Annotated in this window: 99 protein-coding genes, 4 pseudogenes and 1 riboswitch; of the genes and pseudogenes, 37 read left to right on the plus strand and 66 right to left on the minus strand. The window is 73.6% G+C overall.

Features of this window, described 5'->3' with window-relative positions; translation table 11 throughout:
• The 5 genes and pseudogenes from ABZ836_RS02550 to ABZ836_RS02570 form a co-directional block, all read right to left on the minus strand.
• A pseudogene (locus ABZ836_RS02550) lies at positions 1-335 on the minus strand (DUF4246 domain-containing protein); the annotation flags it as partial.
• A 105-nt stretch (positions 336-440) separates the two neighbouring features.
• A complete protein-coding gene (locus tag ABZ836_RS02555) occupies positions 441-1,160 on the minus strand; it encodes a VWA domain-containing protein (protein ID WP_361138572.1) in 720 nt (239 codons plus the stop codon).
• A 199-nt stretch (positions 1,161-1,359) separates the two neighbouring features.
• Entirely contained in the window at positions 1,360-2,823 is a 1,464-nt protein-coding gene (locus ABZ836_RS02560) for a glutamate synthase subunit beta (RefSeq protein ID WP_356130926.1), read from the minus strand.
• Positions 2,816-7,408: a glutamate synthase large subunit gene (gltB, locus tag ABZ836_RS02565; protein WP_356131129.1), complete on the minus strand. Its 4,593-nt coding sequence runs from the start codon at positions 7,406-7,408 to the stop codon at positions 2,816-2,818. Before gltB ends, ABZ836_RS02560 begins: the two co-directional genes overlap by 8 nt.
• 611 nt (positions 7,409-8,019) lie before the next feature.
• Positions 8,020-8,751 carry a VIT1/CCC1 transporter family protein gene (locus ABZ836_RS02570; protein ID WP_361138575.1) on the minus strand — a complete coding sequence of 244 codons (732 nt, stop codon included), beginning with the start codon at positions 8,749-8,751 and terminating at the stop codon, positions 8,020-8,022.
• 275 nt (positions 8,752-9,026) lie between these two features.
• Here ABZ836_RS02570 and ABZ836_RS02575 point away from each other — a divergent pair, with 275 nt between their 5' ends.
• From ABZ836_RS02575 to ABZ836_RS02605, 7 genes are all read left to right on the plus strand, one after another.
• A complete protein-coding gene (locus ABZ836_RS02575) occupies positions 9,027-10,004 on the plus strand; it encodes an ADP-ribosylglycohydrolase family protein (protein ID WP_361138578.1) in 978 nt (325 codons plus the stop codon).
• A 791-nt stretch (positions 10,005-10,795) separates the two neighbouring features.
• Positions 10,796-11,896, plus strand: coding sequence for an ADP-ribosylglycohydrolase family protein (locus ABZ836_RS02580; protein WP_361139309.1), 1,101 nt, complete (start codon positions 10,796-10,798; stop codon positions 11,894-11,896).
• 130 nt (positions 11,897-12,026) lie between these two features.
• Positions 12,027-13,157: an ADP-ribosylglycohydrolase family protein gene (locus tag ABZ836_RS02585; RefSeq protein ID WP_356131125.1), complete on the plus strand. Its 1,131-nt coding sequence runs from the start codon at positions 12,027-12,029 to the stop codon at positions 13,155-13,157.
• Complete coding sequence (locus ABZ836_RS02590; protein WP_361138581.1) at positions 13,145-14,581, plus strand: ADP-ribosylglycohydrolase family protein; 1,437 nt, start codon at positions 13,145-13,147, stop codon at positions 14,579-14,581. Before ABZ836_RS02585 ends, ABZ836_RS02590 begins: the two co-directional genes overlap by 13 nt.
• Positions 14,578-15,498, plus strand: coding sequence for a ribokinase (gene rbsK, locus ABZ836_RS02595; protein WP_356130918.1), 921 nt, complete (start codon positions 14,578-14,580; stop codon positions 15,496-15,498). The genes ABZ836_RS02590 and rbsK overlap by 4 nt, the downstream gene beginning before the upstream one ends.
• A complete protein-coding gene (locus ABZ836_RS02600; protein ID WP_361138584.1) occupies positions 15,495-16,703 on the plus strand; it encodes a CoA transferase in 1,209 nt (402 codons plus the stop codon). The genes rbsK and ABZ836_RS02600 overlap by 4 nt, the downstream gene beginning before the upstream one ends.
• Entirely contained in the window at positions 16,700-17,545 is an 846-nt protein-coding gene (locus tag ABZ836_RS02605) for a CoA ester lyase (RefSeq protein WP_361138587.1), read from the plus strand. The genes ABZ836_RS02600 and ABZ836_RS02605 overlap by 4 nt, the downstream gene beginning before the upstream one ends.
• 91 nt (positions 17,546-17,636) lie before the next feature.
• Here ABZ836_RS02605 and ABZ836_RS02610 read toward each other — a convergent pair whose 3' ends face one another.
• The 12 genes from ABZ836_RS02610 to hisI form a co-directional block, all read right to left on the minus strand.
• Positions 17,637-18,218 (minus strand): TetR/AcrR family transcriptional regulator, encoded by a 582-nt coding sequence (locus ABZ836_RS02610; protein WP_361138590.1) that lies wholly within the window; start codon positions 18,216-18,218, stop codon positions 17,637-17,639.
• Positions 18,219-18,317: 99 nt separating this feature from the next.
• A complete protein-coding gene (locus ABZ836_RS02615; protein ID WP_356130910.1) occupies positions 18,318-19,217 on the minus strand; it encodes an SDR family NAD(P)-dependent oxidoreductase in 900 nt (299 codons plus the stop codon).
• Positions 19,218-19,452: 235 nt separating this feature from the next.
• Positions 19,453-20,421, minus strand: coding sequence for a prolipoprotein diacylglyceryl transferase (gene lgt, locus ABZ836_RS02620; protein WP_361138593.1), 969 nt, complete (start codon positions 20,419-20,421; stop codon positions 19,453-19,455).
• Between the two features lie 85 nt (positions 20,422-20,506).
• Positions 20,507-21,280 (minus strand): thioredoxin domain-containing protein, encoded by a 774-nt coding sequence (locus tag ABZ836_RS02625; protein WP_361138596.1) that lies wholly within the window; start codon positions 21,278-21,280, stop codon positions 20,507-20,509.
• Positions 21,281-21,387: 107 nt separating this feature from the next.
• Positions 21,388-22,218 carry a tryptophan synthase subunit alpha gene (gene trpA / locus ABZ836_RS02630; protein WP_361138599.1) on the minus strand — a complete coding sequence of 277 codons (831 nt, stop codon included), beginning with the start codon at positions 22,216-22,218 and terminating at the stop codon, positions 21,388-21,390.
• The gene (trpB, locus tag ABZ836_RS02635; RefSeq protein ID WP_361138602.1) at positions 22,215-23,501 is read right to left on the minus strand and encodes a tryptophan synthase subunit beta; all 1,287 of its coding nucleotides are present in this window, start codon (positions 23,499-23,501) and stop codon (positions 22,215-22,217) included. The genes trpA and trpB overlap by 4 nt, the downstream gene beginning before the upstream one ends.
• Before the next feature lie 317 nt (positions 23,502-23,818).
• Positions 23,819-24,628, minus strand: coding sequence for an indole-3-glycerol phosphate synthase TrpC (gene trpC / locus ABZ836_RS02640; protein ID WP_361138605.1), 810 nt, complete (start codon positions 24,626-24,628; stop codon positions 23,819-23,821).
• Positions 24,629-24,786: 158 nt separating this feature from the next.
• A complete protein-coding gene (locus tag ABZ836_RS02645; protein WP_361139313.1) occupies positions 24,787-25,179 on the minus strand; it encodes a DUF2752 domain-containing protein in 393 nt (130 codons plus the stop codon).
• Positions 25,180-25,483: 304 nt separating this feature from the next.
• The gene (locus ABZ836_RS02650) at positions 25,484-25,714 is read right to left on the minus strand and encodes an HGxxPAAW family protein (RefSeq protein WP_356130898.1); all 231 of its coding nucleotides are present in this window, start codon (positions 25,712-25,714) and stop codon (positions 25,484-25,486) included.
• 98 nt (positions 25,715-25,812) lie between these two features.
• The gene (locus tag ABZ836_RS02655) at positions 25,813-26,457 is read right to left on the minus strand and encodes a TIGR02234 family membrane protein (RefSeq protein ID WP_356130897.1); all 645 of its coding nucleotides are present in this window, start codon (positions 26,455-26,457) and stop codon (positions 25,813-25,815) included.
• Positions 26,458-26,530: 73 nt separating this feature from the next.
• A complete protein-coding gene (locus ABZ836_RS02660) occupies positions 26,531-28,015 on the minus strand; it encodes an anthranilate synthase component I (RefSeq protein WP_361138609.1) in 1,485 nt (494 codons plus the stop codon).
• 11 nt (positions 28,016-28,026) lie between these two features.
• Positions 28,027-28,455 (minus strand): phosphoribosyl-AMP cyclohydrolase, encoded by a 429-nt coding sequence (gene hisI / locus ABZ836_RS02665; protein WP_361138612.1) that lies wholly within the window; start codon positions 28,453-28,455, stop codon positions 28,027-28,029.
• A 105-nt stretch (positions 28,456-28,560) separates the two neighbouring features.
• Between hisI and ABZ836_RS02670 the strand changes: the two genes are divergently transcribed.
• Positions 28,561-29,196, plus strand: coding sequence for a TIGR03085 family metal-binding protein (locus tag ABZ836_RS02670; RefSeq protein ID WP_361138615.1), 636 nt, complete (start codon positions 28,561-28,563; stop codon positions 29,194-29,196).
• A gap of 30 nt (positions 29,197-29,226) precedes the next feature.
• On the opposite strand, the gene ABZ836_RS02675 is transcribed toward ABZ836_RS02670, so the two are convergent.
• From ABZ836_RS02675 to hisD, 9 genes are all read right to left on the minus strand, one after another.
• The gene (locus ABZ836_RS02675) at positions 29,227-30,855 is read right to left on the minus strand and encodes an isocitrate lyase/phosphoenolpyruvate mutase family protein (RefSeq protein WP_361138618.1); all 1,629 of its coding nucleotides are present in this window, start codon (positions 30,853-30,855) and stop codon (positions 29,227-29,229) included.
• Positions 30,856-30,993: 138 nt separating this feature from the next.
• Positions 30,994-31,749 carry an imidazole glycerol phosphate synthase subunit HisF gene (gene hisF / locus ABZ836_RS02680; protein ID WP_356130887.1) on the minus strand — a complete coding sequence of 252 codons (756 nt, stop codon included), beginning with the start codon at positions 31,747-31,749 and terminating at the stop codon, positions 30,994-30,996.
• A 37-nt stretch (positions 31,750-31,786) separates the two neighbouring features.
• On the minus strand, positions 31,787-32,182 hold the full coding sequence (locus tag ABZ836_RS02685) for a RidA family protein (RefSeq protein WP_356130885.1): 396 nt from the start codon (positions 32,180-32,182) through the stop codon (positions 31,787-31,789).
• A complete protein-coding gene (priA, locus tag ABZ836_RS02690) occupies positions 32,179-32,913 on the minus strand; it encodes a bifunctional 1-(5-phosphoribosyl)-5-((5-phosphoribosylamino)methylideneamino)imidazole-4-carboxamide isomerase/phosphoribosylanthranilate isomerase PriA (RefSeq protein ID WP_356130884.1) in 735 nt (244 codons plus the stop codon). The genes ABZ836_RS02685 and priA overlap by 4 nt, the downstream gene beginning before the upstream one ends.
• A gap of 2 nt (positions 32,914-32,915) precedes the next feature.
• Positions 32,916-33,557 (minus strand): imidazole glycerol phosphate synthase subunit HisH, encoded by a 642-nt coding sequence (gene hisH, locus ABZ836_RS02695; protein WP_356130882.1) that lies wholly within the window; start codon positions 33,555-33,557, stop codon positions 32,916-32,918.
• Between the two features lie 4 nt (positions 33,558-33,561).
• Entirely contained in the window at positions 33,562-33,717 is a 156-nt protein-coding gene (locus ABZ836_RS02700; protein ID WP_356130880.1) for a hypothetical protein, read from the minus strand.
• Between the two features lie 4 nt (positions 33,718-33,721).
• The gene (gene hisB, locus ABZ836_RS02705) at positions 33,722-34,315 is read right to left on the minus strand and encodes an imidazoleglycerol-phosphate dehydratase HisB (RefSeq protein ID WP_356130878.1); all 594 of its coding nucleotides are present in this window, start codon (positions 34,313-34,315) and stop codon (positions 33,722-33,724) included.
• The gene (locus tag ABZ836_RS02710) at positions 34,312-35,478 is read right to left on the minus strand and encodes a histidinol-phosphate transaminase (RefSeq protein WP_361139316.1); all 1,167 of its coding nucleotides are present in this window, start codon (positions 35,476-35,478) and stop codon (positions 34,312-34,314) included. The genes hisB and ABZ836_RS02710 overlap by 4 nt, the downstream gene beginning before the upstream one ends.
• 5 nt (positions 35,479-35,483) lie before the next feature.
• Positions 35,484-36,809 (minus strand): histidinol dehydrogenase, encoded by a 1,326-nt coding sequence (gene hisD / locus ABZ836_RS02715; protein WP_356130877.1) that lies wholly within the window; start codon positions 36,807-36,809, stop codon positions 35,484-35,486.
• A gap of 202 nt (positions 36,810-37,011) precedes the next feature.
• Here hisD and ABZ836_RS02720 point away from each other — a divergent pair, with 202 nt between their 5' ends.
• The 3 genes from ABZ836_RS02720 (at position 37,012) to ybaK (ending at position 39,955) form a co-directional block, all read left to right on the plus strand.
• Positions 37,012-38,601: an oxidoreductase gene (locus tag ABZ836_RS02720; protein WP_361138624.1), complete on the plus strand. Its 1,590-nt coding sequence runs from the start codon at positions 37,012-37,014 to the stop codon at positions 38,599-38,601.
• Positions 38,602-38,670: 69 nt separating this feature from the next.
• Positions 38,671-39,411 (plus strand): LON peptidase substrate-binding domain-containing protein, encoded by a 741-nt coding sequence (locus ABZ836_RS02725; RefSeq protein WP_356130873.1) that lies wholly within the window; start codon positions 38,671-38,673, stop codon positions 39,409-39,411.
• Between the two features lie 43 nt (positions 39,412-39,454).
• On the plus strand, positions 39,455-39,955 hold the full coding sequence (gene ybaK / locus ABZ836_RS02730; protein WP_356130871.1) for a Cys-tRNA(Pro) deacylase: 501 nt from the start codon (positions 39,455-39,457) through the stop codon (positions 39,953-39,955).
• 102 nt (positions 39,956-40,057) lie between these two features.
• On the opposite strand, the gene ABZ836_RS02735 is transcribed toward ybaK, so the two are convergent.
• From ABZ836_RS02735 to ABZ836_RS02750, 4 genes are all read right to left on the minus strand, one after another.
• Positions 40,058-40,864 carry an AAA family ATPase gene (locus tag ABZ836_RS02735; RefSeq protein ID WP_361138628.1) on the minus strand — a complete coding sequence of 269 codons (807 nt, stop codon included), beginning with the start codon at positions 40,862-40,864 and terminating at the stop codon, positions 40,058-40,060.
• Positions 40,865-40,898: 34 nt separating this feature from the next.
• Positions 40,899-41,738, minus strand: coding sequence for an ABC transporter permease (locus ABZ836_RS02740; RefSeq protein ID WP_356130867.1), 840 nt, complete (start codon positions 41,736-41,738; stop codon positions 40,899-40,901).
• 154 nt (positions 41,739-41,892) lie between these two features.
• Entirely contained in the window at positions 41,893-42,864 is a 972-nt protein-coding gene (locus tag ABZ836_RS02745; protein WP_361139319.1) for an ABC transporter ATP-binding protein, read from the minus strand.
• Between the two features lie 147 nt (positions 42,865-43,011).
• Complete coding sequence (locus tag ABZ836_RS02750) at positions 43,012-44,250, minus strand: NYN domain-containing protein (protein WP_356130865.1); 1,239 nt, start codon at positions 44,248-44,250, stop codon at positions 43,012-43,014.
• Positions 44,251-44,491: 241 nt separating this feature from the next.
• On the opposite strand from ABZ836_RS02750, the gene ABZ836_RS02755 reads away from it, so the two are divergent.
• Positions 44,492-44,659 (plus strand): hypothetical protein, encoded by a 168-nt coding sequence (locus ABZ836_RS02755; RefSeq protein WP_356130863.1) that lies wholly within the window; start codon positions 44,492-44,494, stop codon positions 44,657-44,659.
• Between the two features lie 99 nt (positions 44,660-44,758).
• On the opposite strand, the gene dnaE is transcribed toward ABZ836_RS02755, so the two are convergent.
• Positions 44,759-48,298 (minus strand): DNA polymerase III subunit alpha, encoded by a 3,540-nt coding sequence (gene dnaE, locus ABZ836_RS02760; RefSeq protein ID WP_356130862.1) that lies wholly within the window; start codon positions 48,296-48,298, stop codon positions 44,759-44,761.
• 177 nt (positions 48,299-48,475) lie between these two features.
• On the opposite strand from dnaE, the gene ABZ836_RS02765 reads away from it, so the two are divergent.
• The 4 genes from ABZ836_RS02765 to ABZ836_RS02780 all read left to right on the plus strand — a co-directional run bounded on the left by ABZ836_RS02765 (position 48,476) and on the right by ABZ836_RS02780 (position 53,244).
• On the plus strand, positions 48,476-49,156 hold the full coding sequence (locus ABZ836_RS02765; protein ID WP_356130860.1) for a hypothetical protein: 681 nt from the start codon (positions 48,476-48,478) through the stop codon (positions 49,154-49,156).
• A 127-nt stretch (positions 49,157-49,283) separates the two neighbouring features.
• Positions 49,284-50,105, plus strand: coding sequence for a thioredoxin domain-containing protein (locus ABZ836_RS02770; RefSeq protein ID WP_356130858.1), 822 nt, complete (start codon positions 49,284-49,286; stop codon positions 50,103-50,105).
• A 103-nt stretch (positions 50,106-50,208) separates the two neighbouring features.
• Complete coding sequence (locus ABZ836_RS02775; protein ID WP_361138634.1) at positions 50,209-51,912, plus strand: alkaline phosphatase D family protein; 1,704 nt, start codon at positions 50,209-50,211, stop codon at positions 51,910-51,912.
• Between the two features lie 348 nt (positions 51,913-52,260).
• Entirely contained in the window at positions 52,261-53,244 is a 984-nt protein-coding gene (locus tag ABZ836_RS02780; RefSeq protein WP_361138637.1) for a zinc metalloprotease, read from the plus strand.
• A 77-nt stretch (positions 53,245-53,321) separates the two neighbouring features.
• Here ABZ836_RS02780 and ABZ836_RS02785 read toward each other — a convergent pair whose 3' ends face one another.
• Entirely contained in the window at positions 53,322-53,891 is a 570-nt protein-coding gene (locus tag ABZ836_RS02785; protein ID WP_356130852.1) for a dienelactone hydrolase family protein, read from the minus strand.
• 60 nt (positions 53,892-53,951) lie between these two features.
• Between ABZ836_RS02785 and ABZ836_RS02790 the strand changes: the two genes are divergently transcribed.
• Positions 53,952-55,073, plus strand: coding sequence for a mechanosensitive ion channel domain-containing protein (locus tag ABZ836_RS02790; protein ID WP_361138640.1), 1,122 nt, complete (start codon positions 53,952-53,954; stop codon positions 55,071-55,073).
• A gap of 32 nt (positions 55,074-55,105) precedes the next feature.
• Here the strand turns inward: ABZ836_RS02790 and ABZ836_RS02795 are convergent, their stop codons facing one another.
• From ABZ836_RS02795 to ABZ836_RS02810, 4 genes are all read right to left on the minus strand, one after another.
• On the minus strand, positions 55,106-55,612 hold the full coding sequence (locus ABZ836_RS02795; RefSeq protein WP_361138643.1) for a GNAT family N-acetyltransferase: 507 nt from the start codon (positions 55,610-55,612) through the stop codon (positions 55,106-55,108).
• Positions 55,609-56,553 (minus strand): RluA family pseudouridine synthase, encoded by a 945-nt coding sequence (locus ABZ836_RS02800; protein ID WP_356130847.1) that lies wholly within the window; start codon positions 56,551-56,553, stop codon positions 55,609-55,611. Before ABZ836_RS02800 ends, ABZ836_RS02795 begins: the two co-directional genes overlap by 4 nt.
• Positions 56,554-56,618: 65 nt before the next feature.
• Entirely contained in the window at positions 56,619-57,197 is a 579-nt protein-coding gene (gene lspA / locus ABZ836_RS02805) for a signal peptidase II (protein ID WP_356130845.1), read from the minus strand.
• Between the two features lie 68 nt (positions 57,198-57,265).
• Positions 57,266-57,715 (minus strand): TraR/DksA family transcriptional regulator, encoded by a 450-nt coding sequence (locus ABZ836_RS02810; RefSeq protein WP_356130843.1) that lies wholly within the window; start codon positions 57,713-57,715, stop codon positions 57,266-57,268.
• Positions 57,716-58,885: 1,170 nt separating this feature from the next.
• Between ABZ836_RS02810 and ileS the strand changes: the two genes are divergently transcribed.
• Complete coding sequence (ileS, locus tag ABZ836_RS02815) at positions 58,886-62,032, plus strand: isoleucine--tRNA ligase (protein ID WP_361138648.1); 3,147 nt, start codon at positions 58,886-58,888, stop codon at positions 62,030-62,032.
• A gap of 164 nt (positions 62,033-62,196) precedes the next feature.
• Here the strand turns inward: ileS and ABZ836_RS02820 are convergent, their stop codons facing one another.
• The 16 genes from ABZ836_RS02820 to rsmH all read right to left on the minus strand — a co-directional run bounded on the left by ABZ836_RS02820 (position 62,197) and on the right by rsmH (position 80,297).
• Entirely contained in the window at positions 62,197-63,393 is a 1,197-nt protein-coding gene (locus tag ABZ836_RS02820) for a DivIVA domain-containing protein (protein WP_356130839.1), read from the minus strand.
• A 55-nt stretch (positions 63,394-63,448) separates the two neighbouring features.
• A complete protein-coding gene (locus ABZ836_RS02825; protein ID WP_108953862.1) occupies positions 63,449-63,733 on the minus strand; it encodes a YggT family protein in 285 nt (94 codons plus the stop codon).
• Positions 63,734-63,780: 47 nt separating this feature from the next.
• Complete coding sequence (gene sepF, locus ABZ836_RS02830; protein ID WP_356130837.1) at positions 63,781-64,440, minus strand: cell division protein SepF; 660 nt, start codon at positions 64,438-64,440, stop codon at positions 63,781-63,783.
• A 128-nt stretch (positions 64,441-64,568) separates the two neighbouring features.
• The gene (locus tag ABZ836_RS02835) at positions 64,569-65,288 is read right to left on the minus strand and encodes a YggS family pyridoxal phosphate-dependent enzyme (protein ID WP_356131118.1); all 720 of its coding nucleotides are present in this window, start codon (positions 65,286-65,288) and stop codon (positions 64,569-64,571) included.
• Positions 65,289-65,309: 21 nt separating this feature from the next.
• Positions 65,310-66,041, minus strand: a complete 732-nt coding sequence (pgeF, locus tag ABZ836_RS02840; RefSeq protein WP_361138653.1) for a peptidoglycan editing factor PgeF — start codon at positions 66,039-66,041, stop codon at positions 65,310-65,312.
• A 10-nt stretch (positions 66,042-66,051) separates the two neighbouring features.
• Positions 66,052-67,287, minus strand: a complete 1,236-nt coding sequence (ftsZ, locus tag ABZ836_RS02845; protein ID WP_356130833.1) for a cell division protein FtsZ — start codon at positions 67,285-67,287, stop codon at positions 66,052-66,054.
• Positions 67,288-67,566: 279 nt separating this feature from the next.
• Positions 67,567-68,379, minus strand: a complete 813-nt coding sequence (locus ABZ836_RS02850) for an FtsQ-type POTRA domain-containing protein (protein ID WP_361138656.1) — start codon at positions 68,377-68,379, stop codon at positions 67,567-67,569.
• An 89-nt stretch (positions 68,380-68,468) separates the two neighbouring features.
• Entirely contained in the window at positions 68,469-69,563 is a 1,095-nt protein-coding gene (gene murG / locus ABZ836_RS02855; RefSeq protein WP_356130829.1) for an undecaprenyldiphospho-muramoylpentapeptide beta-N-acetylglucosaminyltransferase, read from the minus strand.
• 6 nt (positions 69,564-69,569) lie between these two features.
• A complete protein-coding gene (ftsW, locus tag ABZ836_RS02860; RefSeq protein WP_356130827.1) occupies positions 69,570-70,949 on the minus strand; it encodes a putative lipid II flippase FtsW in 1,380 nt (459 codons plus the stop codon).
• Positions 70,950-71,094: 145 nt separating this feature from the next.
• A complete protein-coding gene (gene murD / locus ABZ836_RS02865; protein WP_361138660.1) occupies positions 71,095-72,528 on the minus strand; it encodes a UDP-N-acetylmuramoyl-L-alanine--D-glutamate ligase in 1,434 nt (477 codons plus the stop codon).
• On the minus strand, positions 72,510-73,583 hold the full coding sequence (mraY, locus tag ABZ836_RS02870) for a phospho-N-acetylmuramoyl-pentapeptide-transferase (RefSeq protein WP_356130823.1): 1,074 nt from the start codon (positions 73,581-73,583) through the stop codon (positions 72,510-72,512). The genes murD and mraY overlap by 19 nt, the downstream gene beginning before the upstream one ends.
• Positions 73,580-74,998, minus strand: coding sequence for a UDP-N-acetylmuramoyl-tripeptide--D-alanyl-D-alanine ligase (murF, locus tag ABZ836_RS02875; RefSeq protein ID WP_356130821.1), 1,419 nt, complete (start codon positions 74,996-74,998; stop codon positions 73,580-73,582). The genes mraY and murF overlap by 4 nt, the downstream gene beginning before the upstream one ends.
• 4 nt (positions 74,999-75,002) lie before the next feature.
• Positions 75,003-76,571: a UDP-N-acetylmuramoyl-L-alanyl-D-glutamate--2,6-diaminopimelate ligase gene (locus ABZ836_RS02880; protein ID WP_356130820.1), complete on the minus strand. Its 1,569-nt coding sequence runs from the start codon at positions 76,569-76,571 to the stop codon at positions 75,003-75,005.
• A 150-nt stretch (positions 76,572-76,721) separates the two neighbouring features.
• Positions 76,722-78,695, minus strand: a complete 1,974-nt coding sequence (locus tag ABZ836_RS02885; protein ID WP_356130818.1) for a penicillin-binding protein 2 — start codon at positions 78,693-78,695, stop codon at positions 76,722-76,724.
• A 5-nt stretch (positions 78,696-78,700) separates the two neighbouring features.
• Positions 78,701-79,306 carry a septum formation initiator family protein gene (locus ABZ836_RS02890; RefSeq protein WP_356130816.1) on the minus strand — a complete coding sequence of 202 codons (606 nt, stop codon included), beginning with the start codon at positions 79,304-79,306 and terminating at the stop codon, positions 78,701-78,703.
• A gap of 25 nt (positions 79,307-79,331) precedes the next feature.
• A complete protein-coding gene (gene rsmH / locus ABZ836_RS02895; protein ID WP_356130814.1) occupies positions 79,332-80,297 on the minus strand; it encodes a 16S rRNA (cytosine(1402)-N(4))-methyltransferase RsmH in 966 nt (321 codons plus the stop codon).
• 428 nt (positions 80,298-80,725) lie between these two features.
• Here rsmH and ABZ836_RS02900 point away from each other — a divergent pair, with 428 nt between their 5' ends.
• From ABZ836_RS02900 to ABZ836_RS02915, 4 genes are all read left to right on the plus strand, one after another.
• A complete protein-coding gene (locus ABZ836_RS02900; protein ID WP_356130812.1) occupies positions 80,726-81,277 on the plus strand; it encodes a carbonic anhydrase in 552 nt (183 codons plus the stop codon).
• Between the two features lie 323 nt (positions 81,278-81,600).
• Positions 81,601-82,584 (plus strand): MoxR family ATPase, encoded by a 984-nt coding sequence (locus ABZ836_RS02905; RefSeq protein ID WP_361138667.1) that lies wholly within the window; start codon positions 81,601-81,603, stop codon positions 82,582-82,584.
• Positions 82,584-83,921, plus strand: a complete 1,338-nt coding sequence (locus ABZ836_RS02910; protein ID WP_361138670.1) for a DUF58 domain-containing protein — start codon at positions 82,584-82,586, stop codon at positions 83,919-83,921. The genes ABZ836_RS02905 and ABZ836_RS02910 overlap by 1 nt, the downstream gene beginning before the upstream one ends.
• A gap of 5 nt (positions 83,922-83,926) precedes the next feature.
• Positions 83,927-86,242, plus strand: coding sequence for a DUF3488 and transglutaminase-like domain-containing protein (locus ABZ836_RS02915; RefSeq protein WP_361138673.1), 2,316 nt, complete (start codon positions 83,927-83,929; stop codon positions 86,240-86,242).
• A 275-nt stretch (positions 86,243-86,517) separates the two neighbouring features.
• Here the strand turns inward: ABZ836_RS02915 and ABZ836_RS02920 are convergent, their stop codons facing one another.
• From ABZ836_RS02920 to ABZ836_RS02935, 4 genes are all read right to left on the minus strand, one after another.
• Positions 86,518-87,114 carry a DUF4126 domain-containing protein gene (locus tag ABZ836_RS02920; RefSeq protein ID WP_356130805.1) on the minus strand — a complete coding sequence of 199 codons (597 nt, stop codon included), beginning with the start codon at positions 87,112-87,114 and terminating at the stop codon, positions 86,518-86,520.
• 256 nt (positions 87,115-87,370) lie between these two features.
• Positions 87,371-87,982, minus strand: coding sequence for a TetR/AcrR family transcriptional regulator (locus ABZ836_RS02925; RefSeq protein ID WP_356130803.1), 612 nt, complete (start codon positions 87,980-87,982; stop codon positions 87,371-87,373).
• A gap of 11 nt (positions 87,983-87,993) precedes the next feature.
• A complete protein-coding gene (locus ABZ836_RS02930; protein ID WP_361138677.1) occupies positions 87,994-90,078 on the minus strand; it encodes a YhgE/Pip domain-containing protein in 2,085 nt (694 codons plus the stop codon).
• Positions 90,050-91,333: an ATP-binding cassette domain-containing protein gene (locus ABZ836_RS02935; RefSeq protein ID WP_361138681.1), complete on the minus strand. Its 1,284-nt coding sequence runs from the start codon at positions 91,331-91,333 to the stop codon at positions 90,050-90,052. Before ABZ836_RS02935 ends, ABZ836_RS02930 begins: the two co-directional genes overlap by 29 nt.
• Positions 91,334-91,420: 87 nt before the next feature.
• Between ABZ836_RS02935 and ABZ836_RS02940 the strand changes: the two are divergent.
• The 4 genes and pseudogenes from ABZ836_RS02940 (at position 91,421) to ABZ836_RS02955 (ending at position 95,256) form a co-directional block, all read left to right on the plus strand.
• A pseudogene (locus ABZ836_RS02940) lies at positions 91,421-91,920 on the plus strand (SAV_6107 family HEPN domain-containing protein).
• 75 nt (positions 91,921-91,995) lie between these two features.
• Positions 91,996-92,757, plus strand: coding sequence for a methyltransferase (locus ABZ836_RS02945; protein ID WP_356130797.1), 762 nt, complete (start codon positions 91,996-91,998; stop codon positions 92,755-92,757).
• A 309-nt stretch (positions 92,758-93,066) separates the two neighbouring features.
• Positions 93,067-93,468: a DUF3040 domain-containing protein gene (locus ABZ836_RS02950; RefSeq protein ID WP_356131116.1), complete on the plus strand. Its 402-nt coding sequence runs from the start codon at positions 93,067-93,069 to the stop codon at positions 93,466-93,468.
• Positions 93,469-93,693: 225 nt separating this feature from the next.
• Positions 93,694-95,256, plus strand: coding sequence for an NAD(P)/FAD-dependent oxidoreductase (locus ABZ836_RS02955; RefSeq protein WP_361138685.1), 1,563 nt, complete (start codon positions 93,694-93,696; stop codon positions 95,254-95,256).
• 108 nt (positions 95,257-95,364) lie between these two features.
• Here the strand turns inward: ABZ836_RS02955 and ABZ836_RS02960 are convergent, their stop codons facing one another.
• The 6 genes from ABZ836_RS02960 to ABZ836_RS02985 all read right to left on the minus strand — a co-directional run bounded on the left by ABZ836_RS02960 (position 95,365) and on the right by ABZ836_RS02985 (position 100,431).
• A complete protein-coding gene (locus ABZ836_RS02960) occupies positions 95,365-96,255 on the minus strand; it encodes a hypothetical protein (RefSeq protein ID WP_361138688.1) in 891 nt (296 codons plus the stop codon).
• 40 nt (positions 96,256-96,295) lie between these two features.
• Positions 96,296-97,234: a methylenetetrahydrofolate reductase [NAD(P)H] gene (gene metF / locus ABZ836_RS02965; protein ID WP_361138691.1), complete on the minus strand. Its 939-nt coding sequence runs from the start codon at positions 97,232-97,234 to the stop codon at positions 96,296-96,298.
• Positions 97,235-97,403: 169 nt separating this feature from the next.
• Positions 97,404-98,093, minus strand: a complete 690-nt coding sequence (gene thiE, locus ABZ836_RS02970; protein ID WP_356130791.1) for a thiamine phosphate synthase — start codon at positions 98,091-98,093, stop codon at positions 97,404-97,406.
• A gap of 293 nt (positions 98,094-98,386) precedes the next feature.
• Positions 98,387-98,752, minus strand: a complete 366-nt coding sequence (locus ABZ836_RS02975; RefSeq protein WP_356130789.1) for an Rv2175c family DNA-binding protein — start codon at positions 98,750-98,752, stop codon at positions 98,387-98,389.
• 71 nt (positions 98,753-98,823) lie between these two features.
• The gene (locus ABZ836_RS02980) at positions 98,824-100,056 is read right to left on the minus strand and encodes an FAD-dependent oxidoreductase (protein ID WP_361139323.1); all 1,233 of its coding nucleotides are present in this window, start codon (positions 100,054-100,056) and stop codon (positions 98,824-98,826) included.
• A 60-nt stretch (positions 100,057-100,116) separates the two neighbouring features.
• On the minus strand, positions 100,117-100,431 hold the full coding sequence (locus ABZ836_RS02985; RefSeq protein WP_361139326.1) for a hypothetical protein: 315 nt from the start codon (positions 100,429-100,431) through the stop codon (positions 100,117-100,119).
• 82 nt (positions 100,432-100,513) lie between these two features.
• Positions 100,514-100,626: riboswitch (TPP riboswitch) on the plus strand.
• Between ABZ836_RS02985 and thiO the strand changes: the two genes are divergently transcribed.
• The 9 genes and pseudogenes from thiO to ABZ836_RS03030 all read left to right on the plus strand — a co-directional run.
• Positions 100,622-101,950, plus strand: a complete 1,329-nt coding sequence (thiO, locus tag ABZ836_RS02990; RefSeq protein WP_361138695.1) for a glycine oxidase ThiO — start codon at positions 100,622-100,624, stop codon at positions 101,948-101,950. Its footprint overlaps the riboswitch before it by 5 nt.
• Positions 101,947-102,159, plus strand: coding sequence for a sulfur carrier protein ThiS (thiS, locus tag ABZ836_RS02995; protein WP_361138698.1), 213 nt, complete (start codon positions 101,947-101,949; stop codon positions 102,157-102,159). The genes thiO and thiS overlap by 4 nt, the downstream gene beginning before the upstream one ends.
• Before the next feature lie 46 nt (positions 102,160-102,205).
• Complete coding sequence (locus tag ABZ836_RS03000; protein WP_356131113.1) at positions 102,206-102,988, plus strand: thiazole synthase; 783 nt, start codon at positions 102,206-102,208, stop codon at positions 102,986-102,988.
• Between the two features lie 81 nt (positions 102,989-103,069).
• On the plus strand, positions 103,070-105,010 hold the full coding sequence (pknB, locus tag ABZ836_RS03005; protein ID WP_361138701.1) for a Stk1 family PASTA domain-containing Ser/Thr kinase: 1,941 nt from the start codon (positions 103,070-103,072) through the stop codon (positions 105,008-105,010).
• 309 nt (positions 105,011-105,319) lie between these two features.
• Positions 105,320-107,500: a TerD family protein gene (locus ABZ836_RS03010; RefSeq protein ID WP_361139329.1), complete on the plus strand. Its 2,181-nt coding sequence runs from the start codon at positions 105,320-105,322 to the stop codon at positions 107,498-107,500.
• A gap of 237 nt (positions 107,501-107,737) precedes the next feature.
• Positions 107,738-108,169: a hypothetical protein gene (locus ABZ836_RS03015; protein WP_356130781.1), complete on the plus strand. Its 432-nt coding sequence runs from the start codon at positions 107,738-107,740 to the stop codon at positions 108,167-108,169.
• A 53-nt stretch (positions 108,170-108,222) separates the two neighbouring features.
• Positions 108,223-109,665 (plus strand): hypothetical protein, encoded by a 1,443-nt coding sequence (locus tag ABZ836_RS03020; RefSeq protein WP_361138704.1) that lies wholly within the window; start codon positions 108,223-108,225, stop codon positions 109,663-109,665.
• Positions 109,662-110,174: a hypothetical protein gene (locus tag ABZ836_RS03025; protein WP_356130777.1), complete on the plus strand. Its 513-nt coding sequence runs from the start codon at positions 109,662-109,664 to the stop codon at positions 110,172-110,174. The genes ABZ836_RS03020 and ABZ836_RS03025 overlap by 4 nt, the downstream gene beginning before the upstream one ends.
• 193 nt (positions 110,175-110,367) lie before the next feature.
• Positions 110,368-110,556 (plus strand): annotated as a pseudogene (locus ABZ836_RS03030) (transposase); the annotation flags it as partial.
• Here ABZ836_RS03030 and ABZ836_RS03035 read toward each other — a convergent pair.
• Positions 110,553-110,762 (minus strand): annotated as a pseudogene (locus ABZ836_RS03035) (hypothetical protein); the annotation flags it as partial. The pseudogenes ABZ836_RS03030 and ABZ836_RS03035 sit on opposite strands and share 4 nt — an antisense overlap.
• A gap of 339 nt (positions 110,763-111,101) precedes the next feature.
• Here ABZ836_RS03035 and ABZ836_RS03040 point away from each other — a divergent pair.
• A complete protein-coding gene (locus ABZ836_RS03040) occupies positions 111,102-111,977 on the plus strand; it encodes a deoxyribonuclease IV (RefSeq protein WP_356130776.1) in 876 nt (291 codons plus the stop codon).
• A gap of 12 nt (positions 111,978-111,989) precedes the next feature.
• On the opposite strand, the gene ABZ836_RS03045 is transcribed toward ABZ836_RS03040, so the two are convergent.
• The gene (locus ABZ836_RS03045) at positions 111,990-112,622 is read right to left on the minus strand and encodes a sulfite oxidase-like oxidoreductase (protein ID WP_356130774.1); all 633 of its coding nucleotides are present in this window, start codon (positions 112,620-112,622) and stop codon (positions 111,990-111,992) included.
• A gap of 190 nt (positions 112,623-112,812) precedes the next feature.
• Here ABZ836_RS03045 and bfr point away from each other — a divergent pair, with 190 nt between their 5' ends.
• Positions 112,813-113,307: a bacterioferritin gene (gene bfr / locus ABZ836_RS03050; RefSeq protein ID WP_356130772.1), complete on the plus strand. Its 495-nt coding sequence runs from the start codon at positions 112,813-112,815 to the stop codon at positions 113,305-113,307.
• 31 nt (positions 113,308-113,338) lie between these two features.
• Here the strand turns inward: bfr and ABZ836_RS03055 are convergent, their stop codons facing one another.
• Entirely contained in the window at positions 113,339-113,620 is a 282-nt protein-coding gene (locus tag ABZ836_RS03055; protein ID WP_356130770.1) for a (2Fe-2S)-binding protein, read from the minus strand.
• Positions 113,621-113,819: 199 nt separating this feature from the next.
• Positions 113,820-115,172 carry a class II 3-deoxy-7-phosphoheptulonate synthase gene (locus ABZ836_RS03060; protein WP_356130768.1) on the minus strand — a complete coding sequence of 451 codons (1,353 nt, stop codon included), beginning with the start codon at positions 115,170-115,172 and terminating at the stop codon, positions 113,820-113,822.
• Between the last annotated feature and the right edge of the window lie 171 nt (positions 115,173-115,343).

A 115,343-nucleotide genomic window follows, 5' to 3' on the forward strand; every position in this document is an offset into this window, starting at 1 on the left:
CGCAGCCTGGTCCGGAGCCCGTCGTCGACGAGGGTGTCCGAGTGCCACACGCCGTCCACGGCGGACACCTCGATGCCGGTCGCCGCGTCGCGCAGTGCGGCGTACCGGGCGAGTTCGGCGAGGACGTACCGGGTCTGCGCCTCGGTCATGCCCTGCTGGACGGCCTCACGCGTCCAGCGGGCGACGACCTCGGGGTCGTGCATCTTGACGTGCCACTCGGGCTTCGAACGGATGTGGGCGCTGCACTCCATCATCTGGAGCTCCCGCAGGGTTCGGGGCCTGCGGAAGTACAGGTTCGCGGAGAAGGGCAGGGGGAAGGCAGACAGCTCGGTCAACGCGGCTCGGTCCTCACGGTCGATGCGACGCCCGAACACTACTGCGGGGGTCGGACACGCTTCCCGCCAAGTCCCGCTCCGGCGGCCGGGTTCGCGGACGCGCGGTCAGCGCACGATGCCCCGGGCGCGGGCGGCGCGCAGCCAGGCGGGGAACTCGCCGACGAGGCGCTCGTAGAGGTCCTCGTCGGAGAGCGCGAGCGGGTCCTGGCCGGCGTGGAAGAAGCCGGCGTTGTCGACGACGCGTTTGCCGGGGACGTCGAGTTCGTCCAGCTTCCGCAGGAAGTCGAACTGCTTGCTGTGCGGGTCGCCGAAGCCCACGAACTGCCAGAACAGGGGCAGTTTCGCCGCCTTGCAGACGTAGCGTTCGGCGGCGGGGCGGCTGATGGGGCCGCCGTCGGTCTGGAAGACGACCAGGGCGGGAACGGTGGCGCCGCTGTCGAGGTGGTGGTCGATGACGGCGTCCATGGCGAGGTGGTAGCTGGTCTTCCCCATGTGGCCGAGTCCGGCGAGGATGCGCTCGATCGCGCCGTGGTGGCGGGCGAGTTCGATCTCGGTGACCGCGTCGACCTCGGTGGAGAAGAAGACGGTGGGGACGATGCCGTCGTCGTCGAAGTGGGCGGCGAGGGAGAGGACGCGGTCGGCGAGGGCCTGGACGCTGCCGTGCCTGTAGTAGGGCTTCATCGAGCCGCTGTGGTCGACGACCAGGTACACGGCGGCGCGTTCGCCCTCCAGCCCGTGGCGGGCGACCGTCCGCCCGGCGGTCTTGTACAGGTTCACCAGCGCGGGCGCGGTCCGCTCGACCTTGGTCAGGCTGATCGCGGGCATGCCGCCGCTCCTCTCCCCCGGCGCCGCCACCGGCCGGGGCGCTCCCTGCCGGGAAGGGTACGGGACGACGGCGTCGGCCCGTTCGGGGAACGGCTCCGCCCCGCTCCCCGGGTGCGGGGAGCGGGGCGGAGGGTGAACCGGGCCCGTCGGTCCGGGCCGGCGCGCCGGGCCGGGGAGGGGCCGGTTCGGGTCGATCCGGTCAGGCGACCAGGGCGCGGTCGTCCGGGAGGATCGGGGCCGGGAGGGTGCTGGTGCCGGTGAGGTGCCGGTCCACGCCGCGGGCGGCGCTGCGGCCCTCGGCGATGGCCCAGACGATCAGGGACTGGCCGCGGCCCGCGTCGCCGGCGACGAACACGCCGGGGACGTTGGTCTGGAAGTTCTTGTCGCGGGCGATGTTGCCGCGCGCGTCGAGTTCCAGGCCGAGCTGCTCGACCAGGCCGTTCTCGCGGTCGGTGCCGGTGAAGCCCATCGCGAGGGTGACGAGCTGGGCGGGGATCTTCCGCTCGGTGCCCGGCTTCGGGGTGAGCTTGCCGTCGACGAAGGAGACCTCGGTGAGGTGCAGCCACTGGACGTTGCCGTCCTCGTCGCCCTCGAAGTGGGTGGTGGAGACGGAGTAGACCCGCTCGCCGCCTTCCTCGTGCGCGGAGGTCACCTTGTACAGCATCGGGAAGGTCGGCCAGGGCTGGCCGACCGGGTCCCGGTCGTCGTTGGGGCGGGGCATGATCTCCAGCTGGGTGACGGAGGCCGCGCCCTGGCGGTGGGCGGTGCCGACGCAGTCCGCGCCGGTGTCGCCGCCGCCGATGACGACGACGTGCTTGCCCGCGGCGGTGATCGGCGGGGCGACGTAGTCGCCCTCCTGCACCTTGTTGGCGAGCGGCAGGTACTCCATCGCCTGGTGGATGCCCTTGAGCTCGCGGCCGGGGACGGGCAGGTCGCGGGGCGTGGTGGCGCCGACGGCGAGGACCACGGCGTCGTAGCGCTTGCGCAGGCTGTCGGCGTCGAGGTCGCGGCCGATCTCCACGCCGGTGCGGAACTTGGTGCCCTCGGCGCGCATCTGCTCGATGCGGCGGTTGATGTGCCGCTTCTCCATCTTGAACTCGGGGATGCCGTAGCGGAGGAGGCCTCCGATGCGGTCCGCGCGCTCGAAGACGGCGACGGTGTGGCCGGCGCGGGTGAGCTGCTGGGCGGCGGCCAGGCCGGCCGGGCCGGAGCCGATCACGGCGACGGTCTTGCCGGAGAGCCGTTCCGGGGCCTGGGGGCGGACGTCGCCGCTGTCCCAGGCCTGGTCGATGATGGAGACCTCGACGTTCTTGATGGTGACCGGCGGCTGGCTGATGCCGAGGACGCACGCCGACTCGCAGGGCGCCGGGCAGAGGCGTCCGGTGAACTCCGGGAAGTTGTTGGTGGCGTGCAGCCGCTCGGAGGCGGCCTGCCAGTCCTCCCGGTAGGCGTAGTCGTTCCACTCGGGGATCAGGTTCCCGAGCGGGCAGCCGTTGTGGCAGAAGGGGATGCCGCAGTCCATGCAGCGGCTGGCCTGCTTGCTGACGATCGGCAGCAGGGAGCCGGGAACGTAGACCTCGTTCCAGTCCTTGAGCCGCTCCTCGACCGGCCGGGTCCTGGCGACCTCGCGCCCGTGGTTGAGAAAGCCCTTGGGATCAGCCATTGGTCGCCGCCTCCATCATCTTCTCGGTGATCGCGGACTCGTCGAGTCCGGCTCGCTCGGCGGCGTCCTTGGCGGCGAGCACTGCCTTGTACGTGCTGGGGATGATCTTGCTGAACCTCTGGACGGCGTTGTCCCAGTCGGCCAGGAGCTTCTCGGCGACGGTGGAGCCGGTCTCCTCCTGGTGGCGGCGCACGACGTCGTGCAGCCAGGCGCGGTCGGTGTCGTCGAGGGCCTCGACGGCGCCGTGGTTGCCGGCGTTGACGTACCCGAGGTCGAGGTCGAGGACGAAGGCGGTGCCGCCGGACATGCCGGCCGCGAAGTTGCGGCCGGTCGGGCCGAGGACGACCGCCTGGCCGCCGGTCATGTACTCGCAGCCGTGGTCGCCCACGCCCTCGGAGACGACCAGCGCGCCGGAGTTGCGGACGCAGAACCGCTCGCCGGTGGCGCCGCGCAGGAACAGCTCGCCGCCGGTGGCGCCGTAGGCGACGGTGTTGCCGGCGATGACGGAGTTCTCCGCGAGGTGGTTGGCGCCGCGGTCCGGGCGGACGATCAGGCGGCCGCCGGAGAGGCCCTTGCCGACGTAGTCGTTGGCGTCGCCCTCGAGGCGCAGCGTGATGCCGCGGGGGACGAAGGCGCCGAAGGACTGGCCGGCGGAGCCGGTGAAGGTGATGTCGATGGTGTCGTCGGGCAGGCCGGCGCCGCCGAACTTCTTGGTGACCTCGTGGCCGAGCATGGTGCCGACGGTCCGGTTGATGTTGCGGACCGGGACCTGGGCGCGCACGGGCCGGACGTCGCCGGCGTCGTTGACGGCGAGGGCGTCGGCGGCGAGCTTGATCAGCTCGTTGTCGAGCGCCTTCTCCAGGCCGTGGTCCTGGGCGATCACCTGGTGGCGGACGGCGCCCTCGGGCAGCTCGGGCACGTGGAGGAGCGGCGCGAGGTCGAGGCCCTGGGCCTTCCAGTGGTCGACGGCGCGGGTGACGTCGAGGACCTCGGCGTGGCCGACGGCCTCGTCGATGGAGCGGAAGCCGAGCTCGGCGAGGAGTTCGCGGACCTCTTCGGCGATGAAGGTGAAGAAGTTGACGATGTGCTCGGCCTTGCCGGTGAACCGGTCGCGCAGGACGGGGTTCTGGGTGGCGATGCCGACCGGGCAGGTGTCGAGGTGGCAGACGCGCATCATGACGCAGCCGGCGACGACCAGCGGGGCGGTGGCGAAGCCGAACTCCTCGGCGCCGAGCAGCGCGGCGATGATCACGTCGCGGCCGGTCTTCAGCTGGCCGTCGGTCTGCACGACGATGCGGTCGCGCAGGCCGTTGAGCAGCAGGGTCTGCTGGGTCTCGGCGAGGCCGAGCTCCCAGGGGCCGCCCGCGTGCTTGAGCGAGGTCAGCGGGGAGGCGCCGGTGCCGCCGTCGTGGCCGGAGATCAGCACGACGTCGGCGTGGGCCTTGGAGACGCCCGCCGCGACCGTGCCGACGCCGACCTCGGAGACCAGCTTCACGTGGATGCGGGCCTTGGGGTTGGCGTTCTTCAGGTCGTGGATGAGCTGGGCGAGGTCCTCGATGGAGTAGATGTCGTGGTGCGGCGGCGGGGAGATGAGCCCCACGCCCGGCGTGGAGTGCCGGGTCTTCGCCACCCACGGGTAGACCTTGTGGCCGGGCAGCTGGCCGCCCTCGCCGGGCTTGGCGCCCTGGGCCATCTTGATCTGGATGTCGTCGGCGTTGACCAGGTACTCGCTGGTGACGCCGAAGCGGCCGGAGGCGACCTGCTTGATCGCCGAGCGGCGCGCCGGGTCGTAGAGGCGGTCCGGGTCCTCGCCGCCCTCACCGGTGTTGGACTTGGCGCCCAGCTGGTTCATGGCGATGGCGAGGGTCTCGTGCGCCTCCTGGGAGATGGAGCCGTACGACATGGCGCCGGTGGAGAAGCGCTTGACGATCTCGGAGACCGGCTCGACCTCGTCCACGGGGACGGCGGGGCGGTCGCTCTTGAAGCCGAAGAGGCCGCGGAGCGTCATCAGGCGCTCGGACTGCTCGTTGACGCGGTCGGTGTACTTCTTGAAGACGTCGTAGCGGCCGGTCTTCGTGGAGTGCTGGAGACGGAAGACGGTCTCCGGGTCGAACAGGTGCGGCTCGCCCTCGCGGCGCCACTGGTACTCGCCGCCGATGTCGAGCGCGCGGTGGGCGGCCGCGATGCCGGTGACCGGGTAGGCCTTGGCGTGGCGGGCGGCGACCTCCTGGGCGACGACGTCGATGCCGACGCCGCCGATCTTGGTGGCGGTGCCGTCGAAGTAGCGGCCGACGAACTCCTCGTCGAGGCCGACGGCCTCGAAGACCTGCGCGCCGCGGTAGGAGGCGACGGTGGAGATGCCCATCTTGGACATGACCTTGAGGACGCCCTTGCCGAGGGCGTGGATCAGGTTGCGGATGGCCTGCTCGGCCTCGATGTCCGTGAGGAAGGTGCCGGCCCGGACCAGGTCCTCGACGGACTCCATGGCCAGGTACGGGTTGACCGCGGCGGCGCCGTAGCCGATGAGCAGGGCGACGTGGTGGACCTCGCGGACGTCGCCGGCCTCGACCAGCAGGCCCACCTGGGTGCGCTGCTTGGTGCGGATGAGGTGGTGGTGGACGGCCGCGGTGAGCAGCAGCGACGGGATCGGCGCCTGCTCGGCGTCGGAGTGCCGGTCGGAGAGGACGATCAGGCGGGCGCCGCCGGCGATGGCGGCGTCGGCCTCGGCGCAGATCTCGTCGAGGCGGGCGGCGAGGGCCGCGCCGCCGCCGGAGACCCGGTAGAGGCCGGAGAGGGTGGCCGCCTTCATGCCGGGCATGTCGCCGTCGGCGTTGATGTGGATGAGCTTGGCCAGCTCGTCGTTGTCGATGACCGGGAAGGGCAGGACGACGCTGCGGCAGGACTCCGCGGTGGGCTCCAGCAGGTTGCCGGAGGGGCCGAGCGGGGAGCGCAGCGAGGTGACGAGCTCCTCGCGGATGGCGTCCAGCGGCGGGTTGGTGACCTGCGCGAAGAGCTGGGTGAAGTAGTCGAAGAGCAGGCGGGGGCGCTGCGAGAGGGCGGCGATGGGCGTGTCGGTGCCCATGGAGCCGATGGGCTCGGCGCCGGCCTTCGCCATGGGGGCGAGGATGACGCGGAGTTCTTCCTCGGTGTAGCCGAAGGTCTGCTGGCGGCGGGTGACCGAGGCGTGGGTGTGCACGATGTGCTCGCGCTCGGGGAGGTCCTCGAGTTCGATCTCGGCGGCCTGGAGCCACTCCTGGTAGGGGTGCTCGGTGGCGAGGGCGTGCTTGATCTCGTCGTCCTCGATGACGCGGCCCTCGGCGGTGTCCACCAGGAACATCCGGCCGGGCTGCAGGCGGCCCTTGCGGACGACCTTCTCGGGGGCGATGTCGAGGACGCCCACCTCGGAGCCGAGGACGACCAGGCCGTCGTCGGTGATCCAGTAGCGGCCCGGGCGCAGTCCGTTGCGGTCGAGGACCGCGCCGACCTGCGTGCCGTCGGTGAAGGTGACGCAGGCGGGGCCGTCCCAGGGCTCCATCATGGCCGCGTGGTACTGGTAGAACGCCCGGCGGGCCGGGTCCATGGTGGGGTGGTTCTCCCACGCCTCCGGGATCATCATCAGCACGCTGTGCGGCAGCGAGCGGCCGCCGAGGTGCAGGAGTTCCAGGACCTCGTCGAAGGAGGCGGAGTCGGAGGCGTCGGGGGTGCAGACCGGGAAGATCCGCTCCAGCTTCTCCTCGCCGAAGAGTTCGGAGACGAGCTGGGACTCGCGGGCCTTCATCCAGTTCCGGTTGCCCTTGACGGTGTTGATCTCGCCGTTGTGGGCGATGAACCGGTAGGGGTGCGCGAGCGGCCAGCTCGGGAACGTGTTGGTGGAGAACCGGGAGTGCACCAGGGCGATCGCCGAGGCGAAGCGGCGGTCGGAGAGGTCCGGGAAGAAGGGCTCGAGCTGCCCGGTGGTCAGCATGCCCTTGTAGACGATGGTGCGGGCCGACAGCGACGGGAAGTAGACGCCCAGCTCGCGCTCGGCGCGCTTGCGCAGCACGAACGCCTTGCGGTCGAGGTCGATGCCGGTGGAGGCGCCGTCGGCCACGAAGAGCTGCCGGAAGGCGGGCATGGTGGACCGGGCGGTCGCGCCGAGCAGGTCGGGGGCGACCGGGACGTCGCGCCAGCCGAGGACGGTGAGGTTCTCCTCGGCGGCGATGGCGTCGATGCGGGCGGCGGCCTCGTCGGTGCCGTCCTGCGGGAGGAAGGCGATGCCGACGGCGTAGTGGCCGGCCTCCGGGAGGTCGAAGGCGGTGACCTCGCGGAGGAAGGCGTCGGGGACCTGGGAGAGGATGCCGGCGCCGTCGCCGGAGTCGGGCTCGGAGCCGGTGGCGCCGCGGTGCTCGAGGTTGCGGAGCACGGTGAGTGCCTGGTCGACCAGCGTGTGGCTCGCCTCGCCGGTGAGGGTGGCGACGAAGCCGACGCCACAGGCGTCGTGCTCGTCGCGCGGGTCGTAGAGGCCCTGGGCGGCAGGGCGAGCATCCATGTACGACCAGTTGCGGCCGTTCGTGGAGTGCTGGGACGGCTGGCGCGGCGTACGCATCGGCTCTCCCGTCGTCGTCATGTGGCTGAAAAGGTCCTCCCAGGCTCTGGGGCTCTGGGGGCACGGTGCCGAGGGACGACGTTGGCCCTCTGCTGCGGTGGGGCAAGATACTCGCGCGTTACATAGTGAAACGGATACCGGAAATTGGATACTCCGTTCCAGCATGCGGACGCGAGGGCCGTGGCCGGGTCGTGCGTCCGCCGGGGTGGCGGCGGGCATGCGGGAGAGGTGTCAGGGAAGGTGTCCTGACGTTTTCCTGGGTGGCGGGCCTCGTCGCCCGTGCAGGAGATGCGCGCCGCGGGCGTCCTTGCCCGGCGCGTCCCGGCTCATGCCCCGTCGGTCCGTGACCGAAACCAGGGGGCGGCCACTCGGTGTGCGGCCCCTCACACATCTGAGCGACGTTCATCATAAGGCCGTCCTCCGGATGCGTCGCGGGGACGAATGTCACACCGCTGAAACCGTGTTGACCTGCGCCGGACTCTTGCGCGTCACATGGACGGCACGTACGCGCCACGGCCGCCCCGGGTGTCCGGAGGCGGCCGTGGGGAACGCCGGGGCGCCGGGCGCTCGGCCGCGTGGTGCGCGACGCGTGGGGCTTGGCGCTTGGCGCGTCAGCCGATCGCGGTGCCGATGAGGCTGCCCAGGAGGTAGGTGACGCCGGCCGCGGCGCCGCCGAGGACGAGCTGGCGCAGTCCGCTGAACCACCAGGTACGGGCGGTGACCCGGGCGACCACCGCGCCGCAGAGGAACAGGCCCACCAGCGCGAGGACCACGGCGGGCCACAGGGTGGTCGCGCCCAGCAGGTAGGGCAGCACGGGGAGCAGCGCGCCGAGGGCGAAGGAGCCGAAGGAGGAGACCGCGGCGACCTTCGGGGAGGGCAGGTCGCCGGGGTCGATGCCGAGTTCCTCGCGGGCGTGGATCTCCAGCGCCCGCTCCGGGTCGCGGGAGAGCTGGCGGGCGACCTCGCGGGCGGTGGCCGCGTCCACGCCGCGCGCCTCGTAGAGGGCGGCGAGTTCCGCCTCCTCGGCCTGCGGGTGCCGGGTCAGCTGGCGGCGCTCCACGTCGAGTTCGGCCTCGACCAGTTCGCGCTGGGAGGCGACGGAGGTGTACTCGCCGGCCGCCATGGAGCAGGCTCCGGCGGCCAGTCCCGCGAGTCCGGCGATCACCACGGCGCTGCTGGACGCGGCGCCTCCGGCGACGCCGGTCATCAGTGCCAGGTTGGACACCAGGCCGTCCATCGCGCCGAAGACGGCGGGGCGCAGCCAGCCGCCGTTGACGTCACGGTGGGTGTGGTTGTCGCGGTGCGCCTCGTGCAGCGGCGCCTGGATCTCGAGAACAGCCATGTCTCCCGCTCGGGGTCGGACCGGGTGCGCGGAAAGCGTCGACCGCGCGGCCAGTTTGGACTGGGTCTACTTTTCGACGTTCCCCAAGCTACGCCTTTCACTCGAACGGCGCCAGCAAGGGAAGGCTGCCCTCACCTGCGCTTTTACCGTTCTCGCTCATCCGATGAGGAGTTCGCACACATGTCGTCCGGGTGACGTCGGCGTGTCCGAGGGTCGTACGGGGCGGTGGCGTGGCAGAGATCCTCACAAGGGACCCCTCCCGTCAGGAGGCGCGCATGGCGGACGTCGTCACACCGGACCTGCGCGAGCGGGCGCGCGGAGCGCTGCTGGGCCTGGCCGTGGGGGACGCGCTCGGAGCGCCCGCGGAGAACCTGCGGCCCTCGGAGATCCGGGCGCGCTGGGGCCGCATCACCGGCTACGTCCAGGACGAGCCCGCGGGAACCGACGACACCGAGTACGCCGTCTTCTCCGGCCTGCTGCTGGCCCGGCACGGTGGCGGTCTCACCGCCGCCGACGTCGAGGCCGCCTGGCACGAGTGGATCGCCGACCGCGACGAGGGGCCGTTCAAGGGGGCGGGGTTCAGCGAGCGCGGGACGCTGGAGAACCTGCGCCGCGGGCTGGCCGCGCCGATCTCCGCCCAGCACCGGCACGCCTGGAGCGACGGGCTGGCGATGCGGGCCGCGCCGTTCGGGGTGTTCGCGGCGGGGCGCCCCGCGGAGGCGGCCCGGCTGGTCGCGGTGGACGGCTCGGTCAGTCACGACGGGGAGGGCATCTACGGGGGCCAGGCGGTGGCCGCGGGGGTGGCCGCGGCGATGACCGGGGCCCCCACGGTGGCGGTCGTCGCCTCGGCGCTCGCGGTGATCCCCGACGACTCCTGGACCGCCCGGTCGCTGCGCCGCGCGGTGGCGGTCGCGCACCGCGGGGAGCGGGCGGTGCGCTCCGCGGTGGTGGTGGCCGGCTACCCGTGGACCGACCTCGCGCCGGAGGCGGTGGCCCTGGCCTTCGGCGCGTACGCGGCGGCCGACGGCGACTTCCGGGAGGCGGTGCTGACCGCCGTGAACATGGGCCGCGACGCCGACACCACGGCCGCGGTCGCGGGCGCCCTGGCCGGCGCGACGTCCGGGGTGTCCGCCATCCCCGACGAGTGGGCGGCCCCCATCGGCCCCGTCCGCGGCAGTTGCCTGCCGGCCATGGCGGGGCGCCACGTCCTCGACATCGCCGACCTCCTCACCCGCACCAGGGAAGCCGCATGACCCCCGACCCCGCCGCCCCGGCCCCTCCCACCCCACCCCTCGGCACGGCGGCCACGCCCCCGCCCGGCCCCACGGACGCCGGGGGCCGGGCCGCCCCCCTCGGCCCGGACGCGGGTCCGGCTCCCACAACCGCCACGGCCCCCGCCACGACCACCGGCACGCTCCCCGGCACCGCCACGACCGCCGGCACGGTCCCCGGCACCGACCTGGGCACTGGCACGGTCCCCACCACCGGCCTCGCCACCGGCGCCAGCGGCAGCGCGGACCCCGCCGCCGCCAGCAGCACCAGCACCGGGACCGGCACGGACCCTGCCGCCGACCGCGGCACAGACACCGGTCCAGGCCCCGCAACCACCACCGGCCTCGGCACGGGCGCGGACCCCACCACCCGCCTCGCCACCACCGTCGACCTCGGCACGGACAACGGTCCAGGTCCCGCCGCCGCCCCCGGCACGGCCCTCGCCACCAACCTGGCCAACGGCACAGACACAGGCATCGCCACCGGCCCAGGCCCAGGCCCAGGCCCAGGCACTGCAACTGGCATCGGCACCGGCACCGGAACAGGCACCGGCACCGGAACGGGCGCAGGCGCAGGCGCAGGCCAGGGCACCGCCACCAGCCCCGCCACCGGCACCAGCCTCGGCACCGGGGCCCCGAACCACGCGGCCGGCACCGCCGCCCGCGCCCTCCGCGCGCACACCGGTGACCCCGCCCCCCGCGGAGGGACCCGCGCGGCCCCCCGCGTGGACACGCAGCCCGCCGCGCGCCCCGGGCCGCGGCGGGTGGCGGGGATGCTGCTGGGCCTCGCCGCGGGGGACGCGGCGGGATGGCCCGCGGCGCGGCACCGGGCGGCGCGGATGCCGGAGTGGACGCGGCGGCTCACCCGCGAGCTGGACACCTTCGCCGAGCAGAACGCCACCACCACCCTCCCCGTGCCGATCGCCCTGAACCAGCCGCCCGACCCGCTGCGCCTCGGCCCCTCGGACGACGCCGAGTGGGCGGCCTGGACCGCGCAGGCCCTGCTGCGCGCGGGCGACGACGCCCTCCTCGCCGACCTCGCCCGGGACCGCCGGATCCGCGCCGCCGTCGACCTGGCGTGGAGCGCCGTCGCCGAGGAGGTGGCCCAGGCGGCCCGTGCCGCGCCCGAGGTGGAGTCCGCCGCCGTCCCGCTGCGCGCCCGCATCTCGGTCCGCGCGGGCCTCGGCAACCTGGCCACCGGCCTGCGCCCGCCCGCCACCGGCCACGACAACCCGCACTACTTCGACGACGCGGCCTGTGTACGCGCGTGCGTGCTGGCCGTCGCCCATCCGGGTGATCCTCGCGCCGCCGCGGAACTCGCCGAGTTCGACGCCCGCTACTCCCAGGACGGCGACGGCGTGCACGGCGCCCGCGCCATGGCCGCCGCCGTCTCCCTCGCCCTGGCGGGCGCCGGTGTGGAGGAGTGCGTGGAGACCGCGCTGGGCGAGCTGCCCGGCTCCTCGGAGGCCGGCCGCAACGCCCGGCACGCCCTGCACCTGGCGCGCGAGAACGCCGCGGAGGGCGCGTTCGCCCTGGTACCGCTGCTGGAGCACCAGATCGTGGACCACGTGTACAGCTACGGGATCGCCGCGGCGGAGACCGTGCCGGTGGCGCTCGCCCTGGCCCTGGCGTCCGGCGGGCGGGTCGCCGAGGCGGTGCCGGCGGCCGCCTGCCTGTCCCGGGTGGCCGACTCCGCGCCCGCCCTCACCGGCGCGCTCACCGGCGCGCTGGGCGGGCTCGCGGCCGTCCCCGGTCCCTGGCGCCAGGCGTGCCGCGGCCTCTCCGGCTGCGTGCTGCCCCGCCTGTCCGGGACGGACCTGCTGGAACTCGCCGAACGTCTGGAAGCCGGGCGTCCCCCGTCCGGCGGAGGATGATTCCGGCATGACGCACATCACGCCCGAAAGGCCACGCGAAGGATCGTTCCACGACCAGGAGTCCCCCCGCCCGGCGGCCGGTCCCGACCCGCGGCGCCCTCGTCCCGCGGCCGCCCGGTCCCTGGACGACATGGTCGCCGCCGCGCTGGCCGGAGCCGCCGTCGGCGACGCCCTCGGCGGCCCGGTCGAGGGCTACTCCCCCGAGCAGATCCTGGAACGCCACGGCGGCCGCGTGCGCGGTGTGGTGGGCCCCTGGAACGGCGACGCCTGGCGCACCGCGCGCCCCGTCGCGCCGTACCACAAGGGCGACGGGCACGTCACCGACGACACCTTGATGACCCACGCCCTGATCCGCGTCTACGAGAAGGTCCGCGACCACCTGGACGCCTACGCGGTCGCCGAGCACCTGGTCCCCGACCTGATGGGCGAGCTGCGCTGGATCCCCGAACTGGAGGCCGAGGCCCTGCCGTTGCAGCGGATCTTCCTCGCCGAGAAGTGGCTGGTGGCACGCATCCACTACGGTCACGTCGACCCGCGCGAGGCGGGCTCGGGCAACATCGTCAACTGCGGCGCCGCGATGTACATGACGCCGGTCGGCCTGGTCGACGCGGCCCGGCCGGCCACCGCCTACGCGGAGGCCCTGGACGTGGCGGGCGCCCACCAGTCCTCCTACGGCCGGGAGGCCGCGGGCGTCTTCGCGGCGGCGGTCGCGGCGGCCTGCGCCCCCGACGCGACGCCCCGTTCGGTGGTCGACGCCTGCCTGGCCCTCGCCAAGGACGGCACCCGCGCGGCGATCGAGGCGGTCTGCGAGACGGCCTCCCGGTACTCCGGGTTCGAGGCGGCCCTCGGTCCGCTGCGCGCGGCGGTGGCCCCGTTCGACACGGTCGGCCCGGACTACCGCGCGCCGTCGCTCGGCGCCCGCCGCCCGTCCCGGCTGCACTCCATCGAGGAACTGCCCGTCGCCCTCGGCATGCTGCTGGTGGCCGACGGCGACTACGAGGAGGCGGTGCTGGGCGCCGTCAACTACGGCCGGGACTGCGACTCGATCGCCACCATGGCCGGGGCGATCGCCGGGGCGCTGGGCTCCTGCCCCCCGGCGGAGTGGACCCGGCAGGTCGTGGAGGCCAGTCGCCTCGATTTGGACGGTCCCGCCCGCGCCCTGGCCTCCGTGGCGCGGGAGGTCTTCGCCCGGGACGTCGCCCGCCGCCGCGCCCACGAGGCGGCGTTCACCGCGATCGGAGGCGCCACGTGCTCCGGATGACCTGGGTGCAGCCCGAGGACCTGCTCGGCCACGAGCTGCGGCAGGCCGTGCAGGACGGCCGCTCCCCCGCCACCGTCGCCGCCGTCGCCGCCCGCTGGCGCGCGGCCGGAGGCCCGGACGCCCCGGACCGCGCCGGCGCCTCCGCCGCGCCCGTCTCCCGCTACCTGCGCACCCTCGCCGAGGACCTGCTCGACGAACTCGCCGAACTGGCTTCGCCGTTGGCCGAGGCGGAGCCCACCGACCTGGACCGGATCAAGGCGCTCTGCCCCGACTGGCCCGCGCCCGCTCCCTCCCCGGCTCCCCCTTCGGCCGCCCGGTACGAGGCGGCCTGGCTGGGCCGCGCGGTGGGCTGCCTGCTGGGCAAGCCGGTGGAGAAGCTGCCCCTGGAGGGCATCCGCGCCCTCGCCCGCGCCACCGGCAACTGGCCGCTCGCCACCTGGTTCACCGCCCGCGGGCTGCCCGCCGACCTGGCCGCCGCCTTCCCGTGGAACCGGCGCTCGGCCCTCACCTCGCTGGCCGAGAACATCGACGGCATGCCGGAGGACGACGACCTCAACTTCCCGCTGCTCGGCCTGGTCCTGCTGCGCCGGCACGGCCGGTCGTTCACCACCGACGACGTGGCCCGCCTCTGGCTGGACGAGCTGCCCGCCGGCCGCCTGTTCACCGCCGAGCGCGTCGCCTACCGCAACCTGCTCTCCGGGGTGGAGCCCCCGCACACCGCCCGCCACCGCAACCCGTTCCGGGAGTGGATCGGCGCGCTGATCCGGGCCGACGTGCACGGCTGGACCAACCCCGGTGATCCGGGCGCCGCCGCCGGGCAGGCGCACCGCGACGCCGTCCTCAGCCACACCGCGGGCGGGGTGCACGCCGCCATGTTCGCCGCCGCGGTGACCGCGGCCGCGGCGGGCGGCGGGAGCGACGTGCACGGCTGCCTGCGCGCCGGGCTGGCCGTCGTCCCGCCCGGTTCGCGGCTGGCCCGCGCGGTGCGGCACGCGGTCCGGCTGGCCCGGGAGCACGCCGGTGACGCCACCGCGTTCGAACCGGTGGTGGACGCCCTGCACGCCGAGCACGCCCGGTACCACTGGGTCCACGCGGTGCCCAACACCGCGCTGATCGCCGCCGCCCTCGCCCACGCCGACGGCGACTTCACCGGCTCCGTGTGCCGGGTGGTCTCCGGCGGCTGGGACACCGACTCCAACGGCGCCACCGCCGGAGGCGTCGCCGCGCTGCTGGCCGGTTCCCCCGACGCCCTGCCCGAGCGGTGGACCGCGCCGCTGAAGAACCGTCTGCGCACCACCGTGACCGGGTTCGACGGCGTCGGCTTCGACGCCCTCGGCCGCACCACCGCCCACCTCTGCGCCCCGGGCCCGCGACCGGAGCGGGCCCGGCCGGCCCGGACCGTCCTGGAGAGCGCCCGGCCATGAGCAACGTCAGCCCCCTCCGGAACGCCGCCGACGTCGTCGTGCTCGGCAGCGCCAACATGGACCTCGTCGCCTACGTCGCCAAGGCCCCGCAGCGCGGGGAGACGGTCACCGGCCGGGAGTTCCGTACCGCGCCCGGCGGCAAGGGCGCCAACCAGGCGGTGGCCGCCGCCCGCGCGGGCGCCGCCGTCGCCATGGTCGGAGCGGTCGGCAACGACGCGTTCGGCCTGCGGCTGCGCTCCGCCCTGGAGGCGTCCGGGGTGCTCACGGACCGGCTGCGCACCGCCGAGGTGCCCTCCGGGACGGCGCACATCGTGGTCGACGACGAGGGCGGCAACGCCATCGTCGTCGTGCCCGGCGCGAACGCCCACGTCACCTCGCTGGACCCGCGCGACGAGGAGGTGATCCGCCGGGCCGACCTGCTGCTGCTCCAGTTGGAGATCCCGCCGGACGCGGTCCTGGCGGGCGCCCGGGTGGCCCGCGCGCACGGCACGCGCACCGTCCTGACCCCCGCGCCGGTCCAGCCGCTGCCGCCGGAACTCCTCGACCACGTCGACCTGTTGCTGCCCAACGAGCACGAGGCCGCGGCGCTGGCCGGGGTCGCCGACCCGCACGAGGCGGCGCTCGCGCTGCTGCGGCGGGTGCCGGAGGTGGTGGTCACCCTCGGCGCGGCCGGCAGCCTGTGGGCGGTGCGCGGCGCCGAGCCGGTGCTGGTGCCCTCGCCGAGGGTGCGGGCGGTCGACACCACCGGCGCGGGCGACACCTTCGCCGGCGCCCTGGCCGTCGCCCTCGCCGAGCGGCGCCCGATGCCCCAGGCGCTGCGCTGGGCCGCCGCCGCGGCCTCCCTGTCCGTCCAGCGGCCGGGGGCGTCCGCCTCGATGCCCTACCGCTCCGAGATCGAGGCACGGTACGCGTCGTGAACCCTCAGGAGAACACCGCCCCTTCCCCGCTGTCCGGACTGCGGGTGCTGGACCTCGCCACCCTGTTCGCCGGGCCGCTCGCCGCCACCCTGCTGGGTGACTTCGGGGCCGACGTGGTCAAGGTGGAGCACCCGTCGAAGCCCGACCCCTCGCGCGGCCACGGGCCCGCGAAGGACGGCGTCGGGCTGTGGTGGAAGCTGCTGGGCCGCAACAAGCGGAACATCACCCTGGACCTGTCCGCGCCGCGCGGCCGGGACACGCTGCTGCGGCTGGCCCGGGACGCCGACGTGGTGGTGGAGAACTTCCGCCCCGGCACCCTGGAGCGGTGGGGGCTCGGCTGGGAGGAACTGTCCGCCGCCAACCCGCGCCTGGTGCTGGCCCGCGTCACCGGTTTCGGGCAGTTCGGCCCCTACGCGCGCCGTCCCGGCTTCGGCACCCTCGCGGAGGCGATGAGCGGCTTCGCCGCGGTCACCGGCGAGCCGGACGCGCCGCCGACCCTGCCGCCGTTCGGGCTCGCGGACTCCATCGCGGCGCTGGCCACCGCGTACGCGGTGATGACCGCGCTGGCCGCCCGGGACCGCACCGGCGAGGGGCAGGTCGTCGACATGGCGATCATCGAGCCGATCCTGACGGTGCTGGGGCCGCAGCCGCTCTGGTACGACCAGCTCGGCCACGTCCAGCCGCGCACCGGGAACCGTTCGCAGAACAACGCCCCGCGCAACACCTACCGGACCGCCGACGGCACCTGGGTGGCCGTCTCCACCTCCGCGCAGTCGGTCGCGGAGCGGGTGATGCGGCTGGTGGGGCGGCCGGAGCTGACCGAGGAGCCGTGGTTCGCGACCGGCGCCGGACGGGCCGCCCACGCCGACGTGCTCGACGAGGCGGTGGGGGCGTGGATCGCGCGGCGCGAGCGGTCGCAGGTGCTGGACGCCTTCGAGAAGGCCGAGGCCGCGGTGGCGCCGGTCCAGGACGTGCGGGACGTCATGGAGGACCCGCAGTACCGGGCGCTGGGCACCATCGCCACCGTGGACGACCCGGAGCTCGGGCAGCTGCGGATGCAGAACGTGCTGTTCCGGCTCTCCGCCACGCCCGGCGCGATCCGCTGGGCCGGGCGGCCGCACGGGGCGGACACCGAGGAGGTGCTCTCCGGGGCGGGGCTGGACGCGGAGGAGATCGCGGCGCTGCGGCGGGAGGGGATCGTGTGAGCGGGACCGTCCAGGCGCCGCCGCTGACCTGGCTGTACGTGCCCGGCGACCGGCCCGAGGTGGTCGCCAAGGCGCTGCGGGCGGCGGCGGACGTGGTGCTCGTCGACCTGGAGGACGCGGTCGCGCCCGGCCGCAAGGAGTACGCGCGGGAGGCCACGGCGGAGCTGCTGGCCGGGCCGCCGCCGGCCCCGGTCCACGTCCGGGTGAACCATCCGTCCTCGCCGGAGGGGCGGGCGGACCTGAAGGCGCTGCTGCCCTGCTCGGGACTCGGCGGGGTGCGGCTGCCGAAGGTCGTCTCCCCGGACACGGTGGTGCGGGTGGCCGGGCAGGCGACCGCGCTGGGCCGGGCGGGGCTGCGGCTCTACCCGCTGCTGGAGAGCGCGCTGGGCGTCGAGGAGGCGTTCCGCATCGCCCGCGCCGACCCGTCGGTGGGCGGCGTCTCCCTCGGCGAGGCGGACCTCCGCGCGGACCTCGGGGTGCGGGAGGACACGGGGCTCGACTGGTGCCGCTCCCGGGTGGTGGTGGCCGCGCGGGCGGCGGGCCTGGCGCCTCCCCCGCAGTCGGTGTACCCGGACGTCCGGGACCTGGACGGCCTGGCGGCCAGCTGTGCCCGGGGGCGGGGGCTGGGGTTCCTCGGCCGCGCGGTGATCCATCCGCGCCAGCTTCCCGTCGTCGAGCGGGCGTACCTGCCCGGCCCGCGGGAGATCGAGGAGGCCGAGGAGATCGTCGCCGCGGCCCGTCGCGCGGGCCCGGGCGCCCAGGCGCTCGCCGACGGCCGCTTCGTGGACGCGGCCGTCGTGCACGCCGCCCGCCGCACCCTCGCCCTCGCCGCCCGCACCTGACCGGCCGGCCGCGTCCGACCAGCTGTCCGCGGGCGGCCCGTGCCCCGGCGGGTGGTCCCTGCGGCGGCGGGTGGTCCGTGCGGCGGCGGTGTCAGGCGCGTGACGGCACGGGGCGCATGCCGTCGAGCAGGGTGGCGAGGTAGCGGTTGCCGGTGGCGATCCGGTCGCCGGTCGTGCCGCCGTGGACGCTCACGGCGTGCGCGATGCCGCACATCAGGGGGACCAGGTCGGCGGCGGCCAGGTCGGTCCGGACGGCTCCTGCCGCGCGGGCCCGGTCCAGGAGCGTGGTGCCGGTGGCGGCGAGGGCCTGCTTGAGCCGCGTGGTGGGCGGCAGGGCGTCCTCGGCCGCGGCGGCGACCGGGGGCAGGGCCGCGTCGGTGAGCTGGGCCTCGACGACGCGGGACAGGAAGTGGGTCAGCGCGCGCCAGGGGTCGGGGTCGGCCAGTGCCCGCTCGCCGTGCGCGGCCAGGTCCTCCAGGCAGGGGGCGGCGACCGTCTCCAGCAGGGCCTCGGGGGTGGCGAAGTGCCGGTAGACCGTGGCGACCCCGACGCCGGCCCGGCGGGCGACGTCGTTGAGGTGCAGCGCGGTGCCCTGGTCGACCAGGTCGCGGGCGACGGCGACGATCCGCTCCCGGTTGCGGGCGGCGTCCTTGCGCAGCGGTGGCGTCGTCATCAGGCAGGGGTCCAGGTCGCTCGTCGGTGGGCGGGGCCGGCGGGCCCATGATAGGCGGCGCCGGTCACCCTCCTGGCCGGGGAGGCCGCCCGCGGACGCTCATGCCCCGGGCCTCGCGGACGCCGTGGGGGCGTGGGTCTCGCCGAGCCGGCGCACGGCCTCGACGATGCGCGGGTCGGTCGCCGCGCGGAACGGCGCGACCGGCCTGGCATCGGGGCCGATGACGAGTCCGGTCCGGCCGCTCAACGCCGGGTCGGTGGCGGCGGCGATCGAGGACCTGGCCGCCGCGGCGGCGGTCCCGGCCGTGGACCGCTCGAACCGGCGGCGCACCAGCGGCCACAGCAGGCGCAGCGGCGGGGAGACGACCGCCGGGACGAGGGTGCCGTCGGTCATGCCGGTCGCCGCGCCTCCGGGATCGGCGGCGAGGACCGAGACGCCCGTGCCGTCCAGCCGCCTCGCCAGGTCGAGGGTGTGTGCGAGGTTGGCCAGCTTGGCGCGCCCGTACCAGTGGAAGCCGTAGTAGCCGCCCGGCGGCTCGACGGCGTCGAACACCCGCTTGGCGACGCCGACCGCGCCGGAGGTCACGTTCACGATCCGGCTCGGCGCCCCGGCGGTCAGCGTGGGCAGCAGCAGCTCGGTGAGCAGGTAGGGCGAGAGGTGGTTGACGACGAACGACGCCTCGACGCCGTCGACGTGCCGCCGCTCGGCGAACATCGCGCCGACGTTGTTGACCAGCACCGTCAGCGGCTCCCCCGACGCGGCGTGACCGGCGGCGATCCGGTCGGCCAGCTCACGGACCTGGTCGAGCGAGGCGAGGTCGGCGGCCAGGAACCGCGCGGGGCGCGCCGGGTGCGCCGCGTCGATCCGCTCGACCGCCGCGGCTCCCCGGCCCGCGTCCCGTCCGACCACCGTGACGGCGAAGCCCGCCCCGGCCAGCCCGAGCGCCGTCTCCAGGCCGATGCCTCCCGTGCCGGCCGTGACCACCGCTGTCTTCGCCATGCGTTCCTCCACCCCTTGAGAAACGGATCCATCATCCGTTTCCATTGCCAGGAAGGCTAGCACGAACGGATAGCCCATCCACTTGCCCGGCGCCGTGCGGGCGGCCCTCCTGACACGGACCCCGGAACGACGGCGCCGCGGACACGGAGAACGACGGCGCCGCCGGCACGCGAAAACGACGGCGCCGCGCCCCGGAATCCGGGGCGCGGCGCCGTCGTCGCGCGTGAGTGGCCTGTTACTTGCCCTTGGCCCGGGTGGGGTCGGCCGCGGTGTCGTCCGCGTCGGCCCGGGACGCCTCGGTGGCGCCGGCGAGGTCCGCGTCACCGGTGTCACCGCTGTCACCGGGGTCGCCGGAGACGTCGCCCTCGGCCGCCTCGGTGTCGTCCTCCGCCCGCGGTTCCACGACCGCCTCCCGCCCCGGCCGCTTGCGGGCCGAGAGGACGAAGTAGAGGACCGCCAGGAGGAACACCACGATCGAGGTCCAGTTGTTGAGCCGCAGCCCCAGGATCTCGTGGGCCTCGTCGACCCGCATGTACTCGATCCAGAACCGGCCCGCGCAGTACGCGGCGACGTACAGCGCGAACGCCCGCCCGTGCCCGAGCTTGAACCGGCGGTCCGCCCAGATCACCAGCAGCGCGACGCCGATGCACCACAGCGACTCGTAGAGGAAGGTCGGGTGGTAGTAGCCGGGGACGCGGCCGTCGAGGGAGGAGGTGATGTGGACCGCCCACGGAAGGTCCGTCTCCCGCCCGTACAGCTCCTGGTTGAACCAGTTGCCCCAGCGGCCGATGGCCTGGGCGAGGGCGATGCCGGGCGCCACGGCGTCGGCGTAGGCCGGCAGCGGGATGCCCATCCGCCGGGCGCCGATCCAGGCGCCGACCGCGCCGAAGGCGATCGCGCCCCAGATGCCGAGGCCGCCCTCCCACACCTTGAAGGCGTCCACCCAGTCACGGCCCGCGCCGAAGTACAGCTGGTAGTCCGTGATCACGTGGTACAGGCGACCGCCGATCAGGCCGAACGGCACGGCCCACACCGCGACGTCGGCGACCGTGCCCGGCCGCCCGCCCCGGGCGACCCAGCGCCGGTTGCCGAGCCAGATGGCGACGAAGACGCCGAGGATGATGCAGAACGCGTAGCCGCGCAGCGGGACGGGACCGAGGTACAGCACCCCGCGCGACGGGCTGGGAATGTAGGCAAGTTCCATGGCAGGGACGACGCTACCGTGCCGGGCCGCCGGGAGGGCGGGCGGCCCGGCTACGGCTCCATAACGGGGCCGGAACCGGGAACGGCTACCGGCCGGCCTGCGCCTCCACCATCTGCTGGAACTTGGCGGGCGTCATCGAGCGGTCCTCGTAGATGTTCTTGCCGTTGAGCAGGACCGTCGGCGTGCCGCTGAAGCCGCCGCCGCGGAAGGCCTCGTCGGCGTCGCGGACCCAGCTGTCGTGGGTGCCCTCGTCGACGCAGGTGCGGAAGGCCGCGGTGTCGAGGCCCTCGACCTCGCCGGCCAGGTCGATCAGCTTCTTGTTGTCGGCGAAGGCGTCGTCCGCCTCTTCGGGCTGGTTGTCGAAGAGGACGTTGTGGTAGCCGGGGAACTTCCCCGCGTCCTGGGCGCAGGCCGCGGCGTTGGCGGAGCGCAGCGAGCCGCTGCCGCCGAGGTTGCCGTCGATCAGGGTGACCAGGTGGTACTCCGCCTTGAGGGAGCCCGCCTCGGTCAGCTCCTCGATGGTGGAGCGGTAGGCCGTCTCGAAGGCCTTGCAGGCCGGGCAGCGGAAGTCCTCGTAGACGACGAGGGTGGAGGGCGCGTCGGCCCGGCCGACCGGGATGGCCAGCTTCTTCTCGCCGCCCGCCCCGGAGGGTGCGACGGCGGGCCCCTCGGCGTCGCTGGTGTCCCCGCCCGAGTTGGCGGCGACCACGCCGATCACCGCCGCGAGACCGAGGACGCAGACCACGGCCGCGCCGACGATCAGGGCACGGCGGCGCTTCTCCGCGGCCTTCTGCTTCTCGCGCTCCATCGCCAGGCGCTGGCGGGCGCTGCGCTTTCCCTCTCGGTTCTTCTCACTCACATGGGGCTGAACGAACCGGGGAGGCGCTGCGCGCCTCCCCGGTCCCAGGTCCACCCGTTCGAGTGAGCAGCGTGTCTCCGCTGACCGCCCGGCGGGCCCCTCGTGCGCTACGCCCGGCCGCGGACGCCTTCCGCGAGGTCGGCGGCGAGGGCCCGGACGGCCTCCCGGCGGGCGGCCGTGGCCTCCGCGCCGTCACCGGCGGTGTCGAGCATCCGCTGGACGAAGGCCGAGCCGACGATCACGCCGTCGGCGAAGCCCGCCACCTCGGCGGCCTGGGCGCGGTTGGAGACGCCGAGCCCGACGCAGACCGGCAGGTCGGTGGTGGCGCGGGTGCGCCGCACCAGGTCCTGGGCCTGCGCGCCGACGGACGCGCGGGTGCCGGTGACGCCCATCAGCGAGGCCGCGTAGACGAAGCCGCTGCCGGCCGCGGTGATCTCCTTCAGCCGCGCGTCCTTGCTGGACGGCGCGACCACGAAGACCGTGGCCAGCTCGTGCTTGTCGGCGTGTTCCCTCCAGAGCGCGGACTCCTGGACCGGCAGGTCGGGCAGGATGCAGCCCGCGCCGCCGGCCTCGGCGAGCTCGGCGGTGAACCGCTCGACGCCGTACCGGTCGACGGGGTTCCAGTAGGTCATCACCAGCACCGGCTTCCCGGTGGCCTCGTGCGCCTCGCGGACCGTGCGCATCACGTCGGCGATCTTCACGCCGCCGCGCAGCGCGATGTCGTCGGCGGTCTGGATGACCGGGCCGTCGAGGACCGGGTCGCTGTGCGGGAGGCCGACCTCGACCACGTCGGCGCCGCCGTCGAAGACGGCCTTGATCGCGTCGATGCCGCCGTCCACGGTGGGGAAGCCCGCCGGGAGGTAGGCGATGAGGGCGGACCGGCCCTCGGCCTTCGCGGCGGCGAGGGTGTCGCTCAGGAGCTGTCGGTTGCCGGTCACTTCGCGTCCCCCTCGATCTCCGCGCCGTCGCCGGCCTCGTCGGCGGCGACCGCCGCGTCGGTGTCGTACAGCCCGAAGTACCGGGCGGCGGTGTCCATGTCCTTGTCGCCGCGGCCGGACAGGTTGACCACGATCAGGCCGTCGGGGCCCAGTTCGCGGCCGACCTCGAGCGCGCCGGCCAGGGCGTGCGCGGACTCGATCGCCGGGATGATGCCCTCGGTGCGGGAGAGCAGGCGCAGCGCCCGCATGGCCGCGTCGTCGGTGACCGCGCGGTACTCGCCGCGGCCGCTGTCCTTGAGGTAGGCGTGCTCGGGGCCGATGCCGGGGTAGTCGAGGCCCGCCGAGATGGAGTACGGCTCGGTGATCTGGCCCTCCTCGTCCTGGAGGACGTAGGAGCGGGAGCCGTGCAGGATGCCGGGCTCGCCGGCGGTGAGGGTGGCCGCGTGCTCGCCGGTCTCCAGGCCGTGGCCGGCCGGTTCGCAGCCGATCAGGCGGACGCCCTCGTCGGGGATGAAGGCGTGGAAGAGGCCGATGGCGTTGGAGCCGCCGCCGACGCAGGCGACCGCGGCGTCGGGCAGGCGCCCGGCGGTCTCCAGGAGCTGCCGGCGGGCCTCGACGCCGATGACGCGGTGGAAGTCGCGGACCATCGCCGGGAAGGGGTGCGGTCCGGCGACCGTGCCGAAGAGGTAGTGGGTGGTGTCGACGTTGGCGACCCAGTCGCGGAACGCCTCGTTGATGGCGTCCTTGAGGGTGCGGCTGCCGGACTTCACGGCGATCACCTCGGCGCCCAGCATGCGCATCCGGGCGACGTTGAGCGCCTGGCGCTGCGTGTCGATCTCGCCCATGTAGATGGTGCAGTCGAGGCCGAACAGGGCGCAGGCGGTGGCGGTGGCCACGCCGTGCTGGCCGGCGCCGGTCTCGGCGATGACTCGGGTCTTGCCCATGCGCCTGGTCAGCAGGGCCTGGCCCAGCACGTTGTTGATCTTGTGCGAGCCGGTGTGGTTGAGGTCCTCGCGCTTGAGGAAGACGCGCGCGCCGCCGGCGTGTCCGGCGAAGCGGGGCACCTCGGTCAGGGCGCTGGGACGGCCGGTGTAGTGCACCAGCAGGTCGTCGAGCCCACGGGCGAACTCGGGGTCCGCCTTGGCCTTCTCGTACTCGACGGCGACCTCGTCGACGGCGGCGACCAGCGCCTCCGGGATGAACTTGCCGCCGAAGTCGCCGAAGTAGCCGGCGGCGCTGGGAACGTGCCCCTCGGGATCGGGCACGAAGAACTGACTGGACATCGAAGGATTACCTCACAGGTGGTCACGGATGTCTGACGGACGTGGGGGCCTGCCCCCGCGCCATCGCATCCCGTTCACCTGCCCCGGCTCGTCCCCGATGACGTACCGGACGCGCCGGCCGCGCACCCGCCGGGCGGGCGCCCGGCAGCCGCGCGGCTTGCAGCCGCGGGCCAGGCGGGCGAAGCGCCCCTCGCCGGGCTCCTCCGGGAGGCCTGCCGGGCCCGGGGGCGCCGTGGCGGCGCGCACCGCCGGGCAGGCACCCACGGGTGCCCGGCCCTCGGTCGGCAGCGGCTCGGCGGACGTCACGTGGGGCTCCCTCAGGCGCGCCCGTGCCGGATGGCGGGGTGCTCGCCCGCGGCCACCAGGTCGGCCACCGCGGCTCTGGGATCCTTGCCGATCACCAGCGACTCGCCCACCAGCACGGCGTCGGCGCCGGCGTTGGCGTAGGCGATCAGGTCGTGCGGACCGCGGACTCCGGACTCGGCGACCTTGACGATGTGCGGGGGGATCTCCGGCAGCACTCGTTCGATGGTCGAGCGGTCCACCTCGAGGGTCTTGAGGTTGCGGGCGTTGACACCGATGATCTTGGCGCCGGCGTCCACCGCGCGCTCGACCTCGTCCTCGTCGTGCGCCTCGACCAGCGGGGTGAGCCCGATGGACTCGGCCCGCTCGATCAGCGACTCCAGGGCGGACTGCTCCAGGGCGGCAACGATCAGCAGCGCCAGGTCGGCGCCGTGGGCACGGGCCTCCCAGAGCTGGTAGGCCGTGACGATGAAGTCCTTGCGGAGGACCGGGATGTCCACCCGGGCGCGGACGGCCTCGAGGTCCGCCAGCGACCCGCCGAAGCGGTGCTTCTCGGTGAGCACCGAGATGACGGCGGCGCCGCCCGCCTCGTAGTCGGCGGCGAGGCCGGCCGGGTCGGCGATGGCGGCCAGCGCGCCCTTGGAGGGGCTGGACCGCTTGACCTCGCAGATGACCTTGACGCCGTCGCCCCGCAGGGCGGCCACGCCGTCCTTGGCGGTGGGGGCCTTGGCCGCGCGCTCCTTGAGCTCGTCGAGGCCGACGCGCGCCTGCCGTTCCGCGAGGTCGGCCCGCACGCCGTCGATGATCTCGTCGAGCACACTCACGCGAGCGGCCCCCTTCCGTGACGGTGGTCGGTTCCGTTCGATACCGATGGTCACTTGCGATGGTATCCGCAGGCGGCCGTCCTGCCCGCATCCGGCGGCGACCGGTCCCACTGGCTGGACGTTTTCCGGCCGAACCCCTCAGGTGTGCACGGGTGCCCTCAGGGGTGCAGCCAGGCCCCGAACGGGAGGTTCCGGACGACGGTGAACACGGCGAGCACGGCGCCGAACGCCCAGAGGTGGGCCGGCCGGGCCTCGAACCGCACGGGCAGCCCGCGGGCCGCGCGCACCGTCCACACGGTCCACACGACGGCGAACAGCAGGTATCCCACGACGGCGGGGGCGTTGGCCTGCAGCGCGACGGCCGGCTCGCCGTGCACGAAGGCGTGGGCGCTGCGCAGTCCGCCGCAGCCGGGGCAGTACAGCCCGGTGACGCTGAGCAGCGGGCAGGCCGGGTAGTGCCCCGGCTCGTTGGGGTCGACGGTCCCGACGTAGGCGAAGGCCCCGACGACGGCGCCGAGCACGGCCGCGGGGGCCGCCAGGCGCCGCCACAGCGGCGTCGGGGGCGTCGGGGACGGCGGGGACGGCGGGGACGGCGGCGGCCCACCGGGCACGGCGGACGGCTCGGCGGGCTGCGCGGCGGACACCGGCGCGGGCGGCGCGGCGGGCGGGCCGGCGGCGGGCGGCGTGCTGGGGGGCGGGGTCCCGGTGGTCACCCGGGCATTGTGCCGCGCGCGGGGCCCCGGCGCGGGGCGGGGACGCGTCAGGGGCGGCCCGGAGCTCCGGGCCGCCCCTGATCGGCGGTGTCGACGAGGGTGCCGACGACGGGCCGCGGCGCCGCCGCGCGGCTCCGGCGGCTCAGGCGTTCTCGGTGACCTTGTGCACCGGGTGGACGTGCTCCGGCTGGCCGAGGCCCGCGCGCCGCATCAGGCCACCGACGACAGCGCCGAGCAGCGTGATGCCGATGCCGATCCAGAAGCCGACCGGCTGGGCCATGACGATGAAGACGGATGCTACGCAGAACCCGACGAAGGCGATGATGACGCCGGTCCAGGCGGCCGGGGTGTGACCGTGGTTGCTGCCCGCCATGACTTGCTCCTCGTTGACGCGTGTACGTGTGGTGAGCGGGGCGCTCGGTCCCATTCTTCCCCACCCGTGCCGTGGGGCGCGTGCCGGGGTACGGCTGGTCAGGCCCCGGTGGGGTCCTCGCCGCGGTCCAGGGCCTTCCAGAGGTCCTCCGGGCGCTCGGGAGCGGCGGGCGCCGCCGCGCCGCCCGCCCGCCGGGGGCGGGGAACGCCGGCGCCGCGCTCGTAGCGGGAGGACATGCCGGGCCAGCGGCTGCCGCGCCAGAGCGCGAGCAGTCCGGCCGTCAGGATCAGCGCGCCGCCCAGGGCGGCGACGTACGGCCAGGAGGTGTGGCTCAGTCCGGACACGGCGGCGGAGGCGTCGCCGGAGACCAGGGCGGCCTTGTCGTCCAGCGCGCCCCGGTCGGAGGCGCCGAGCAGGGCGGCGGCCAGCGTGCCGGCGCCGCACAGGGCGAGCAGGGCGGCGACCAGGACCCGCCCGGCGCGGCGCACCGCGAAGACGGCGACCAGCGCGGCCAGGCCCACTATGGCGAGCGCGGCGGGGGCGCCGGTGACGTCGCTGCCGGTGGCGGTCAGCGGAAAGGCGCCGCCGGCCACCTCCGCGGAGCCCTCCGCCCAGGTCTGCCGGCTGGCGAGCAGCGCCACGGTCGCGCCGAGGGCGCCGCTGAGCAGGGCGGCGGCGAGGCTGCGACGGCCCGGGCGGGCGGTCGCTGCGGTTTCGGGACGGGAGTCAGCGCTGGAGGTCACCGTTCCACTATGGCCCCGCGCGGCCCCCGGGCATCACCCGGGTGGGCCGCGCGGGGCCGAGGTGAGAGCGACATCACCCTCGTGCGCCGAGCCGGTTGGCGCTGTGGACGGCCCGCAGCACGGCCGCCGCCTTGTTGCGGCACTCGGTGTCCTCCGCCACCGGGTCGGAGTCGGCGACCACGCCCGCGCCCGCCTGGACGAAGGCCGTGCCGTCGCGCAGCAGGGCGGTGCGGATGGCGATGGCGGTGTCGGAGTCCCCGGCGAAGTCCAGGTAGCCGACGCAGCCGCCGTACAGGCCGCGTCGGGAGGGCTCCAGCTCGTCGATGATCCGCAGCGCGCTGGGCTTGGGGGCGCCGGAGAGGGTGCCGGCCGGGAAGCAGGCGGTGAGCACGTCGAACGCGGTGCGGCCGGGGGCGACCCGGCCGGTGACGGTGGAGACGATGTGCATGACGTGCGAGTAGCGCTCGATCGACATGAAGTCGACGACCTCCACGGAGCCCGGCTCGCAGACCCGGCCGAGGTCGTTGCGCCCGAGGTCGACCAGCATCAGGTGCTCGGCGCGCTCCTTGGGGTCGGCGAGCAGTTCCTCGGCGAGCGCCTGGTCCTCCTGGGGGGTGGCGCCGCGGTGCCGGGTGCCGGCGATGGGGTGCAGCACGGCCCGGCCGTCCACCACCTTGACCAGCGCCTCGGGGCTGGAGCCGACCACGTCGAAGCCGTCGAACCGGAAGAGGTACATGTACGGCGACGGGTTGGTGGCGCGCAGCACCCGGTAGACGTCCAGGGCGCTCGCCGTGCAGGGCGTCTCGAACCGCTGCGAGGGCACCACCTGGAAGGCGTCGCCGGCCCGGATGCGTTCCTTGATGTCCTCGACCGCCTTCCGGTAGTCCGCGCCGCCCCACAGCGCGGTGTACTCGGGCAGGGCGGCGTCGGGCAGGGCGACGGGCGGCTGGGCGAGGGGGCGGGCGAGGTCCGCCTCCATGACGTCGAGCCGGGCGACGGCGTCGGCGTAGGCCTCGTCGACGCCGGTGTCGAGGTCGTTGTGGTTGATGGCGTTGGCGATCAGCAGGACGGTGCCGTCCTGGTGGTCGAGGACGGCGAGGTCGCTGGTGAGCAGCATGGTCAGCTCGGGCAGCTTCAGGTCGTCGCGCTCGCCGGGGCCGATGCGCTCCAGGCGGCGCACGATGTCGTAGCCGAGGTAGCCGACCATGCCGCCGGTGAACGGCGGCAGTCCTTCCTGGCGGGGGGTGTGCAGGGTCTCCACGGTCTCCCGCAGCACGGCCAGCGGGTCGCCGTCCTCGGGGACGCCGACGGGCGGCGGGCCGATCCAGTGGGCCGCGCCGTCCCGTTCGGTGAGGGTGGCGTCGCTGCGGACGCCGACGAAGGAGTACCGGGACCAGGAGCGGCCGTTCTCCGCGGACTCCAGCAGGAAGGTGCCGGGGCGTTCGGCGGCCAGCTTGCGGTAGAGCGCGAGCGGTGTGTCGCCGTCGGCGAGGAGCTTGCGGGTGACCGGGATGACACGCCGGTCCGTGGCGAGGGTGCGGAACGTCTCGAGGTCCATGGCCGTGGACCCTACTGATCCGCGGCGGCCCCCGCCCGGGTGTCTTCCTCCTTGAGCAGGACGTCGGCGTCGAAGCAGGTGCGGTCGCCGGTGTGGCAGGCGGCGCCGACCTGGTCCACGCGGACCAGGAGGGTGTCGCCGTCGCAGTCCAGGGCGACGGACTTCACGTGCTGGACGTGGCCGGAGGTGTCGCCCTTGACCCAGTACTCCTGCCGGCTGCGCGACCAGTAGGTGCAGCGGCCGGTGGTGAGGGTGCGGCGCAGCGCCTCGTCGTCCATCCAGCCGAGCATCAGCACCTCGCCGGTGTCGTACTGCTGGGCGATGGCGGGGACCAGGCCGTCCGCGGTGCGCCGGAGGCGGGCGGCGACGGCGGGGTCGAGGCGGCCGGAGGGGCCGGGGGTGGGCTCGGGGGTGGGTTCGGGGGTGGCGCTGCTGCTCATGGGGTCCATTCTGCCGCCTCGTGTCGCGGGGGCGGCGCGGTGTCCGGGGGCCGGACCCGGCCTCGCGTCCTGTCCGGCGGGGCCGGGCCCCCGTAGGGTGGGGGCATGTCGACGTTTGCCAAGCGTGAACGGCTGCTCCTGGCCGACCTGTTGGAGACGGTGGGGCCCGAGGCGCCCACGTTGTGCGAGGGATGGACGGCCCGCGACCTGGCGGCGCACGTGGTGGTGCGCGAGCGCCGCGCGGACGCGGCGGGCGGGATACTGATCAAGGCGCTGGCCGACCGGCTGGAGCGGGTCCGCGCGGAGTTCGCCGCGAAGCCGTACGAGGAACTGATCCAGCTGATCCGCACCGGGCCGCCGCGGATGTCGCCGTTCTCGCTGAAGCAGGTGGACGAGGCCGCGAACACGGTGGAGTTCTACGTCCACACCGAGGACGTGCGGCGGGCGGCGGCCGACTGGACGCCGCGGGAGCTGGACCCGGTGTTCCAGGACACCCTGTGGAGCCGGCTGGAGCGGATGGCCCGGCTGGCGGGGCGGCGGTCCCCGGTCGGACTGGTGCTGCGGCGCCCCGACGGGCGGACCGCGGTGGCGAACCGGAGCGCGCCGGTGGTGACGGTCACCGGCGAGCCCTCCGAGCTGCTGCTGTTCGCCTGGGGCCGGCAGCGGGTCGCCGACGTCGCCCTGGACGGGGACCCGGACGCCGCCGCCAAGCTGCGGGCCTCGGGCGACCTGGGGCTCTGAACCGGCGGCCGGCTCCCCCGGCTGCCCCTCCTACGGGGTTCCGCCGGTGGCGCCGAGGGCCTGGGTCCGCGCGTAGGAGAGGGCGGTGAGGCCCGCGGGGCCGCCGTCGCGGACGGCGGTCGCCGCGGTCACGGCCGCGGCGAGCGCGGTGCGGTAGAGCAGCGAGCCGAGGCTGACCCTGCGCACGCCCAGCGCGGCGAGCTCGGCGAGGGTGGGTCCGGTCGGGGTGTGGAGGATGTTCAGCGGGACGACGACGCCCGCCGCCAGGGCGGCGATCCGCTCCGGGTCGGCCAGTCCGGGGACGAACACCCCGTCCGCGCCCGCCTGTTCGTAGGCCGCGAGGCGTGCGGCGGTCTCGTCCTCCTGGCGTCCGAGCCAGTGGGTGTCGGTGCGCGCGTTGACGAAGAGGCCGGGCACGGCGGCCTTGACGGCGGCGATCTTCGCGGCGTGCGCGGCGGCCGGGGCGAGGGTTCCGTCGGGGCGGCCGTCCTCCAGGTTGATCCCCGCGGCGCCGGCCTCGTGCAGCCTGCGGGCGAGCTCGGCCACCTCCGCGGGGTCGTCGCTGAAGCCGCCTTCCGCGTCGACGGAGAAGAGGAACGAGCCCCGGCCGAGGCGGCGGGCGAGGGCGAGGGTGTCCTCGGCGGTGGCGGCGGCGCCGTCCGGCAGTCCGGCGGCCGCGGCCACACCCAGGCTGGTGGTGCCGATCGCCGGGAAGCCCTCGGCCGCCAGGGCGGCGGCGGAGGCGTAGTCCCAGGCGTTGGGGAGCAGCAGCGGGGCGGCCCGGTGGTGCAGGGCCGCGAAGGGGGTCCGCGGGCGGCCCAGCAGGCCCTCGGCGAGCGCGAGGGCGTGGGCGCGGCCCGGGCAGACGCGCGGGGACGCGCCGAACGTCAGGGGCGCGGGATGCCCGCGCTGGGCGGTCACGACGTCCAGCAGCACCACGTCGCCCTCGGCGATCGCACGGCCGCCGAGGTGGGTGGCGCGGTCCGCGACGCGACGGAGCGCCGGAACCGGCGGCGTCTCCCGCAGAACACGGGCGAGAGGCACGGTCACGGCGGCCCCCACGGCAGCGGCCTCCGGGGTGGCGGCCTTCTGCGCGGTGGACTCCACGGCGGCGCACTCCAGCGCGGCGGTCTCCTGCGCGGCGGCGGACTCCACCAGGGTGGCGGTCGCGGCGCAGGCCTGCACGAGGAGGCCGATGCGGTTCGCGGTGGCCTCCAGGGCGGGGGCGTCCGCGCCGTCGGGGTCCGTCGGGGACACGAGACGGGCCACGGCCGCGTCGGCGGCCGGGTCCTCGCCGCCGAACCAGACGGCGGCCACCAGGGTCACGTCACGGGCGACCGCCTCGGGCTCCGGCAGGCCCATCGCCTCGGCGAGGGCCCGCACCACGCGCTCCCGGAGCCCGCCCCCGGCCTCGGTCCCGGCCGCCGCCCGGTGGAGTGCGCCCTGGTCCAGCCGGGCCAGCTCCGCCTCCACCAGGGCGCGGCGCCGCCGGTGCGTCGCGCCCGTGCTGAAGCGGGCGGACGCGGCGCGCAGCCAGGGGACGCTTCCGCCGGTCCGGTGGCCGTCGGCCGCGGCAGGCGGGTCCGGGACGAGGGCCGGGTCGGCGAGCGCCGCGTGGACGTCCGCGGCCCGGTCGAAGGTGTGCGTGGTGTGGGTCATGCCCGTGACGCTAGGGCCGGGACGGTTCGGCCGGGCCCGAACCGTCCCGCAAGCCGGACTCCCACGGCCGGACTCCGAAGGCCGGACTCCGAGGGCCGGACACCGGAAGCCGGACCCCGGACACCGGAGGCCGCGGCGTCAGCGGATCGGGTGGCCCGCGTCCCGCAGGGCGGTCTTGACGTCGCCGATGCGGAGGTCGCCGAAGTGGAAGACGCTCGCGGCGAGGACCGCGTCGGCGCCCGCCTCGACGGCGGGGGCGAAGTGCTCCAGGCGGCCCGCGCCGCCGGAGGCGATCACCGGAACCGTGACGTGCTTGCGGACGGCGGCGAGCATCTCCAGGTCGTAGCCGTCCTTGGTGCCGTCGGCGTCCATGGAGTTGAGGAGGATCTCCCCCGCCCCCAGCTCCGCCGCCCGGTGCGCCCACTCGACGGCGTCGATGCCGGTGCCCCGGCGGCCTCCGTGGGTGGTGACCTCGAAGGACCCGCCCTCGGTGCGCCGCGCGTCGACCGACAGGACCAGCACCTGACGCCCGAACCGCTCGGCGATCTCGCGGATCAGCTCCGGCCGGGCGATGGCCGCCGTGTTGACGCCCACCTTGTCCGCGCCGGCCCGCAGCAGCTTGTCCACGTCCTCGGCGGTGCGGACGCCGCCGCCCACGGTGAGCGGGATGAACACCTGCTCGGCGGTGCGCCGCACCACGTCGTAGGTAGTCTCCCGGTCGCCGGAGGAGGCGGTGATGTCCAGGAAGGTCAGCTCGTCGGCGCCTTCGGCGTCGTAGACCTTCGCCATCTCCACCGGGTCACCGGCGTCGCGCAGGTTCTGGAAGTTGACGCCCTTGACGACCCGGCCGTTGTCGACGTCCAGGCAGGGGATGACTCGGACCGCCAGGGTCATGAATCCACGGCTCCTTGAAGAAAGAACAACAGAACTGCTACGGGGCGCGGTACGCCTCGAGTTCGACCTCGACCAGGATGCGCGGGTCGACGAACCCGTCGACGACCACCAGCGTCATCACCGGCCGTACCGTGCCGAAGACCTGCTGGTGGGCGCGGCCGGCCGCCTCCACGTCCCGGCGGTGGGCGAGGTACACGCGGGTGCGGACCACGGAGTCCGGGCCGAGCCCGAACTCCTCGATCGCCCGCAGCGCGTTGGCGAACGCGGCGCGGGCCTGTTCGTAGGGGTCGCCCTCGCCGGAGAGGACTCCGCCGCGGAAGGCGGTGGTTCCGCCGACCAGCACGCGGTCGCCCGCCGCGACGGCGCGCGCGAAGCCGAACTCCTCCTCCCACGGGGTGGGTTCCGGACTCTGCACGCGCCGCACGTCGGTCATCGGGACACGGCCTCCAGCGCCTCTTCCAGCGTGAACGCCTTGGCGTAGAGGGCCTTGCCGACGATGGAACCCTCCACGCCGAGCGGGACCAGCTCGGCGATGGCCCGCAGGTCGTCCAGCGAGGAGACGCCGCCGGAGGCGACGACCGGCCGGTCGGTGCGGGCGCAGACGTCCTTCAGCAGCTGCAGGTTGGGGCCCTGCAGCGTGCCGTCCTTGGCGATGTCGGTGACGACGTACCGGGCGCAGCCCTCGGAGTCCAGGCGGGCCAGGGTCTCGTAGAGGTCGCCGCCGTCACGGGTCCAGCCGCGGCCGCGGAGCGTGGTGCCGCGGACGTCGAGGCCGACGGCGATCTGGTCGCCGTGCTCGGCGATGATCTTGGCGACCCACTCGGGGTTCTCCAGGGCGGCGGTGCCGATGTTGACGCGGGTGGCGCCGGTGGCGAGGGCGGCGGCGAGCGAGTCGTCGTCGCGGATGCCGCCGGACAGCTCCACCTTGATGTCCATGGCGCGGGCGACCTCGGAGATCAGCTCCCGGTTGTCGCCGGTGCCGAAGGCGGCGTCCAGGTCGACCAGGTGGAGCCACTCGGCGCCGGCCGACTGCCAGGCGAGGGCGGCCTCCAGCGGGGAGCCGTAGGAGGTCTCGGTGCCGGACTCGCCGTGGACGAGGCGGACGGCCTGGCCGTCGCGCACGTCGACGGCGGGCAGCAGTTCGAGCTTGGCGGTGTCAGCCATGTCTAGAGGGTTCCGATCCAGTTGGTCAGCAGCTGGGCTCCGGCGTCGCCGGACTTCTCGGGGTGGAACTGGGTGGCCCACAGCGCGCCGTTCTCGACGGCGGCGACGAAGGGCCTGCCGTGGGTGGACCAGGTCACCTTGGGCGCGGCGAGCGACGGGTTGTGCGCCTCGAGCGACCAGTCGTGCACGGCGTACGAGTGCACGAAGTAGAACCGCTCCTCGGGGCCGACCCCGGCGAACAGCTCGGTGTCCTCGGGGGCCTGGACGGTGTTCCAGCCCATGTGGGGCACCACGTCGGCCTGCAGCGGCTCGACCGTGCCGGGCCACTCGTCGAGGCCCTCGGCCTCCTCGCCGTGCTCGATGCCGCGGGCGAAGAGGATCTGCATGCCCACGCAGATGCCCATGACGGGGCGTCCGCCGGAGAGCCGGCGGCCGACGATCCAGTCGCCGCGGGCCTCCTTGAGGCCCTGCATGCAGGCGGCGAAGGCGCCCACGCCGGGGACCAGCAGGCCGTCGGCGTTCATGGCCCGGTCGTAGTCGCGGGTGATCTCGACGTCGGCACCGACCCGGGCGAGCGCCCGCTCGGCGGAGCGGACGTTGCCGAACCCGTAGTCGAGGACGACGACCTTCTTGGGGCTGCTCATGCTCCTACTTCCAGTACATGGCGCCGACGACGATGCACAGGGCTGCGCCGATGGAGAGGACGGCGATCAGGCTCTTCGGCATCTTCTGCTTGTGGAAGGAGATGACTCCGCCGAGCAGGAAGAGGCCGAGCACGATCAGTACGGTGGAGACTCCGTTCATCGGTTTACAGCGCGCCCTTCGTGGAGGGCAGGATGCCCTCGGCGCGCGGGTCGCGCTCCGAGGCGTAGCGCAGGGCGCGGGCCAGGGCCTTGAACTGGCACTCCACGATGTGGTGGGCGTTGCGGCCGTACGGCACGTGGACGTGCAGGGCGATCTGCGCCTGGGCGACGAAGGACTCCAGGATGTGCCGGGTCATCGTGGTGTCGTAGGAGCCGATCATCGGCGCCATGTTCTCCGGCTCGGTGTGCACCAGGTAGGGGCGGCCGGAGAGGTCGACGGTGACCTGGGCGAGGGACTCGTCCAGCGGCACGGTGCAGTTGCCGAACCGGTAGATGCCGACCTTGTCGCCGAGCGCCTGCTTGAACGCGGCGCCGAGCGCGAGGGCGGTGTCCTCGATGGTGTGGTGGGAGTCGATGTGGAGGTCGCCCTCGGTCTTCACCGTGAGGTCGAACAGGCCGTGGCGGCCGAGCTGGTCCAGCATGTGGTCCCAGAAGCCGACGCCGGTGGCGATGTCGGTGCGACCGGTGCCGTCGAGGTCGATCTCGACCAGGACGGAGGTCTCCTTGGTGGTGCGCTCCACGCGCCCGACGCGGCTCATGCGTTGTACTCCTCTTCGTACTTCTTCAGTGCGCGTACCGCTTCCAGGAACGCGTCGTTCTCCGCGGGCGTGCCCGCGGTCACCCGCAGCCGTCCGGGGACGCCGTTGTCCCTGACCAGGACGCCGTGGTCGAGGATCCGGCGCCAGGCGGCGTGGGCGTCCTCGAACCGGCCGAACTGGACGAAGTTGGCGTCGGAGTCGGTCACCTCGTAGCCGAGCCCGCGGAGTTCGGCGACCAGGCGGTCGCGCTCCTCCTTGAGCTGCCGGACGTAGCCGAGCAGGGTGCCGGTGTGCTCCAGGGCGGCGAGCGCCGTGGCCTGGGTGACCGCCGACAGGTGGTAGGGCAGCCGGACGAGCTGCACGGCGTCCACCACGGCCGGGTGGGCGGCGAAGTAGCCCAGGCGCAGCCCGGCGGCGCCGAACGCCTTGGACATGGTCCGGGAGATCACCAGGTGCGGGCGGCCCTCCAGCAGCGGCAGCAGCGAGGCGCCGTGGCTGAACTCCACATAGGCCTCGTCGACCACCACGATGGACGGCTTGGCGGCCTGGGCGGCGTCGTACAGGGCGAGCACCGCCTCGGCGGGCACGGCGTTGCCGGTGGGGTTGTTGGGCGTCGTCACGAAGACGACGTCGGGGCGGTGCTCGGCGATGGCCTTCTCGGCGGCCGGGACGTCGATGGTGAAGTCGTCGTTGCGGGGGCCCGAGATCCAGCCGGTGCCGGTGCCGCGGGCGATCAGGGCGTGCATCGAGTACGAGGGCTCGAAGCCGATCGCGGTGCGGCCGGGACCGCCGAAGGTCTGCAGCAGCTGCTGGAGGACCTCGTTGGAGCCGTTGGCGGCCCAGACGTTCTCCTTGCCCACCGGACGCCCGGCGGTGCCGGCCGGGGCCGAGCCGTTCACGGCCGAGCCGTTCAGGGCCGTGTCGTTCAGGTACGCGGCGAGGCGGGTGCGCAGCTCGACCGCGTCCCGGTCGGGGTAGCGGTTGAGGTGGCGGGCGGCCTCGCGGACCCGCTCGGCGATGCGGTCGACCAGCTCGTCGGGGAGCGGGTAGGGGTTCTCGTTGGTGTTCAGGCGCACCGGCACGTCGAGCTGCGGCGCGCCGTACGGGGACTTGCCGCGCAGCTCCTCGCGTACGGGCAGGTCGTCGATGCGGATCTCGCTCACGTCGCTCACTTGGTGCCGGGAACCTTCCAGTCGAACCGTGCCTTGATCGCCGCGCCGTGCGCCGGGAGGTCCTCGGCCTCGGCGAGGGTGACGACGGTGTGCGCCACGTCGGCCAGGGCGTCCCGGTCGTAGTCGACGATGTGGATGCCGCGCAGGAAGGACTGCACGGACAGGCCGGAGGAGTGGCAGGCGCAGCCGCCGGTGGGCAGCACGTGGTTGGAGCCGGCCGCGTAGTCGCCGAGCGACACCGGGGACCAGGGGCCGACGAAGATCGCGCCGGCGTTCCTCACCCGCTCCGCGAGGGCGGCGGCGTCCGCGGTCTGGATCTCCAGGTGCTCGGCGCCGTAGGCGTCGACCACCTTCAGGCCCTCCTCGATGCCGTCCACCAGCACGATCGCGGACTGCCTGCCGGCCAGGGCCGGGGCGATCCGTTCGGTGACGTGCTTGCTGGCCTCGACCTGCGGCTTGAGCTCGCGCTCCACCGCCTCGGCCAGCTCCTCGGAGTCGGTGACCAGCACGGCGGCGGCCAGCGGGTCGTGCTCGGCCTGGCTGATCAGGTCGGCGGCGACGTGCGCCGGGTCGGCGGTGCGGTCGGCGAGGACGGCGATCTCGGTCGGGCCGGCCTCGGCGTCGATGCCGATCTTCCCGGTGAAGTACCGCTTGGCGGCGGCGACCCAGATGTTGCCGGGTCCGGTGACCATGTCGGCGGGCGGGCAGGACCCGGTGCCGTAGGCGAACATGGCGACCGCGGTGGCGCCGCCGGCCGCGTACACCTCGTCGACGCCCAGCAGGGCGCAGGCGGCGAGGATCGTCGGGTGCGGCAGGCCGCCGAACTCCTTCTGGGCCGGGGAGGCCAGCGCGATCGACTCGACGCCCGCCTCCTGGGCCGGCACCGCGTTCATGATCACGGACGACGGGTAGACCGAGCGCCCGCCGGGCGCGTAGAGGCCGACCCGCTGGACCGGCACCCACTTCTCGGTGACCGAGCCACCGGGGACGACCTGGGTGGTGTGCGTGGAGCGGCGCTGCGCCCGGTGCACCAGGCGGGCGCGGCGGATCGACTCCTCGAGGGCGGCGCGGACCTCCGGGTCCAGGCCCTCCAGCGCCTCGGTGAGCGCGGCGGCCGGGACGCGCACGGAGTCCAGGCGCACGCCGTCGAACTTCTCGGCGAAGTCGATCAGTGCCGCGTCGCCCCGATGATGCACGTCCTCGCAGATCGGCCGCACCTTCTCGAGGGCGGCGGTCACGTCGAAGTCGGCTCGGGGCAGCAGGGCGCGCAGGGCAGGACCCTCGGGGAGGGCGTCGCCGCGCAGATCGATTCGGGAGATCACGCCCCCAATTCTCTCAGACCCGGAACGTGGACCGACGCCACGTATCAACCGCTGATACGGCCCGCCGCCCGGCACCGCCCGCGCGCCCGGTCCTCGGCCGTCCGGAGCAGAAAAGATCACCGTTACGCAAGGTGTCCACGTGGTCACGTTCGGGCATGACGGCAGTAATACCAACGTGCGCCGGGAGGAGGGAGTGAGTGCCGTGACCGAGGGTGGCACCGTCGCTCCCGACGGCCTCGAGACCGGGTTGCCGGGCGACCTGTCACCGGCGGAGACCGGGATGTGGCAGGCGTTCCGCGACGGCAGCGTCTACGACCTGCGGCACGGCGACCCGGTGGTCGACGACCCGCACGGCCGTCACCCCTGGGGGCCCGAGCGGACGGTCCGCGCCCGCGTCGTGTGCTGGCTGCTGCTGGACGGGCCGCCCGCGCTGGCCGGCCGGGTGTCGGCCCTCAAGCTGATCGGGGTGCGGATCGCCGGCTCCCTGGACCTGGCCGGCGGCACGGTGGATCCCTACGTCGAGATGGAGGACTGCCGCTTCGACGAGGAGATCCTGCTGCCCGAGGCCCGGTTCACCACCGTGCGGCTGGAGAACTGCGCCGTGCCGCGCCTGGAGGCGGCCCGTGTGCACACCGAGGGCGACCTGCACCTGCCGCGCTGCCGGTTCGCCCGCGGCATCCGCCTGAGCGACGCCCGGATCGGCACCGACCTGCTGCTCAGCCAGGCGGTGGTGCGGCACGACCGGCACGGCCGCTCCCTGTCCGCGGACGGCCTCACGGTGGGCCAGGACCTCCAGGCCGACCTGCTGGAGTCGCACGGCGAGCTGGGGCTGCGCTCCTCCGAGGTGGGCGCCTCGCTGAGCCTGCGCGGCGCCCGCCTGGCCAACCCGTACGCCCGGCTGGCGCTCAACGCGCCCCAGCTGAGCGTGGGCCGCGCCCTCTACATGACGCCCGCCGGGATCGGCACGGCGCGGCCCGCCGGCAACACGCCCGCGCGCGGCACCCGGGTCCAGCCGTTCGAGTGCCTGGGCGGGGTGCGGCTCGACGACGGGCGGTTCGGCGACTCGGTGGACCTGCGGGCCGCCCGGTTCAACCTGACCGCCGAGCAGGAGCTGTCGCTGCGCCGGGTGCAGACGCCGGAGCTGCGGTTCCTGCCGGTGCGCCCGCGGCGGGGCCGGGTGGTGCTGTCCGGGGCGCGGGTGGGGAACCTGGTGGACCGGGCGGAGAGCTGGCCGGGGCCGGGCCGCCTGCACATGGGCGGGTTCACCTACGAGAACCTGGTCCCGCAGGGCCCGTTCACCCTGGAGCAGCGCCTGGAGTGGCTGGCCGCGGCCACGCCCGAGTACAACCCCGAGCCCTACGAGCTGCTGGCCACGGTGCTGCGCGGCGGCGGCGAGGACGAGGACGCCCGCGAGGTGCTGCTGGCCAAGCAGCGCCGCCGCCGGGAGACGCTGCCCCCGGCGGCCAAGCTGTGGGGCTACGCCCAGGACGTGACGGTCGCCTACGGTTACCGCCCGGCCCGGGCGGCGGTGTGGCTGGCGGTCCTGTGGGCGGCGAGCACGCTGATGTTCTCCCGGTCCCGGCCCACACCGGCGCGGGGCGACGAGCACCCGCCGTGGAGCCCGGCGCTGTTCTCCCTGGACCTGCTGCTGCCGGTGATCGACCTGGGGCACGCGACGGCCTGGCACCTGCAGGGCGCCTGGCAGTGGCTGGCCGCCGTGCTGATCCTGCTGGGCTGGGGGCTGGCCACGGCCGTGGCGGCCGGCGCGACCCGCCTCCTGGGCCGGAGCTGACCCGCCCCGCGCCGCGGGCGCCGACCGCGGCGCGGGATCCGGGCGCCGCGCGCATTAGGCTTTTGCGCCGTGACCACCCTGCGGCTGCCGCTGTTTCCCTTGAACATGGTCCTGTTCCCAGGGCTCGTGCTTCCCCTCAACGTCTTCGAGGAGCGGTATCGCGCCATGATGCGCGACCTGCTCCTGGTGCCGGAGGAGGCGCCGCGCCGGTTCGCCGTGGTCGCCATCCGCGACGGGCACGAGGTCGCGACCACCGCTCCCGGCATGCCCGACCCGACGGCGCTGCCCGAGCGGGGCCCGGCCGCCGGTTTCGCCGCCGACCCGGTCAACTCCTTCCACGCGGTGGCCTGCGTCGCCGACGTGGCGACCATCCGGGAGCGGGACGACGGCACCTACGAGGTGCTGGCCACCGGCACCCGCCGGGCCCGGCTGGTCTCCGTGGAGGCCTCCGGGGCCTACCTCACGGCCGAGCTGGAGGAGCTGCCGGAGGAGGAGGGCGACGAGGCCGGGCCGCTCGCCGAGGGGGTGCTGCGGTCGTTCCGCCAGTACCAGAAGCGGCTGGCGGGTGCGAGCGAGCGGTCGCTGTCCTCGTCGGCGGAGCTGCCGGACGAGCCGTCCGTGGTGTCGTACCTGGTGGCGGCGGCGATGGTGCTGGACACGCCGACCAAGCAGCGGCTGCTGCAGACCCCGGACACGGCGTCCCGGCTGCGGGACGAACTGCGGCTGCTGCGGCAGGAGGCCTCCATCCTGCGCGCCCTGCCGTCCCTTCCGGCCGGTGACCTCACCCGGGTCCCCACCAGCCTGAACTGACCGACACACACCCAGCGCGACCCGAGCGGAGACGGACGGGAAGATGGCCAGGAAGCCGAAGAAGCAGCAGTCCGGCGGCACGCCGGCCACGGTCGCCCTCACCGAGGCGGGCGTGCCGTTCACCGTGCACGCCTACGAGCACGACCCCTCGCACCCCTCGTACGGCGAGGAGGCCGCCGAGGCGATGGGCGTGTCGCCCGACCGGGTCTTCAAGACGCTGGTGGCGGACGTGGACGGCTCCCTGGTGGTGGCCGTGGTGCCGGTGGCCGGGTCGCTGGACCTGAAGGCGCTCGCCGCGGCGGTGGGCGGCAAGCGGGCCGCGATGGCCGACCCCGCGCTGGCCGAGCGCACCACGGGGTACGTGCGGGGCGGGATCTCCCCGCTGGGGCAGCGCAAGAAGCTGCCCACGGTCCTGGACTCCTCCGCCGAGGACCACGCGACCGTCTGCGTCTCCGCCGGCCGCCGCGGCCTCGAGGTGGAGCTCTCCCCCAAGGACCTGACCACCCTCACCGGCGCCACCACGGCTCCCGTCGCCCGCCCCTGAACCGGGCCCCACCGGCGCAGGGCGGGGCAGGGCGGCGCGCGGACGCGCGCAGGCCGCCGTGCGGGAGCTCGCGCGCGCGGCGGGTCGCCCCGCGGCGACGGCTCAGCTCTTCCGCAGCGCGCCGCCCGGGGCGTCCGGAGCGTCCTGGGCGTCCGGGGCCTCCGGGGCCTCCGGGGCCTCCGGGGCGTCCTCCTCGGGAGCCTCCGGCTCGTCCGCCCCGTCGTCGTCCCGGGGCACCAGCAGAGCCGTCAACGTGAGGTGCACCAGCAGCGCCACCACCGGCCACATCACCAGCGCGCTGACCGCGTGCAGCTCCAGCGGCGCGTCGAACCGCACGCCGTCCCCGGCCGCGCGGGCCCGCGCCGCGACGTCCCGCGAGGGGCCGAGCGACATCCCGACCTGCCAGGCCACCACCGACCCCAGCAGCCCTCCCAGGCTCAGCCCGGCGACCACGGGCACCCCGCCCCGCCGCACCAGCAGGAACGCCAGCACCCCGCCGACCAGCCCGAACCCCGCGGCCAGCAGCGTGAACACCCCGTCCGCGCCGACCGCCTGCTCCCCCTCGATCTCGGCGAGGTAGGCGATCCACTCCCCGTCGACGACCTCGCCGACCAGCGGAACCCGCGGCGCGAGCCAGAGCCAGAGCAGCCCCAGCAGCAGGCCCGCCGCGGTGGACGCGGCCGCCACCAGCGCACCCTGGCCCAGCTCGGCGCGCAGGCCGGGACCGCCGTCGAGGTAGGACCGGACCGCCGAACGCGGCCGGAAGAGGTGGGAACCGCCGGCCCGCCCGCCGGCCGCGGCGTCCTCGCCGTGCGGCTCGCCGGACGCCGGCGGCGTCCCCTCGTGCGCCCGTGCGGCGTCGTCGGACTCGGACTGCGGGTGCGGTTGAGGAGTCAGAGGTGCGGTCACCCTGACATCGTGCCAGGCGTCGGCGGGCGGCGCGTCACCGGACGGCGGCCCTGCGGTAGGCCCAGGTGGCCACGGCCAGCGAGACCACGCCGACCACGGCGCAGACGGCGAGGTCGGCCAGGACCCGCGTCCAGTCCGGATGGGACCCGAAGGACCGGGTGAACGCCTCCACGGCGTAGGTGGAGGGCAGCAGGTCGCGGGCGAGGGACACCACCTGCGGCATCCGGGAGGCCGGCAGCACGCCCAGCAGCAGGGCCGCCGACATGCCGAGCTGGCCCAGCAGGGTGGCCAGCTCCGGCCGGGGCGCGAGCAGCCCGCAGGCGGCCCCGAGTCCGGCCAGCGCGGCTCCGGCCAGCGGGATCACGGCGGCCAGCACCCACAGGTGGGTGAGCGGCAGCCCGAAGAGCAGGCAGCCGAGGACCGCGGTGACCAGCGTCCCCGGCACGGTGAACGAGGCGTACGCGGCGGCCGCGCCCAGCACCACCGCGGCGGGGGGCACCGGCAGCGTGGCGTAGTGGTCGAGCCCGCCGCTGGCGCGGAGCTGCCCGAAGTACTGGGAGAGCAGGTTGAGCGCCACGAAGGCGACGACCAGCACCGAGGAGCCGGCGACGACGGCCCGGGCCTCGTCCCCGCCGTCCACCACGCCGCGCATCAGGATCATGATGCCGACGGACTGGAAGGTGGCCACGAAGAGCAGCGGGATCCGCGCCACCCGGGCCCGGGACAGCTGGGCCCGGTAGACGGCGCCGAGGGCCGGCCACAGCCGGGTCCGCGGGCCGAGCTCGGCGACGACCGGGGAGGCCGCCCTCCGCTGGGGAGCCGCGGCCGGCGCCGGCACCGTGCCCGGCAGGGTCTCGGCGGGTACGACGCTCACAGGCAGCTCCTCGTCAGGGCACGTTCTTCTTCACCGGCGCGACCCGGGACACCGGCTCGGCCCGGCACCCCGGCACGACCCGGCACCCCGGCGCCGACCGCGCCCGGGCGGGCCTCGCGCGGCGGCACGTTCCGCACCCGCTCCGCGGCCCCCCTCACGCCTTCACCAGTCCCCGCGCCTCGCCGCCGAGCGCCAGGTAGACGTCCTCCAGGCTCGGCGTGGCCAGGGTGAAGTCGTCCAGGGCCGCGAAGGCGGCGCCGCCGGTGACCGCGCCGACGGCGGCCCGCGCCTCGTCCGGGGCGAGCCGCAGGGTCCAGCGGCGGCCCGACTCGACGGCCCGGCCCCGCAGCGCGGCCACCTCCGGCACGTGCAGCGGCGCCGTCTCCCGCCAGACCAGGTCGACGCGGACCTCGTCGGCGACGCGTTCCTTGAGGCCGGAGGGCGTGTCGCAGGCGATGACCCGCCCCCGGTCGAGCACGGCGACCCGGTCCAGCACGGTCTCCGCCTCGATGACGTTGTGGGTGACGAGCAGCACCGTGGCCCCGTGCTCGGCGCGGCGGCGGTCGACGGCGGACCAGACGGCGCGGCGGGCTACGGGGTCCATGCCGGTGGTGGGTTCGTCGAGGACCAGCAGCGGCCTCCGGCCCACCAGGGCGGTGGCGAAGCAGGCGAGCCGGCGCTGACCGCCGGAGAGCTTGCGCAGCGGCCGGCCCGCGATCGGGCCGAGGCCGAGTTCGTCGAGGACGGCGTCGCGCTCGGCGCGGGCGGCGCGGGCGTCCAGGCCGCGCAGCCGCCCGGTGGTCTCGGCGGCCAGCGACACGGTGAGCTCGTCCAGGGCGGTGGACTCCTGGCCGAGGTAGGCGAGGATCCGGGAGGCCCGCTCGGGGTGCCGGACGACGTCGTGGCCGTAGAGGGTGACGCTGCCCCGGTCGGGCCGCATCAGGCCGGTGATCTGGCGGACCAGGGTGGACTTGCCGGCGCCGTTGGGGCCGAGCAGGCCGAAGATCTCGCCCTGCCGGACGTCCAGGCTGACCGCGTCGGTGGCCGTCACCTCGGGTGTGCCGGGCGTGCCGCGGCGGCCCCGGCCGGCCGGGTAGGTCTTGGTGAGGTCACGCACCGCGCACACGACCTCGGGGCGAGGGGACGGCGGTGCGGGGCGTGCGTTCACGAGGGATGAGCCTACGGGGTGCCCGACTCGGCCCGAAATCCAACCCCTTTTTTCCGGGGCGGCCCGCCGGACGGGGTGGTGCCGTCGCACGGCGCGGTCCCGGGATCAGTCCGCGGTCGCGGCCCGCTCCGCCCCGGTGTGGCTGTCGACCTCCCGCCAGAAGCCCGCCCGGATGGCGTAACGGTCGTGTTCGTCGATCTGGTCGTCCTTGTGCGCGAGGAGCCCGAAGCGGGCCGCGTAGCGGAGGAGTTCGCCGTCGATGCGGTGCGGGATGCGCGGGTACTCGGCGGAGAGCTTCTCCAGGCAGGAGGGGTCGGTGACGCGCTGGATCCAGCGGCGGGCGAAGACCTGTCCGACCTCGTAGGCGTCCCCGCCGACGCTGGTGATGTCCTCCTCGTGGTCGGCCCACCGCTGCTCGGCGCTGGTGAGCTGGGCGAGGGTGGGCAGGGCGGCCGCCTCGGCGGACTCGGGAGGGGTGCCGGGGCGCTCGACCCAGCCCCGGTCGGAGGACCAGCGCAGGGTGGCGGTGGCGGGCTGGGCCGCGGGCGCGGTCACGGCCGGGGGGCCGGAGGCGCGCAGCGCCGCGAGGTCCTTCGGGGTGGGCACGCCTTTGGCGGCGGGCACCCGGTCGGCGCCGCCCGCGCTGTCGCCGTTGCCGTTGACGGGCGCGGGGACGGGTTCGCGGTCGCGGGTCCGCCGGTCGCCCTGGGGGGCGTGGGGTTCTCCGGGCGGGGCGGAGAGGATGGCGGCGATCTCGGGTCGCGGCGCGGGCGGTGGCGCGCAGACGCCGCCGAGGTCGCGGGCCCGGACCGCCTGGGTGATCCAGGCCCGGTCCAGCACCCGGCGTTCGTCGGCCTCGGCGACCAGGTCCTCGGACTGGTTGTAGTTGTTGTCGGCGGCCTGCACGGCCCACAGGTGGACGGCGACGCCGTGTTCCTTGGCGGACATCATGCCGGGCAGCAGGTCTCCGTCGCCGGTGACCAGCACGATGTCGGAGCAGGCGCGGTTGCGGGCGAGTTCGGTGAGCTCGGCGTGCATCGCGGCGTCGACGCCCTTCTGCGCCCAGCGCCCGTCGGAGCGGGTGAGGGCGCCGAGGCGGACGGTTACGCGGGGCATCACCCGGAGTCTGCGGTGTTCGGGCTGCGGGACCCGGTCGGGGGCGCCGTCGAACCAGTAGATGCGCAGCAGGGGCTGCCGGGTGTCGGCCTCGGCGCGTTCGCGGAGGCCCTGGACGAGGGCGGCGTGGTCGACGCTGATGCGGGACCGCGAGGGCTCTCCGGCCAGGAGGCTGGCGGCGGCGCCCAGCAGATATCCGGCGTCCACCAGGACGATGCAGCGGTCCACGCGGTCACCCTCTTTCCTCTGTCCGGGGAGGTGTGCTTCGGGCTCGCTTCGAGTCTGCCCCAGCGCGAGGGTCCGGACGGCCCGAACTGGATCTTCGGCGTGGCGTTTGCCCGCGGGACGGAGGGCGGCGCCCCAACCCCCCTGTCACGGTGGGTAGTCGTCCGACATGCGTGCGTGGTCGGCCTGTGTGAGTCTGAATGCGGCTCTGGCCCACCGATTCCCTCACAGGAGGAAGATCACCATGGCCAAGAACAAGAACACCCGCAAGCCCGCCCAGCGCGCCGCGCAGTCGGACCGGCCGGCGCACCGCTCGGACGAGGGGGCCGCGCAGCACCAGCCCACCATCGCGCAGGTGCAGGGCAACCCGTCGGACGTCGCGCGCAAGCAGCGCCGTTTCGGCCACAACTGACGCGCGCACGCAGCGCCCGAGGGGCCCGCCCGGGCTCGTGCGAACGAGCCGCGGGGCGGGCCCCTGACGCGTCCCGGGCGACCGGGCGCGCGGCGGCGGTCAGCCCGCCAGGCAGGACGGGCCGAGCAGCACCTTGAGGTCGCCGTAGAGGGCGGGGTCGGGCTTCACGCGGTGCCGGTCGAGGCGGAGCACGGTGGTCTTCCGCGGCCCCTGCAGCTTGATCCGCACCTCGCTCTCGCCCTTGTGGCTGGAGAGGATCTCCCCGAGCCGGGTGACCATGGGCGGGGTGACCTTGAGCGCGGGGATGGTCAGCACCACCGGCGCGTTGGCGCCGGCGTTGGACAGGTCGGGGACCATCAGCTCCATGGCCACCAGCCGCGGCACGTCCTCCCGCTTGTCCAGGCGGCCCTTGACGAAGACGACGGCGTCCTCGACGAGTTGGGTGGAGACGAGCTGGTAGGTGGCCGGGAAGAACATGCAGTCGATGGAACCGGCCAGGTCCTCCACGGTGGCGATGGCCCAGGCGTTGCCCTGCTTGGTCATCTTCCGCTGGATGCCGGAGATGATGCCGCCGATGGTGACGACGGCGCCGTCGCCGTAGTCGCCGCCGGTGAGCTGGGCGATGCCCGCGTCGGCCTTGTCGGCGAGGACGTTCTCCAGGCCGAAGAGCGGATGGTCGGACACGTAGAGGCCGAGCATCTCCCGCTCCTGGGCGAGCAGGTAGGTCTTGTCCCACTCGTCGGTGGAGAACTCGACGTCCAGTCCGAAGCCGGGCTCGTCGGCGCCCTCGTCGCCCATGCCGCCGAAGAGGTCGAACTGGCCCTCGGCCTCCTTGCGCTTGACCTGGACCACGTTGTCGATCATCGGCTCGTACTGGGCGATCAGGCCCTTGCGGGTGTGCCCGAGGGAGTCGAAGGCGCCGGCCTTGATCAGCGACTCGGTGGTGCGCTTGTTGCAGACCACGGCCTCGACCTTGTCGAGGTAGTCGGGGAAGGAGGAGAACTTCCCCTTGGCCTTGCGGGTCCTGATGACCGAGTCGACGACGTTGGAACCGACGTTGCGGACCGCGGAGAGGCCGAAGAGGATCACGTCGTCGCCCTGGGCCGCGAAGTTGGGCTCGGACTCGTTGACGTTCGGCGGGAGGACCTTGATGCCCATGCGGCGGCACTCGTTGAGGTAGACCGCGGACTTGTCCTTGTCGTCCTTGACCGAGGTCAGCAGCGCCGCCATGTACTCGGCGGGGTGGTTGGCCTTGAGGTAGGCCGTCCAGTAGGAGACCAGGCCGTAGGCGGCGGAGTGCGCCTTGTTGAACGCGTAGCCGGCGAAGGGGACCAGCACGTCCCAGAGGGCCTGGATGGCCTCGTCGCTGTAATCGTTCTTGCGGGCGCCGGCCTGGAAGATGGTGAAGTTCTTGGCCAGTTCGTCGGGCTTCTTCTTGCCCATCACGCGGCGGAGGATGTCGGCCTCGCCGAGCGAGTAGCCCGCGATGATCTGCGCGGCCTTCTGCACCTGCTCCTGGTACACGATCAGGCCGTAGGTGACGCTCAGCACCTCCTTGAGCGGCTCCTCCAGCTCGGGGTGGATCGGCGTGATCTCCTGCTGGCCGTTCTTGCGCAGCGCGTAGTTGATGTGCGAGTTCATGCCCATCGGGCCCGGCCGGTACAGGGCCGAGACGGCGGAGATGTCCTCGAAGTTGTCGGGCTTCATCATGCGCAGCAGGGAGCGCATGGGGCCGCCGTCGAACTGGAAGACGCCGAGGGTGTCACCGCGCTGCAGCAGCTCGAAGGTGGTCGGGTCGTCGAGCGGGAGGCCGAGGAGATCGATGTCGATCCCCTTGTTGGCCTTCACCATCTTGACGGCGTCGTCCATGATCGTGAGGTTGCGCAGGCCGAGGAAGTCCATCTTCAGCAGGCCGAGCGACTCGCAGCTCGGGTAGTCCCACTGCGTGATGGTGACGCCGTCGGAGTGCCGGACCCAGACCGGGACGTGGTCGGTGATGGTCTCGCTGGACATGATGACGCCGGCGGCGTGCACGCCCATCTGCCGGACCAGGCCCTCGACGCCCTTGGCGGTGTCGATGACCTTCTTGACGTCCGGCTCGTTCTCGTACATCGACCGGACCTCGCCGGCCTCCGAGTAACGGGGGTGCTGGGGGTCGGTGATGCCGGAGAGCGGGATGCCCTTGCCGAGGACGTCGGCGGGCATCGCCTTGGTGATGCGGTCGCCCATCGCGTAGGGGTAGCCCAGGACGCGGGCGGAGTCCTTGATGGCGTTCTTCGCCTTGATGGTGCCGTAGGTGCCGATCATGGCGACCTTGTCGGCGCCGTACTTCTCGGTCACGTACCGGATCACCTCGACGCGCCGGCGCTCGTCGAAGTCGATGTCGACGTCGGGCATGGAGACGCGCTCGGGGTTGAGGAACCGCTCGAAGATCAGGCCGTGCGGGATCGGGTCGAGGTCGGTGATGCCCATGGCGTACGCCACGATCGAGCCGGCCGCGGAGCCTCGGCCGGGGCCGACCGCGATGCCGTTGTTCTTGGCCCACATGATGAAGTCGGCGACGACCAGGAAGTAGCCCGGGAACCCCATCTGGATGATGACGTCCATCTCGTACTCGACCTGCTTCTGCCGGTCCTCGGGGATGCCGCCGGGGAAGCGGCGCTCCATGCCGCGGCGGACCTCCTCCTTGAACCAGGTGACCTCCGTGTAGCCCTCCGGGATGTCGAACTTCGGCATCAGGTCGCGCTTCTCGAACATGCCGGTGGTGTCCACCTGCTCGGCGACCAGGAGGGTGTTGCGGCAGCCCTCCTGCCAGGCGTCGGAGGAGTCGATGGCGTACATCTCCTCCGTCGACTTCAGGTAGTAGCCGGTGCCGTCGAACTTGAAGCGGTCGGGGTCGGAGAGGTTCTTGCCGGTCTGGATGCACAGCAGCGCGTCGTGGGCCTGGGCCTCGTGCGCGTAGGTGTAGTGCGAGTCGTTGGTGACCAGCGGCGGGATGCCGAGCTTCCTGCCGATCTCCAGGAGCCCGTCGCGGACCCGGTGCTCGATGTCGATGCCGTGGTCCATCAGCTCCAGGAAGTACCGCCCCTTGCCGAAGATGTCCTGGTAGTCGGCGGCGGCCTTGAGCGCCTCGTCGAACTGGCCGAGGCGCAGCCGGGTCTGGACCTCGCCGGAGGGGCAGCCGGTGGAGGCGATCAGGCCCTCGGACCACTTCGAGATGGTCTCCTTGTCCATCCGGGGCCACTTCTGCAGCCAGCCCTCGGCGTAGGCGTCGGAGGAGAGCCGGAAGAGGTTGTGCAGACCGGTGGCGTTCGCCGCCCAGATCGTCTTGTGGGTGTAACCGCCGGAACCGGAGACGTCGTCGCGCTTCTGGTGCGGCTGGCCCCACTGGATCTTGCGCTTGTTGCGCCGCGACTCGGGGGCGACGTAGGCCTCGATGCCGATGATCGGCGTGACCCCGGCCTTCTTCGCGGTGTGGAAGAAGTCGTACGCCCCGTGCAGGTTGCCGTGGTCGGACATGGCGATGTGGGTCATCCCCATGTCCTGGCAGGCCTGGAACATGTCCTTGAGCCGCGCGGCACCGTCCAGCAGCGAGTACTGGGTGTGGACGTGCAGGTGCGTGAAGGGCGGCTTCGACACGGGTGGGGCCTCCTGAGGAGCACGGGGCGGGGGGTGCGCGTGGTCCGGTTGTCGGTCTCGAAGTCTATGCCCCGCCGCCCACAGGCCGGGGCATCGGGAACCTTCCCGGCCCCACCGGGTGGCGGCCGTCACCTTTTACCAGTCCTTTAACCTCCGGCGTGCCAGACTTTCCGCGAGATGGACATGTCCGGGACCCCCCTCAGAGCCGCACGCGCGGTGCTGTTCACGGCGCTGGCCGTGACCGTAGGCACCGCGTCCCACGTGCTGCTCTCGGGCGCGCCGCTCCCGCTGTCCACGGTGGCGGCGGTCAGCGCCGCCGTCTTCCTCGCGGCCTACGCCCTGGCCGGACGGGAGCGCCGCTTCGGCCCGATCGCGGCGCTGCTGGTCCCGCTGGAACTCGCCGCCGACACGATCTTCACCACCGGCCAGCACGCCTGTTACGGCGCGGCCGGGGGTCCGGTCGCCGGCCCGCTGCACTCGGTTGGCCTCGACCTGCTCTGCCGGGGCGCCCCGGTGGGCACCCCGCTGACGCCGGCCGCCGCCCCCGAGGGCGCCGCCGCGCTGCTCGCCGAGAGCGGTCCGGGCACGGCCTGGGCGCTGCTCGCCTGCCACGTCGGGGTGGGGCTGCTGGCCGCCGCCTGGCTCAGCCGCGGCGAGCGCGCGCTGGCCCAGGTGCTGCGCGCCGTCGCCGCGACGACGTTCCGGCCGCTGCTGGTGGCGTTCGCCACCGTCGCCCCGCGCGCCGTCCCCGCCCCGCGGATCACCGCCGGGGCGCCCGCGGCCGTCGCGCCGCGGATGCGGTACCTGGTGCGCTCCCTGGGGCTGCGCGGGCCGCCGGCCCGCCTCGCCGCCGCCTGACCGGTCCTTCACGACCCGGCCGGGTTCCGGCCCCCCGCGCCCCGCGCGCGCGACGCCTCGTCGGCGTGCGTGCGTGCCCCCGTGATCCCACCCAGTCTTTCTTCGACTTTTTCCTCTGGAGAACCCCATGAGCCAGCGCAACTCCCAGGCCGCCAAGTCCGCCGCCCGCGAGCGGCTGCGTCAGGAGCGCGAGCGTGAGGCCAAGCGCGCCAAGGTCAAGCGCCAGATGGTGGTGGCCGTGTCCGTCGTGGCCGGCCTCGCGATAGCCGGCGGCGCCGCCTACGGCATCGTCCAGGCCAACAAGCCCTCCGCCTGGGAGGCCGCCAAGGACGCCAAGCTGGTGGCCCCGGCCAACACCAGCGGCAAGAACGGCCTCGACGTGGTCATCGGCGAGGGCGGCGAGAAGACCCTGGCCCTCTACGAGGACCCGCGCTGCCCCGTCTGCGCCGCCTTCGAGCAGTCCGTCGGCGAGACGGTCCGCAAGGGCATGGAGGACGGCAGCTACAAGCTCCAGTTCGTCGGCGCCAGCTTCCTGGACGACAACCTCTCCGGCGAGGGTTCCAAGAACGCCCTGAGCGCCCTCGGCGCCGCCCTGGACGTCAGCCCCGAGGCGTTCCTGGACTACAAGGCCGCGCTGTACTCGGCGGAGTTCCACCCGGAGGAGTCCACCGACAAGCTGGCCGACGACGCCTACCTGATCAAGATCGCCAACTCGGTGGACTCCCTCAAGGGCAACAAGGACTTCGAGAAGGACGTCAAGGACGGCACCTTCGACAAGTGGGCCCTGGAGATGGACAAGAAGTTCGACGCCGACGGCGAGAAGTACGGCTTCGGCGGCACTCCCTCCCTGGTCATGGACGGCAAGGTCGTCACCGACAGCGGCGGCCAGAACGCCCCGATGACCGTGGAGGAGTTCGAGGCGGCCATCGACAAGGCCCTGAAGGGCTGAGCCGACCCGGCCTCCCGGCCGGTGGCCGAATAACGGCCGAAGAGCGGGCGAACTCTTGTGAGTTCGCTCGCTCTTGCATGTACGCGTCAGTAGCCTCCGGCCCATGAGCCGACCGAGACCGCACTCCGACGCCTCCGCCACCACCACCGCCGCCACCTCCCCCCACGCCACCACCGCCGCCGCGCCCGCGTCGGCGCCCAGCCGCCGTACGGTGGTCAAGGCCGCCGCGGCCGGCGCGGCGCTGGCCGCCCCGCTGGCCGCCGCGCTCCCGGCCCGGGCGGCGGCCGCCGCCGCCCCCGTCTTCCTGCACGGCGTGGCCTCCGGCGACCCGCTCCCCGACGGCATCCTGCTGTGGACCCGGGTCACCCCCGTCCCCGAGGCCGCCCCGGGCTCGGGCACCGGGCCCGACACCCCGGTCGAGTGGGTCATCGCCACCGACCGCTCCCTGTCGTCCGTGGTGTCCCGCGGCACGGTCACCGCCCGGGCCGCCACCGACCACACGGTGAAGGCCGACGTCCGCGGCCTGCGCCCGGCCACGGACTACTACTTCCGCTTCACCGCGGGCGGCGTCCACTCCCCCGTCGGCCGCACCCGCACCGCGCCCGCCGCCGACGCCCCGGTGGACGGGCTGCGCTTCGGCGTGGTGTCGTGCGCCAACTACGAGGCGGGCTACTTCTCGCCCTACCGGCACCTCGCGGCCCGCGGCGACCTGGACGCCTGGCTCCACCTGGGCGACTACATCTACGAGTACGCCAGCGGCGGTTACGCCTACGGCGGCGTGGTCCGCACCTACCAGCCCGAGCACGAGATCCTCACCCTCGCCGACTACCGGATGCGGCACGCCCGGTACAAGACCGACCAGGACCTGCAGGCGCTGCACGCCGCCGCCCCCTGCGTCGCCATCTGGGACGACCACGAGGTGGCCAACGACACCTGGTCGGGCGGCGCGGAGAACCACACGGAAGGCGCCGAGGGCGCCTGGGCCGCGCGTCAGGCGGCAGCCAAGCAGGCCTATTTCGAGTGGATGCCGGTGCGCCCGGCGATCGCCGGCACCACCTACCGCCGGCTCCGCTTCGGCAGGCTGGCCGACCTCTCGCTGCTGGACCTGCGCAGCTTCCGCTCCCAGCAGGTCTCCTCGGCCGGCGGCGCGGTGGACGACCCGGACCGCACCATCACCGGCCGCGCGCAGATGGACTGGCTGAAATCCGGCCTCGCCTCCTCGGACACCACCTGGCGGCTGGTCGGCAACTCCGTGATGATCGCGCCGTTCTCGGTGGCCCAGCTCCCGGAGTTCGTGCGCGAGCCCCTGGGCGAGCTGCTCGGCCTGCCGGACCTGGCGATCAGCGTCGACCAGTGGGACGGGTACACCGACGACCGCAAGGAGCTCATCTCCCATCTGCGGTCCCACTCCATCCGCAACACGGTGTTCCTGACCGGCGACGTGCACATGGCGTTCGCCACCGACGTCCCGGTGAACGCCACCACCTACCCGCTGACCGCCTCCGCGGCCACCGAGTTCGTGGTCACCTCGGTGACCTCGGACAACCTCAACGACTACGTCGGGGTGTCCGAGGGCGCCGTCACCTCGGTCGCCGACCCGGTCATCAGGACCCTCAACCGGCACATCAAGTTCGTCGACACCGACCAGCACGGGTACGGCGTGTTCTCGGTGACGCCCCAGCGGGCGCAGATGGACTACTACCGGATCTCGGACCGCACCGACCCGGCCGCCACCGAGCACTGGGTCCGCTCCTACCGGACCCTCAGCGGCACCCAGAAGGCCGAGCGGACCTACGACCCGGTCTAGGACCCGTCCGGCCTCTCAGCACGCAACGCGCGTCACTCACAGGGGCACTTCTCGGCCACCCGACCGGACCGCTCCGCCTGTAAAGGGCAGGTGACGGAAGCCTTCTCCCGGCGTTTCGGCACCGAACGAATCCGGACACTTCCGGCTCCTCGCGCCCGCTCCGCGCCGCGCCGCCGCCTCCCTCACGACGGGACCGCGGCGCGGCGCGAACCGATTGCCCCGGTCTGCTCCCGGCCCGAAGAGGCCGGATCGCTACTCCTGACCTTTCGGCATGTCCACGTAATGTCCGGGCGGCGGCCAGGGAGATCCCTGCGCGCCGCGTCTGCCCCGCTCGAGCAAGGAGCTCACATGCGTGCCTTCGCCCGGATATCCCCCCAGCTGCGCCGGCGCCTGATCGGCACCGCCGCCGTGGCCGGCGCCCTGGTCCTGACCCCGGTCTCGGCCCCCACCACGCTGGCCGCCGCCCCCGCGGCCAAGGTCTCCGTCGCCGACGAGTGCGAGGACACCGCGGGCTCCGCGGCCCGTGTGGGCAAGGGCCACGACCACGACCACGGCGCCGTCGACCCGAACACGGTCACCGCCGCGAAGGCCAAGGCCATGCAGGCCGACCTGGAGAAGAAGCTCGCCGAGAAGCGCGTCGCCCCGTCCGCGGCCGCGGTCTCCGCCACCATCCCGGTGTACTTCCACGTCATCACCGACGGCACCAAGGGCAACCTGACCTCGGCCGAGATCAACAGCCAGATCAACGTCCTGAACAACGCCTACGCGGGCCAGGGCACCGGCAACGTCGCCACCGGCTTCCAGTTCCAGCTGGCGTCCGTCGACTACACGAACAACGCCTCCTGGTACAACCTGGCCTCCGGCTCCTCCGCCGAGAAGGCCATGAAGACCGCCCTGCGCAAGGGCGGCGCCAACGCCCTGAACGTCTACACCGCGAACCTCAGCGGCGGGCTGCTCGGCTGGGCGACCTTCCCGACCTCCAACGTCACCTCCATGGACGGCGTGGTCCTGCTGGACGAGTCGCTGCCCGGCGGCAGCGCCACCAACTACAACCAGGGCGACACCGCCACCCACGAGGTGGGCCACTGGCTGGGCCTGTACCACACGTTCCAGGGCGGCTGCAACGGCAACGGCGACTACGTCTCCGACACCCCCGCCGAGGCCAGCCCGGCGTACGAGTGCCCGACCGGCCGTGACACCTGCGCCAAGTCCTCGGGCGCCGACCCGATCCACAACTTCATGGACTACACGTACGACTCCTGCATGTACCAGTTCACCAGCGGTCAGGTGACCCGGATGCAGCAGGCCTGGACCGCGTACCGCGCGGGCTGAGGCCGCCCGCCCGGAGCGACTCGACGCCCGGAGCGACTCACCGCCCGGAGCGAGTCGCCGCCCGGAGCGAGCGCCGCCTAGAGCGAGTCGAGGAAGCCGAGCGCCACCCGCCAGGTGGCCTCGGCCGCCTCGGCGTCGTGGTCCGGGAGCCCGGGGTCGGTGTAGAGGTGGCCCGCCCCGGGATACCGGAAGACCTCCACGTCCGCGCCGGCCCGGCGCATCTGGAGGTACCAGGAGCTCAGCCAGTCGTCCGTCTCGAAGGGATCGGGCTCGGCCACGTGGAGCTGCACCGGCAGGTCGTCCACCGAGGCGTTCGCGGCGATGTCCGAGGTGCCGTGCAGGAGCAGCAGACCCCGGGCCTTGTCGTCGCCGAGCGCCAGGGTCTGCGCGGTGGCCGCCCCCAGCGAGAAACCGGCGTAGACCAGCCCGCGCTCGGAGTAGGGCGCGGCCGCCAGGACGGCCCGCTTCAGCAGCTCGTCCGCCCCCACGCCGGCGTGGTGGTCCATGCCCTCCTCGACCGTCTCGAAGACCCGTCCGTCGAAGAGGTCCGGGGTCCACACCTGGTGTCCCGCGGCGCGGAGCCGGTCGGCGGCCTCGTGCACGGCGGGGCGCAGGCCGTAGGTCGAGTGGAAGAGCATGACGTCCATGAGTCAATGCTCACACGACCTTCGCGTTCGGTTCTCCCCGGTCCTGGATAAGCGCGCCGAATGGAGAACGTCATGCGCCCGCTCATCGTCGTCGGCGGCTCGGTCCTCCTCACCCTGGTCATCGGGTGGGTCACGGACCAGCTGCTCCGCAAGGCCGACGAGCGCCACCCGGAGACCCCGGCCTGGGGTCTGCTGCGGCGTGCTCGTATCCCCTACCAGATCGCCCTGTGCGTCGCGCTGATCCGCGCCTCCTGGGACGAGGCCCAGGTCGGCGGCTCGTACCGGGTGCTGATCGGCCGGATCCTCACCCTGCTCCTCATCGGGGCCACCGCCTGGCTGCTGGTCAGGATCGCCGGGGCCGTGGTGGAGGCCTCCTACGACCGGTACGCACGGGTCCACCGCGATCCGGCGCGGGTCCGCCGGGTGCGGACCCAGGTCGAGCTGATCATGCGCGTGGTCACCGCGATCGTCGGCACGGTCGCCATAGCGGCGATGCTGCTGACCTTCCCCGCGATGCGCGCCGCCGGCACCTCGCTGCTGGCCTCCGCCGGTGTCCTCGGCATCGTCGCCGGTGTGGCCGCCCAGTCCACGCTGAGCAACGTCTTCGCCGGCCTGCAGATCGCCTTCGGCGACATGGTCCGCATCGGCGACACCGTGGTCGTCGAGGGCGAGTGGGGCACCGTCGAGGAGATCACCCTGACCTTCCTGACCGTCCGCACCTGGGACGAGCGCAGCTTCACCATGCCGGTGTCGTACTTCACCTCGAAGCCGTTCGAGAACTGGTCCCGCGGCGGCGCCCAGATGACCGGCGTCGTCTACTGGCAGCTCGACCACCGTGCCCCGGTGGAGGCGATGCGGGACAAGCTCCGCGACATCCTGCGCCACTGCTCCGCCTGGGACGGCCGGGCCCACAACGTGCAGGTCACCGACACCACGCCGACGACCATGGAGGTCCGGGCGCTGGTCACCGCCAAGGACGCCGACGACATCTGGACGGTGCGGGTCACCGTCCGCGAGGAGATGCTGCGCTGGCTCGCGGCCGAGCACCCCTACGCGCTGCCGCGCATCGTCACGGCCACCCCGGAGACGCCGATGCACCTGCCGCTGCCCACCGCCGACCAGGCCGGGCAGCCCGCCCGCGCCGCCCGCGAGGGGATGCCGAAGCCCCGGCTCGAGAAGTGAGCCGGGGGTTCGGCGGGCCGGCCCGGCGGCGGCTAGGCCCCGGTTCCGGTCCGGTGCCGGAGGGAGCGCCGCATCGACCGGTGCGGGATGCCGGCGTCGTCGAAGACCGGGCCGTACGCCCGGTAGCCGAGCCGCTCGTAGAACCCCATGGCGTGCACCTGCGCCCCCAGGTCGACGACGCTCAGGCCGCGCTCGCGCGCCACGTCCTCGATCCCCCGCACCAGTGCCACGCCGACTCCGAGACCGCGGGCCTCGGACAGCACCGCGAGCCGCCCCAGCGAGCCGACGGCCGGGTCGCCGCCCGTCTTCTTCGCGGCGACCTCGCCGTACAGCAGCCGGCCGGTGCCCAGCGGGGCGCCGTCCTCCTCGCGGACGGCCAGCACGTGGACGGCGTGGGCGTCCAGCGCGTCGTACTCGATCTCCTCCGGGACGCCCTGTTCGACCACGAACACCTGCTTGCGGACCCGGAAGCAGGCCTCGCGGTCGTCCAGGTCCTCGACGACCCGGACCACCACGGGCGGCGCGGCGGGGGCGGTCACGCGTAGGTCTCCTCACGCACCTTGTCGAGGGCCTTGCTCAGGTCCTCCGGGTAGTCGCTGGCGAACTCCACCCACTCGCCGGTGCCGGGGTGCTCCAGGCCGAGGCGCACGGCGTGCAGCCACTGCCGGGTCAGGCCGAGCCGCTTGGCCAGCGTCGGGTCGGCGCCGTAGGTGAGGTCGCCGACGCAGGGGTGCCGGTGGGCCGACATGTGCACGCGGATCTGGTGGGTGCGGCCGGTCTCCAGCTTCACGTCCAGCAGGGACGCCGCGCGGAAGGCCTCGATCAGGTCGTAGTGGGTGACCGAGGGCTTGCCCTCGGCGGTGACCGCCCACTTCCAGTCGCTGCTGGGGTGGCGCCCGATGGGGGCGTCGATGGTGCCGCTGGTCGGGTCCGGGTGGCCCTGCACCAGGGTGTGGTAGCGCTTGTCGACCGTGCGCTCCTTGAACTGGCGCTTCAGCGACGTGTACGCGTACTCGGACTTGGCGACCACCATCAGGCCGGATGTGCCGACGTCCAGCCGGTGCACGATGCCCTGGCGCTCGGCGGCGCCGGAGGTGGAGATGCGGTAGCCGGCCGCGGCCAGCCCCCCGATCACGGTGGGGCCGGTCCAGCCCGGCGAGGGGTGCGCGGCCACGCCGACCGGCTTGACGATCACGACCAGGTCGTCGTCGTCGTGCACGATCTCCATGCCCTCGACGGGCTCGGCGACCACCTGCACGGGGGCGGGGGCCTGGGGCATCTCCACCTCGAGCCAGGCGCCGCCGGAGACGCGCTCGGACTTGCCGACGACCACCCCGTCGACCTGCACCTTGCCCGCCGCGGCCAGCTCGGCCGCCTTGGTCCGGGAGAAGCCGAACATCCGGGAGATGGCGGCGTCGACACGCTCGCCCTCCAGGCCGTCCGGCACGGGCAGGGTTCGGATCTCGGGAATCGTGCTCACCCGTCGAGTATGCCGGACGGGTGACACGGCGCGTCCCGCGCCCTCGGGCGGCAGGCGCCTCCCGGTCAGTCCTTGTGGATCGTGCCGTCCGGGTCGAGGCCCTTGAAGGAGAGCAGCACGATCAGGATGCCGCCGCAGACGATCGCCGAGTCGGCGAGGTTGAACACCGCGAAGTGCTTCGGCGCGATGAAGTCCACGACCGCGCCCTCGAAGACGCCCGGCGTGCGGAAGATCCGGTCCGTGAGGTTGCCCAGCGCACCGCCCAGCAGCAGGCCGAGCGCGATCGCCCAGGGGGTGCTGTAGAGCTTGCGGGCGAGCCGGAAGATCACCACGATCACGGCGACCGCGATCACCGTGAAGAGGATGGTGAACGCCTCGCCGAAGCCGAAGGCCGCGCCCGGGTTGCGGATCACGTCCAGGCGCAGCCACTCGCCGAGCAGCTCCACGGAACGGTTCCCCGGCTCCAGCTCCGCCACCACGATCAGCTTGCTGACCAGGTCGAGGACGTAGGCCAGCACCGCGACGGCGATCAGGACGGCCACCCGCCGCTTGCCGCGCGGGGCCTGCCGCTCCTCGTTCTCCTCCGGCGCTGCCGCCTCGTCCGGAGTCTCCGGCGTACCGATGATGCGCTCCGCCTCTGCCACGTGAGTCCTTCGGCCTGGTTACCTGACTGGAAGGAGAGCGTACGGCACGACCTCCGTGGCCGCTGTGGTCAGTGCCTCCGTTCCTGCTTCTGCTTGCACTCCACGCAGAGGGTGGCACGGGGGAAGGCCTGCATGCGGGCCTTGCCGATGGGGTTGCCGCAGCTCTCGCAGAGGCCGTACGCCCCCTCGGCCAGGCGCTCCAGGGCGCGCTCGGTCTGGCTGAGCGTCTCGCGGGCCGCGGAGGCCAGGGCCAGCTCGTGCTCGCGCGTGATGTTCTTCGCACCGGTGTCGGCCTGGTCGTCGCCCGCGCCGTCGCCGGAGTCCCGCATCAGCCCGGCCAGGGCGCGTTCCGCCTGGGTGATCTCCGCGCGCAGCCGGGTCGCCTCGCCCTCGAGCTCGCCGCGGGCCTCCTCGACCTCCTCGGGCGTCCACGGGTCCTCGCCGGGGCGGACCGCCAGGTCCCCCGCCTCGACCCGTGCCTTGGGCACCGCCGCCGCCGAACTCTTCCTCGTCCTCACGCCCCTGCCTCCCGTCCGCGCGGCCTCCGCCGCGGCACCCTGCCGACCCTCACCGGCCTCCACCGCGTCCGCGGCGGCCGCCTCCTCGCTCCCACCCGTCCGCGCCTGGCCCTTCCGGCCCGGCCCGGCCGCACTCCTCCCCTTCGCCCGCCCGGCATCGCTGCCGCCCGGCCGCGCACTGTCCTTCCCCTCCACCGGCCGCTCAACCGCCTTCCGACCCACCGGCCCTCCGCCACCGGACGGCGCGGCCTTCCCGGCCTCGCCCGCCGGGGTCTCCGGCACCTCGCCCGCCCCGGGCTTCCCGGCCTTCCCGGGCCTCCCGGCCTTCCCGGCCTTCCCGGCCTTCACAGGCTTCACGGGTCTCACGGGCTTCCCGGTCCCGTCCGCCACAGCCTGCGGAACCTCGTCCGCCGGAGTCCCCACGGCGCGTGGGGTGCCCTGGGTGCCTGAGGTGCCCTGGGCACCTGAGGTGCTGTGGGTGCCCGGGTCCTGGTCCGCCGCGGTCCTCCGGCCGCCCGGCCTCTTCGCCCCGGCCCCGGCCCCGGTCCCTGTCCCGGCCCCGGCCCGCTTCCCCGGGGGCGCCTCGGTGCCGGACCCGCCGTCCACCGTGCCCGATGCCGACTCACGTTCGGCGGTCCTCTTCGCCACCATGGCCGCGGCCCCTCACATGCTGTGATCCTGCTCGCGAATCGTGCTCGGACGATAGATCGGCCCGTCACCGGCGGCAACGGGGCTCGCCGCTGCATGCGTTGTGCCCATCTGCCGCCCCGCTATGCGCCGGACCAGGGCCGAACGGGTGCGGCCCCGGCCGAATCCGCCCGCACGGCCCCGGGAAACCCCGTCACCGTCACCCGCCGTCGCCCCTTACACTGGCCGCAGCGACAAGGCGTGGATGGGACGAGTAGCGGCGCCCGCAGCCCAGAGCGACCCGGGGACGGTGTGAGCCCGGGGGCGAGCACGACGTGAAGATCACCCCGGAGCCGCCGGAAGAAAGCCCGGGGATTGCCCGGGCCGGTAGACCCGGCCGTCGCGACCCGAATGAGGGGGTCACCGGACGTGCGCGAGCGCGCGTCGGCGGCCAAGGAGGGTGGTACCGCGGGACCGCGCCGACGGCGCGTGGATCTCGTCCCTCCGACGGAAGGCAGCAATGTCCGTTGGAGGAAGCCGCTGATGACAGCGCCGACGTACCGCCAGGTGCCCGCCCAGGTCGACCTGCCCGCCCTCGAGCACGCCGTGCTCGAGTTCTGGGAGCAGCAGAAGATCTTCGCCAAGACCCTGGAGCAGTCCGAGGGCCGCCCCGAGTGGGTGTTCTACGAGGGCCCGCCCACCGCGAACGGCATGCCCGGCGCCCACCACATCGAGGCGCGCGTCTTCAAGGACGTCTTCCCCCGCTTCCGCACCATGCGCGGCTACCACGTGGCCCGCAAGGCGGGCTGGGACTGCCACGGCCTGCCCGTGGAGCTCGCGGTGGAGAAGGAGCTCGGCTTCACCGGCAAGAAGGACATCGAGAACTACGGCATCGCCGCGTTCAACGCGAAGTGCCGCGAGTCCGTCACCCGGCACACCGACGCCTTCACCGAGCTGACGACCCGCATGGGCTACTGGGTCGACCTCGACGACGCGTACGTCACCATGGACCCGGAGTACGTGGACTCCGTCTGGTGGTCGCTGAAGGAGATCTTCAAGAAGGGCCTGCTGGTCCAGGACCACCGCGTCGCCCCCTGGTGCCCCCGCTGCGGCACCGGCCTCTCCGACCACGAGCTGGCGCAGGGCTACGAGACGGTCGTGGACCCGTCGGTCTACGTCCGCTTCCCGCTGACCTCCGGCCCGCTGGCCGGCCAGGCCTCGCTCCTGGTGTGGACGACCACCCCGTGGACCTTGGTGTCCAACACCGCGGTCGCCGCACACCCCGAGGTGACCTACGTGGTCGCCACGAACGGCGAGGAGAAGCTGGTCGTCGCCGAGCCGCTGGTCGCCAAGGCCCTCGGCGAGGGCTGGGAGCCCACCGGCGAGACGTTCACCGGCGCGGAGATGGAGCGCTGGAGCTACCGGCGCCCGTTCGAGCTGGTGGAGTTCCCCTCCGAGGCGCACTTCGTCGTCAACGCCGCGTACGTGACCACCGAGGACGGTACGGGTCTGGTCCACCAGTCCCCCGCCTTCGGCGAGGACGACCTCAAGGTCTGCCGCGGCTACGGCCTGCCTGTGGTCAACCCGGTGCGCCCCGACGGCACCTTCGAGGAGGACCTCCCGCTGGTCGGCGGCGTCTTCTTCAAGAAGGCCGACGAGGCGCTCACCGCGGACCTGCAGGAGCGCGGGCTGCTCTTCCTGCACCTGCCGTACGAGCACAGCTACCCGCACTGCTGGCGCTGCCACACCGCGCTCCTCTACTACGCGCAGCCGTCCTGGTACATCCGCACCACCGCGGTGAAGGACCGGCTGATCGAGGAGAACGAGAAGACCAACTGGTTCCCCGCGAGCGTCAAGCACGGCCGCTACGGCGACTGGCTGGACAACAACATCGACTGGGCTCTCTCCCGTGCCCGCTACTGGGGCACCCCGCTGCCGATCTGGCGCTGCGAGGAGGGCCACCTGACCTGTGTCGGCTCCCGTGCCGAGCTCTCCGAGCTGACCGGCGCCGACCAGTCGGGCCTGGACCCGCACCGCCCGTACATCGACGACGTGACCTTCGGGTGCCCCGAGCAGGGCTGCGGGCACACCGCCGTGCGCGTCCCCGAGGTCATCGACGCCTGGTACGACTCGGGCTCCATGCCGTTCGCGCAGTACGGCTACCCGTACAAGAACAAGGAGCTGTTCGAGAGCCGTTACCCGGCCCAGTTCATCTCCGAGGCCATCGACCAGACCCGCGGCTGGTTCTACACGCTGATGGCGGTCGGCACGCTCGTCTTCGACCGGTCGTCGTACGAGAACGTGGTCTGCCTCGGCCACATCCTCGCCGAGGACGGCCGGAAGATGTCCAAGCACCTGGGCAACATCCTCCAGCCCATCCCGCTGATGGACCAGCACGGCGCCGACGCCGTGCGCTGGTTCATGGCGGCCGGCGGCTCCCCCTGGGCGGCCCGTCGCGTGGGCCACGGCACCATCCAGGAGGTCGTCCGCAAGACGCTCCTCACCTACTGGAACACGGTCGCCTTCCAGGCCCTGTACGCCCGCACCGCCGGGTGGGCCCCGAGCGAGGCCGACCCGGCCCCGGCCGAGCGCCCGATCCTGGACCGCTGGCTGCTCTCCGAGCTGCACGCGCTCACCGCCGAGGTGACCACGGCCCTGGAGTCCTACGACACCCAGCGGGCCGGCAAGCTCCTGTCGGCCTTCGTGGACGACCTGTCCAACTGGTACGTCCGCCGCTCCCGCCGCCGGTTCTGGCAGGGCGACAAGGCCGCCCTGCGCACCCTGCACGACGTGGTGGTGACCGTCACCCAGCTGATGGCCCCGCTCACGCCGTTCATCACCGAGCGGGTCTGGCAGGACCTGGTCGTCCCGGTCGTCCCGGACGCCCCGGAGTCGGTCCACCTGTCCTCCTGGCCGGAGGCCGACCTGTCCTCCGTGGACGCGGAGCTCTCCCAGCAGATGGCGCTGGTGCGCCGCCTGGTGGAGCTGGGCCGCGCCACCCGCGCCGAGTCGGGCGTCAAGACGCGTCAGCCGCTCTCCCGGGCGCTGGTCGCGGTCTCCGGGTTCGAGCGCCTGGGCGGGGAACTGCGCGCCCAGATCGCCGAGGAGCTCAACGTGGCCGCGCTGGCCTCGCTCTCCGAGGTGGGCGGCTCGCTGGTCGACACGACCGCCAAGGCCAACTTCCGGGCGCTCGGCAAGCGGTTCGGCAAGCGCGTGCAGGAGGTGGCCAAGGCCGTCGCCGCCGCGGACGCCGCCGCGCTGTCGGCCTCGCTGCGGGAGACCGGCACCGCCACGCTCGACGTCGAGGGCGAGACCATCACCCTCTCCCCCGAGGAGGTCATCGTCACGGAGACCCCGCGCGAGGGCTGGTCGGTGGCGTCCGACTCCGGCGCGACGGTCGCCCTGGACCTGGAGATCACCGAGGAGCTGCGGCGGGCCGGCCTGGCGCGGGACGCGATCCGCCTGATCCAGGAGGCGCGCAAGAACAGCGGCCTGGACGTCGCGGACCGCATCGCGCTGCGCTGGTCCTCCACGGACCCGGCGGTCGCCGAGGCGCTCACCGCCCACGCGGGCCTGGTCGCCGACGAGGTCCTCGCCACCGACTTCGCCCAGGGCGAGGCGGACGACACCTACGGCGCGGACTTCACCGACGAGGGCCTCTCCCTCACCTTCCGCCTCCGCAAGGCGTGACACCGGGGGCGCACCCCGCGCCCGAGGCCCGGCCCCCGCACGGGGGCCGGGCCTCCGGTCCTCCCCCACCCCGCACGGCAAAAGGGCGGTGCCCCGAACCCTGAGGTTTCGGGGCACCGCCCTACCGAACGCCGACGACAGGCGTACCGCTCAGCCGCGCGCCGTCAGTTGTCGTCCTCGTCGATCAGGAAACCGCGCATCGGCGAGGGAGCCTGGCCCATGGGACCGGGACCCTGCGGCCGCACCGGCGCCATCGGCTGCGTCATGGCCGGCGACATCTGCGGCTGGCCGTTGCCGCCACCGCCCGGACCACCGCCGAAGGCGGAGGACGGGCCGGGGCCGCCGTTCATGCCCTGACCGCCGCCGAACGCGGACCCGGCACCGGCCGGAGCCATCGACGGGGCCGGCGGCGGGGGCAGCGACGGCGCACCGGACGGAGCCGGCGTCCGCGGCGGCGCCAGCGTGTCGTCCGCCTGGGACTCCAGCTGACGCAGCTGCGACTCCAGGTAGGACTTCAGCCGCGTGCGGTACTCGCGCTCGAAGCCGCGCAGGTCCTCGACCTTGCGCTCCAGCGTGGCGCGGGCGGACTCCAGGGAGCCCATCGCGACGCGGTGCTTCTCCTGCGCGTCCCGCTCCAGGGCGTCGGCCTTGGCACGGGCGTCACGCTCCAGACCCTCGGCGCGGCTGCGGGCCTCGCCGACGATCTTGTTGGCCTCGGACCGGGCCTCGGCGATCGCCTGGTCGGCGGTCTGCTGGGCCAGCGACAGGACGCGTGCGGCGCTGTCGCCACCGGGACCCTGGCCGGGGCCGCCCATCGGACCGCCGGGACCGCCCATCGGGCCGCCCATCGGACCGGGACCGTGCATCGGCTGGCCCATCGGACCGGGGCCACCCTGGCCCATCGGGCCGGGACCCTGCGGGCCGTGACCGCCGGGACCCTGGGGACCGTGGCCACCGGGACCCTGCGGGCCACCGGGGCCGGCGGGAAGCTGCGGGGCACCGCTCGGCAGCTGCGGCGGGCCACCCATGGGGCCGCCGTGCTGCTGCGGGGGTCCCGATATCCCGGCGGGGACAGGACCACCGGGACCGCGCATGCCGGGACCCTGGTCCTGAGGACCGCCCGGACCCTGCGGGCCGCCCGGTCCGTCGGGACCCTTCCGCATGCCCTGCTGCTGGTTCTGCGCGGCGGCACGGGTGGCCGCGGCCAGCTTGGCGCGGAGGTCCTCGTTCTCCCGGAGCAGTCGGGTCAGTTCGGCTTCGACCTCATCGAGGAAGGCATCGACCTCGTCTTCGTCGTAGCCTTCCCTGAGGCGGACGGTCGTGAACTGCTTGTTCCGCACGTCCTCGGGGGTCAACGGCATCTCTTCACCTCAACGTAGTCGTCGGCTTTCGGCAAGAACGTCATTCACATCGCGCTCACAGCCGGCTCACGACGGAGATCAGGATGTAGACGATGATCATCAGTACGAAGAAGGACAGGTCGAGCGCCACGCCCCCGAGACGCAACGGCGGGATGAACCGCCGCAGAAGCTTGAGCGGTGGATCGGTGACAGTGTAGGTGGCCTCCAGAACGACCACCATCGCCCTTCCGGGCTGCCACGAGCGGGCGAACTGGAACACGTAGTCCATGACCAACCGGAAGATCAGGACGAGGAGGAAACACATCAGCGCGATGTAGACCACGTCCCAGAACACGCTCATGATCTCCTGCTTCCCTCTCCCCTGTGTCTTGCGTCACCCGGTACTTCTCAGCTCTGGTTGAAGAACCCGCCCTCTGCGATGCGGGCCTTGTCCTCCGCCGTGACATCGACGTTAGCAGGAGACAGCAGGAACACCTTCTGCGTCACCCGCTCGATACTGCCGTGCAGACCGAACACCAGACCCGCCGCGAAGTCGACGAGCCGCTTCGCGTCCGTGTCGTCCATCTCCGTCAGATTCATGATCACCGGAGTGCCCTCACGGAAGTGTTCCCCGATGGTACGGGCCTCGTTGTAGGTCCGCGGGTGGAGGGTGGTGATCCTGTACGGCTCCCTCTCCGACACGACCTTGGGCATGATCACCGGCGCGCTCTTCTCCAGACTCTGACGTTCCTGTGTGATGGATGCCACGGGGGCGATCCGCGCCGGCCGACTCGTTTCCGCCACGGGAGCGACGGAGGCGGGAGCCGGTTCGCGGGGCGCCGGGGGCTGCACCACTCGTACCGGTTCTTCCCTTTGCGGCTGGTGCGAACCATGTGCCGAGTGTGAACTGTGCGACGTGTGTGCTGACTCGTGTCGGTGACGGTCACGCTCCGGCTCAGGGTCGAGTTCCGGTTCGAAGTCGTCGTCGGGGTCGAAACCCCGGCCGTCGTACCCATCGTCCTCCACGAGGCCGAGGTAGACCGCCATCTTGCGCATCGCGCCGGCCATGCTCTGAGTCCTCCGCTCTGTGGTGGATCGGCTGACGACTGCCACGTCCCCGCGATCCACGAGGTCGTTCTGCCCGCCATTCGGCGGTAAAGACCATATTTTCTGTTGTGGTCCGACTCTTGGCGACGTTACCCGAGCCCGGGACGGACTCCGAGCACCGCACTGCCGACGCGTACGTGTGTCGCTCCGGCGGCAACGGCGTCCTCGAGGTCCGCACTCATCCCTGCCGACACCATGGTTGCAGTCGGATGGGCTCGGCGCAGGACAGTCGACAAATCCATCAGCCGGTCGAAGGCCGCCCGTTGACGCCCCGCATATTGTCCGGTGAGCGGGGCGACGGTCATCAGTCCGCCCAGCCGCAGGCCCTCCGACGAGGCGATCAGAGCGGCCAACTCCTCGACCCCGTCGGGCGCCACCCCGCCGCGCTCGCCCCGGCCCCGCTCCTCGGCGTCCAGTGCGACCTGGATCAGGCACCCCAGCTCCCGGCCGGTCCGCGCCGCCTCCTTGGAGAGGGCCGCGACCAGCCGGTCCCGGTCCACGGACTGCACCGTGTCGGCATAACCCGCCACGGACCGGACCTTGTTGGTCTGCAACTGACCGACGAAGTGCCACGAAAGCGGCAGATCCGCACAGGCCGCCGCCTTCGGGGCGGCGTCCTGGTCCCGGTTCTCGGCCACGTGCCGCACCCCGAGTTCGGCCAGCAGGCGCACGTCGCTCGCCGGATAGGTCTTGGTGACCACGATCAGGGTCACCTCGTCGCGCGACCGGCCCGCGGCCTCGCACGCCGCGGCGATCCGGCTCTCCACCCGGGCGAGGTTCGCCGCGAGTTCCTCGCCGCGTTCGTTCACAGAGCGTTCCGTCATGCCTCGTCAGTCCAGCCAGACGTACCCCGCGAGCCGGCCGGTGGCGCGGTCGCGGCGGTACGAGAAATGATCATGCGACTCCATGGTGCACGCCGGCGAACGCCGGGCGTCACGCACCCCCACCCGCTCCAGCTGGGCGTGCACCCCGGCGGCCACGTCCACGGCCGGGGTCCCCCAGGAGGTCTCGGCGTGGGAGGCCGGTTCGACGGCGGCGACCTCGGCGCGCATCCCCTCCGGCACCTCGTAGCACCGCCCGCACACGGACGGGCCGGTGAGCGCCGTGATCCGGGCGGGGTCGGCGCCCAGCCGGACCATCGCCGCGACCGCGGCCGGGACCACCCCGGCCACCATGCCCGGCCGGCCGGCGTGCGCCGCGGCGGCGACGCCGGCCACCGGGTCGGCCAGGAGAACGGGGACGCAGTCGGCGGTGAGGACCGCGAGGGCCAGACCCCGGCGGGCGGTGACCAGGGCGTCGACGGAGGGGATCTCCGCCCCGTCGTCCCAGGGACCGTCGACCTCCGCGACGTCGGCGCCGTGGACCTGGTTCATCCAGACCACCCTGCCGGGGTCGAGGCCGAGCGCCTGGGCGGTCAGCTTCCGGTTCGCCAGAACGGCGGCCGGGTCGTCTCCGACCGCGCCGCCGAGGTTGAGCTCCTCATACGGAGCGGCGCTCACCCCGCCCCACCGGTCGGTGAAGGCGAAGTGCGCGCCGCTCACGCTTTCGCGCTGATCTATCACTGGGGAAGTGTCACTTCAGGAAGTCCGGGACGTCCAGTTCCTCGGCCATGCTGTCCGGGTAGGTGCGGGACTGCGGGAGCGGGGGGACCACCGGCGGGACCGGCGCGGGGGCCGGACGCTGCTCGGCCGCCGGCTCGGGGGCCGGGGCGGGAGCGGGGGCAGGGGTCTCCTCCTTGGGGGTCACGCTGCCGAGCGACCCGAAGGAGGGACGGGCGGTCTCGGTGGACCGGGCCGGGGCCGACGGCTCCTCGCGCTTGGCGGAGGCGGAGCCGAGGACGTTCTCCCGCTTGGCGGGCGGCTGGCCGCCGTCGAAGCCGGCGGCGATCACGGTGACCCGGACCTCGTCGCCGAGCGCGTCGTCGATGACCGCGCCGAAGATGATGTTGGCCTCGGGGTGGGCCGCCTCGCTCACCAGCTGGGCCGCCTCGTTGATCTCGAAGAGACCCAGGTCGCTGCCGCCGGAGATGGAGAGCAGGACGCCACGGGCGCCGTCGATGGAGGCCTCGAGCAGCGGCGAGGAGATCGCCATCTCGGCGGCGGCCACCGCGCGGTCGTCGCCGCGGGCGGAGCCGATACCCATCAGGGCGGAGCCCGCCTCGGACATCACGGACTTGACGTCGGCGAAGTCGAGGTTGATGAGGCCCGGCGTGGTGATCAGGTCGGTGATGCCCTGGACGCCGGAGAGCAGGACCTGGTCGGCCGACTTGAAGGCGTCGAGGACCGAGACCTGGCGGTCCGAGATGGACAGCAGCCGGTCGTTGGGGATGACGATGAGGGTGTCCACCTCGTTGCGGAGCTCGGCGATGCCGTCCTCCGCCTGGTTGGCGCGGCGGCGCCCCTCGAAGGTGAACGGGCGGGTCACCACACCGATGGTGAGGGCGCCCAGCGACCGGGCGATGTTGGCCACCACGGGCGCGCCGCCCGTGCCGGTGCCGCCGCCCTCGCCGGCCGTCACGAAGACCATGTCGGCCCCCTTGAGGACCTCCTCGATCTCCTCGCGGTGGTCCTCGGCGGCCTTGCGGCCGACCGCCGGGTTGGCGCCGGCGCCGAGTCCGCGGGTGAGTTCGCGGCCGACGTCGAGCTTGACGTCGGCGTCGCTCATCAACAGCGCCTGAGCGTCGGTGTTGATGGCGATGAACTCGACGCCCTTGAGACCGACCTCGATCATCCGGTTGATGGCATTGACACCACCGCCGCCGACACCGATGACTTTGATGACTGCGAGGTAGTTCTGCGGTGCTGCCACGTCGAAGGCCTCTCGCCTCGAGTTACGTGCCGGATGCCTCGCGGGTTCCCCGCGAAGCACCGGCTGATGCCGAATGGGACGGTCCGAACGCCGACCCGAACCCTAACGGTGAAGTTTAGGGTTACCAGTGTGTCTGTTCCCTGGACTCTTCCGAACAGGACACTAGGTCGACAAGTGGCGCACGTTCAACGAACACGCCGAACCTCCCGCTTTTCTTTTCACCCTATGTGATCAAGCACGCCGGTGCCCAGTCCGGGTGCTGGCCTGCGCTGATGTGCGTCAACTCGCCGATGACGCAGGGGCGGAGGGGACGCTGACGTCGAAATGACGGGCCTTCGGGGTTGCCTTCATCAGGGCCCGCAGGGTACGGGCCTTGGCCTCGCCCTCCTCCGGGCTGCCCCACACCACCGTGCGTCCGTCCTCGAGTTCCAGCGAGAAGGCGTCGAAGGTACGGACCTTGACGGCGCGGGTGTCGCGGGCGATGGCGTCCGGAATGTCCCCCGCCACCCGCACCGCCTCGGCCACCAGCCGGTCGCGGCCGAAGCGGCGCAGCGAGGAGCGGGCGGACTCCTCGGAGGACGGCTCGAGTTCGAGCAGCGGGACGGACTCCGGCGCTTTCGGGAGCGTGGCGAACCGGGTGCCCGAGGCGTCGACCTCCACGAACCGCCCCCGCTCGGCGAGGATCAGGACCGCGGTGCGTTCGGTGACCTTCAGGGTGACGCGGTGCGGCCAGTCCCGGTCCGCCTCCACCGACTCCACCCGCGGCAGCTCCGCGCGGACGCGGGCCTCGAGCTCGTCGGTGTCCACCGAGGCGAGCGGCAGCGCCGGCGGGACGGCGGCGGCCCGGCGCACCTCGTCCTCGCCGAGGACGCGGGTGCCGGTGACGCCGACCTCGTCCACCCGCAGCCAGGCCGAGCCGTACAGCAGCCAGATCACGCCCGCGGCCAGCAGCGCCGCGACGGCGCCGCCGGCCACCAGGGTGCGCGGGCGCGGCGGGGCGGGAAGGCGGTCGCGCCAGGAGGGCGCGGGACCGGGTGCCCCGGCCGGCTCCCGGCGGCGTTCACCGCGTTCGGCGGTCGTCGTTCCGGCCACGCTCCCTGCCCTCCGTCGTGCTGCGCGTCTGGTACCGCGTCCCGGCGCCCCCGCCGGGCGCCGCCTCCGTCACCGGGTCCGCCGTGCCGTCAGGCGCGGCGGGCCTCCGCGATGGCCTCGTACACCATGCCGACGAGCAGTTCGTCGGCGTCCCGGCGGCCGAACTCGGCGGCGGAGCGGGACATCTGGTAGAGCCGGTGCGGGTCGGTGAGCACGGGCAGGACGTTCTGCAGGACCCATTCCGGGGTCAGTTCCGCGTCGTCGACCAGCATGCCGCCGCCGGCCTTGACCACCGGCTGGGCGTTGAGCCGCTGTTCGCCGTTGCCGATGGGCAGCGGCACGTAGGCGGCGGGCAGCCCCACGGCGGAGAGCTCGGCGACGGTCATCGCGCCCGCGCGGCACAGCATCATGTCGGCCGCCGCGTAGGCGAGGTCCATCCGGTCCAGGTAACTCACCGGGATGTACGGGGGCATGCCCGGCATCTGGTGGACCTGCGGCAGCTCGTTCTTCGGGCCGACCGCGTGCAGGATCTGGACCCCGGACTGCTGGAGGCGCGGGGCGACCTGCTGGATCACCTCGTTGAGGCGGCGGGCGCCCTGCGAGCCGCCGGTCACCAGCAGCGTGGGCAGGTTGGGGTCGAGGCCGAAGGCGGCGCGCGCCTCGGGGCGCACGGCGGCCCGGTCGAGGGTGGCGATGGAGCGGCGCAGCGGGATGCCGATGTAGCGGGCGCCGCGCAGCTTGCTGTCCGGGGTGGCGACCGCGACGCGGGAGGCGTACCGGGAGCCGATCTTGTTGGCCAGGCCGGGGCGGGCGTTGGCCTCGTGGATGACGATCGGCACACCCAGGCGCTTGGCGGCCAGGTAGCCGGGCAGCGCCACGTAGCCACCGAAGCCGACCACGGCGTCGGCCTTGGTGCGCTCCAGGATCTCCTCGGCGGCCCGGATGGTGCCGCGCAGCCGGCCGGGCACGGTGATCAGCTCCGGGGTCGGCTTGCGGGGCAGCGGGACGGCCGGGATCAGCGCCAGCTCGTAGCCGCGTTCGGGCACCAGGCGCGTCTCCAGACCGCGCTCCGTGCCCAGGGCCGTGATGCCCACGGTCGGGTCCTGCCTGCGCAGGGCGTCCGCGAGGGCGAGCGCGGGCTCGATGTGGCCCGCGGTTCCTCCGCCGGCGAGTACGACATGCACCGAAATTCACCGCTCTCCGGACGAGCGCGCCGAGGCACGCCGTCGCATCGTGTTCCATCTACGGGGTTCCCGGACCGGCCGGTTCTTCCCCGCCCGCTTTTTACCAAAGCGGGGTTGGCGCATCGCAAGCGCCGCCCGCGCGGCGGGCTCGTCACGCGCGAACGCGATCAGCAGCCCGACGGCGAACATGGTCGGCAGCAGGGCCGATCCGCCGTAGGAGAACAGCGGGAGGGGGACTCCGGCGATCGGCAGCAGGCCGAGCACCGCACCCATGTTGACCATGGCCTGCGCCGTGATCCAGGTGGTCACGCCTCCCGCGGCATACCGTACGAAGGGATCCTCCGTGCGTCCGGCCACGCGGATGCCCGCATAGCCTAGAGCGGCGAAGAGGGCGAGCACCGACAGTGTCCCCGCCAGGCCCAGTTCCTCACCGGTGATGGCGAAGATGAAGTCGGTGTGGGCTTCGGGGAGTTGCCCCCATTTCTCCACGCTCGCGCCGAGCCCGGAGCCGAACAGGCCGCCGGAGGCCAGGGCGTAGAGGCCGTGCAGTGCCTGCCAGCACTGGTCCTGGGGGCCGGGGTCGGTGGCGCCGAGGCAGGCCAGCCGGGCCATCCGGTTCTCGCTGCTGGTGATGAAGTAGAGGCCTATGGCGCCCGCGACGGCCAGCACGCCGGCGAAGAGCCGGGTGGGGGCCCCGGCCAGCCACAGGATGCCGAAGAGGATCGCGGTGAGGACCATGGCGGTTCCCATGTCCCCGCCGATCATGATCAGCGCGAGCAGCAGGAACGCCACCGGAACCAGCGGGACCAGCAGGTGCTTCCACTGGGTCAGCAGCCGCTTGTCGTGCTTGCGGGCCATCAGGTCGGCGCCCCACAGCACCAGGGCCAGCTTGCCGAACTCGCTGGGCTGGATCTGGAAACTCCCGCCCAGCGGGATCCAGTTCTGGTTGCCGTTGACCGCCACCCCTATCCCGGGGATCTGCACCAGGATCATCAGGCCGACGGAGCAGGCGAGGATCGGGTAGGCCAGTGCCCGGTGGAGTTTGACGGGCATCCGGGAGGCGGCGAGCAGCAGCAGCCCGCCGATGACGGCGGCGAGGAGCTGCTTGCGGAAGAAGTAGGCGCCGGGCAGCGAGTAGCGCAGGGCGGTGATCTGGGAGGCCGAGTAGACCATCACCAGGCCGAGCACGATGATGAGCGAACTGCCGCCCAGGATCAGGTAGTAGGCGGTGAGCGGCCGGTCCCAGGCCTTGCGGGCGCGCGTGACGGCCCGGCGCAGCGGGTTGTCGCGCACCGGTTCGGCGGGCCGCGCCGCGGCGGGCGCGGGCACGCGGGCGGCGCGGCCCCGGCCCGGGCCGGGGGGACGCTTCGTCCCGTTGCGTTCCATGGCACCCCTTCCGGTCGGCGACCGATCCAACCACGCGTTCCCCCTGTGCCCGCAGCAGACCCGCCGGACACGGGCGTCCCGGGCGCGCGGGCGGCACGGCGGACGCGAAAGGGCGGCCGGGGGTGGCCCCGACCGCCCTCCGGCGTCAGCCCAGTTCGCGTACGGCCGTCTCGAACGCCTCACCACGGACGTTGTAGTTGGCGAACATGTCCATCGACGCGCAGGCGGGGGCCAGCAGCACCGTGTCGCCCTTCCGGGCGAGGGCGCGGGCCTCGGCGACGGCGGCGGCCATCGCCCCGTCGTCGGTGCGGTCGAGGTCGACCACCGGCACGTCGGGGGCGTGGCGTTCCAGCGCCTCGCGGATCAGCGCCCGGTCGGCACCGATCAGCACCACGCCGCGCAGCCGCTCGGCCGCCTTGGCCACCAGTTCGTCGAAGGTGGCGCCCTTGGCGAGCCCGCCGGCGATCCACACCACGGACGCGTAGGACGCCAGGGAGGCCTCCGCGGCGTGCGTGTTGGTGGCCTTGGAGTCGTCCACGTAGGCGACGCCGTCGACGTCGGCGACGTGGGCGATGCGGTGGGCGTCGGGGCGGAAGGCGCGCAGGCCGTCGCGGACCGCGGTGGCCGGGACGCCGAAGGCGCGGGCCAGGGCAGCGGCGGCGAGGGCGTTGGCGATGTTGTGCGGCACCGACGGCCGGACGTCGGTGACCTCGGCGAGCTCCTGGGCGTTCTTCTGCCGGTTCTCGACGAAGGCCCGGTCGACCAGGATGCCGTCCACCACGCCGACCTGGGAGGGGCCGGGGGTGCCGAGGGTGAAGCCGATGGCGCGGCAGCCCTCCTCGACGTCGGCCTCGCGCACCATGTCCTCGGTGGCCTGGTCGGCCGCGTTGTAGACGCAGGCGACCTGGTTGCCCTCGTAGACGCGGCCCTTGTCGGCGGCGTACGCCTGCAGGGAGCCGTGCCAGTCGAGGTGGTCGGGGGCCAGGTTGAGGACGGCGGCCGAGTGGGCGCGCAGCGAGGGCGCCCAGTGCAGCTGGTAGCTGGAGAGCTCGACGGCGAGCACGTCGTACTCGGTGTCGCCGAGCACGGCGTCCAGCAGGGAGACCCCGATGTTGCCGACGGCGGCGGTGCGCAGTCCGGCGGCCTCCAGGATGGAGGCGAGCATCCGGGTGGTGGTGGTCTTGCCGTTGGTGCCGGTGACGCAGAGCCAGGGGGCGGGGGTGCGGCCGTCCAGGTCGCGCAGGCGCCAGGCGAGTTCGACGTCACCCCAGACCGGCACGCCGGCCTCGGCGGCGGCGGCGAACAGCGGCTTGTCGGGCCGCCAGCCGGGCGCGGTGACGATCAGTTCGGCGCCGTCGGGCAGGGTGTCCCCGTCGCCGAGCCGGACGGTGACGCCCAGCTCGGCGAGTTCGGCCGCCTGGGCCCGGGCGCGCTCGTCGTCGCCGTCGTTGACGACGGTGACGTGCGCTCCCAGCCCGGCGAGCACCTTGGCCGCCGGGACGCCGGAGACGCCGAGTCCGGCGACGATGACGTACTTCCCCCGCCACTCCTGGCTGTGGGTCACTTGTTGGCCGCCCATCCCGCGTAGAAGATGCCGAGTCCGACGATCACGCACATGCCCTGGATGATCCAGAAGCGGACCACCACGAGGACTTCGGACCAGCCCTTGAGTTCGAAGTGGTGCTGCAGTGGTGCCATCCGGAAGACGCGCTTGCCGGTCAGCTTGAAAGAGCCGACCTGGATGACCACCGACATGGTGATGAGGACGAACAGACCGCCCAGCAGCGCGAGCAGGAGCTCGGTGCGGGAGCAGATCGCGAGGCCGGCCAGCGCGCCGCCGAGGGCGAGCGAACCGGTGTCGCCCATGAAGATCTTCGCCGGCGAGGTGTTCCACCACAGGAAGCCGAAGCAGGCGCCCATCAGGGCCGCGGCGACCACCGCGAGGTCCAGCGGATCGCGCACCTCGAAGCAGGCGTTCGGGTTGGTGAGGGTCGTCGCGTTGGCGCAGGACTCCTGGAACTGCCAGACGCCGATGAAGGTGTAGGCGCCGAAGACCATCACCGAGGCGCCGGTGGCGAGGCCGTCGAGGCCGTCGGTGAGGTTCACGCCGTTCGACATGGCGAGGATCATGAACAGCGCCCAGACCACGAACAGGACCGGGCCGATCGACCAGCCGAAGTCCTCGACGAACGAGATCCGGGTGGACGCCGGGGTGTTGCCCCGGATGTCCGCGAACTGCAGCGAGAGCACCGCGAAGGCGACGCCCACGATGAGCTGGCCGGCCATCTTCGCCTTGGCCCGCAGGCCCAGCGAACGCCTCTTGACGATCTTGATGTAGTCGTCGAGGAAGCCGACCAGGCCCATGCCGGCCATCAGGCCGAGGACCAGCAGACCGGAGAGCGTGGGCTCGTAACCGGTGATCAGCTTGGCCGCGAAGTAGGCGACGATCGTCGCCAGGATGAAGGCGATGCCGCCCATGGTGGGCGTGCCGCGCTTGCTGTGGTGCTCGCGCGGGCCGTCGTCGCGGATGTACTGGCCGTAGCCCTTCTTGGCCAGCAGCTTGATCAGCAGCGGTGTGCCGATCAGGGTCAGGAAGAGACCGATGACTCCCGCGAACAGGATCTGCTTCATCATCGGGCGGCGACCTCACCCTCGAGCAGCGCCTCGGCGACCTTCTCGAGCCCCACCGACCGGGACGCCTTCACCAGGACGACGTCCCCCGGTCGCAGCTCGCTGCGCAACAGGTCGATCGCCGCCTCTGCGTCGGACACGTGCACCGACTCCTCACCCCACGAACCCTCGTTGTATGCGCCCAGTTGCAGCCAGCGGGCCTCCTGGCCCCCGACCGCGACGAGCTTGCCGACATTGAGCCGGACGGCGAGCCGTCCGACGGCGTCGTGCTCGGCGAGCGCCTCGTCCCCGAGCTCGGCCATCTGGCCGAGCACCGCCCACGTGCGGCCCCCCTTGGCCCGTGCCGTCTCACCCATGGCGACGAGCGCGCGCAGGGCGGCTCGCATGGACTCGGGGTTCGCGTTGTAGGCGTCGTTGACGACGGTCACGCCGTCCGGGCGCTCGGTGACCTCCATCCGCCAGCGGGAGAGGGAGTCCGCCTCGGAGAGCGCGAGGGCGATCTCTTCCGCGGACATGCCCAGCTCATGGGCGACGGCGGCCGCGGCGAGCGCGTTCGACACGTGGTGCTCACCGTACAGGCGCATGGTCACATCGCTGCACCCGGAGGGTGTGTGGAGGCGGAACGCGGGGCGTCCGGTGTCCGTGAGTCGGACGTTCTCGGCGCGAACGTCCGCTTCGTCCGCCTCGCCGAAGAAGACCGTCTTCGCCGTGGTGCGGGAGGCCATGGCCTTGACGTACGGATCGTCCATGTTGAGCACGGCGATGCCGCCGTCCTCGGCGGACGGCAGCGCCTCGACCATCTCGCCCTTGGCCTGGGCGATCTGCTCCCGGCCGCCGAACTCGCCGATGTGGGCGCTGCCCACGTTGAGCACGACGCCGATCCGCGGCGGGGTGAGGCCGCAGAGGTAGCGAATGTGGCCGATGCCGCGCGCGCCCATCTCCAGCACCAGGAAACGGGTTTCCGCGGTGGCGCCGAGCGCGGTGAGCGGGAGCCCGATCTCGTTGTTCAGCGAGCCCGGCGTCCAGACCGTGGGCGCCTTGCGGCCGAGCACCTGGGCGATGAGGTCCTTGGTGCTGGTCTTCCCGGCGGACCCGGTGAGGGCGACGAGGGTGGCGCCGAGCCGGTTCACCACGTGGCGGGCGAGGGCGCCGAGGGCGGCCTTGACGTCGTCCACGACGATCGCGGGCACGCCGACGGGGCGGGACGCCAGCACGGCGACGGCTCCCGCCTCGACGACCTGCGCGGCGAAGTCGTGGCCGTCGACGCGCTCGCCCGCGAAGGCGGCGAAGAGGCTTCCTGGCGTCACGTCACGGGAGTCGCGGACGACGGATCCGGTGACCTTGACGGACGGATCCGGTATGTCGTGCGTCTGCCCGCCGACGGCTTCTGCGATCTCGGCGAGGGAGAGGGCGATCACTGGTTCATCCCTGGGTCTGCTGGGGTGCCTGGGTCTTCTGGATGGCTTCGCGGAGGACCTGGCGGTCGTCGAAGGGCCGGACGACGCCGGCGATGTCCTGGCCCTGCTCGTGGCCCTTGCCGGCGACCAGCACGGTGTCGCCGGGTCCGGCGAGGGCGACGGCGGCCTCGACGGCCGCCGCGCGGTCCTCGAAGACCCGCACCTCGCCGCGTTCGTGGGCGGGCACCGAGGCGGCGCCCTGGAGCATGGCGGCGAGGATCGACAGGGGGTCCTCGGAGCGGGGGTTGTCGGAGGTGAGCACGGCGGTGTCGGCGAGGCGGGCCGCGGCGGCGCCCATCGGGCCCCGTTTGGTGGTGTCGCGGTCGCCGCCGCAGCCGATGACGACGTGCACGCGTCCCTCGGTGACCTGGCGCAGCGCGCGCAGCACCGATTCGACGGCGTCGGTCTTGTGGGCGTAGTCGACGACGGCCAGGTAGGGCTGGCCGGCGTCCACGCGCTCGAGCCGGCCGGGCACGCCGGGCACCGCGGCGACGCCGTCGGCGGCGGCCTGCGGGTCGAGTCCGGCGGCGGCCAGCGCCACGATCGCGGCGAGGGTGTTGGCCACGTTGAACCAGCCCGGCAGCGGGGCGCGGGCGGTGATCCGCTCGCCCTTGGGGCCGACGGCGGTGAACGTGGAGTCCAGCGGGCCGGTGGTGACGTCCTCGGCACGCCAGTCGGCGTCGGGGCTGCCGTCGGCGGAGTAGGTGATCACCGGGACGGTGGCCTCGTGGGCGAGGCGGCGGCCGTACTCGTCGTCGACGTTGACCACGCCGAGGCGGCTGCGCTCCGGGGTGAACAGGGCGGCCTTGGCCCGGAAGTAGTCCTCCATGTCCGGGTGGAAGTCCATGTGCTCCGGGCTGAGGTTGCTGAAGACGGCGACGTCGAAGACGCAGCCGTCGACCCGGCCCAGCACCAGCGCGTGGCTGGAGACCTCCATGGCGACGGCCTCCACGCCGCGTTCGCGCATCACCGCGAAGAGGGCCTGGAGGTCGGTGGCCTCGGGGGTGGTGCGCTCGGACTTGATGCGCTCGTCGCCGATCCGCATCTCGACCGTGCCGATCAGTCCGGTGGAACGGGCGGTGCGCAGGCCGCCCTCGACCAGGTAGGCGGTGGTGGTCTTGCCGGAGGTGCCGGTGATGCCGATCTGCAGCAGGGCGTCGCCGGGGCGGCCGTAGACGGTGGCGGCGAGTTCGCCCATCCGGCCGCGCGGATCCTCGGTGACGAGGACCGGCAGGCCGGTGGCGGCGGCGCGGTCGGCGCCGGCCGGGTCGGTCAGCACGGCGGCGGCGCCGAGGGCGGCGGCCTGGGCTGCGAAGTCGGCTCCGTGGGCGCGCGCGCCGGGCAGGGCGGCGTACAGGTCGCCGGGGCGGACCGCGCGGGAGTCGTGGGTGATGCCGGTGACCTCGGCGGCGCCCGCCGGGTCCGGGGCGCCGAGTGCGCGGGCCAGCTCGCCGAGGGGGGTCGCGGCGGCCCGGGCGGGCCTCGGCGGCCCCGCGGGCTTCTGGTCGTGGGGGGACTGATCAGCTTGTGGCACGGCGGTGAGCGTACCGGGCGCGGGGGCGCCGGAGCGAAGCGAGGGGCCGGGCGGGGCGTGACCGGATCCGTCGGCGGGGCCGGGACCGGAGGTGATCGTCGTCACGGGCTTACCTGCTGTTCTGGGTCGTGCTGGCGGTGTGCTGCGTGCTCAGGGTTCGAAGGTGACGGGCAGTCGGGCCGGTTCCTCTCCGGTGGGCGGGACCTGGAGGGTCTTCAGGGCGAACTCCATGACCTGCTTGTGCACGGGGCCGCAGATCTGGCCGCCGAAGTGGCTGCCCTCGGTCGGGTTCTGGATGACGCAGTAGACGGTGACGCGCGGCTTGTCGGCGGGGGCGAACCCGGCGAAGGAGGAGGTGTAGCCGCGGTACTTGCCGGTGACCGGATCCACCCGGTTGGCGGTGCCGGTCTTGCCGGCCACCCGGTACCCGGGGATGCGGGCCTTGGTTCCGGTGCCCTCGCCGTCGTCGACGACGGACTCCAGCATCCGGGAGAGCGTGCGCGCCGTCTTCTCGCTGACCACCCGGGTCTTCTTCGGTTCGTCGGCCGGGGTGAAGGCGCCGTCGGGGCCGCGCGTGCCGCGGACCAGGGTGGGTTCCACCCGGACGCCGCCGTTGGCGACCGTCGAGTAGACGGAGGCCGCCTGGAGGGCGTTGATGGAGACGCCCTGGCCGAACGGGATGGTGTACTGCTGCGAGGTCGACCAGTCACCGGGCGGGGCCAGGATGCCGGGTGTCTCGCCCGGGAAGCCGAGCCCGGTGGGCTGACCGAGGCCGAACTTGCGCAGGTAGGAGTGGAGGACCTGGTTGGCCTCCTTCTGCGTGTCGCCGAGCTGGCCGGTGGCCATGATGGTGCCGATGTTGCTGGACTTGGCGAGCACGCCGTTGAGCGTGAGGTGCCAGGTCTCGTGGTCGACGTCGTCGCGGAAGAGCCGGTCGCCTCGGTGGAGCCGGTTGGGGACCGTGACATGGGTGCCGGGGGTGGCCACGCCCTCGTCGAGGACGGCGGCCATGGAGATCACCTTGGCGGTGGAGCCGGGTTCGAAGGCGTCCTCCACGGCGGCGTTGCGCAGCGCCGCGGGGTCGGCCCGCGAGAGGTCGTTGGGATCGAAGCCCGGGGCGTTGGCCATGGCCAGGATCTCGCCGGTGCCGGTGTCCTGGACGATGACGTAGCCGCGGTCCGCCTTGGACCTGGCCACCTGGTCGGAGATCGCCTTCTGCGCCGCCCACTGGATGTCCCGGTCGAGGGTGAGCTCGACGGTGGAGCCGGGCACGGCGGGCTTCTCGCTCAGTCCGGCCGTGGGCACCTGGCGGCCGCCGGACTGCGCGTAGCGGATCTCGCCGTCGCGGCCGGCCAGGGCCTCCTGGAGCTGCCGTTCGATGCCGCCGCCGCCCGCGCCGTCGGCGTCGACCCAGCCGAGCACCGCGGCGGCCAGGTCGCCGTTGGGGTAGACGCGCTTGCTGCTGGGGGCGGAGAAGACGCCGGCCAGCACGTTGACCACGCTCTTGTCCTCGCCGGCCTGGCGGGCGAGCTCGGCCTTGAGGTCGGCGATCTGCTGCCACTCCTGGGGAGTGCGCCGCCGGGCCAGCAGCACGTACATGGTGTTCTCGGTGCGCAGCTTGCGGGCGAACTCCGCCTGGTCCTGCTCGTCGCCGCCGAGGACCTGGGCGAGCAGTTCGGCGGCCTTCTCCGGGGCGTCGTCGACGCCGGTGGCCTTGCGGGTGAACATCGTGGGGTCGGCGGTGATGTCGTTGGCGTCGACGCTGCTGGCCAGGGCGACCCCGTTGCGGTCGGTGATGCCGCCGCGTACCGCCTCGACCTTCTGGTCGACGTAGCGGTTCTGCTGCGCCTTGGCGGTGTAGGTGCTCGCGTCCACGGCCTGCACCTGGAGCAGCCGCACCAGGAAGGCGGCCAGCACCAGGGTGAGCGCCACGCCGATCAGCCGGAGCCGGGGGCGGGGGCTGCCGAGGCGCAGGGGCTTGGCGCCGGACGGGCGGCGCGGGGGTGCGGGCCGTCCGCCGCCGCGGCCGCCGGCTCCGGACGTGCGGCGGCCCGCCTGGCCGGCGGGGCGGCCCTGCCGGGCCGGCGCGGGGACGCGGCGTCGCTGGGCTTGCCTGTCGGGCACTTCCGTCACCTGCCGGGGGTCGGAGAACTCGGGTCGGACGCCGCGGGGCCCCGGGACGACGAGGGCGACCCGGCCGCGGATCCCGGCCTCGGGGTGGACGCCGGGCCGGAGGCCTTCGGTTCCCCGCTGCCGGAGGGGGCCGCGGAGCCGCCCGGTCCGGCGGCCTCGGACGGGGTCCCGGACGTGGATCCGGACGGGGACGCGGACCGGTCGGCCGCCTGGCTGGTCCCGGTCGGCGAGGGCGCGGCGCTGGCGCGGCCGGGCTCGCCGCGGACGGTGCCGTCCGGCTCCAGGAAGGCGGGGTCGCCGCCGGGCACCATGCCGAGTTCCTGGGCGCGGCGGGCCAGCGCGTCGGGCGCCGCGTAGGCGTCCACGTCGCGCTGCAGGGCCTGCTCCTCGTCGGTCAGCGTCTTGGTCTCCTGGCGCAGGTCGGAGAGGCGGAACGACCCCTCGCTGAGCGCCGAGTTGAGCAGCAGCAGGGCGATCAGTCCGCCACCCAGCAGGGTGACCACCAGCAGGACGAACGGAGTGCGGGCCGCCTGGCTGGTCCCGGTGGGCAGCAGCGCCGCCAGCCGTGCCGCACGCCCCCTGAGCTGGGGCTTCCCGCTCATCCGACCTCCTCGTGGTGACCGGTGCTCACCGGACGTCCTCCCTGATCCGCTCCGCCCCGCGGAACCGGGCGGGCGCGGCCCGGCTGTTCTCCGCGATCTCCTCGTCGGTGGGCAGCTCGGCGCCGCGGGTGAGCAGCTTCAGGCGCGGCTGGTACTCCTCGGGGACGACCGGCAGCCCGGCCGGCGCGGTGGAGGCGGCGCCGGCCGCGAAGACCTGCTTGACCAGCCGGTCCTCCAGGGAGTGGTAGGAGAGCACGCCGATCCGCCCGCCGACCGCGAGCGCCCGCACCGCGGCGGGGACGGCCCGCTCCAGCACGCTCAGTTCGCCGTTGACCTCGATGCGCAGGGCCTGGAAGGTCCGCTTGGCCGGGTTGCCGCCGGTGCGCTTGGCGGCCTGCGGCAGGGCGTCGCGGATGACCTGCACCAGGCGGGCGCTGTTCGAGAAGGGTTCCTTCTCGCGCTCCCGGACGACGGCGGAGACGATCCGCTTGGCCTGCTTCTCCTCGCCGTAGGCGCGCAGGATGCGCACGAGCTCGCCGGGCGGGTAGGTGTTGAGGACCTCGGCGGCGCCGATGCCGGTGGTCTGGTCCATGCGCATGTCGAGCGGGGCGTCCTGGGCGTAGGCGAAGCCCCGGTCGGCCTCGTCGAGCTGCATCGAGGAGACGCCGAGGTCGAACAGGATGCCCTGGACGCCGTGCCTGCGGGGGATGCCGAGGCGGTCGAGGACCTCGGGGAGCTCGTCGTAGACGGCGTGCACCAGGGTGGCGCGGTCGCCGAAGGGGGCGAGCCGCTCGCCGGAGAGCCGCAGGGCCTCCTTGTCGCGGTCCAGGCCGATCAGCCGCACCTCGGGGAACCTGGTGAGCATGGCCTCGCTGTGCCCGCCGAGGCCGAGGGTGCAGTCGATCACGACCGCTCCCGGCCGCTCCAGGGCGGGCGCCAGGAGGTCCAGGCACCGCCGGAGCATCACAGGGACATGTCGGCTCTCGCTCAAGGGGCCCTCTCAGGTCCGCGCGGCGATACGCGCGACCGGGTCCCCGACCGCTCGCGAAGGGAAGGCCTGCCGGCGCCGGGAGCGTCGGCCGGCCGGGAGCGGGAGGAGGCCGAGCCGCACGTACGCGCCGCGCACGTGGGGAGGTCCTGGGCCGCCTCGGCCCGGGCCCTCCGGAATTCAGTCCAGCGGGGAGAGTCTCGCGTGTCTCGCCTCCCGCTTCGCGTCACTTTAGTCCACCCTGTCTGCCGGTCAATCAACTGCCCTGCGAGTCGCCCCGCGGCGGGACGATGTCGCCTCCGCACGGCACGGTTCACCCGTGCGGCGCAGCGCACTCCACCCTTGTGGGTTACCTCACACAGAAGATCCACGGCTCTCTTTGTCCCCTTCCGCAACTGTCGGTGCGGGATGCGGCCAGTAACGTCTTCCTCATGTCGACTTCTGCTTCTGCCGGCTCCCCCGCCCCCACCTCCGGTGCCGACTCCCGCAGCACCGTGACCGACCGCCTGGTCGAGGCGAACGAGCACTACGCCAAGGCCTTCACCGACCCCGGGATGGACGCCCGCCCGGTTCTCCAGGTGGCGGTCGTCGCCTGCATGGACGCCCGTCTCGACCTGCACGCCGCGCTCGGCCTCGATCTCGGCGACTGCCACACCATCCGCAACGCGGGCGGCGTGGTCACCGACGACGTGATCCGCTCCCTGACCATCAGCCAGCGCGCCCTCGGCACGCGCAGCGTGGTGCTGATCCACCACACCGGCTGCGGCCTGGAGACGCTGACCGAGGAGTTCCGGCACGAGCTGGAGATGGAGGTCGGGCAGCGCCCGACGTGGGCGGTGGAGGCGTTCCGCGACGTGGAGCAGGACGTCCGGCAGTCCATCCAGAAGGTGCGGACCTCCCCGTTCCTGCTGCACACCGAGGACGTCCGCGGTTTCGTCTTCGACGTGCGGACCGGTCTGCTGCGGGAGATCGACGCGGCCTGACGCGACACCACGCGGCTGACGCCGCTGACGCGGCACCACGCGGCTGGCGCGGCCGACGCTGCCGACGCGGCGCTCGGGTGTTCACGCCCGGTCCGGGTTCTTCCCGGGCCGGGCGTTCCGTCGTCCCGCGTGCTCCCTCCGTGTCCCCCGTGCGGGTGACAAACCCTGCCGTAGTCGCACGAGTTGTCCACAGGGCGCGCGGGCTCCGGGCCGCTGTTTTCCACACGTCATGACAGGTGGGACCTCGGCGAACAAGAATGCGAGCGGGGGACCCCGGGCTTCGCCGGCCCCCTTGGGGATTCGACGGGGCCGAGGAGGGCCGGGTGACGGGCTATGACGACCGAGGGAACCTTTCCGATCTGACCGCGACGGTGGAGCGGATACGGGAAGCGGTCGAGCGGGTGATCGAGGGCAAGCCGGAGGTCGTGCGGCTCTCGCTGACCGTCCTGCTCGCCGAGGGACACCTGCTGATAGAGGACGTGCCGGGCGTCGGCAAGACCATGCTGGCCAAGGCGCTGGCGCGAGCGGTCGACTGCTCGGTGCGCCGCATCCAGTTCACCCCCGACCTGCTGCCGTCGGACGTCACCGGCGTGTCCATCTGGGACCAGCAGCGGCGGGACTTCGAGTTCAAGCCGGGCGCGATCTTCTCCCAGATGGTGATCGGCGACGAGATCAACCGCGCCTCCCCCAAGACCCAGTCGGCGCTGCTGGAGTCCATGGAGGAGCGTCAGGTCACCATCGACGGGCAGACCTATCCGCTGCCCAGCCCGTTCATGGTGGTGGCCACCCAGAACCCGGTGGAGATGGAGGGCACCTACCCGCTGCCGGAGGCGCAGCGGGACCGGTTCATGGCCCGGGTCTCCATCGGCTACCCCAGCGCGGACGCCGAGCTGAGGATGCTGGACGTGCACGGCGGGGCGTCCCCGCTGGAGGACCTCCAGCCGGTGGCGCACGCGCACGACGTGGTGAAGCTGATCGAGACGGTCCGCGAGGTGCACGTCTCGGAGCCGGTCCGCCGGTACGCGGTGGAGCTGGTGTCCGCGACCCGCGCCCACACGGACCTGAGACTGGGCGCCTCGCCGCGCGCCACCCTGCACCTGCTCCGGGCGGCGAAGGCGTCGGCGGCCCTGGGCGGGCGGGAGTTCGCGCTCCCCGACGACGTCCAGGCGCTGGCACCGGCGGTGCTGGCGCACCGTCTGCTGCCGACGGCGCAGGCCCAGTTGGGCGGGCGGACGGCGGAGATGGTGGTGCGGGAGATCCTGGGCCGCACGCCGGTGCCCGCCTCCCCGGGCGCGCGGAGTCTGTGATGGCGCCCGGGGGGCGGCAGGCCGCGCGGGGCGGGGTGCGGGTGGCGCTGGCGGGGCTGACCACCCGGGGGCGTTCGTTCCTCGCCGCGGGGATCGCGGCGGGGGTGTGCGCGTACGTGCTGGGCCAGGAGGACCTGCTGCGGGTGGGGCTGCTGCTGGCGGCGCTGCCCCTGCTGTGCGCCGTCGCGGTGCACCGGACGAGGCACCGGGTGACGTCCTCGCGGCGGCTGACGCCGGCGCGGGTGCCGTCGGGCGGCGAGGCGCGGGTGCATCTGCGGGTGGACAACGTTGCCCGGCTGCCCACCGGGCTGCTGATGCTGCAGGACCGGGTGCCGTACGTGCTGGGGCCGCGGCCCCGGTTCGTGCTGGACCGCATCGAGCCGGGCGGGCGGCGCGAGGTGTCCTACCGGGTCCGCTCCGACCTGCGGGGGCGGTATCCGCTGGGCCCGCTGGAGCTGCGCCTGGCCGACCCCTTCGGGATGTGCGAGCTGACCCGGTCCTTCGCGGCGCACGACATGCTGACCGTGGTGCCGCAGGTCGAGCCGCTGCCGCCGGTGCGGCTGGGCCGCGGCGCCCAGGGGCTGGGTGACGGACGGCAGCGGTCGATGGCGGTGGGCGGCGAGGACGACGTGCTGCCGCGCGGCTACCGGTACGGGGACGACCTGCGCCGGGTGCACTGGCGGTCCACGGCTCGGTACGGCGAGCTGATGGTGCGCCGTGAGGAGCAGCCGCAGCGGGCCCGGTGCACGGTGCTGCTGGACACGCGACGCACCGCCTACCGGGGGGCCGGGCCGGGTTCGGCGTTCGAGTGGTCGGTGTCCGGCGCGGCCTCGGTGCTCACGCACATGCTGCAGCGGGGCTTCTCGGTGCGGCTGCTGACCGACACGGGCACCCAGGTGCCCGGGGAAGGCACGGCCGTGTTCGGGGGCGCCGGCGCGGAGACGGCCGAGGCGGCGGGGCTCCTGATGGACACCCTCGCGGTCATCGGCCACTCGGAGGGGGACGCGCTGTCGGCCGCGCAGGACGTGCTGCGCGGGAGCGACGAGGGGCTGCTGGTCGCCTTCCTGGGCGCTCTGGACGAGGAGCAGGCGCGGATCGTGGCCCGGATGCGGCACCGCACCGGCGGCGCACTGGCCTTCCTCCCGGAGGACACGGCGGACGGCGAGGACGAGGAGGACCCGTCCGAAGGGTCCGCCGGGACGGCTCCGGGTGCCGAGCGGGCGCTGCGGGAGGCGGGCTGGACGGTCGTGCGGGCGCCGCGCGGCGCCCCGATGGCCTCGGTGTGGCAGCAGGCGGACCGGGAACGCACGGGCGTGTCGGGAGGCGGTGACCGGTGATGGGCGTGACGACGAGGATGACGCTGGCCTCGGCGGCGGCGACGCTGCTCACGGCGATGGCGCTGGTGCCGCTTACCGAGGAGGGCACCTGGTATCCGAAGGCGGTCGTCGCGGTCGCCGTGCTGGCGGGCGCGGGCAGGCTGGCCAGGCTGTCCTCGATGCCCCGGCCGACGGTGGTCGCGGTGCAGCTGGTGGTCTCCGCGGCGCTGCTGTCGTTCCTCTTCGCCCGGGAGCAGGCGGTGGCCTGGCTGCTGCCCGGGCCCGAGGCGGTGCGGCGCCTGGGGGCGCTGCTGCGGCAGGGCGTCGAGGACGTCGGCGGCTACGCGACCCCCGCGCCGCTGACCGAGGGGATAGCGCTGCTGCTGATCGGCGGGGTGCTGCTGATCGCGCTGCTGGTGGACGCCCTCGCGGTGACCTACGGTCTGACCGCCCCGGCCGGGCTACCGCTGCTGGCGCTGTACTCGGTGGCAGCGGGCCTCGCGGACGAGGGCGGCGCAGGGGCGTTCGCGTTCGGCGCGGCGGCTGCCGGATACCTGGCGATGCTGCTCGCCGACGGGCGTGAACGCCTCACCCGGTGGGGCAGGACGTTCGGCGGCGGGCCCGCCTCGTCCGCGCGGACCGGGCAGCGCACGGGGCGCCGGATCGGCGTGGCCGCCCTGGGCGTGGCGCTGCTGGCGCCCGCGGCGATGCCCTCGCTCGGCGGCAGCCTGGTGGCCGGCCTGGGCTCCGGGGGCGGCACGGGCGGCGGCGGACGCGGCCCGGCCAGCTCGGTCGACCTGCTGCTGACGCTGCAGGACAACCTCAACCAGACCGACGACCGCACGGCCCTGACCGTGCGGAGCACCTCGGACCGCACGCACGACATGTACCTGCGGATCACTTCGCTGGACGAGTTCGACGGCGCCACCTGGAAGGCGTCGCCGCGGCGGACGATCCCGCTGCCGGACCGCTTCCCCGGCCCGCCCGGCCTGGACCCGCAGGTGCGGCGGACCGAGGTGACCAGCCGGATGTCGGCCGCCGACTGGTACGGGCAGAAGCACCTGCCGATGCCCTATCCGGCCGCCTGGGCCGAGGCGGACGGCGACTGGCGGCTCGACCCGGTGGGGCTGACCGTGGCCGGCGACGGGGACGCCAGCACCCGGGGTGAGTCCTGGGAGGTGGCGAGCCTGGAGGTCCGGCCGACCCGCGAGCAGTTGGCCTCCGCGCCGCCGCCGGGTCCGGAGCTGCGGAACTTCACGGAGCTGCCGGCCTCGCTGCCCGAGGAGGTCGCCGCCACGGCGCGTCAGGTCACCGAGGGGTCGCGGAACGCCTACGAGCAGGCGGTCGCGCTGCAGGACTGGTTCGCGGTCACCGGCAACTTCACCTACGACACCCAGGTCGACGTGGGCACCGGCTCGGACGCGATCGTCCGGTTCCTCGACCGGCGCACCGGCTTCTGCGTCCACTTCTCCTTCGCGATGGCCTCGATGGCGCGGTCGCTGGGCATCCCCGCCCGGGTGGCCGTGGGCTTCGCGCCCGGTTCCGAGCAGGGCGACGGCAGCGTCGAGGTGAGCCTGCGGGACGCGCACGCCTGGCCGGAGCTGTACTTCGAGGGCGTGGGGTGGACCCGGTTCGAGCCCACGCCGTCGCGGGGCACCGTGCCGGACTACACGCTGCCCGAGACCACGCCGGGGGCGACGGCCCAGCCGGAGGAGGAGGCCGCCGAGGAGGACGAGCTGACGGCGCCCCGTCCGCAGCCCTCCAGCTCCGCGAGCTGCACGGCGGAGAGGCAGCGGCTGGGGGCGTGCCCGGACCAGGAGGAGACGGCGGTCGCCGCCGGTGACGACGGGTCCGGGTGGCCCGGAGCGCTGCTGTGGACGGCCGTCGCGGTGGCCGCGGTGCTGCTGCCGCTGTCGCCGATACTGTGGCGCAGGCGGGTACGGGCGTCGCGGCTCGAAACACCGCTCAGGGGCGAGGCCGACGTGCTGCCGCACACCCTGCGGGTGTGGCGCGAGCTCACCGACACCGCCTGGGACCTCGGGATACCGCCGGACGACTCGCTGACGCCGCGGCGCGCGGCGGAGCGGATCGTGCGGGCCGGACAGCTCGACGCGGCCACGGCGGAGGCGGTGCACCGGGTGGCCACGGCGGTGGAGCGGGTGCTTTACGCGCCGCGGGCGCGGGCGGCGCCGGGGCTCGCGGCGGACGTGCGGAAGGCGTGTGCGGCGCTGCGGGCCTCGATGAGCCGGAGCACGCGGTTCCGCGCCACGTTCGCCCCGCGCTCGGCGGCCCGCATCCGCCAGGGCCTGTCCACCCGGACCTGGCGCCCCCGGCGCGCCTGAACGACCCCGCGTCGTGCGCGCCCGCGTCGTGCGGCCCCGCGTCGTGCGCGCCCGCGCGACGCGGGAGTTCGGCATCCGGGCCGGGGGCTCGGGCGTCCAGGCCACCCCCCTGCCCGGGTGGGGCGCGTGACTGCCGGCGGATGAGCCGGGCGTCCTCCTGCGGCGGTACGGCTCGGCCGGAGAGCGACCACGGCAGGCTGCCGGGGACGGTGGGGCTCCGCGGTACGGCCGCCTCACGGCTGCGGGGCCCCTGCGACGGTCGGCGGCGTGCGGGGTCAGAGGTGGGCGCGGTGGCGTTCCTCGCGGCGGACGGCCCGGCGCCGGAGGAAGCGGCGGATGCGGGAGGCGAGGAACAGCAGCGCCACCAGGCCGGCGAGCAGCGACGCGGCGGCCACGACGGCCGCGGCGAGCGGGTGGAAGATCGCCAACGTCACCACGGCGGCCACGCCGAGGTCCTCGGCGACGCTCACCAGGACGTTGCTGAACGGCTCGGGCGAGCTGTTGACCGCCATCCGCGTCCCGGCCTTGACCAGATGGCTGACGAGCGCGGTGGAACCGCCGAGCGCTCCGGCCGCCAGGTCGGGGAGCGACCCGCTCTGCCCGGCGAGCAGCGCGCCCACCACCGCCCCGGAGACCGGCCGCACCACGGTGTGCACGGCGTCCCACGCCGAGTCCAGGTACGGGATCTTGTCGGCCACCGCCTCGCAGAGGAAGAGCACCCCGGCCGCGACCAGGACGTCGGTGCGCTGCAGCGCCTGCGGCACCTCGTCGGTCAGTCCGGCCGCGCCGAAGAGGCCGAGCAGGAGGACGACGGCGTAGGCGTTGATCCCGCTGGCCCAGCCACTGGTGAACACCAGGGGAAGTACGGACACGTCCGTGATGGTAGACGCGCCCCGGGCCCGCCGTCTGAGTAGCCGTACTCAGACGGCGGGTTGAGTATCCGAGCGGATGGGCCCGGTCCGGGCGGACCGGCAGAGTACTGCCGCGGGGGAGAGGGGCACCGCGCCACCGGTACCGCCGGCACGGGGCGGCGGAACCGGTGCGCGTGCCCCACCCGCGCTGCCCCACCCGCGCGCGGGCTCCGGCCGCCCGGCGCGGTCGCGGCCGCCCGTCGGCGTGCGGCGCCGCTCAGCGGCAGCCGGCCACCCGCCCCTGCAGCAGCAGCGAGAGCGCGCCGTGCACGTCGTCCAGCGACCGCTCCGGCTGGAACGCCAGCCAGTCCAGCGCCGCGACCAGGACCATGCCCACCAGCGCGGCCGCCGTCAGCGAGACGTCGATCTCGTCGCTGAACTCCCCCGCCTCGACGCCCTCCCGCAGCACCGCCTCGACCACCGCGACGGCCTCCTGCCGGACCACCATCAGCGTCTCCTGCCAGGCCCGGTTGGTCCGCCACAGCTCGGCGACGTAGAGCTGGGTGAAGGCCGGGTAGCGGTGGATGAAGACCAGGCCGGCCCGGATCATCGCGTCCAGGGCGTCGACCCGGCTGCCGCCGCTCGCCGTGGTCTCCTCGGCGGCCGCGCGCAGTGAGGCGGTGAGGAGCCCGACGCCGTGGCGGAGCAGTTCCTCGAAGAGCACGGACTTGCTGGCGAAGTTGTAGTAGACGGTGCCCTTGGCGACCCCGGCCCGCTCGGCGATCTCGTCCACCGTGGTGGCGGAGAAGCCCTGCTCGGCGATGAGGGTCACGGCCGCCTCGTAGAGCTTCTGCTTGGTGGCGGCGCGGCGGCCGGTGCTGCTGTTCATGCCGACGATTGTCACAGACTCAGCTCCGGACGCAGCCGGCCGAAGTCCCACACCTGCTTGCGCCGGGCCGCCACCGTGGTCAGCGCGAGGGCGCCCGCGGTGTAGGCGAGGAGCACGGCGCAGGCCACGAGCACGGGGGCGGTGTCGCCGCCGGTGATCAGGCGGCGCAGCGCCGTCACCACGTGACTCATCGGCAGGTACGGGTGGATCGCGGAGAAGAAGCCGGGGCTGGTCTCCACCGGGTAGGTGCCGCCCGCCGAGGTCAGCTGGAGCATCAGCAGGGCGAGCACCAGGATCCGGCCGGCCGCGCCGAAGCGGGCGTTGAGCCACTGCACGATCGCCGTGAAGCAGAGGGTCACCAGCAGCAGGAAGCCCACGGTGGCGGCGGCCCGGGTCATGTGGAGCCCGATTCCCCAGTGCAGGACCGACATCAGCGCGGTCACCTGGAGCACGCCGAGCGCGGCCACCGGCAGCCAGCCGGCCACGGCGATCCGCCACCCCGGCGCACCGGCCGCCAGCGCCCGGCGGTTGAGGGGCTGGATCAGCATGTAGGCGACCATCGCGCCGACCCACAGGGCGAGCGGGATGAAGTACGGCGCGAAGGCGGTGCCGTAGTTGGCGGCCTGGTGGAGCTGGGAGTTGGCCAGCCGGACGGGGTCGGCCATCACCTCGGTGCGCCGGTCGCGGTCGGCCTCGTCGAGGTCGGGGATCTTCTCGGCGCCCTGGTGGAGGCCGCCGGCGAGTTCGCCGGAGCCGTCGACCAGTCGGTAGATGCCGCCGTCGAGGTTCTCGGCGCCGGTTTCGAGGGCGCCCACGCCCTGGTCGAGGTCCTCGGCCCCGGAACGGGCGTTGCCGAGGCCGGAGCGGAGGTCCTTCGCCCCGGCGGCGACCTTCTTCGCGCCCTCGTTCAGCGCGTTGACCTTCTCGACGGCGTCGTCCAGGTCCTCGGTGAGGTGCGGGGCGCGGTCGGCGAGGGCGTCGGCCTGCTTCTCCAGGTCGGCGAGGTTCTTGTCGAGCCCGGAGAGGTCGCCGTTCTGGTCGGCGATCAGCCGGTCGACGTCGGCGGCGACCGCGGCCACGTCGGCGGCGGCGTCCTTGGCCTTCTTCAGGTCGGGGCAGGCCGGGTCGGGCAGCGGGGAGTCCTCGCAGCGGGTGCGGTGGATGCCGTCCAGGGTCTGTGCGGCCGCGGCGGAGGCGCGGGCCGCCTCGGGGGCGGTCGTCGCGAGGGTGTCGAGGTTGGCGCGGACGGCGGCGGCCGAGTCGGCGACCAGCCGGGCGGTGTCGGCGATGGTCCGCTCGTTCTTCTCGAGGAACGGGCGGACGGTGTCCGCGACGCCGTTGACCGTGCCGGCCAGCTTCTCGGTGCCGTCGGCGACCTGGCGGGAGCCGGTGGCGAGGTCGCCGGCGCCGGAGTGGAGGCGGCGCAGGCCCTTGGACAGGTCCTCGCTGCCGGTCCGCGCCTCGCCGAGGCCGCCGGCCAGGTCCTCGGAGCCCTTCTTCGCCTTCTCGATGCCGCCGGCCAGGTCGTCGGCGCCGGTGGCGGCCTTCTCGGTGGCCTCGTGGATGTCGGAGAACGAGACGAAGATCCGGTCCAGGAAGGTGCGGGTCGCCTTGTCGGCGGCGGCGGTGCGGACCTCCGCGAAGACGGTGCGGGAGATCTGGCCGACGATGTAGTTGTTGGCGTCGTCGGTCCGCACTTCCAGGGCGCCGGCCCGCGGGTCGTCGGTGGCGCCGGAGGCGATGCGCTCGCTGAAGTCGGCGGGGACGGTGAGCGACAGGTAGTAGGCGCCGCTCCGCACTCCCTCGCGGGCCTTCTCGGGGCTCACCTCGTGCCAGTCGAACACGCCGCTGTCGTGCAGCCCTTCGGCGATGTCGTCGCCCGCCGTCAGCCGCTCCCCCTCGGCGGTGGCGCCGCGGTCCTGGTTGACCAGGGCGACGGGGACCCGGTCCAGGTTCCCGTAGGGGTCCCAGAAGGACCACAGGTACAGCGCGCCGTACAGCAACGGCAGCAGCACCATGGAGACCAGTGCGGCCCGGGTCAGCCGGCCCCGGCCGAACCGCCGCAGCTCAAGCGCGGCCAGTCGTGGCGTGCGCATCCGCCTCCTCCTCCCCACTCCGGCCCTCACGGGCTCGCTCGGTGTCCGTGTCCCGCTCCGCCCGGCCGGCCGGCCGCCCCGACCGGGCTCCCCCGTCCGCACCCGCCGCGGCCCTGCCGCCCCGCCCGGTCTCCTCGCCCCGCCCGGCCTGCTCGGCCTGTTCGCTCCGCCCGGCCTGGCCCGCCTGCTCAGCCTGCCCGGCCCGCTCGGCCTCGGCCCCCCGCTCGCTCTGCCCGGCCCGCTCGGTCCGCCTGGCCTGTTCGCTCTGCCTGGCCTGCTCGGCCTTCCGGGCCTGCTCGGCCCGCTCGGTCTCGACCCGCTCGCCCTGCCCGGCCCGCTCGGTCCGCCTGGCCTTCTTGGTCCGCGCGACCTGCTCGGCCCGCCCGGCCTGGCCCGCCTGCTCAGCCTGCCCGGCCCGCTCGTTCCGCTCCGTCGGCCCGGCCTGGCCTCCCGGCTTCGGGCACTCGCCCTCGCCCGCCGGGCCGCCCCCCGCCGCGCCGTCCTCGGCCGAGGCGGTCTCCCGCACGTCGGTGCGGACGACCACGTCCGCCTCCGGCAGGACCTCGCGGCAGGCGGCGAGGACGGTGACGCCCCGTGCGGTCAGGGCGGAGAACATCGCCGTCGCCGCCGCCCGCTCGGAGGCCGTGAGGCCCAGGTCGGCGTCGTCCACGGCCACCACGGCGGGGCGGTCGGGCCGCCCCAGCAGGGCGAGGGCCACCGACAGCCGCAGCTCCTGCTCCCGGGAGAGGTCCCGCACCGCCGTGCGGCCGCCCTTCGGCAGGTCGGCCAGGCCGAGCCCGACATCCTCCAGCGCGGCCCGCACCCGCGCCGCGTCCGCCGCGGCCCGCACCCGCGGCGGACGCAGCAGCCCGCGGAGCAGGTCGGCCGCCGTACCCCCGTACCGGCGGCCGACCAGGACCCGCTCGCGCAGGTGCTCCGCGACCGTCAGCGCCGGGTCGAGGTCCGTGACACCCGGCACGTTGGCCACGCCGGTCACCCGGCGGACCTCCGCCATCCGCTTCGGCAGCACGCGTCCCGCCACCTCCGCCGTGCCCTCGGTGGGCCGCATCCGCCCGGTGAGGGCCAGCAGCAGCGCCGTCCGCCCGGACCCGGAGGGGCCGGTGACGGCCACCAGGGATCCCGGCTCCGCCTCGAAGGCCACTCCGCGGAAGGCCCAGCCCCGAGGCCCCTTCACCCCGAACCCCCGGGCGGCGACGCCCGTGGCGGGCGGCGGCCCGTCCCCCTGCCGGCTCACACGCATGCACCTCAGCTCTTTGCACTGACTGGTCAGTGCAAAAACTAGCCTGCACCGCCCCCAGGGGCAAAACCGCAGGTCAGCCCGATTGTCAGTGCCGCGGCGCAGGATAGGACCAGACAGGACAGATACTGTCGTACGACGACAGGAGGTTCGTCATGACCCATCCGGTGGTCCGCCGGGCGTCCGCACCGCCCGCCGGCCTCGACCTGCTCGCCCGCGCCCGGACGGGCCTGGACCGCGCCCTGCTCCTGACCACGCCCAACGAGCGCTACGCCGCGGCCCACCTCGCGGCGCTCCGCGGGGCCGCCGCCGTCCTCGCGGTCCGCGCCGACCCACTGCCCGAGCCGCGCCGTCGCCGCCGGACGCCGATACGCAGCGCCTGGGAGGTGCTGGCCCAGGCGGCTCCCGAGCTGAGGGAGTGGGCGGCGTTCTTCGCGGCCGGCGCCGACCGCCGGGCCCGCGCCGAGGCCGATCTCCCGCACGCGGTCTCCGCGCGGGAGGCGGACGACCTGATACGCGACGTGGCCGTCTTCCTCCGCCTCGTGGAGCGGGCGACCGGGCTGACCGGCGGGGACGCCCATTAGGGTGGGGGCATTCGCCGGCCCGCCCCGCTCCCGGGGCCGGGCGGCCACCGATCGCCCCGCCGAGGAGTCACCGCCGTGTCGGACCCGATGCGCCCCCGCGCTTCTCTCCGTACCGCCGTGGTCTGGGAGGTCCTGAAGGACGCCCTGGACCGCCACGCCAAGACCGGCGACGGCCGCCCCCTGGACGTCCTCGACACCGGCGGCGGCAGCGGCAACTTCGCCGTGCCCGTCGCCGCGCTGGGACACCGGGTCACGGTCGTCGACCCCAGCCCCGACGCACTCTTCGCCCTGGAGCGCCGTGCCGCCGAGGCGGGTGTGGCCGACCGGGTGAGGGGAGTCCAGGGAGACGTCCACGGCCTGTTCGACGTGGTGGACCGCGCCGCCTACGACGCGGTGCTCTGCCACGGCGTGCTGGAGTACGTGGAGGACCCCGCGGAGGGCCTGCGCAACACCGCGGCCGCCCTGCGCCCCGGTGGTCTGCTCAGCCTGCTGGCGGCGGGCCTGGGCGGCGCGGTGCTCTCCCGGACCCTCGCCGGCCACTTCGAGGAGGCCAAGCGGGCCCTGCAGGACCCGGACGGACGCTGGGGCGACGGCGACCCGGTCCCGCACCGCTTCACCGTCGACCGGCTGACCTCGCTGGTCGAGGAGAGCGGCCTGCGGGTCGGCGCGGTGCACGGCGTGCGGGTCTTCTCGGACCTGGTGCCCGGGGTCCTGGTGGACACCGAGCCCGGCGCCCGGGAGGCCCTGCTGCGCCTGGAGGCGGCGGTGGCCTCGCTGGAGGCCTTCCACTCGGTCGCCACCCAGCTCCACGTGCTCGCCGAGGCGTCCGGATCCTGACGTCCGGTGCCCGCCCTGCGGTGCGCGGCCCCGGCGTCCACCGTCGCCCCGCCGTGATCTGCGGCGCGGCGTCGGACGGGATGGACCGTGAGCCCTGCCGACCGGCCGAAAGCCCCGTATGATCGGTGGCAGACCGCCGGGCATGACGGGCGGGCCCGCGGGGAATGAACGTTCCACGGGGTCCGGCCGACCATGACCGGAACCGGTTGCCAAATGGCGTAGAGGGGCGGGTTTCACGGGGGCGATTCCCTGCCTATCCTGGAGGGGACCCCCGGTCGCCCCGGCGACTGCACGATGAGGAGGACTCCCGTGCCGCTCTCGGAGCACGAGCAGCGCATGCTCGAGCAGATGGAGCGAGCGCTGTACGCCGAAGATCCCAAGTTCGCGACAGCGCTCGAGGGAAGCGGGCTGCGCACGTACACCCGGCGACGGGTTTACCAGGCGGTCGCGGGCTTCCTCGTAGGTATCGCGCTCCTCATGACCGGAATGGTCGCCCAGCAGATCTGGATCGGCGTGGTGGGCTTCCTGGTGATGCTGGGCTGCGCCGTGCTGGCCGTGACCGGCTGGCGCAAGGGCCCCAAGCCGGGCGAGCAGCCGGCCGCCGACGCCCCGGGCGTTCCCGGAGCCGCCGCGACGGCGCGCAAGAGGTCCGTGATGGATCGCATCGAGCAGCGCTGGCAGCGCCGCCGGGACGATCAGCAGGACCGGTAGCCATCAGCTTCCGAGGGGCGCCCGCACAGCCGGGCGCCCCTCTTGGCATGCCCGAAAGGAATCCGCCGCTCGCGCGGCACCTCGGCGAGCCGCCGCCGGGCCGTCCTTCCCGCCCGTGGGACAGCGCCCGTGCGTGCCCTCCCGACCCGCACCGTTCCGTGCCGTCCCGTACCGTCCCGTGCCCGTCGGAAGGTGCGGGTCCGGGCGGTCATAGACTCACGCTCCATGGGACGGGTTGCAGTGATCGGCGCCGGAATGGGCGCCATGGCGGCCGCCGCGCGTCTGGCCGTGGCCGGCCACCGCGTGACGGTGTACGAGCGGACGGACACCTACGGAGGCGCGCTGCGCCGCCGTGAGCGGGACGGTTTCGCCTTCGACACCGGCCCGGGCCTCCTCCCCCTGCCGGCCGTGTACCGCGACCTCTTCGTCAAGACCGGCAAGGAGCCGCTGGAGGAGTGCGTCGAACTGGTCCAGACGGACCCCTCGGCCCGCCACGTCTTCCCCGACGGCACGCGGGTGGACCTGCCCAACGCCTCCCGGGCCGGTGTGGTCGCCGCGCTGGAGGAGAGTCTGGGCCGGGGCGCGGGGCAGCGCTGGGGCGACTTCCTGGTGCGCGGCCGCGAGGCGTGGGACCGTACCCGCCGCCCGCTGCTGGAGGAGCCGCTGTGGCCGAACTGGGACGTGCTGGCCGGGCGTGAGCCGTATCCGGCCGTCCCGCACCGGCGCCTGCTGCGGACCCGGCAGGCCGCCACCCTGGCCCAGGTGGGCGCGTGGGAGCTGGGCGACGCCCGGCTGGCGCGGCTGCTGGAGAGCCATGCCCTGGCCTACGGGCTGGACCCGCGCACGGCTCCGGCGAGCGCGGCGGTGCTGCCGTACATGGAGCACGCCTTCGGCGTCTGGTACGTCCGCGGCGGCCTGCGGGAGCTGGCCCGCGCGGTGCACGAGCGCTGCGTGGCCCGGCGGGTGGAGTTCCGCTTCGGCACGGAGGTGGTGCGCGTGGTGGAGAAGGACGGCCGGGCGGCGGGCGTGGAGCTCGCGGACGGCACGGTCGAGGAGGCGGACCAGGTGGTGCTGGGCGTGCGCCCGGGCCTCGTGGCCTGCCCGCACGAGGCTCCGTCGGAGGGCGAGGTCCCGCCGCGTCCGGCCGACGGGCCCGTGCCGGGCCGGCTCACGGTGCTGCTGGCGCTGCGGGGCGGGCGGGACGCGGACGCGGTGCACCGCACCGTGGTCCACTCGCCCGACCGGGACGCCGAGGTGGAGGCCCTGTTCGGCAGGGCCCCGGCCGGACGGCGGGGCGGCGGCACTCCGACGGTCACCGTCCTGCGCCCCGACGACCCGGCGCTGCGGCCGGACGGGAACCACGAGTCCGCGGTGCTGACCGCGACGGTGCCGGCCGGCCTCGGGCCCGCGGAGGCCGAGCGGCCGGAGGATCGGCCGGGGGACCGGTTGGGGGACCGGTCGGCCGAGCAGTGGTCGGAGCCGTTGGCGGAACTGATGCTGACGGCGGCGGAGGCCGCCGTTCCGGGGCTGCGGGAGCGGCTGCTGTGGCACGAGGTCCGCACCCCCGCGGACACCCGGCGCGAGACCGGCACCGAGGGCGTGCCGGCCCCCGCGCTGGCCGGCGGCGGGGCGGCGCTGCTGCACCCGGGCAACGCCACGCGTCTGCCGGGTCTGCACCGGGTGGGCGGCTGGTCCCACCCCGGCGGCGGCCTCCCGCACGCGGGCATGTCCGGCGCGCTGGTGGCCGGCCTCGTCGTGGAGGGCCCGGACTTCCGCGGCTCTCAATGAGCGGCACCTGAAGGCGGCACCTGAAGGCTTCGCGGGGCACCCGGCCGCCCGCACCGGCGAACGAGCGAGGCCCGGCCCCCGCGAGGGGGACCGGGCCGCGGCGCCGTCTCAGTACCGGTACTGCTCGTCGTACCCGTACGGGTACGGCTGCTGCTGCGGCTGCGGCGGTTGCTGCTGCTGTTCCGTCCCGTACGGGTCGTCCGCCCCGCGCTGCTGCGGGACCCAGACGCCGCCGGGCGGCGTGGTGTCGCCGTAGCCGCCGTAGCCGGAGGCGTCGTACCCGGCCTGCTGCCCGTAGCCCTGCTGCTGGCCGCCGTACGTGCCGTCGTAGCCGTACTGGCCGGTCTGGTCGCCCTGCGTCGCGTAGGGGTCCGCGTAGGCCTGGTAGTGCTGCTGGTCGTAGCCGGTGCCGGCGTAGGTGTCGTAGGAGCCGTAGCCCTGCTGGCCGTCCGCTCCGGCGGGCGTGGCGGCGGGGTATCCGCCGGTGTCGTAGCCGGAGTTGTCGTAGACGCCGTAGGAGCCGGTGTCGTCCGGCATCGGCTGCGGCTGGTACGCCGCGGCGGCCTCCGCCGCGCCCTGGTACTCGTCCTGGGCGACCGCGGCCTGTTCGTCGTCACGACGACCGTCGCGCTCGTCGCGGTCGTCGCCCTCACGGCGCTCCGCGCGCTCACCGCGCTCCTTGCGCTCGCCGCGGTCGTCGCCCTCGTACTCCTCCCAGTCGTCGTCCGCCCCGGCCCGGCGGCGGGCGGCGGGCAGGGCCCAGCCCTGCGAGAAGCCGCTGCGGAACGACAGCGTGACGAAGGTCTGCCCCACCGCGAACGCCACCGCGCCCAGGCCGATGACGGCGACCGAGGCGAAGAGCACGCCGATCACCACGCCGAGGAAGCCGACGAACGCGAGGACACGCCACCGCAGTTTCGCCTTGTACTGCAGCAGCACCTCGCCCAGCAGCCACAGCGCGACGATGCCGAACGCGATGTAGAGGACCGTCCAGCCCATGTAACGCCCCTCTCCCTGGGACCGGGGCAGTCTGACGGACTCAGACGCTCCCGGTCCACCCCTGCACTGGGTGGTGCAGGCCCAGGTTCTCGTAGATCTCCAGTGTGGCCGTGGAGTTGTTGAGCGTGATGAAGTGCAGCCCGGGCACACCCTCGGACAGCAGCCGCGCACAGAACTCCGTGGCGAAGTCGATTCCCAGGGAGCGTACAGCGGCCGGATCGTCTTTGGCTGTGAGGATCCGCTCTTTCAGCCCGGCGGGAATCACGGCGTTGCTCAGAGTGGGCAGCCGCTCCAGCATCCGGACACTGGTGATGGGCAGGACCTCGGGGATGATCGGCGTCTCGCACCCGGCGGCCGCCGCCCTGTCACGGAACCGCAGGTAGGACTCGGGTTGGAAGAACATCTGGGTGATGGCGTAGTCCGCCCCGGCACGGCACTTGTCGGTGAAGTGCCGGACCTCCGAGTCCCAATCCGGGGAACGCGGATGCAGCTCCGGGAAGGCCGCCACACCCACACAGAAATCTCCCGACTCCTTGATGAGTTCCACGAGTTCGGCGGCGTAGTTGAGGCCCTGGGGGTGCGCGACCCACTCCCCCATCGGGTCGCCGGGCGGATCGCCGCGCAGGGCCAGCATGTTGCGGATGCCGGCGTCGGCGTACTGCCCGATGATGTTGCGCAGTTCGGACACGGAGTGGTCCACGGCCGTCAGGTGGGCGACCGGGGTCAGCGTGGTGTCGGAGACGATCTGCTCGGTCTCCTTGACCGTGCCCGCGCGCGTCGAGCCGCCGGCGCCGTAGGTCACCGAGACGAAGTCCGGGGTCACCGCCTCGACCCGCCGGAGCGCGTTCCACAGGTTCCGCTCGCCCTTCTCCGTCTTGGGCGCGGAGAACTCGAACGAGACGGTCTGCCGCCCCGCGGCGAGCATGTCGCGCACGGTGCGCGCGCGGTCCGTGCGGGTGGATGCGGTTCCTATGGCCATGGTTCGCAGAGTAGCCAGGTCGCGGCCCCGGTCCAAAAGACTGTCCGATCCCCGGACAGCCGCGTCTGAGGCGTGACCTGCGCGAACCGCGGCCGCGACCTGCGCGGGAGCGGCAGCCGGGCCTCCCCGGACCGCCGCCTCGGCCCCGCGCGGACCCCAGGGCCACGGCTCAGCGCTCGCGCAGCCGCTCGGAGAACGCCTTGGCGGCGGCCGCCGGGTCGTCGGCCTCGGTGATCGCCCGGACCACCACCACGCGGCGGGCGCCGGCCTCCAGCACCTCGTCCAGGTTGCCGAGGTCGACGCCGCCGATGGCGAACCAGGGGCGCTCCACCTCCAGTGCGGCGACGTGGCGGACCACGTCGAGCCCGGCGGCGGGGCGGCCCGGCTTGGTGGGCGTGGGCCAGCAGGGGCCCACGCAGAAGTAGTCCACGCCCTCCTGGGCGGCGGCGGCCTCGGCCTGCGCCACCGAGTGGGTGGAACGGCCGATCAGCACGTCCGGCCCGAGGACCGCCCGGGCGGCGGGCACCGGGAGGTCGCCCTGGCCCAGGTGGAGCACGTCCGCCCCGGCCGCGTGCGCCACGTCGGCCCGGTCGTTGACGGCGAGCAGCTTGCCGTGGCGGGCGCAGGCCTCGGCCACGGTCCGCAGGTGCTCCAGCTCCTCGGCGGCCTCCAGGCCCTTGTCGCGGAGCTGGACGATGTCCACGCCCGCGCCCAGCACGGCGTCCAGGAAGGCGGCCAGGTCACCGCGGTCGCGGCGGGCGTCGGTGCACAGGTAGAGCCGGGCGTCGGCGAGCCGGGCGCGGGCGTCGGAGGCGGTGGTGGTGGCGGCAGTCGCGGCGGCGGCTTGGGGCTCGGGCATGGTGCGGTTCCCCCCGGAATCGTGGAAGCGTCGGGCGTGAAGGGCGAGGCGATCGGGCAGCGGTCCGGACGCTCGGCGTCCGGCGCCGGACGCCGGACGCCGGACGCCGAGCGGCAGGCACCCGGCGGAAGCGGAAGCGGAAACAGGGGCCGGGCGCGGCACGTGGTGGCGGCAAGCGCGTGATGGCGGCAGGCGCGCGGTGGTGACAAGCGCGTGGTGGCGGCAGGCGCGCGGTGGCGGCATGGGACGGCCGCCCCGCTCGTGGGGGCGGCCGCCGGTGGTGGTGCGTCGGGTCAGACGGCGAGCGCCTGGGCCCGGCGCTTCACCTCCGTGCCTCGGTTCTCGCTGAGGGCCTGCGCGGGCGTGCCCGGCAGGGACTCGTCAGGGGTGAAGAGCCACTCCAGCATCTCTTCGTCGGTGAAGCCGTCGTCCCGCAGCAGCGTCAGCAGGCCGGTGAGGCCCTTGACCACCTTGTCCCCGTCGATGAAGGCGGCGGGGACGTGCAGCGCGCGGTTCTCACCCCGGCGCACGGCGATCAGCTGGCCTTCCTTCACCAGCTGCCGCACGCGCGTCACCTCCACGTCGAGCTTCTCGGCGATGTCGGGGAGGGTGAGCCACTCGGGAACGAGAGCATCGGTCTTGGCGTCAATCTCGGTCACAGGACCAAGCGTGCCATCCAGGACCGGGAGGGGGAAGTCGGGCCCCCCGCGCTGTGGTCCTTCCGGGCGTCTCAGCGGGCGGCGGACGCCTTCAGCGGGCGGGCCGGGTCACGGATCAGGTCCGGGTCGACGAGCGCCCCGGACGCGATCAGCCGGCGGCCCTGGGCCAGGTCGCGGGGGCGGCCCACGGCCAGCAGGGCGACCAGGCGGCCCTCGCGCAGCCAGCACACGCTCCACGCCGGGTCGGCGGGCTCGCCGCGCCACAGCAGCGTGTCGGCGCCGGCGTGGTGTCCGGCGTACTGCACGAAGCGCCCGAACTGCTCCGACCAGAAGTACGGCACCGGGTCGTAGGGGGCCGCCGCGGTCTCGCCGAGGATGCCCGCGGCGACCGTCCCGGCGCCCTGGAGCGCGTTGTCCCAGTGGTGGACGAGGAGCCGCTCGCCGTACCGGGCGGAGGGGAAGGAGGCGCAGTCGCCGACCGCGTACACGTCCGGGGCGGAGGCCCGCAGCCGCTCGTCGGCCAGCACCTCGCCGTGCGGTCCGAGGTCCACGGCGCCGGCCAGCCACCGCGTGGAGGGCCGCGCGCCGATGCCGACGACCACCGCGTCCGCCTCGAGCCGCGTGCCGTCGGCCAGCAGGACCGCGCCGGGCTCGACGCGGTCGACCCGGGCCCCGGTGAGCAGGGTGGCGCCGCTCTCGGCGTACCAGGCGCCCATGGGCCGGGCGACCTCTTCCGGGAGCGCTCCGGAGAGCGGCCGTCCGGCGGCCTCCACCACGGTCACCGGGCAGTCGGCGTCCCGGGCGGCGGTGGTGAACTCGGCGCCGATCCAGCCGGCGCCGGCCACCACCACGGACTCCTTGCGCTCCAGCACGGGCCGCAGCCGCCGGGCGTCGTCGAGGTCGTGCAGCACGTGCACGCCCGCGGAGTCCTCGGTGCCGGGCAGCCGGACCGGGTGGGCGCCGGTGGCGGCCACCAGCACGTCGTAGCCGACGGGCCCCCGGGCGGTGTCGATCTCCTTGTCGGCGGTGCGCACCCCGGTGACCGCGCAGTCGAGCCGCAGGTCGATGCCGAGGCCCGCGAAGTCGACGTCGAAGGCGGCCGCGCGGTCGGCGTCGGCCTGGCCCAGCAGCACCGCCTTGGACAGCGGCGGACGGTCGTACGGCGGGTGGGGCTCCGCGCCGATCATCGTCACGGTGCCGTCGAAGCCCCGCTCACGCAGCGCCACCGCCGTCCGGACCCCGGCCATGCCGGCCCCGGCGATCACCACGCGCCGTCCGGCCCGTCCCCGCGTCTGCTCGTTCACGCCCTCGCTCACTCCCTCACCATAGACATCCCGAGCGCCACGGACACCGGAGCGCCGGAGTCACGGACGGATCTCCTCCACGACACTGGTCCCGCTGCCCGGCCGGGACTCCCACTCCCAGGTCTCCTCGAGCCGGATCCGCCCGTCGGGGAGCTCGACGACCCGCGAGACGCAGTGCCCGGAGGCGGTCGCGCCGTCACGGGTCAGCTGCACGTAGCGGAAGTCCACCCGGTCGTCCTCCCGGGTGCCGACCAGGTACCCGCGGGTGATGTCGCCACCCTGATAGGTGGCCCACACCTCGCCGTCGCGCTCGTGGTAGCGGAAGCGGGTCGCGGATCCGACCTGTCCGGGCGCCTGGTCGGAGACGGGGGCCATCAGCAGGCCGTCGAGGGAGGTGGAGCGGGTCACGGGGTGACTCCCTTTCAGCGTCGTGGAGCAGGGGTTAGGGTGGCGACGGTAAGGCACTCGCGGGAGCCCGGACGCACCGGGCTGAGAGGGAGGCTGGCGGCCTCCGACCGTACGAACCTGATCCGGGTCATTCCGGCGAAGGGAGGAGCGGGACGCCATGACGTCCGACGTACTGGTGGTGGGCGGCGGGATCATCGGCCTGGTGACCGCCTGGCGGGCCGCGCGCGGTGGCGCGGCGGTCGCCGTGGTGGATCCGGATCCGGGCGGCGGTGCGGCTCGGGTGGCCGCCGGGATGCTGGCCGCGGTCACCGAACACCACCACGGGGAGCAGGAGTTGCTCGCCCTCAACCTGGAGTCCGCGCGTCGCTGGCCGGCGTTCGCCGCCGAGCTGGCGGAGGCGTCCGGCATGGACGTCGGCTACCGGTCGTGCGGCACCCTCGCCGTCGCCCTGGACGCCGACGACCGCGCGGAGCTGCGTGAACTCGCCGAGCTGCACCGGTCGCACGGGCTGAGCTCGGAGTGGCTGACCGGCCGGGAGTGCCGCCGCCTGGAGCCGATGCTGGCACCGGGGGTGCGGGGCGGGCTGCGGGTGGACGGTGACCACCAGGCCGACCCGCGCCTGCTGGCCGCGGCGCTGCTGCGGGCCTGCGAGCGGGCCGGGGTGGTGGTCCACCGGCGGCGCGCCGTCCGGCTCGAGGTGACCGGCGGCCGGGTGACCGGGGTGGCGACGGAGGACGGCGCCGTGCTGCCCGCCGGGCGCGTGGTGCTGGCCGGCGGGAGCCGCAGCGCGGAACTGGACGGGGTGCCCGAGGAGGTGCGGCCCCCGGTCCGGCCGGTGAAGGGGCAGGTGGTGCGGCTGGCCGTGCCGCCGGTGTACGCGCCGTTCCTGTCCCGCACGGTGCGGGCCGTGGTGCGCGGCAGCTCCGTCTATCTGGTGCCGCGGGAGAACGGGGAGCTGGTGGTGGGGGCGACCAGCGAGGAGCTGGGCTTCGACACCACGGTGACCGCGGGCGGCGTGTACACGCTGCTGCGGGACGCCCGTGAGCTGCTGCCCGGCATCACCGAACTGCCGCTGACCGAGACCCTGGCGGGGCTCCGGCCGGGCACGCCGGACAACGCCCCGCTGCTCGGCCCGACCTCGCTGGACGGCCTGCTGCTGGCCACCGGCCACTACCGCAACGGCGTGCTGCTCACCCCCGTCACCGGCGATCTGATGGCCGAGACCCTGGCCACCGGGGCGCTGCCCGCACGGGCCCGCGCCTTCGCGGCGGACCGTTTCGCCGTCAAGGCCCGCGGCGCCGAGGCTCGCGGCGGGGCGGCAGGCGCCGGGACAGCCCTCGCCGGGACGGCAGGCGGCGAGACGGCTCTCGGCAAGGCGGTCGGCGGCCGGGCGACCGCCGGCGAGGCAGTGGTCGGCAGCGAGGCAGCCGCCGGTCAGGCAGCCGTCCGCCAGGCGACGACCGCCGGCCGGGAGGTCGTGGCATGAGCGCGCCCATCACCGTCCGGGTCAACGGCGCCCCCCGCGAGCTGGCCGCCGGAACCGCGCTGGACGCCGTCGTGGCCCTGCTGACGCCGGCCCGCTCGGGCGTGGCGGCGGCGGTCAACGAGACCGTGGTCCCCCGCGACCGGTGGGCGGGCACCCCGCTCGCCGACGGCGACCGGGTCGAGATCCTCACCGCCGTCCAGGGAGGCTGACGTGGAACCGAACGCACACCGCGCGCAGGGCGGCCAGGACGACGACGTGCTGGTCCTGGGCGACCTGAAGCTGACCTCCCGCCTGATCATGGGCACCGGCGGCGCGACCGGCCTGGACGTGCTGGAACGCGCCCTGGTGGCCTCCGGCACCGAGCTGACCACGGTGGCCATGCGGCGCGTGGACCCGAGGAGCCACGGCTCGGTCCTCTCCGTCCTGGAGCGGCTGGGCATCCACCTGCTGCCCAACACGGCCGGCTGCTTCACCGCGGGCGAGGCGGTGCTGACCGCCCGGCTGGCCCGTGAGGCGCTCGGCACCTCGCTGGTGAAGCTGGAGGTGGTGGCCGACGAGCGCACCCTCCTCCCGGACGCGGTGGAACTCCTCGACGCCGCCGAGACCCTGGTCGACGACGGTTTCACGGTCCTGCCGTACACCAACGACGACCCGGTGCTGGCCCGACGCCTCGAGGACGTGGGGTGCGCGGCGGTGATGCCGCTGGGCTCCCCGATCGGCTCCGGCATGGGCATCCGCAACCCGCACAACTTCGAGCTGATGGTGGAGTCCGTGGGCGTGCCGGTGATCCTGGACGCGGGCGCGGGCACCGCCTCCGACGTGAGCTTCGCCATGGAGCTGGGCTGCGCGGGTGTGATGCTCGCCTCGGCGGTGACGAGGGCGCGGGACCCGGAGCGGATGGCGCTGGCGATGCGGCACGGCGTCGAGGCCGGACGTCTCGCCCGTCTGGCCGGGCGCATTCCGCAGCGCCGTTTCGCCCACGCCTCGTCCCCCACGGAGGGCCTGGCCGAGCTCGATCCGGAGCGCCCGGCGTTCTGAGGGGCGCGCCGGGCGCGCGGCCGGGGCGCCCGCTTCCGGCGGGCGACTCCGGCCGCTCCCCACCCCTCGTAGACTCGCCCCGTGGACACGACCCTTCAGGACCCGCTCCTCGGCCGCCTGCTCGACGGCCGCTACCGGGTCGACGCGCGGATCGCGGTCGGCGGCATGGCGACCGTCTACCGCGCGCTGGACACCCGCCTCGACCGCGTGCTCGCGCTCAAGGTGATGCACCCGTCGCTGGCGCAGGACGCCGCCTTCGTCGAGCGGTTCATCCGCGAGGCCAGGTCGGTGGCGCGGCTGGCGCACCCCAACGTGGTGCAGGTCTTCGACCAGGGCGCCGACGAGGGGTACGTCTACCTGGCCATGGAGTACGTCGCCGGCTGCACGCTGCGCGACGTCCTGCGCGAGCGCGGGGCGCTGCAGCCGCGGGCCGCCCTGGACATCCTGGAGCCGGTCCTGGCCGCCCTCGGCGCCGCCCACCGGGCGGGGTTCGTGCACCGCGACATGAAGCCGGAGAACGTCCTCATAGGGGACGACGGCCGGGTGAAGGTCGCCGACTTCGGCCTGGTCAGGGCGGTCGACACGGTCACCGACTCCACCGGCTCGGTCCTGGGCACGGTCTCCTACCTCGCCCCCGAGCAGATCGAGCGCGGCATCGCCGACCCCCGCGTCGACGTCTACGCCTGCGGTGTCGTCCTGTACGAGATGCTGACCGGCGAGAAGCCGCACCGCGGGGACTCCCCCGCCCAGGTCCTCTACCGGCACCTCAACGAGGACGTCCCGCCGCCCTCGGCCTCCGTGCCGGGGCTGGCGGGTCCGCTGGACGAGCTGGTCGCCGTGGCCTCCGCGCGCGCCGCCGCAGACCGTCCGTCCACGGCGGCGGAGCTGCTGGCCCGGGTCCGCACGGCCCGTGCGGCGCTGTCCGACGCCGCGCTGGACGCGGTGCCGCCGCTGGCCCGCGCCGGGGAGCACGACCGCTCGGAGGACCGCACCTCGGTGCTCTCCGGGCCGATGATCCGTACGCTGCCGGTCGGCGACGACGAGCCCACCACGGTCGTTTCCGTCCCCGCGACGGAGCACACCGCGCGGCTCGGCTCCGAGGGCCTGCCGCCCTCCCGTTCCCCGCGGCGCGGGCTCGCCCGCCGGGGCCCTCTCGCCCTGGTCATGGGCGTGCTCCTGGTCCTCGGTCTGGGCGGCGGCATCTGGTACATCAACTCCGGCCAGTTCACCGAGGTCCCCCCGCTGCTCGCCAAGACCGAGTCCCAGGCCCGGGACCGGCTGTCGGACGCCGGTCTGGAGGTCGGCGACGTCTCCCGCCGCTTCAGCGACACGGTGGAGCGCGGCACGGTGATCTCCACCGACCCCGGTGTCGGGGAGCGGGTGCGCGGCGGGGACGCGGTGTCCCTGGTCATCTCCTCGGGACCCAAGGTGGTGAAGATCCCCTCGGTCGAGGGACGCCCCCTGGACCAGGCCCGCAAGGCACTGGAGGACCAGGGCCTCAAGCCGGGCATGGTCACGCGCGCGTTCAGCGAGAGCGTTCCGCAGGGCTCGGTGATCGGCACCGACCCGGCGGCGGGCACCGAGCGGCGGGCCGGCACGGCCGTCGCCCTGGTCGTCAGCAAGGGCGCGCCGGTCGACGTCCCCGACGTCACGGGCACCGAACTCGACGAGGCGCGGGCGGAACTCCGGGCCGCGGGCCTGAAGGTCCGCATCGACCCGCAGGAGGTCCACTCCCAGCACGAGCGCGGCCAGGTCGCGCAGCAGTCCCCCCGCCCCGGGGAGCGGGCGGGCGAGGGCGACACGATCACCCTCGCCCTCTCCAAGGGCCCCGAGATGATCGAGGTCCCCGACGTCACCGGCCGGTCCGTCGACGAGGCGACGGCGACGCTGGAGGCGGCCGGCTTCGAGGTCGACGAGGACCGCGGCCTCCTCGGCATCTTCCGCGACACCGTGAAGTCCCAGTCCCCCTCCGCCGGCGACAAGGCCCCGAAGGGCTCCACCATCACCCTCAGGATCCGCTAGCCCCGCACGCCGCACGCCCGTCCTCTCGAGCGCTTCGCCTTCCCGCTCCCCGGCTGGGCAGCCGCTCCGCGGACGTAGCGGTGGTGGCGCGGCGCGTCCGCATGGGGGGCGCAGCCGCTGTCACTCTTTCGGCGGTTCCCCGCAAGCTACTCGGAGGTAAGGGCCTCACCCACCGGATCCGGAGTGGTACGAATGCCGGACCCGAATCTTCGGCACGGCGTGGGGACGCCGTGTGTGCCAACGGGTCGGCACGGATCAGGGGGAGACACCCGCGCCGGCCAGTACGTGGGGGGACCACTCATGCACGAAATGATCAAGGGCGCCAACGTCGCACTCTCCTCGCTCAGCGAGGACACCGGCTCCGTCGTGGTCAGCCTCGGCTGGTGCAGCACGTCCGGGGACGGCGACGCCGACGTGTCGGTGCTGCTCCTGGACGAGAACGGCAAGGTCGGCGGCGACCAGGACTTCTTCTTCTACAACCACCAGGCCGCCCCGGACGGCAGCGTCCAGCTGCTCGGCAAGACACCCAAGGGCGACGGCAGCGAGGACCGCATCAGCCTGGACCTCACGGCCGTCCCGGAGCGGGTGGAACGCATCGTCGTCGCCGCCAGCCGGTACGAGGGTGCCCGCTTCGGCGATCTGGACGACCTGCGGCTGACGATCGCCGACCGGGCGGGCGAGCCGCTGCTCGGTTTCTCCATCCCCGACGCGAGCGTCGAGAGCGCGTTCCTCTTCGGCGAGCTGTACCGGCGGGGCGGCGAGTGGAAGTTCCGCGCCATCGGCCAGGGCTACGAGACGGGCCTCGGCGGCCTGGCCACCGACTTCGGCATCGACGTCGACGACAGCCCGGAGGACGACTCCGAGGAGCCGGTGCGGCTCTCCGACGCACCCGTGGACGTCACCACCGCCGCGCGCACGGCGCCCGCAGCCGCCCCTGGGGCCGACGCCGCTCCGCTCCCCGCCCAGCGCACCGACGAGCCGGCCGCCCCGGCCTCGCCCCCCGAGACCGCCCCCGCCGCGTCCACCGTCCCGACCGCGTCCACCGCCTCGACCGCGTCCACCGTCCCGACCGCGTCCACCGCCTCGACCGCGTCCACCGTCCCGACTGCGTCGACCGCCTCGACCGCCTCCGCGGCGAAGCCGGTCGTGACGCGCCGCCCGCGGACGGCGAAGCGCAAGGTCACCATCCCCGAGACAATGCGCAAGTCGCTCGCGGAGAACGAGAACTGGCAGCAGTCCCGCCTGTTCCCCGCGTCCTCCGTGAAGAGCGACCGCGAACGCGAGATGCGCGCGACGTCCGTGCTGCTCTCGGTGATGGCGCAGGTCCCGGAGTTCGGCCGCAGGCTCACCGCCGCCTTCGGCGCCCCGGCCGGCCGGACGGAGACCTTCACCGAGGTCACCCTGCCGCACGGCGAGACCCCCAGGCGCCCCGACGGCGTCATCCGCGTCGAGCGCGCGGGCCGGATCTGGACCGCGCTGGTGGAGACCAAGACCAACGGCAACCCGCTCAGGCCCGAGCAGGTCCAGGCCTACGCGGACATCGCCGCCCGCCGCGGCTACGAGGCCGTGATCACCCTGTCCAACGACGTCGCCCTGGACGGCCCCCCGGTCGTCGAGGTGAAGATCGACCGGCGCAGGAAGAACAAGGTCGCCCTCTGGCACCTCTCGTGGACGGAGGTCGCGCACCAGGCGCAGATGCTCATCCGCCACGAAGGCGTCGTCAACGCCGCCCACGCCTGGCTCCTCCAGGAACTCCTCCACTACCTCCGGAACGAGAACTCCGGCTGCCACGGCTTCCAGAACATGGGCCCCGCGTGGGTGCCCGTGCGCAAGGGCATCGACGACGAGACGCTGGTGGCCGGCGACAGCCGCGCCGTCGCCGTCGTCGAGAGCTGGGAACGCCTCATCCGGCAGATCTGCCTCCGCCTGGGCGGCGAACTCGGCCAGAAGGTGCTGCCGGTGCAGCGGGCCAAGCGCGGCGTCGACCCGGACGGCCGGCGTGCCGCCCTCGCCGACGACCTCTGCGTCAAGGGCCGGCTCCACGCGGAACTCCGCATCGACGGAACCCCGGGCGTCCTGGCCGTCACCGCCGACCTCCGCACCGCGAAGCTGCGCACCTCGATGGCCCTGCCGTCCGACGAACAGGGCTACCCCCTCGCCCGCGCCAAGCGCCTGGTCAAGCAGCTCGCCGAAGCCCCCGCCGACCTCCACATCGAAACCCTCCTCGACGGCGACACCCCGGGCCCCCGCAGCACCCTCGAACGCCTACGCCCCGAGCCCGGCGACCTCCTGCCGGGCAACGGCGCGCGGATCACCGGGTTCCGCCTCTCACTCGCGAAGAGCATGGGCAACGGCCGCGGCAGCGCCGAGTCCGGCTTCATCCGCAGCGTCGACGAGGCCGTCGACCGCTTCCACCAGCACGTCATCACCCACCTGGACCCGCGGCCGACCACGCGGCGCCGACGGGTCCCGGAGGGCGCGGACGTCTGACCCCGAGTTCCCGAGGCCTGGACGGTCACCAGGACCAGGCCCCGGCCCAACTCGCATCCCGCGGGGGAAGGCCGGGCCCGGACAACAGGTGACCGGCGTCCGGGGCGCTTCGGTTACAACCAGCCCCAGGCCAGTCACACCCCTACCAGACAGAACAAATGACCGAGTCTTAGCTGTCGTGGATGCCCCTCTCCCCATAGGTTCACGTGGTCGGCTGGTGACAACGGGAGTGGGCACGTGGCGTGGGACGAATGGGAACGCACCAAGGCTGATGTGGCGACAACCGCCGACAGGATGCGGCTGAACCAGCTCGCCCCCGCCGGCGGAGGCGGCGCGGCCCCCGACCTTGCCTCCAGCCCAGCGCAGAAGAAGGCCGCGGCAAAGGCGATCGACGAGGTGCTCCTGCCGGGTGCGCTGCGGGACGGCAAGCACGCCACGGAGGCCACGGTCTCCGCGGTGAAGGAGTTCGCCGCCAAGGACGGCGACGGCTGGGAGACGTCGTCCGCCCTGGACAAGGTCCGTCGGACCTGGGGGCGGCAGGTCAAGTCCCTGCTTGATCGCCTCGACGCCGAGAGCAAGGCGTTGCGCGACACCACCGTCGTCTTCCATGACACCGAGTTGGACATCGCAGGGCAGATGTCCCGGCCGTCGGCCATCGACCAGTACTGATTCGCCGGGCACACACGGTCCACGGGGGACGCATGCCTACCTATCACGAAGTGATGACCACCAACTTGTCCGCACTCACCGCCGCAGCCGAGAAGTGGGAGGAGATGAGCAGCAAGTTCCGGACGCTCGGCACGCTCTACGGGCGTGACGTGCACGGCATCTCACTCGGCGAGGCATGGACCGGAGCCAGCGCCACGGCGGGGCACGACCGTTTCACCGTGACGCTGGAGGAGATCGCTGGAGCACAGAGCGAGGCCAAGGCCATGGGTTCGTTGCTGCGCCAGGCCCACACCCAGCTCGTTGATCTTCGCGCCCGCGTCGAGGCCGTCCGGGCCGACGCCATCAAGGACGGCATGCGCGTCTCGGACCGAGGGACCGTCACCTTCGACACATCACAGTTGACCCGCGGAGAGCGCACCGCCTACGTCCACGACCCGGAGTTCCAGGAGATCGCCCGCGCCAAGGCCGAGGAGTGGGAGGCGCGCATCAAGGACGCGGTCAAGGCCGTCTCCGACGCGGACGACGGCATCCGCCTGATGCTTCAGTCGATCACCCGTGACTCCGATCCCATGGACGGCACGATCGACGGTTTCAACCGGCACCCCCAGCCCAACCCGTACCCATCACTCGAGGAGGCCGGTAAGGCCGCCAACATGCCGGAAGGGAAGCGGGCCGTCGCGGAATGGTGGCGCGACCTCGATCCGGTGACGCGCGGCATCCTCTGGCAGGAGCGCGCCGAGGAACTGCTGGCCGCCGGGGTCACAGCACCGTTGTACGACTGGAAGACACCGGACGTAGGATCTGGCCCCTGGGGTGTCGAAGAGGTGACCCCGCGGGATGTACGCCTCCACGCCCTGGCCCTGGCTATCGCGACAGCAGGGGATATCAAGGGCGAGGTCGGGGCGTCACGCAACATGCTCCACTACCTGGACGGAACCGGCGAGACCCTGTGCTTGGACGTCAACCGGATGCTGCATGACGACGCCGGCCTGCGCGATGAGATCGAGCAGAACCACCTGGCACACCACCAGCAATCTTGGCGTCAACAGGCGCTTGAGGAGTTCTACCGATCAGGAGGGGACAAGCCCATAGCGGTTCCTGTTGAGAGCACCGGCCGGGGCGAGACGTTGAAGAGCGACGAGTGGTTCCACGCCATCGGCTCCCACATGCAGAACGTCAGCGGCGTCGTCACCGTGACACCAGGCTCAGACGGTAGGCCCCCGAACGTCTCGCTCGACTATCAAGTGAACATGTGGGATCGCTACAACTGGGACAACGGCAAGGCGACCACATTTCCAGGCGGCATCACCATCGAGGACAAGGACATGGGGCGCTTGCACAAGGTCGGCATCGCCCGTGAATTCGACATGATGGGCAGCAGCACCGTCTACACCTACGACCTCGACAGCCACGACCTTTCTGGCCTCACGCCCAGCGACCCGGGACGCGAGGGTACGCGCGCGGATGGCTCCCGGGGAGACGAGGAGAACCGATGAAGCTGCGGAACCATCGCACGTGGAGCGCCTTGTTGACGTTGGCGGGCAGCCTGCTGTTCGCCGCCTGTACGCCCTCCCCGGCGGACGTCCAGGTAAAGCGTGTCACCTACCCGTACTGGGAAAAGGGCGACGGCCCCCAGAAGACCGCGGCGCACATGGCGATCCGCATACCCCCGGGGGCAACCGAGGTGAAGAGTGCCCTCCAGGTACAACCGCAGGAGGACCTGCACCTCCTCTCCTTCGTGACCGAGGAGAAGACCGCAGAAGCCATCGCGGAGGACCTGCGGCTCGAAACCCCGCTGGAGCCCATGCTCGGCGATGATCCACTGAGCGGTGACGGCTTCAAGCACCTCGGGATCAAGGCACCTCAGGATGTTCCGGGCGTCCGTGAGGCCCAAGTCTGTCCGCCGTGCATCAGGGACACGAGGCGCGACCACCTCCAGGTCGTCGAGATCCAGCTCGGCGCAGAAGCCCAGGGCCGTACCCGCGTCTATCTGACCACCTACTGATCGCGGCACTCACGCCGATGCGAGGGCGAGCGAGCAAAGCCGTGCACATCGTTGGACCTGCCGTCAGTTCACCGACATCCGTTAGTAGTGCTTCGTTACGTGGGGTGATCTCGCCTGGTGGTGGGCAGCCTTCCTGGGTGAAGCTGGGGAAGTGGAACGGCTCCGAGGTGAGTTGGCGGGGTTCGTTGCCGATGTGTTGGGGTCGTTGCCGCGGCGGGATCAGCGGCGGTGGGGCGAGTGTTGTCTGCGGGGCCTGATGCTGGACGGCCGGCGCAAGTCGGTCCAGCCGATGGCCGAGCGGCTGCCGGACGGGAACATGCAGGCTCTGCAGCAGTTCGTGAACCAGTCGCCGTGGGATCCGCTGCCGGTCAGGCAGCCGGTGCGCAGCGTCCGCCTGGCGGTGTACACCACCGCGTCCTCGGACAGCCCCGACAGCCGCTCCAGCAGCTCCGCCGAGAGCTCGAAGCCCACGGATGTCAGCGCCGCGTCGAACTGCCGAGCGGCGGTGGCTCCTTCTTCGGTTGAATCCTTGTGGCAGGGGAGGCGGTGGGTGTGCCGGATGACCAGCGATTCGAGACTGGGCGCCATTCGGGGATGTTCGCAGAGGTGCGTGAGCCGGCGCACGGAGTTCTCGGACGCACTCCGACCTCTCCGCGCTGAATGTCTTCGCGCAGCAAGAGGCGAATCGGCCCTCACCGAGTTGCTGCGCAGCCCGGCCGATACGGCCGAGAGACTTCGCTCGGTTCAGGCGGTGCGGAACCGACTCGCGACCGGGGTTGCGACGCGGACCGGGTCACCTGTTCGGCAGAACCGGGGCCGGGGTCGGAAGGCGCCGGGAGCGGCCGTCCCAGGGCGACGGACTGAGAGAGAGGCGAAGGGACGGGGGCAACCGGACAGGTACCGCCGTTGGCGTGGCACCCTGGACAGGTGAAGTTCGCGCAGCGCAACCCCGTCGGGGGCCACGTCCCCGTGGCCGGGGGTCTCAGCACCGTCGGCCTCGCCTACGCCAGGGAGCTGGCGGCCGAGACCGTGCAGGTCTTCGTCGCCAACCCCCGCGGCTGGGCCACCCCCACCGGCAACCCCGCGCAGGACGAGGCCTTCCGCGCCGCCTGCGCGGAGGAATCCATACCCGCGTACGTGCACGCCCCCTACTTGATCAACTTCGGGTCGCACACCGAGGCCACGGTGGAGCGGTCGGTGGAGTCGCTGCGGCACTCGCTGCGGCGGGGGCGGGAGATCGGGGCGCTGGGGGTCGTCGTGCACACCGGGAGCGCGACCGGGGGCCGGCACCGTTCCGTGGCCCTCCGGCAGGTGCGGGAGTACATGCTGCCGCTGCTGGACGAGCTGACGCACGAGGACGACCCGTTCCTGCTGATCGAGTCGACGGCCGGCCAGGGCTTCTCCCTCTGCTCGCGCGCCGAGGACTTCGGGCCGTACTTCGAGGCGCTGGACGCCCACCCGAAGCTGGGGATCTGCCTGGACACCTGCCACATCTTCGCCGCCGGGCACGACCTGACCGGCCCGCACGGCATGCGGCGGACGCTGGACGAGCTGGTGGCGACGGTCGGCCCGGGCCGGCTGAAGCTGATCCACGCGAACGACTCCAAGGACGTCGTCGGCGCGCACAAGGACCGGCACGCCAACATCGGCGAGGGGCACATCGGCGAGGACCCGTTCGGGGAGCTGCTGCGGCACCCGGCGACCGAGGGCGTGCCGCTGGTGATCGAGACGCCGGGCGGCAAGGAGGGGCACGCGGCCGACGTGGAGCGCCTCAAGAAGCTGCGGGAACAGCGGCAGCCGTAAAGGGGCCGAGCCCTACAGGTCCGGGCCCTCGCCCGGCTCCTCCTGGTAGGAGTAGCGCTGTTCGCGCCAGGGGTCGCCGATGTTGTGGTAGCCCCGTTCCTCCCAGAAACCGCGCCGGTCGGTGGTCATGTACTCGACGGCGCGGACCCATTTGGGGCCCTTCCACGCGTACAGGTGCGGCACGATCAGCCGGAGCGGGAAGCCGTGCTCGGCGGTGAGGAGTTCGCCGTCCTTGTGGGTGGCGAAGATGGTGTGCTCCGCGGCGAAGTCCGACAGCCGCATGTTGGAGCTGAAGCCGTACTCGGCCCACACCATCACATGGGTGACCTCGGGCGCGGGCGGCGCGGCCTCCAGGACGACGCGGGCGGGCACGCCGCTCCACTCGGCGCCGAGCATGCTGAACCGGGTCACGCAGTGCAGGTCGGCGACGACCGTGGAACGCGGGAGGGCGCCGAACTCGGCGTGGTTCCAGGAGCGCTTGCCGCCGTCGGCGGTGGCGCCGAACACCTGGAACTCCCACCGCTCGGGCCGGAACCGCGGCACCGGCCCGTAGTGGGTGACCGGCCAGCCGCGCTGCAGTCGCTGCCCCGGGGGAAGTCCCGGCTGTGCCGCTTCCCCGGACGCGTGTTCCTCCGGCTGACCCATGCGTCCATCCTGACAGACCCGTTCCGGGCCGGAGGAACCGCCTCGACCGACAGGGGGCCAAAAAGGAACAGATCGGGAACAAGTCGGGTAAGTGTGCACTTACTGGACGTGGCGACGCCTGGTTGCCATCATGCGGGCGCAGCAGTCGCACGAGCAGTCACATCGATCCGCGTACGGAAGGACCCGCCGCATGCAGGGCGACCCCGAGGTCATCGAGTTCCTCAACGAGCAGCTGACCGCCGAGCTGACGGCGATCAACCAGTACTTCCTGCACTCCAAGCTGCAGGACCACAAGGGCTGGACCAAGCTGGCCCGGTACACCCGCGCGGAGTCGTTCGACGAGATGCGGCACGCGGAGGTGCTCACCGAGCGCATCCTGATGCTGGACGCGCTGCCCAACTACCAGCGGCTCTTCCACGTCCGTGTGGGGCAGACGGTCACCGAGATGTTCGAGGCGGACAAGCAGGTGGAGGTGGAGGCCATCGACCGGCTGCGGCGCGGCATCGAGGTGATGCGGGCGAAGAACGACATCACCTCGGCGAACATCTTCGAGGCGATCCTGGCCGACGAGGAGCACCACATCGACTACCTCGACACGCAGCTCGAGCTGATCGAGAAGCTGGGCGAGTCGCTGTACCTGTCGACGGTGATCGAGCAGACGCAGCCGGACGCGTCCGCCGGCTGAGCGCCCGGGCCGCGGTCGCGGTCGAGCAGGCTCAGGCGGCGTCGGGGAGTGCGCGCGGCGCCGTCCCCGCGCCGGGCAGCACCTCGACGCCGTCGGCCGGGAGGGCCAGCGCCTCGGCGGGGCGGCCCGTGTCGATGAGCTCGCGGCGCGGGCAGGCGCCCCGGCCCAGCAGGGCCTGGATCCGCTTGACGCAGCCGCCGCAGTCGGTGCCGGCCTTGCAGGCGGAGGCGATCTGGCGGGGGGTGCACGCACCGGCCTCCGCGTGGCGCTTCACCTGCTCCTCGGTCACGCCGAAGCAGCTGCACACGTACACGAAGGTTCACCCCCGTCCTGGGACCGGATCGTTCACTGGGATCACTGGGATCGCTGGGATCGCTGGGACGCCTCGCCCGGAACCGACGGTTCCGCTTGGTGAGGCAAACCTAACCTAACCCACCCCGTACCGCCCGGGAAGACCGATGGGGCGCGGATCCCTGTGATCCGCGCCCCATCCTCAGGTCAGTGCCGGTGCGTCACTGCGAGCGGTACATCTCCGCCACCAGGAACGCCAGGTCCAGCGACTGGCTGCGGTTGAGGCGGGGGTCGCAGGCGGTCTCGTAGCGCTGGTGGAGGTCGTCGACGAAGATCTCGTCGCCGCCGCCCACGCACTCGGTGACGTCGTCGCCGGTGAGCTCCACGTGGATGCCGCCGGGGTGGGTGCCGAGCTCCTTGTGGACCTCGAAGAAGCCCTTGACCTCGTCGAGCACGTCGTCGAAGCGGCGGGTCTTGTGGCCGGAGGCCGCCTCGAAGGTGTTGCCGTGCATGGGGTCGGTCACCCAGGCGACCGTCGCGCCGGAGGCGGTGACCTTCTCGACCAGCTCGGGGAGCTTGTCGCGGATCTTGTCCGCGCCCATCCGGACGATGAAGGTCAGCCGGCCCGGCTCGCGGTCCGGGTCGAGGCGCTCGATGTACTGCAGCGCCTCCTCGGCCGTCGTCGTGGGGCCCAGCTTGATGCCGATCGGGTTCTGGATCTTCGACGCGAACTCGATGTGCGCGTGGTCCATCTGCCGGGTCCGCTCACCGATCCAGACCATGTGGCCGGAGACGTCGTAGAGCTTGCCGGTGCGGGAGTCCACCCGGGTGAGGGCGGTCTCGTAGTCCATCAGCAGCGCCTCGTGGGAGGCGAAGAACTCGACGGTCTTGAACTCCTCGGGGTCCGTGCCGCAGGCCCGCATGAAGTTCAGCGCGTTGTCGATCTCCCGGGCGAGCTGCTCGTAGCGCTGGCCGGAGGGGGACGACTTCACGAAGTCCTGGTTCCAGGCGTGCACCTGCCGCAGGTCGGCGTAGCCGCCGGTGGTGAAGGCGCGCACCAGGTTCAGCGTGGAGGCCGAGGCGTGGTACATCCGCTTCAGCCGCTCCGGGTCGGGGATCCGGGAGGCCTCGGTGAACTCGAAACCGTTCACCGAGTCGCCGCGGTACACCGGCAGGGTCACTCCGTCGCGGGTCTCCATCGGCTTGGAGCGCGGCTTGGAGTACTGGCCGGCGATGCGGCCCACCTTCACGACCGGCACGGAGGCGGCGTAGGTCAGGACGGCCCCCATCTGGAGCAGCGTCTTGAGCTTGTTGCGGATGTGGTCGGCGGAGACGCCGTCGAAGGCCTCCGCGCAGTCGCCGCCCTGCAGGAGGAACGCCTCGCCCTTGGCGACGGCCGCCATGCGGGCCTTCAGCTGGTCGCACTCGCCGGCGAAGACCAGCGGCGGGTAGCTCTCGAGCTCCGTGACGACCTTGCGCAGGGCTTCCTGGTCGGGATACTCCGGCTGCTGGGCAGCGGGCAGGTCACTCCAGGTGGGCACGAAGGCGGCGGGGCTCTCAAGGTTCACGGTCACGCCAGCAAGAGTAAGGGGTGCCTTCCCCGGCGCGGCCGAAAAGCCCACACTGTGGGACGCACCGTCCGTACCGCGTACACCCGCCGCCACGCTGCGGTACTGTTCGCCGCATGTTCGCGCACGCTCACAGCACCGACTGGTGGTGGACCGCTCCCTCGGCGGCCCACTGAC

Origin of the sequence: Streptomyces sp. NPDC047130 (genome assembly GCF_040643475.1) — a bacterium.
Lineage (GTDB): Bacteria > Actinomycetota > Actinomycetes > Streptomycetales > Streptomycetaceae > Streptomyces.

What these genes read in the sequence shown, in the direction of transcription:
- ABZ836_RS02555 (WP_361138572.1), bottom strand. Translation starts at nt 1,160, where the DNA reads ATGCCCGCGATCAGCCTGACCAAGGTCGAGCGGACCGCGCCCGCGCTG.
- ABZ836_RS02560 (WP_356130926.1), bottom strand. Translation starts at nt 2,823, where the DNA reads ATGGCTGATCCCAAGGGCTTTCTCAACCACGGGCGCGAGGTCGCCAGG.
- gltB (WP_356131129.1), bottom strand. Translation starts at nt 7,408, where the DNA reads ATGCGTACGCCGCGCCAGCCGTCCCAGCACTCCACGAACGGCCGCAAC.
- ABZ836_RS02570 (WP_361138575.1), bottom strand. Translation starts at nt 8,751, where the DNA reads ATGGCTGTTCTCGAGATCCAGGCGCCGCTGCACGAGGCGCACCGCGAC.
- ABZ836_RS02575 (WP_361138578.1), top strand. Translation starts at nt 9,027, where the DNA reads ATGGCGGACGTCGTCACACCGGACCTGCGCGAGCGGGCGCGCGGAGCG.
- ABZ836_RS02580 (WP_361139309.1), top strand. Translation starts at nt 10,796, where the DNA reads ATGCTGCTGGGCCTCGCCGCGGGGGACGCGGCGGGATGGCCCGCGGCG.
- ABZ836_RS02585 (WP_356131125.1), top strand. Translation starts at nt 12,027, where the DNA reads ATGGTCGCCGCCGCGCTGGCCGGAGCCGCCGTCGGCGACGCCCTCGGC.
- rbsK (WP_356130918.1), top strand. Translation starts at nt 14,578, where the DNA reads ATGAGCAACGTCAGCCCCCTCCGGAACGCCGCCGACGTCGTCGTGCTC.
- ABZ836_RS02610 (WP_361138590.1), bottom strand. Translation starts at nt 18,218, where the DNA reads ATGACGACGCCACCGCTGCGCAAGGACGCCGCCCGCAACCGGGAGCGG.
- ABZ836_RS02615 (WP_356130910.1), bottom strand. Translation starts at nt 19,217, where the DNA reads ATGGCGAAGACAGCGGTGGTCACGGCCGGCACGGGAGGCATCGGCCTG.
- lgt (WP_361138593.1), bottom strand. Translation starts at nt 20,421, where the DNA reads ATGGAACTTGCCTACATTCCCAGCCCGTCGCGCGGGGTGCTGTACCTC.
- trpB (WP_361138602.1), bottom strand. Translation starts at nt 23,501, where the DNA reads ATGTCCAGTCAGTTCTTCGTGCCCGATCCCGAGGGGCACGTTCCCAGC.
- ABZ836_RS02650 (WP_356130898.1), bottom strand. Translation starts at nt 25,714, where the DNA reads ATGGCGGGCAGCAACCACGGTCACACCCCGGCCGCCTGGACCGGCGTC.
- ABZ836_RS02660 (WP_361138609.1), bottom strand. Translation starts at nt 28,015, where the DNA reads ATGGACCTCGAGACGTTCCGCACCCTCGCCACGGACCGGCGTGTCATC.
- hisI (WP_361138612.1), bottom strand. Translation starts at nt 28,455, where the DNA reads ATGAGCAGCAGCGCCACCCCCGAACCCACCCCCGAGCCCACCCCCGGC.
- ABZ836_RS02670 (WP_361138615.1), top strand. Translation starts at nt 28,561, where the DNA reads ATGTCGACGTTTGCCAAGCGTGAACGGCTGCTCCTGGCCGACCTGTTG.
- ABZ836_RS02675 (WP_361138618.1), bottom strand. Translation starts at nt 30,855, where the DNA reads ATGACCCACACCACGCACACCTTCGACCGGGCCGCGGACGTCCACGCG.
- hisF (WP_356130887.1), bottom strand. Translation starts at nt 31,749, where the DNA reads ATGACCCTGGCGGTCCGAGTCATCCCCTGCCTGGACGTCGACAACGGC.
- ABZ836_RS02685 (WP_356130885.1), bottom strand. Translation starts at nt 32,182, where the DNA reads ATGACCGACGTGCGGCGCGTGCAGAGTCCGGAACCCACCCCGTGGGAG.
- priA (WP_356130884.1), bottom strand. Translation starts at nt 32,913, where the DNA reads ATGGCTGACACCGCCAAGCTCGAACTGCTGCCCGCCGTCGACGTGCGC.
- hisH (WP_356130882.1), bottom strand. Translation starts at nt 33,557, where the DNA reads ATGAGCAGCCCCAAGAAGGTCGTCGTCCTCGACTACGGGTTCGGCAAC.
- ABZ836_RS02700 (WP_356130880.1), bottom strand. Translation starts at nt 33,717, where the DNA reads ATGAACGGAGTCTCCACCGTACTGATCGTGCTCGGCCTCTTCCTGCTC.
- hisB (WP_356130878.1), bottom strand. Translation starts at nt 34,315, where the DNA reads ATGAGCCGCGTCGGGCGCGTGGAGCGCACCACCAAGGAGACCTCCGTC.
- ybaK (WP_356130871.1), top strand. Translation starts at nt 39,455, where the DNA reads ATGGCCAGGAAGCCGAAGAAGCAGCAGTCCGGCGGCACGCCGGCCACG.
- ABZ836_RS02755 (WP_356130863.1), top strand. Translation starts at nt 44,492, where the DNA reads ATGGCCAAGAACAAGAACACCCGCAAGCCCGCCCAGCGCGCCGCGCAG.
- ABZ836_RS02765 (WP_356130860.1), top strand. Translation starts at nt 48,476, where the DNA reads ATGGACATGTCCGGGACCCCCCTCAGAGCCGCACGCGCGGTGCTGTTC.
- ABZ836_RS02770 (WP_356130858.1), top strand. Translation starts at nt 49,284, where the DNA reads ATGAGCCAGCGCAACTCCCAGGCCGCCAAGTCCGCCGCCCGCGAGCGG.
- ABZ836_RS02775 (WP_361138634.1), top strand. Translation starts at nt 50,209, where the DNA reads ATGAGCCGACCGAGACCGCACTCCGACGCCTCCGCCACCACCACCGCC.
- ABZ836_RS02780 (WP_361138637.1), top strand. Translation starts at nt 52,261, where the DNA reads ATGCGTGCCTTCGCCCGGATATCCCCCCAGCTGCGCCGGCGCCTGATC.
- ABZ836_RS02785 (WP_356130852.1), bottom strand. Translation starts at nt 53,891, where the DNA reads ATGGACGTCATGCTCTTCCACTCGACCTACGGCCTGCGCCCCGCCGTG.
- ABZ836_RS02790 (WP_361138640.1), top strand. Translation starts at nt 53,952, where the DNA reads ATGGAGAACGTCATGCGCCCGCTCATCGTCGTCGGCGGCTCGGTCCTC.
- ileS (WP_361138648.1), top strand. Translation starts at nt 58,886, where the DNA reads ATGACAGCGCCGACGTACCGCCAGGTGCCCGCCCAGGTCGACCTGCCC.
- ABZ836_RS02820 (WP_356130839.1), bottom strand. Translation starts at nt 63,393, where the DNA reads ATGCCGTTGACCCCCGAGGACGTGCGGAACAAGCAGTTCACGACCGTC.
- ABZ836_RS02825 (WP_108953862.1), bottom strand. Translation starts at nt 63,733, where the DNA reads ATGAGCGTGTTCTGGGACGTGGTCTACATCGCGCTGATGTGTTTCCTC.
- sepF (WP_356130837.1), bottom strand. Translation starts at nt 64,440, where the DNA reads ATGGCCGGCGCGATGCGCAAGATGGCGGTCTACCTCGGCCTCGTGGAG.
- ftsW (WP_356130827.1), bottom strand. Translation starts at nt 70,949, where the DNA reads ATGGAACGCAACGGGACGAAGCGTCCCCCCGGCCCGGGCCGGGGCCGC.
- murD (WP_361138660.1), bottom strand. Translation starts at nt 72,528, where the DNA reads ATGGGCGGCCAACAAGTGACCCACAGCCAGGAGTGGCGGGGGAAGTAC.
- mraY (WP_356130823.1), bottom strand. Translation starts at nt 73,583, where the DNA reads ATGATGAAGCAGATCCTGTTCGCGGGAGTCATCGGTCTCTTCCTGACC.
- ABZ836_RS02890 (WP_356130816.1), bottom strand. Translation starts at nt 79,306, where the DNA reads ATGAGCGGGAAGCCCCAGCTCAGGGGGCGTGCGGCACGGCTGGCGGCG.
- ABZ836_RS02900 (WP_356130812.1), top strand. Translation starts at nt 80,726, where the DNA reads ATGTCGACTTCTGCTTCTGCCGGCTCCCCCGCCCCCACCTCCGGTGCC.
- ABZ836_RS02910 (WP_361138670.1), top strand. Translation starts at nt 82,584, where the DNA reads ATGGCGCCCGGGGGGCGGCAGGCCGCGCGGGGCGGGGTGCGGGTGGCG.
- ABZ836_RS02925 (WP_356130803.1), bottom strand. Translation starts at nt 87,982, where the DNA reads ATGAACAGCAGCACCGGCCGCCGCGCCGCCACCAAGCAGAAGCTCTAC.
- ABZ836_RS02930 (WP_361138677.1), bottom strand. Translation starts at nt 90,078, where the DNA reads ATGCGCACGCCACGACTGGCCGCGCTTGAGCTGCGGCGGTTCGGCCGG.
- ABZ836_RS02955 (WP_361138685.1), top strand. Translation starts at nt 93,694, where the DNA reads ATGGGACGGGTTGCAGTGATCGGCGCCGGAATGGGCGCCATGGCGGCC.
- ABZ836_RS02960 (WP_361138688.1), bottom strand. Translation starts at nt 96,255, where the DNA reads ATGGGCTGGACGGTCCTCTACATCGCGTTCGGCATCGTCGCGCTGTGG.
- metF (WP_361138691.1), bottom strand. Translation starts at nt 97,234, where the DNA reads ATGGCCATAGGAACCGCATCCACCCGCACGGACCGCGCGCGCACCGTG.
- thiE (WP_356130791.1), bottom strand. Translation starts at nt 98,093, where the DNA reads ATGCCCGAGCCCCAAGCCGCCGCCGCGACTGCCGCCACCACCACCGCC.
- ABZ836_RS02985 (WP_361139326.1), bottom strand. Translation starts at nt 100,431, where the DNA reads ATGGCCCCCGTCTCCGACCAGGCGCCCGGACAGGTCGGATCCGCGACC.
- thiO (WP_361138695.1), top strand. Translation starts at nt 100,622, where the DNA reads ATGACGTCCGACGTACTGGTGGTGGGCGGCGGGATCATCGGCCTGGTG.
- thiS (WP_361138698.1), top strand. Translation starts at nt 101,947, where the DNA reads ATGAGCGCGCCCATCACCGTCCGGGTCAACGGCGCCCCCCGCGAGCTG.
- ABZ836_RS03010 (WP_361139329.1), top strand. Translation starts at nt 105,320, where the DNA reads ATGATCAAGGGCGCCAACGTCGCACTCTCCTCGCTCAGCGAGGACACC.
- ABZ836_RS03020 (WP_361138704.1), top strand. Translation starts at nt 108,223, where the DNA reads ATGACCACCAACTTGTCCGCACTCACCGCCGCAGCCGAGAAGTGGGAG.
- ABZ836_RS03025 (WP_356130777.1), top strand. Translation starts at nt 109,662, where the DNA reads ATGAAGCTGCGGAACCATCGCACGTGGAGCGCCTTGTTGACGTTGGCG.
- ABZ836_RS03045 (WP_356130774.1), bottom strand. Translation starts at nt 112,622, where the DNA reads ATGGGTCAGCCGGAGGAACACGCGTCCGGGGAAGCGGCACAGCCGGGA.
- bfr (WP_356130772.1), top strand. Translation starts at nt 112,813, where the DNA reads ATGCAGGGCGACCCCGAGGTCATCGAGTTCCTCAACGAGCAGCTGACC.